Genomic DNA, 113,552 nt, shown 5'->3' with positions numbered 1-113,552 from the left:
TTGTTGGATTCCCTTGCGGCAAAGTCCGGGCATTGGCACCATCTTAAATGCGGTGATCATTGCGCTGGTGTTCAGCTTTTTGCTGCCCTACCTGCCTACTTTTGACAGTGTGTTGCTCAGGGTTATTGAAGCCATCGTTGGCATATTAATCACAGGATTTGGCGGTGCGCTTTATTTGATTGCCAATTTGGGACCCGGACCACGTGATGGTTTGATGACAGGGCTACAAGGGGTCACAAATCTGCCTATTGCTTGGGTGCGTAGCGGCATTGAATTGTCGGTGATTGCGATTGGTTGGTTGCTCGGGGGCAATGTTGGGTTTGGAACAGTGATGTTCGCATTTGGCATTGGGCCAGCGATTGCCATGAGCATGTATTTTCTGGTGGTCTTGTTTGGAGCATCTGAAGAAAAAACTGGGGCATAGCGCCCCAGTTCAGTTCTTGCTTAGCCTCGCATCATCCGACCTTCGCCAATGCTCGCAAGCGGCGCCGCGCTTGCCGCAGTGGCTTGGCGGACTTGATCGGCAAACTTAGAAAAATCGCGCGCATGTTCAAAATCCGCATCGATTTTTGTTCGGGCATTCGGAACTGATGACAGTAATAGTTTTGAATAGTCATGCTGTGGGGCGCGCACAATTTGGTCGGACGGACCAAATTCAACAATGCGGCCGCCAAACATCACGGCAGTGTTTTCTGTCAGATAGTGCGCGGTCGCTAGATCGTGGGTGATGTACAGAAACGTAATGCCGCGTTCTTCCTTCAGGCGTTTCATCAGATTGAGGATTGAGCGACGGATTGAAACGTCGAGCATGGATGTGGGTTCATCGGCGATGATCAATTCAGCGCCCACAGCAAGGGCGCGGGCGAGGTTGATGCGCTGGCGTTGGCCACCTGAAAGCTCGTGTGGGAATTTATCCAATGTCGCAGCGGGGTCCAATTCCACGTCCGCTAGGGTGCGGAACAATGCGTCCTCGAGGGTCTGTCCCTCTGGCACTCGTTTGTGCAGTTTCAGTGGGCGCTCTAGATGGTGGCGCACAGTGTGCGTTGGGTTGAGCGAAGCAAAGGGATCTTGGAAAACCATTTGCACTTTGCGGGCATTTTCGCGCTTTTCCTGTGAGGAATGAGCTGTAGCAATTGGCTTGCCTTCGACGCGAATTTCGCCGCTATCAATTTGGAACATGCCAGCGACAGCGCGGCCGCAGGTAGACTTACCTGAACCGCTTTCGCCCACCAAGGCAAGTGCTTCGCCTTTTTGCAACGAAAAGGAAATATCGCGCAATGCGTGGATGTGTTTGGCCGCACCGAACATGGTTTTGAGGGTGTAGGTCTTGTGCACCTGATCAAGGGTAAGGAAGGCTGGGGTACTCATTTATGCCACTCCTTTTGCATCGTCAAAACTGGGCATCGCGTCCCACAATTTCTTGGTATAATCGTGCTGCGGGTTAGTAACGATTTCTTGGGTTTCATTCACCTCAACGATCTCACCCTCAAGCATGATGGCAATGCGGTCGGCAAACTGTGCCATTAATGCAAGGTCATGGGTGATGAACAGGATTGAGAAACCAAATTTTTGTTGAAGCCCAGCGATTTCTTGCAAGATTTCGCGTTGCACGACCACATCAAGGGCTGTTGTTGGCTCATCCATGATGATGAGTTGAGGTTCTAAAATCAGCGCGTTGGCCAGCACGACGCGTTGGCGCATGCCGCCAGATAACTGGTGCGGATAATCATCGAGGCGAATGGGATCTATGCCCACCAAGCGCATCAATTCTTCGGCGCGAGCCCGCGCTTCGGCGGTCGATTTGCCGGTATGACGATGATAAACGTCACGGAATTGCTCGAAGATTGTCAACACAGGATTGAGTGCGTTCATGGCGCTTTGAAACACCAAAGAGACCTTGCTCCATCGCCATTGGTTTAGCGTTTCATCGTCAAATGCCAGGACATCTTCACCGTCCACGGTGATTGAGCCGCCAGAGATGAAAGCAGGCGGTCGGTGCAGGCGCATCAACGCATAGGCAATAGTGGATTTGCCACACCCGCTTTCTCCTGCAAGGCCAAGTACCTCGCCCTTGTTAATGTGCAGATCAACCGTTTTTACGGCGCGGAATGGACCATCTAAAGTCATATAGTCGACCTCAAGCCCTTTGACATCTAGGAACCGATCTTCACTCACGATGCAGCTCCTTTCGCAGACTTGTAGCTTTGGTCAAATTTCTTTTGCGCTTTGACTGCCTTGTTGATCGCGCCAAGTGTGCGCAGGCGTGGATTTGAAACTTCGTCGATGCCGAAGTTGAGCAGAGATAGGCCAATGCCGATGACCACGATTGCCATGCATGGGGCGAAGACTTCCCACCATGCGCCAACAGTGATGGCAGACGATGTTTGTGCGTTATAGAGCATAGTGCCCCAAGACACAGCCAATGGATCGCCAAGACCGAGGAACTCTAGTGTTGCTTCGGTGATGATGGTGTAGACCACTGAGCCGATGAAATTGAAGCCGATGATCGACAACAGGTTTGGCATCAACTCAACGCAGATGATGCGCCAACTTGGTTCGCCAATTTGTTCTGAAGCTTCAATAAAATCACGTTTTCGCAGTGTTAGTGTTTGCGCTCGGGTGACCCTAGCACCCCAAGCCCAACTGGTGAGCCCAATAATCAGTGCGATCATAAACGGGTCGGATTGCCCAATGAAGGCGGCAAGCACCAACAGCAAGGGGAGTTGAGGGATGACCAAGGCGATGTTGGTGATGAAGTTCAGCGTTTCATCGATCCAGCCACCGAAATAGCCAGCCGTGACGCCGATCAAGGTGCCGATAACGGTCACGATAAGCCCTGCGGCAAAACCAACAATCAGTGAGGTGCGCGTACCCCAAACAAATTGGGTGTAGACATCGCGGCCCATGCGGGTCGAGCCCATCACATGTTCCATCGTTGGTTCTTGGTGAGGGCGGGTTACGCGTTTCAGCGGATCGTGGCTTGTGATCAACGGTGCAGCAAGTGCAATGCCGATATAGGCCAAGACGATCAACATACCTGCGGCTGCTTTTTTGTTGCGTAAGATAATTGAAAAGAACTTGAGCATTTTGTTACGCCTTCCGCAGCCGTGGATCGAGGAAGATATAGATGAAATCAATCAGCAGATTTGCGGTCAGCATTGCTAGCGTCATGATGATCAATTGGCCCTGAATGAGCGGGTAGTCGCGTGCAATAATGCCTTGGAACAAGATGTTGCCCAGACCTGGATAATTGAACACGATTTCGGTGATAAGTGAGCCACCCATCACCGAGCCAAGACTAAGTGCAAAGGCAGTCATTGAAGGCAGCAGTGCGTTGCGTGCTGCATAGTTGTAGCGCACGCGGGCGTCTGTCAGACCTTTGGCATGTCCCATAACCACATGTTCTTCGCCCAATTGCCCAATCATATTGTTGCGCATGGTGATCAGATAGCCACCGATCGACACAAAGGCCAATGTGGTGACAGGCATTAGGGCGTGATAGAGCACCGACGAGATGTATTCCCAGTTCCAGCCGGGATCGAGCGAGGGTTTGTAGGCATAGCTTGTGGGCAGCCACTCAAGCCCAACGCCGAAAATGAAAAGGGTGGTGATGGCGATGACCAAAGCTGGAATTGATTGAATAGCTAAAGCGGACGGTGAAACAATGCTGTCGAACGCGCCGCCACGTTTCCAAGCGGCGTAAACGCCGAGCATTGAGCCAATGCAAAAGGCCAAGACAACCGACGTGCCTGCAAGGAACAGCGTCCAAGGTAGGGCGCGCATTAGCACGTCAAGAACGGATTGCGGGTACTTTTTGATGGAGACACCAAAGTCCCATGAAAAGACAGATTTGAGATACAAAAAGTACTCTTCATGAAGCGGACGATCGACAAATCCGAAAGTTGCGGCCAGAGCCTTTTTTGCTTCCGGGGGCATTGAGTTGCCCGCATTGGCGAACATGATATCGATGGGGTTGCCCGGCATAAGCCGTGGGAGCAAAAAGTTTATGGATGCTGCGACCAAAAAGGCAACGATGTAGAATAGAATTCGTCTGAGAATGAAGGACATATTTGTACCCGCTAACTGGTTGATGGGCGGCGAAGAAGCGGGCCGCCCATCAGTTTCATGCTTTCAAAAGGGAGGGGTTAGCCTTTCGGCCGGATTGAAAGCAGGTGAAGGATACGCTCTGGGTTACCATCATGAACGGTTGGCACCGCCTGATCGTTGTCCGCAGAGAAGAAGCCTTCAAAGCGAGCTGTGTTGTACTGGTACCAGTAAGGGTTATTGAACACAGCAATGTGTGGCATGTCTTTTGACAAGATCATTTGAACTTTGTTCATGATCTCGCGCTGTTCACCGTCATCAGATGTTTTGAAGAAGCTATCAAGCAAACCATCAAGCTCTTCATTTGTATAGCCTGTCACAGAGAAGCGGCTGGCCATTGCTTTTGAAGAGTGGAACGTGTTGAACGCCATATGTGGGGTCACACCAACAACGAGGGCGTTGATTGCGCCTTGGTAGCTGCCATCAAGCAATTGCTGCGTCCATGCTGCAGCTTCAGGTGTGGCAACAGATGCATTCACGCCAGCTTCTTGCAGTCCTTCAACGGCAAGTTGAACAGTGTTAACCCAGTCGGTCCAACCGTTTGGCACGATCAAATCGAATGCAATTGGCTTGCCTGAAGGTGTTTCCAAGAACCCATCGCCATCCGTGTCTTTATAGCCAGCTTCAGCCAACAATTCAGCAGCACCTGAGACGTTATACTCAGTGTATTGACCATATTGGGCGTCAGCTTCTGGGTTGTTCCAAGCGTGGTAGCCGCGGCCCAAGCCAGATGGGTATTGGTTGATGGTTGGGTAGCCGTAACCTGCAATATCAACCATTGCCTGACGGTCCATGGACATTGAGAACGCGCGACGGAAGTTTACGTCATTAAAGGCTTCTTTGTTGCCTTCTTCAGATGCGTTCATGTTGAGGTTGAAAATAACCAGTGAGCCGCCTGGGAACCAATATTTGTGGTTCTCGGGGTCTTTGGAAACGTATGTTTTTTCAATGTCTGGCAAGAATGAGCCGAACCAGTCCAACTCGCCTTTTGCAGCAGCGGTTAGGGCTTGGTCATTGTTTGAAATTTGTGGGAAGCGAATGCAATCCACTTTCAAATCATCGGCCTGGAAATAGTTCGGGTTGCGGCACTGCACATATTCTTGTGGGGTGAAGCGACGGATTTCCGTAAGTGGACCAGAACCAACAGGGTTTGCGTTTGCAAAGCTTACTGGGTCTTCAACTGATGACCAGATGTGCTCAGGCACCGTATGTAGACGTGCAACATCAAAGATAAGACCAGTGCTGGCTTCTTTGTAGTTCACTTTGACGTGGCTATCGTCCACCAACTCAACGCTGTCGAGCTTTTCCCAAATTGCACGAATGTCGAGCGCTGGGTTTTCCTTGATCAAGTTGAATGTGAAATAAACATCGTTCGCGTCAAGTGTTTCGCCGTCTGACCATTTAACGCCATCGCGGATTTTGAATGTCACAGACATAAGGTCGTCTGAATATTCAAAGCTTTCCGCCAAACGATACTCAGCTTTACCACCTTGCATGCGGTTAAACACCACTAGCTGCTCGTACATGAAGTCGCGCACGGAGCGCTGGTCAGCGGTTTGGTTGAACGGGTTGAAGATTTCTGCAAATGCCGTTGTTTGGTGTGGCACTGCGGTCAAAATTGCCTCAGCTTGGGCTCCAGCCGTTGTCAGCATTAGTGCAGACGCAATGGCGGGCAAGATCATGCTTTTGCGCATGGGTTTCCTCCTAAGAATTTTCCTTCCAATCCGCAAACCTCAAATCAGGAAGTTGCGAACTCCTCACTTCCGGCAGTGCCAAAAATTGAAACTTGACCTGGCTCTTAATACCGGAAATCTTATAGGAAACCAATTTAATACCTAGAGTCACTTCAAGGCTTCTGCAAAATGTGCGGAAAAATCGTCAATTTCGATTTTGTTGCAACTCGAGAGCGGCTTTGAGCGAGAAGATGACCAGGATACGAATTGGTATATAGAGCGTGCGTTTTGTTACGTTCTCAGGGAGTGAGAAGCGTGAAGATATTTGGTTCAGATTTTGTGTCGCCGAAAGGGCTTCATGCCCGGCTTTTGCTGGCTTTCGTCAGTATTTCGCTGATTCCGTTGCTCATTGTCAGTGCCACGTTCTTTTATGTGCTTATTCGCAATGTGGAGGGGGAGAATTTTGCAAAGCTAGAGTTTGTGAATGAAGCAAAACGCAGCGAAATTCGCCAATATATGCAATTTGCCACTCGACAGGCTGATAGCCTGAGCCAAACGAATATTGTGCGGTATTCAATTGGCGAATTTTACGGTTTTAGCTACGGATTTCGTGAAATCTCGACCGAACCAGAAGAAGCTGCTCGGATATTGCGGGGAGCATTTGGAATCGGTGTCGGCGCAAAAAGCGCGGATCGCGATGAGTTAATCAGTAAAGCGCTGATCTACGATAATATGCATAGCCAGTTTCATGAAGAATATGAGGCGTTTTTGGCGTCGTCGGAATATGACAATCTCTATCTAATCAATAATACAGGCCGAGTTGTCTATTCAGTTCTAAAAGACAACTACTTGGCGACAAGTATGGAAGGTACGATTGCCAATTCGCCTTTAGCGCGTGTTGCCCAGCAAACGTTGGCGCGTGATGACGAGGAGGGCATCGTATTTGGTGACTTCGAATTCGACCCTGTGACGGGAGTTTACGTTGCTTATGTCGGGGTGAAAATTCGCTTCTATTCGCGGCCTAGTGGCGCCATTGTGTTTCGTCTTCAGACAGACGGTGTTGAACGTATTGTGCAGTCTGAGACGCGCGAGGCGGGGCAAATATTTTTGCTTTCTTCACGCCAACAGATCCTAAGCCAACCACATGGCGGGATCTACAGCATTGGTGAACGACCTGCGATTGGTCGAGCTTCGTTGCCTTTAGAAGGCACTGCCAAAATTGAACGTGGCTTATCTAGTGGAGCTGCGCTTGCTGCGTTTGGCAGTGTTGATGTGTTTGATCGCAACTGGTTGTTGGTGAGCGAGGTGCCATCGCGTGATGCTTACGCTACGGCGAATACATTGATTGGAACGGTTACGACCATCGCGCTTTTGGCAATACCGATTTTGTTTCTGATCGCGACCCGCTTGGCACGTAGCGCGACTAATCCGATTTTGCGGATAACGAATACCGCTGAAGCAATCGCTGCAGGTGATTTGCATCGGTCCATGCCCTTGATCGAGAAGCCGATTGAATTAAAGCGCCTTGCGGATAGTTTTGCGCGAATGCGAGATGCGGTGCGTGCCCAACTTAATCAGATCAATCAAAATGTTGCAGCCATTGAGGAGAAGAACGCTCAACTTGAAGAGGCTGATCGGCTCAAAGACACGTTTTTGGCGAATACAAGCCATGAGTTGCGTACGCCCTTGAATGGGATTGTGGGGATATCTGAGACATTATCAGCCGGTGCAGCAGGAGATTTGAGTGAGCGACAACGCAGTCAGCTGCAGCTGATTACTTTTAGCGCCCGCAAACTTTCTCGCTTGGTGGACGATTTACTTGATCTCTACCGCATCCGACAGGGCCGGATGCGGCTTGATATGCACCCAGTTGATGTGGCAACGAGCGTTCGCAATGTTCTGCAATTATCTGAGCCATTGTTGCAGGGCGAGCCTGTGACGCTGCGAGTGGATATTGAAAAGGATACACCCCTTGTCATGGCTGATCCTGTGCGGTTGGAGCAGATTTTGCACAATCTTGTTGGGAACGCGATTAAATATACCGAAGCTGGATCTATCCAAATTTTTGCCGAAGCAGATGCTGAATGGGTAGATATATCAATTGTTGATACGGGCGTTGGGATATCGCAAGAGGATTTAGGGCGCATGTTCCAGCCTCTCGAGCAAGCAGATGGAATGGAGACGGCGCGCAAAACCGGGGGGACCGGGCTGGGGCTTACAATTGCGCGTCAGCTGGCGACGATTTTGGGTGGGCACCTGACCGCATCCAGCGCGCTTGGGGAAGGTTCTCGATTTTCTTTGAAACTGCGTGCAGCGACCCAGGTAGATTTTGAGCATGAAGGAGTGCCCGTCGTATCTGGTTTGGCAGATGGCTATCACGAAACGCTCAACAGTTCAGACAATTTGGAACTCACCTACGAAGTGCCGAAGAAACAAGGTGCGCCAGATATTCTGGTTGTGGATGATGAGCCAATTAATTTGCAGGTGTTGCGCAATGTTTTACTGCCGCAAGGGTTTGGCGTGCGCACGGCTGACAGCGGAAAGTCAGCGCTGGAGATGATTGAGCAGGCTCAGCCATCGCTCATTATCTTAGATGTGATGATGCCTGATTTGAGTGGTTTGGAAGTTGCACGTCGATTGCGGGAGCGTTTTGACCGTTTAGAACTGCCGATAATTATGGTGACTGCACGCTCTCGCACGCGCGATATTATCGCTGGGTTGGAAGCTGGTGCGAACGATTATGTGGTGAAGCCATTTGTAAAAGATGAATTGCTGGCGCGGATTGAAACGCTTTTGGAAGCAAGGAAAGCACGGCAAGCCACCACCGAAAACGCCCAGCTACATCAAGAAATGCAACGGCGAATTCAAGTTGAAGACGCGTTGCGTTTGTCGCAATCACGCATGGCGTCTCTACTTGACACTTTGAGCGTTTGTCTTTGGTGCGTGGGCGATGATGGGCGGATTAGCTACGCCAACAAATTTGCCTCGCAATGGCTTGGCCGTGAAGTCATCGGGGCGCAAGTCACCGAGTTTCTGTTCGATACTGAATTTGAAGAAATGCGTGCTGCGTGCCAAGCGGATGGTCGCGCTGAGCAGCGAGAAATTGAGATCAAGAATGCTGGTGTTGCTTCCATATTTGCTTACGAGTTGGAACAGGAAGCAGGCGGCGGCGTGAGCCTGATCATTTTGCCCAATGCGGTCGACAATTCGGTGAACCAGTTCGATGTTGGGGCCGTGCAGAGGGCCTTTGAAACAATTGAAATGCCGGGACATTTGCCTCCTGGACAAATTGCGTTGCCACAGGCAACAGACGAGAAGCCAGACAGACTGGTTTACCGCCAAACCAGTGTTAAGTTGATGAAGCAGGCTTTGCATGTTTGGAAGTTAGCAACCGACGAAAACAAATTTGATTTGGCTGAGCAGAGCGAAATATGGCGGGTGCATTTAGATCGCTCATCGTTGCAAACGCGAACGCTGGACAAATATTTCAGTGTGGAGACATTGCCGACGAATCCACGTTGGCGGGATGTTATTGCAACAGCCGAATTTGTGCTTGAGCGATGTGAAAACATCCAAGACTCAGCGGAATATGCCAAGTTAAATGAGCTGCGAAAGACACTTGTTCAGCTTGTGCGCGACGGTGCCGCCAAGTGGTCCTAGTTCATCGATCGTACTTAGGTACGAAAATCGGTTTTAGCAGTCCTTCGCGAATGGACAAACCAATCTCATGCTTGGTACCAAGGGTTGAAACAGGACCTTTCCACCCTTAAGCGAATTGGGTTCTGATCTGAAATGCGTTTTTCTTGCGTCAACACAAGGGCGATGAACGCTCCGATGTGTTCTTCAGTGAATGAACAAACGAAAGAAAATATCGATGACACGTAAAATTGTAATTGCAGCAATGAGTGCAACGCTTCTTGGTTCAACTTTCCTAAGTGCGCCAGCGGTGGCACAAGACGCATCAGCCTCTGCGAACGCAAATGCGAGCGCGCAGCTTACTTTTGATGTCGCGCAGAATTCGCATCTAGATGTAATCGCTCAGCTTGAGGCGGTGGGCTATACTATCTTGGATACCAAGACCACTCTATTAGGTCGCATTCACATCTATGCGCAAAACAATGTGCATGTTCGTGAAGTCGTTGTGAGCCGATGGACTGGCGAAGTTAAGTACGACTTGATTGTTGAAACGTTTGCAGATGCTGAAACATCAAACGGTGCGACCGCTGGTGGCGAGCAAACGGCCGAAGCTGAAGGCGAGACAGAAAATGAGAACTCTACATCTGTTAGCGGCAGTGCCTCTTCGTCAACTTCGATTTCGATTGGCAGCAATTCAAAGGATGACGAAAAAGACAAAGGCGGCTCAAGCGCCAGCTCCTCAGGCAGTGTTTCAATCGGCGTTGACTTGAACTAACATTGCGTTGTGGCGGCGACCCTTTTTTGGGTCGCCACCTATCGCGTGGGGGACTACTTATGCCAGCGTTTGTGAAGTCACGAAAACGCAGTTTCGAGCCAAGTCTTTCACAGCCTTGGCCGCTATACCTTCTTTTGGCTTTTCAATTTGTTTGTGCGCTTGTGTTTGTCGGTGAGTTGGCAACTGAAGTGTTTGGATTGCGGACCACTCCGATCCCATATGAGTGGCAGGAGCTAATTCAAATTCTAGCAAGTGTTGGATTGATATCTGGTGTTGTTGTGACGGCATTCTATGTGCGTCGCAGCGCAACAAGAATTGAAACCATGGGCAAACAGCTTGATGTTGCCACTGGCCAGTTTGAAAGCCATCTTGGCGAAATGTTTGCCAGCTGGGATCTGTCCCAGTCGGAGCAATCAGTCGCGATTTTGGCGATGAAGGGTTTCTCGAATGCAGAAGTCGCTGACATGCGCGGGACCAGTGTTTCAACGATCAAAAGCCAGATGAATTCGATCTACAAGAAATCAGGTTTGGCAAATCGACAACAATTGATTTCCTTCCTTGTTGAAGAACTCCTAGCAGAAGCGGATGCACGTTCGTCAAAATAATGCTTTGAAGCCTGAGTTCGTTCATTTTGGTTGAGCTGTGCATTTTTGTCTTACCCGATATGCGTTGTTGACCTTCCCATTACTGTAAGGTTTATATAGGATGCGTTGCATGTTTGCGGTGCCGGACTTTGTCCAGTGATGCAAGCAGGCAACTCGTCCGCATAGCATGGAAGGGATCATTATATGTGTCCTGTCGAACCAAATGAATTTGAACGTATGATTGAACTTGCTGAAAAGATTGGCTTTTCGGAGGAAGATATTGCTGAGCTTGTGGCGACGTACGGATGTCGCGAAAAGGCAAAGCGATGAATATCGGGCAAGCGGCCGAGCGTTCTGGCTTGCCGGCAAAGACCATACGGTACTATGAAGAAATTGATTTGATTCACCCTTCGCGTGCGGCAAATGGCTATCGTGATTATGGTGATCAAGATTTACATAGGCTCTGTTTTTTACAGCGTTCGCGTAGTCTTGGTTTCACGATTGAAGAATGCCGCACATTGTTGTCACTTTATGATGATGAGCAACGTGCGAGCGCTGATGTGAAGCAAATCGCCAAGATGAAAATCGATCTCATCGAGAAAAAGATCAAAGAGCTGAATTCCTTGAAATCAACATTGTCCGTGCTGGTGAAAAACTGCCATGGAGATGATCGTCCCGACTGCCCAATTTTGGATGATCTTGCAGGCAAACGCAGTGTCGAAACAATCTAGTTTCCGGTGATTGCACGCCCAGCTGCATAGGTGCCGTGCGCCAAAACTGAACCAGTTTCATAATATAGGCTTGATGCACCGGTGAGCTTTTCTGCGTAGGCGGCTAGCGGCGCGATGGGAAGTTTTGATTTGTCACCCGTTGAAATGACTTGAGCCAAAGATGTGCCAAACACGGTGCCTGGTCCAATTCCGCGCCCCGAATAGCCAAAAACTGAGTACGCATTTGGCCCAAACTCTACGATTTTTGGTAGATGATCTTTAGTCATTGCAATACGACCGTGCCAGGCGTGATCTAGCTTCTTATGCGATAGCTGCGGATATATCGCCGCAAGTTTTTTCTTTGCCCAAAATTCATGGGTTGGCGATGCGGCATGATCGAGTGATCCTACAGAGCCGACCAGCAGTCTGCCGTCGCGATCGTAACGGAACGATGACATTACTAAAGCTGTGTCCCAGCATCCTTCGAGATTCGGCAGAACGGTTTTGCGTTCGGCAGCGGTCAGGGGCTCCGTTGCGAATTGGAAATAATGGACGAGCGTAAACCGGGATTGATGGCCGAGCAGTTGGTCATTCGCGTAGGCATTTGTTGCGACGATTAAGTTGGGTGCTGTTGCAGAACCGTGCTTGGTTCTAACCTGCCATTGTCCCTCATCGCGCGTGATGCACAGTGCCGGGCTACGTTCAAAGAGCTGAGCGCCTTGCGCTATTGCCGCACGGGCCAAACCTTGGCAATAGCTGAGGGGTTGGATGGTGCCTGCACGCGGGTCGAAAAGCGCTCCCTTGAACGAAGAACTGCCGGTCCGCGTTCCAGTTTGTTTTTCATCTATCAATTGCACCGGTGCGTTGCGTTTGATCTGCTGAGCATATCGGGAATTGAGGTCTTTCAGCCCTGATTTGGAATGGGCGCAATGCAACGTGCCGTTTCGGATCGCGTCGCAGTTAATTTGATACTTTTCGATTAGCGAAAACACGAGATCTGGTGCAGCGGCTAAGGCTGCGTTTAGCTTCTGACCTGGCGACTGACCGAGCGTTTCTTCAACTTCATCCGGTGGAGTCCAAAGTCCTGCATTGACCAAGCCGACATTGCGACCGGAGCCGCCATACCCAATGGTTTCAGCTTCGAGCAAAAGGACGGACATGCCTTGCGTCGCAGCTTCCAGGGCGGCGGCGCAACCTGTAAATCCGCCGCCGATTATGATGATGTCGGCAGACACATCCTCAGCCAACGTGTCGAGGTCAAGCGTTTTGCTGGCTGTGTTTGACCAAAGATTGTTATCATATCTGCGCGCAACCATACTTGCCTCACTCATCAACTATAATAGGATTTGAACCCATCGTTGATCCGTGTCAATCCGTCGTCATCAATATCTAAATGCATGACCAGGCGAATGTATTTGCCGCCACCGATATTGATACCACGTTGCGCAAGGTGCTGACGTAATGGCTCGACCTCATCTTGCGCGGGCTCGATAAACAGCATGTTGGTTTGGTTGTCTTGGTATGTGACCTTGAACTTGTCTAGCACGACAAGTTCGTTGGCCAGAATGCCTGCACGCTTTTGGTCATCAATCAGGCGCGCAACATGATGGTCGAGTGCATAAATGCCCGCAGCTGCTAAAATGCCAGCTTGGCGCATACCGCCACCAAGCATTTTGCGCCAACGCCTCGCCTTGGCAATTGCTTGATTATCGCCAACCAACACGGCACCAACCGGCGCACCGAGCCCCTTGGATAAACAGAGATTGATGGTATCGAAACGCATTGCGAGTTGCTTTGGCTCAATGTTCAATTTTGTGGTCGCATTGAAAAAACGTGCGCCATCCAAGTGTTTCGCCAAGTTGTGTTTATCCGCCAAATCAAGGCACGCATTTATACGCTCCAAAGATATTGCTTGCCCCGAATGCGTGTTTTCTAGCGATAGAACCTTTGATGGTGGGAAGTGACTGTCATCAGGTTTGATTGCAGCGTCGATGTCTCTCGGCTCTAATCCGCCATCTGCTGCGACGTCCAGCGGATAGGGGAATGCGCTACCAAGAACCGAGGAGCCACCCCCTTCATACTTAAAAATATGGTAGCCGCGCCCCAAGATTATCTCGTCGCCACGTTGGGTGTGGGCCATCATTGCCGCAAGGTTGGACATGGTGCTGGAGGGGAGAAAAAGCCCTGCTTCTTTGCCCAGCATTGATGCCGCTTTTTCTTCCAATATATTGATTGTGGGGTCTTCACCATAAACGTCATCCCCTACCTCAGCCGCGGCCATTGCGGCGCGCATTTCGTCGGTTGGTTGGGTTACGGTGTCGGAACGCAAGTCAAGTATGGACTGGTTAGATTGAGCAACAATGCTGGAAGGGTTTTGGTACATGGGGCACCTTGGGGATTGGAACAATTGTTCAATGAGGAGGGAGTGTAACATTGCCATGGTTGGTGCTTGTCGCCAAGCCGCAAGTTAGACGGAAAAAGAGAAAAGTGGTCTTGTCGGGCGCTCAATAAGGGCATAGCATTTAAAGACTTAACTCGTCTTATCCTGCCACTAGTCCCACACATGTTCGGCAAAAGCGAGTTATCGTTCGAACAGTTTGTGGTGAATTTTATGATAGATTTCGCATTGTGGCGAAAAACCGCTCTTGCGCTGGCCATTGGCAGTGTTGGGGCCATGGTTGCGTTTTGGATTAACATGCCAGCGCCAGCACTGACAGGTCCGTCCGTTGCAGTAACAATAGCCGGCTTGTTGGGGCTCGATTTGGCGTTTGAAACGCGCGTTCGGGATATTTCTTTTCTGGTGATCGGCCTTTCAATGGGCACCAGCGTGACGCCCGAAGTTTATGAGAGCGCAAAGCAGTGGCCATTCAGCCTGGTTGCAATTGTTCTTTCTGTAACAGCAGCGTTTTTCTTTTCTCAATTGGTGTTGAAACGGTTTTGGAAATATGACGCAAAGACAGCCGTATTGGGTGCCTCCCCGGGGCATCTAAGTTTTGTCATTGGGCTGGGGATGGATAGTGGTGCAGATATCCGGCTAGTGGCCATTGTGCAAAGCATTCGAGTTTTGGCGCTTACCCTAGTTGTACCCATGTTGGTGGTATGGTCGGGGCTGGCCGGAAACGGATTTGTGGTCCCAACAGAGTTTATGATTTTGCCTTGGGTTGCCGTGAGTTTGGCTTTAGCTGCATTGGTTGGCCTAGGGTTTAAAAAGCTGAGGGTGCCGGCCGCTTTCGTTTTGGCTGGAATGGTTGTTTCTCTTACCACGCACCTTTCAGGTATAATTGAAGGGCATATGCCGCAATGGCTTACATTGCCAGCTCTCACGATATTGGGTTCTATGATTGGCACGCGGTTTTCCGGTGTGAGTTGGAGCGAACTGCGCAAAGCTTTTGGCGCTGGAATGGCGATCACATTGGTAGGCGTTTTTGCCGCTGTGCTATTTGCAGTTGTTTTGTCCCTATTTATCGATTTGCCAATCGCGCAGTTGGTTGTTGCGTTTGCACCCGGTGGTGTTGAGGCGATGGCGGCTATGGCATTCGCGTTGAATCTCGATCCAACATTTGTCGCGACTCATCACATTGCCCGGATATTCTATTTGAGCTTTTTCGTACCCCTTGCACTGATGTGGTGGGGAAAAGACTAGTTAGCGATTGCAAGTGTTCTAAGCAAAGGCCAGCATGCTGACAAAGTGAACAATTTCAATTGTAGGTGCCATGCATTCTGATCTGCTCTTCAACCAACTTTGTGATGGCTGGTGGTCTTTGCCTTGTGGTACTCGCAATCTGATTACTGATGTTAGCGGCGTCAAAGTTGGACATACGACTTTGACAAGCGGTAGTGCGCGGACCGGCGTAACCGCGATTTTGCCGCATGGTGGTGACTTGTTTGGCGACAAAGTTGAAGCGGCGGTGGCTGTTTTGAACGGGTTCGGCAAAAGTGTTGGTTTGGTTCAGCTTGAAGAGCTTGGACAAATTGAAACGCCGATTGTGCTCAGCAATACATTTGCCATGCCAGTCTGTTCTTCGGCGCTGATCAAGCGAGCGGTTGAGGATAATCCAGATATTGGTCGCTCGTTACCGACGGTGAATGCGTTGGCGCTTGAATGCAACGATGGGTTGCTCAACGATATTCAGTCAATGCACGTGACCGAACGTGATGTTTTTGCGGCGATTGAAGCGGCCGATGTTGAGTTTACACTGGGCGCCGTTGGCGCGGGTACTGGCATGCGAACATTTGGGTTCGCGGGTGGGTTGGGCAGTGCCTCGCGTCTGATCAATATTGAAGATGCAGAGTACACGCTCGGCGCGCTGGTTTTGTCCAATTTTGGGCAGCAAAGCGAGCTGCGGTTTTGTGGTCGACGAATGATTGGCACAGATGAGATTGTTGAACATGAGGATAAGGGATCAATTATTATTGTGCTCGCCACTGATGCGCCACTTGATTCTCGGCAACTAAAACGTGTTGCAAAGCGTGCTTCAGCCGCGCTTGGACGCACGGGCAGCTATTTGGGTCATGGTAGTGGTGACATTGCCATTGCCTTTTCCACTGCTACCCCGTCTGACGATCGGATCGCAGAACGTCTTTTGGATAAGTTGTTCCTAGCCACCGTCGAAGCCACGGAAGAAGCGATTTATCGCGCCATGTGGCACAGCGAAAGCCGTGTTGGGTATGACGGCACTCAACTGCCGTCGTTTCGCAAGTTCTTGGAGGAGGGTTGATTATGGCTGAATATCAGTGGGGCATAGCGCTACACGGTGGGGCCGGCACCATTCCACGCGCTGCGCTGACACCGGAAAAGGAAGCGGCTTGTCATGATGGTTTGGCGCGAGCGTTGAAAGCTGGTACTGACATCTTAGCAGACGGGGGCTCCAGCTTGGATGCTGTGGAAGCGACCGTCGTTGAATTAGAAAATGACGAGAACTTCAATGCTGGTTATGGCAGTGTTTTGACATCTGATGCGACTTTTGAACTTGACGCTGCGATTATGCGCGGCTCGGATCTTGAGGCGGGCGCTGTGATTGGGGTCAACAAAGTCGAACATCCAATCAGCTTGGCACGACTGATCATGGAACAGTCTGAGCATTTGCTGTTTTCACGCGATGGCGCGCATGAATTTGCGAGGGAAATGGGCATCTCAGAAGTCGAGCCGAACTTCTTTTTTACTGAATACCGCCATCAGCAATTGCTAGCTGCTCAAAAAGCCAGTGTTGTTTCGCTTGATCATAATGACGGCAAGTATGGCACCGTTGGTGCGGTCGCACGGGACAGGTTTGGTGGGCTGGCTGCTGCAACATCTACCGGCGGCATGACCAACAAAAAAACGGGTCGCGTGGGTGATGCGCCGCTAATTGGCGCAGGAACTTACGCCAACGACAAAAGTTGCGCGGTTTCTGCTACTGGTCATGGCGAAATGTTCATTCGCATGTGTGTGGCGCGGGATATTGCGGCAATGATGGAGTATGGCGGGGCTTCGCTTGAGGATGCTGTGCGCCGCAAAGTAATGGATGAATTGCCAACAATTGATGGCGCAGGTGGCGTTGTGGCAATCGGTCAATCTGGCGCACCTGTTTTGATGATGAACACCAACGGTATGTATCGTGCATCGCAAATTGAAGGCGGTACACCGACGACGGCAATATTTTCTGATTGAGGTCAGTCATGGAGAGAAGAAGATGAAGTTGTACGGTTTGAAGAACTGCGATAGCTGCCGAAAAGCCAAAAAAGCGTTGGAAGCCGCAGGCAACAAAGTGGAATTTGTCGATGTGCGACAGACCCCATTAGATGAAGCAATGCTCAAGCGCTTTCTCGACGCTTTTGGCGAGGACAAGTTGGTCAACAAGAAATCGACCACTTGGCGGCAATTGGAAGAACATGCCCGTTTGCAGCCTGCGCTTCAACTTTTGAGCGAAAACCCCAGTTTGATGAAAAGACCCGTAATTGAAACGGATGCCGCTTTGTTTTTAGGTTGGGCAGCAGACGTGCAAAAGCACTTTAGCTCAGAATAGATCGATTTTTTTGAATTTGCAGTAATCCACTCGACGGGGTGCCACGTAACCCCTATACATTTGGGAGACTGCAATATGCGAACGGCGTTAAAACTTGTGAATAATAACGAGCCAAACCCCGCTATTGAACTGGCGAAACACCACCGGCAATTAATTGCGCGGGTGGGGTCTTCGCAGGATCGTGCCGCATTTCAGGCTCTCTTTGAACATTTTGCCCCCCGCATAAAAGCGATGATGCTTAAAGGCGGCATGGGCGTAATGCAGGCAGAGGACTTGATGCAAGACGTTATGATGACGGTTTGGCGAAAATCATCGCAGTTTTCCCCGGATCGCGGCACAGTGAGTGCTTGGATTTTTACAATCGCGCGTAATGCGCGGATTGATTTGATGCGCAAGGCATCTTCGCGACCATATGACGATGTCTATGAGATGGAGATTGCTGCAGACGACAAATCGAGTGACGATGAAGTTTTGCAGAGCCAACGCGAAGAATGTATAAGCGCTGCGCTCCAAGATCTACCAAAAGATCAACGTGAGGTGATTCAACTTGCCTTCGTTGCAGATCTTAGCCAGAGCGAAATTGCAAAAAAGCTTTCTCTGCCTATCGGTACCGTTAAGTCGCGGATGCGCTTGGCCTACGGAAAGCTAAAAGGAAAATTGGAGGCGGTGCGATGAAACTGACTCATCACCTCGACGACGCAACATTGGTCCGTTATGCGGCTGGCGATTTGGACGAAGCATTTGCTGTAATTGTGTCTTCTCATTTGGCAATGTGTGAACAATGCCGAAAAGCATCTCATGACGCTGAAGAGCTTGGCGGCCAGATGTTGGAAGCTGCAGAAGAAACTGCGGTGAACGAAGACGCTTTTGCAAAGCTTATGGCAGCGATTGACGAGCAAAACCAAGCTAATGTTGATGGCGTGGATGCGCAAAATGTACACCAATTTCCGAAGAAACGTGCAGCGATATCTGGCGACGTCCCGATGCCATTGCAGCGATTTCTAGGCTCGCAAATTGCGGACATTGAATGGAAAAAGGTTGCGCCTGGCATCTCGAAACATGATATCGATTTGGGCAAAGACGTGCCTTCTTCGCTCTATTTGCTGAATATTGCGGAAGGGCAGGCAGTGCCAGAGCATGGACATGGCGGCATGGAAATGACGCTTATATTGTCCGGTGCTTACACGGATCGATTTGGTCGTTTTGGCCCCGGTGATATTGCTGACTTGGACGAACATGTTGAGCATCAGCCGATTGTTGAAGCTGGCGCACCGTGCATCTGTTTGGTGGCAACAGAAAAGCCTACTAAATTCAAAGGCCTAGTAGAGCGAATTCTACAGCCGATTATCGGAATTTAAGTCCATGGATCATCATCATCACGAAGAGAAGCGCCGGGTTTGGATAACCGGCGCTAGCTCTGGTATTGGCTACGCCTTGGCAGAACGTATGGCAGGGCAGGGCGATAACGTCTCAATCTCTGCGCGTTCTGCAGACAAGTTGAACGAGCTCGCAAGCGCGAGCGGCAACATAGATGCATTTCCATTGGATGTATCTGTGCGAGAAGATGTTCACAAAACTATCGATGCGATTGAAGCGCAAGCTCCAATTGACGTCGCAATCCTTAATGCTGGCGCTTGGGCGCTGATGGATGCTGACCAGATGGACGTTGCAAAGATACGCACAGGTCTTGAAGTCAACTATATGGGTGTGATCTACGCGATTGAAAAGCTGATCCCATTGATGCGGGAACGTGGAGGCGGGCATATCGCCATCATGGCGTCAGTGGCGGGCTTTCGGGGTCTACCGCGTTCGATGGCTTATGGACCAACCAAAGCGGCACTGATCAACTTAGCTGAGACATTGAAACCTGAACTTGAGCAGTTCGGCATCCATGTGAGCGTGATCAACCCAGGATTTGTGGACACACCGGCGACACGGGACAATCCATTCCCGATGCCTGACCTGATTACGGCAGATGAAGCTGCGCGCTATATCGCGGAAGGGATCGACAAACAAAAGGTCGAGATCATCTTTCCTTGGCGCTTTGCATTGATCATGAAGCTGCTGCGCATACTACCTAATCGGCCATTTTATTGGGCCATGCGACGGATAATGGGGCGCTAAGCGCCCCTTTTTTGTGTCTGAAATTGGTTCTTTATTCGGCGGGGTCAATTTGCTTTTTCACAAATTCAATTGCGCGTTTCGGTGCTTTTGGCCGCGGCTTGAGCCTCACGCCTTTGATCAATAGTTTTAACGCTTCCCAATGAATGCCTGCCATAACTTTGGCGGTCATCCAGCCGGTGTTTAAGATGGCTTTGAGCAGCCCGCTATCTGTCAGTTCCTCACGTTTCCCCGCAAAGAACGCATTGAGCAATGGTCCTTCGTCGTCGCGCAAGGCAACGCCAATGGTCAGCTTTTCTGCGATCGGTGTTACGTGAAAGGTATAGTTGCCGCTTACATCATTGAAAGGCGAAACATAAAACTGCTTGTCACAGTTTTGCCAGATCATGCCATCTTCGCGCTGTTCGGCAGGGATCACATAGGTGTGGCGCTGGCCAAATGTGTTGTTGACCTCATAGATCATAAGGCGTGTTTCTTCGTTCGCATCCAGGCCGAAATAGACCGTGAGCGGGTTGAAGGCGTAGCCGAAGATGCGCGGATAGGTCAGCATTTTGAAGCGCGAAATCTCAATCTCAGGCGTGGCTTTCTGCGCCAAGCCGTTGAGATAGCTCATCAGATCTTTGCTGTCGCCAAAGTCCTTGTCGTAAAGACTAACCACATTGGGTTTGTTGTACGAAAAGAACTTGAGCTTCTTGCTAAGGGCTGAGATCTCGCTGCAGTCTATGAGAACATTGAACACCGAATAGCTGAGCCCGTGTTTCTTTGGGCGCAGCCTCTTATGCGTTACAGTGCCTTTGTAGATTGCGTTTTTTATGCTCATTCTGCGGCCACTTTTTCTTTAGGACCATGTACATGAATGCGGCCAGATTCGTTGATTGTATTCCACGGACGACGCACGCCGCCGAGCTGTTCAGCAACGGCTAAACCTGACTGAATCCCATCTTCGTGAAATCCATATCCGAAATAGGCGCCGCAGAACCAAGTTCTGTTCCGCCCTTGAAGTGACCAAAGCGATTTTTGCGCTTCGATCGAATTGGCATCGAACACCGGGTGCATATAGTCGAACTCGGCATAGGTTTCGAGTTCGTCAATTTCACCGGTTGGGTTTAAAGTGACAAACAAATCTTGTTTGGTTGTCAGCTCTTGAAGTTCGTTCATCCAATAGGTGACGCACAGTTTGTCGTCCGCCTGGCTGTTATCTTTCAGATAGTTCCAGCATGACCACAAACGCTTGCGTTTCGGCATCCAATCTTTGTCACTGTGTAGCACAGCCTTGTTTAGCTGGTATGGGAAATGGCGTAATAGGCCGCTTTCAAGTTCATCTGGCTCGTCTAAAAGCTGCAACGTGGTATCTGCGTGCGTAGCCATCACGACTTGATCGAATGCGCGTGAAACACCATCACCATCTACGATGTGTACAAAGTTATCGTGACGCACGACGGATCGAATTGGCGAGTTGAGTTTGGTCTCAAAATTGCCTGTTTCGATCAAGCGGTTCACATAAGTGCGGCCGCCGCCAATGACAGATCGCCAATCTGGCTTTTGTTTGATTTTCAGCAGCGCATGGTTGGCATAAAAGTCGATGAAGGTTTTTGCCGGGTAGGCCATCATTTCAGCAGCGTCTGTTGACCAAATTGCGGCGCCCATCGGAATTACGTGGTTGTTGATGAAGAATTGTGAAAACTCTTCTGCAGTCAGATAGTCGCCAAGCGAGATATTGTCGTTGTATGCGGTGATGCGCTCAGGTGCCGTTTCGAAAAATCGAACCATGTCGCCAAATTGGCGCCAATGATCGCGATTGATCACATTGCGACGTTGGCCAAAATAGCCATTGGCACCAGATCCAGAATATTCGTACCGCCCCTGATCCATTGAAAATGAAAAGCTCATATCGGTATGATGGGTTTTGACACCAAGGTGATCGAAAAGCGCTGTCAGATTCGGGTAATTTGGTTCATTGAATACAATGAAACCTGTATCAACAGCCGTGCTGCCATCAAAGGTTTCCACATCAACAGTGTTGGTGTGGCCACCCAAATAGGCGCCAGCTTCATAAACAGTAACATTGTGAGATTTTGATAGGAGCCAAGTCGCAGAAAGACCAGAAATACCAGAACCGATTACAGCAATGTTTTGTTTTTGCATTATATCACTCGCGCTAAGAAAAACCATTATAAGTCAAACGGTTCAAATTGGCAGATGGATCACAAAAAATATAATGTGAACCACTTTTTGTTCTGATGCGTTATCAAGGGCAACCAAGGGGAATTATTATGGTCCAATATCTTGTTGCTTATGTCGGTACGCTCGTTGTGTTTCTTGGCATTGATTTTGTCTGGCTTAGCTTTGTGGCGCGCAAATTCTATTTTGAGCGGTTAGGTCCGCTTTTGCTTGATCAACCCAATCTCGGCATAGCTGCCTTCTTCTATCTTTTCTATGTGATGGGTATTGTGCACCTAGCGATTATCCCAGCACTTAAAGACGGGAATGCAATGGTAGCTGTGGTGAATGCCGCCGTGTTTGGAGTGCTGGCCTATGCGACATATGACATTACCAACATGGCGACGCTTAAAGGCTGGTCATGGGAAGTCGCTGCAGTCGACATTGTTTGGGGCGGCGTGCTGTCTGCTGTGTCAGCTTATGCAGGCTATCAAATTACCAAAATGATCTTACAAGCATAAGTTCAAGAATTAGAGTTCTATCCTCCCTTGTGGCGGTTCCAGAAGGAACCGCCATTTTTTTGAAGTTCTTTCCAAGGAATGTCTCCTTACAATCGTCTTATAGTTGTTTGATACCCAATGGGTGCGCAATTGGACTTGAGTTTGGAACCGATATTGACGGGCGATTTTGGCGAAGAAGCGAATTTGGATGAGCTGGTGAAAGCTGCGGCAGCAGGCGACAGGGCCGCGTTCGCGCAGGTTGTTGATCAGCAATATGAGTTTGTTCTTAGGGTCGCCTATAAGTGGCTTGGCAACCAACAAGATGCTGAAGACGTTACACAAACGGTTGTAATTAAGCTGGCGCAAGCGATCGGTCAGTTTGATCGCCGTTCAAAGTTTTCGAGTTGGCTCTATCGGATAACATTAAACGCTGTACGTGATCACCAGCGTGTTGCGGGCAGGCAGGGGCGGAATGTGGCGGCACTCAGCTTGGTTGCGCCTACAACAACGCCATCGAGCCAAGAAGATGACCTGGCAATAAATGAAGTCTGGGCTGCGGTGCGCCAACTGCCAGACAAACAACGTGATGCAGTGCTGATGGTTTATGGCGAAGACATGAGCCACGCTGAATGCGCTAGCGTAATGGGGTGCAAGGAAAGCACGGTTTCTTGGCATGTCCATGAAGCCAAAAAGACACTGAAGGGGCTTTTGTAATCCGATGAGTGATCTAGATAAAGAATTGAAGCGCCTGAACGGAATTGAGCCAATGCGTGTCGACGAAACTGTCAAAGGTCGGGCAACCCGTCTGGCTATGGCAGCTTTTGAAGATACGCAAGGAAACAAAAAAAAATCCCAAGGAAACGGCTGGACGGAGTGTCTTACTTCCATCTTACAATCTTTAAAAGGGATTAGACTGATGGATATGCGTATTCCTGCCACTGCGGCAATAACCGCCTTTTTGATTGTGCCACTTGGTTGGCAGTTGATGAACAATTCGGCGCTGACTCCGCCGCAAATTGGAGAAACAATTTCGTTGCCGCGTGTACAGCTGCCGGTGAGCGAAAAGGAAGAAGCGGATGACTTGTCGGCAGACTTATACCCAAGTGTTGATGTGGAACTCGCTGAACCTGAAATAGCGATGGAAATGGTTGCCCCTGTGCCGAATGCGGGCGCGATGAGTAAGGTCGCCAACCGAAGCATGAGCGCACCGGCGCCGATGCAGGATCAGGTCGCAGGATATGCGCAAAATGGCGATCAGTTTGAACGATTTGACGATTCAAAGGTCAAATTGACAAGCGATGCACCGGTCTCGACATTTTCAATTGATGTGGACACTGCGTCTTACGCTTATGTTCGGCGCGCGATAGAGAGTGGTCGGTTGCCGCAAAAGGACGCGGTGCGTACTGAAGAGCTGATAAACTATTTTGATTATGCGTATCAAAACCCAGTTTCTGCCAATCAGCCGTTTGCTCCGCAAATATCTGTATATCCTGCACCCTGGAATGCTGAAAGACAATTGATGCATGTGGCGGTTAAAGGATATGCGCCCGACCAAGTTATGGCGCAACCTTCCAATCTTGTGTTCTTGATCGACACGTCAGGTTCGATGAATGATGCGGACAAACTGCCATTGTTGAAGCGGGCATTTAAGCTGTTGGTCGACCAAATGGACGAACAGGACACTGTTTCGATTGTGACCTATGCCGGGTCCGCTGGTGTTGTTCTGGAGCCAACAAAAGGATCAGAAAAGCGCAAGATTTTGGATGCGCTCGATAATTTGCAGCCGGGCGGTTCCACCGCGGGTGCTGCTGGCATTGAAACTTCATACCGCCTAGCCAATGAAGCGAAGAACAATGACGGTGTGAACCGCGTCATCTTGGCGACCGATGGTGACTTTAATGTGGGAATATCAGAGCCGGAAGCGCTCAAGGATTTCATCAAGCAAAAGCGGGATAAGGGTATTTCGCTTTCGGTGCTTGGGTTTGGAGAAGGCAACTACAATGATGCGCTTATGCAGGCCTTGGCGCAAAATGGCGACGGCAATGCCAGCTATATTGATAGCTTCGCCGAAGCGCGCAAAGTACTCGTGAATGAAGTTGGTGCAACTTTGCACACCATTGCGCGGGATGTGAAAATTCAGGTGGAGTTCAATCCTGCGCAAATCTCCGCATATCGATTGATTGGTTACGAAACACGCGCGCTGAACCGCGAAGACTTCAACAATGACAAGGTTGATGCTGGTGACGTTGGGGCGGGGCACACCGTGACCGCGATTTATGAGCTAACGCCGGTAGGCGTTAAACCTGTGGTCGACCCTTTGCGCTATGGCCAAAGCGAAACTGTAGCTAGTGAATTGAAGTCCGACGAAATTGCATTCTTTAAGATGCGTTATAAGTTGCCGGGCTCAGATAAGAGTGCGTTAATTGAAATGCCGATCGCCACAAATATGGTGAGTGCCGCATTTGAATCGGTTGCGCCAGAAGTGCAATTTGGTACAGCAGTCGCCGCCTTTGGACAGAAGCTGCGAAATAGCGATGAACTTGGCGATTTTGGTTTTGAGCAAATCAGCATGATTGCGAAGCAGGCTCGCGGTGCCGACAAGTTTGGTTACAGAGCCGAATTCATCAATCTGGTGGAAGCAGCCCGATCCTTAGCAACTGAGTAGAGGTTGCCGATATTCAAGAAGCATTGGCGGTGGGTTGTCCTGCCGCCTTTTGCCTATAGACTGTTGCTTCCACTTTAAGAGATTCATGCCATATGCCCGATCAACAGCACTTTTCACAAGAACAACTAGACGATTTGTTACGCGAGGGCTCGCCGCTAGAAGATGCGATTATTGATGCGCTGGAGTTTGAACTGGATGCGCTTGAGGAGTTAAGCGCAACAAATGTTCGGTTTATCAATTGCCGTTGGGTTGAAGCAGATTTTTCTGCTGCGCGATTTGTTGATTGCCAGTTTGCGGGTTGCAGTTTTTCCCGCGGGCAATTGGGTGATGTTACCTTTGTGCGATGCAACTTTTTTGATAGCGGGGAAGGGGATGGCACAGATTTTACTTATGCTGAAATGCGTGAAGCTGCGTTTGAAAACTGCAATTTGTCATCAAGCCGTTTTGTGGGCGCAGACATGTTCGATGTCTCAATAAAAGACAGTAAAGCAAACGGTGCCGACTTTGATCAGGCAACATTCACGCGCACTTACGGTCGCGCGCAACGTGTTACGCGTGCCACAATGACGTCGACGATCTTTGATGATGCAAATATGGCGGGTTTGGACCTTGAGAATTGCAATTTAGCAAAATCAAGCTTTGTACGCGCAGACCTTAGCTCAACCATATTTGTGGAGGCAGATATGAGTGAGTGTGATCTGGCAGGCGCGCAATTGCGTCGTTCCAATTTTGATCGAACAGATCTGCGCGGCGCGCAACTTGAAGGTATGTCTCTAGGTCTTTTGTCTGGGTATGATGGTATGAAGATCAGCGAGGATCAGCAATCGTCGATCCTCGCCCATCTGGGTATTCAAGTTTACCCATAAATATTCTCTAGTCGTCCATCTGGATTTGGGTTGCTTCCGGCGTGATGGTTGATGCGATCGGTACGATATCGCGACCATCCACAATCTTCTTGTCGCTGAGCAATATCCGATGAATGCCGGTCCCCGCCAAAGTCGCTGCAACGACAATATACATCATGAACATGCCATTAGCGCCAAACTGATCGAGCGTGATCGAACCGACGATAGGGCCAAGAACCATACCTGCTGCAAAAACGAGGACGAGCGTGCTTGAAGCGGCCACCAATTGCTGTGGTTTCAGGTGGTCATTCATGTGCGCCATACATATGGAGTATAAAGGCAGCGTGAAGCCGCCAAGCAACAAGAAGCCAGCAAATAGTGATGGGGTGTTGGTTTGAGCGCCTGGAACCAACAGCATGGCAAGGCATACAATAAGTGTAACAGTGGCCGACCCCGCGATGACCAAACGGCGATCTATTTTGTCTGATAGTGTGCCCAGTGGGAATTGCAGCAATAGCCCGCCCAGAGTTGAGACCGCTAAGAGATAGCCGGTTGCTGAAACAGACAAGCCGACGCTGCGCGCATAAAGAGCTGTGACAAATACAAGCCCGCCATTGGCGACGCCAGTTGCAAAGCCACCAATCATCGCCATAGGGGAGAAGTTGAACAGCTCAACAACAGTTACCCGTTGCGGCTCGTCATTTGATGGTTGGGTGGTTGCAGCAATCAATATCGGCACCAGGGCGAATGACAGCAAAACAGACACAAAAATGAACAGGCCAATTTCGCCTGGCCGAGACAGTCCAAGCATCATTTGACCGACCATATAGCCCGCCGTTTGCACGACGAAGTATGTAGAGAGCAGCGAGCCACGGTTTTTGTTGTCGGATAGCGAGTTAAGCCAGCTTTCTGCCACGATATAGATACCGGAAAAGCAAAATCCTGAAAGCACGCGCATTGCGCCCCAGCTGTAGGGATCGTATGTGATCAAGTGCACTAAGGCAGATGTGCTGGCGATGGATACGAGCGCTGCGAAAACCCGGACGTGGCCCGATTGCGCGATCAAGCGGGGCGTGATGAAGCAGGAAAAAATGAACCCAATAGGGTAGCCCGATTGCACAAACCCAATAATTGTTTCAGAGAAACCAATTTCTTGTGCCCGGATGGTCAATATGGTCGACAGCAAGCCATTGCTGACCATGAGCAAAACCATTCCCACAAACAATGGCCAAGCTGACCGTATTGCTATCCACATAAACGCCTCTAATTGCTTTCGAAAGTAGCGCGCTGAAACCGCGACCGTAACAGGCCAATTTGGCCTTACGCAACCGTAGCGTTTGCGCGTGCGTCCTTAACGCTCAAATCGTGACAGTTTAAAGGCAGATAGATCGATTTCCGAAGAATTGCTGATCAGTTGTTGTGCGACAGCCTCGCCAATAGCCGCCGAGTGTTTGAAGCCGTGACCTGAACATGCGGACACTACGAATGTGTTTTGATGTTCAGGGTGCCAATCAATTATGAAGTCGCTATCTGGCGTAACAGTATAAATGCAGGTCACAGATTTTGCAGTTCGCGCCGCGACACCGTTTAGCCGCCCAGCTAGGTGCAGGTCGAACATTTCAGTTTGTTCTGCTTCGTTGACCTGTCGGTCGATATCTTCTGGTCTGCACGGTTGTCCGTAGTTCGCATTTGCAACCTTAATTAAGGTTGGATCGGCGAGCGAGGGAAGACCGTAAAAACCATCTCCATCGCCATGGACCCAAATAAACACGGGGTGGTTCTTCCAATCCTTATGCGCGGTCGGCTCAATTGGATACCAATGCAGCACTTGTCGTGTTGTTGTTAGTAGGTCTTCATACGGTGGCCCTAAAAGCTCTTTCACCCAGGGACCGGCACACACGGCCAATTTGTCTGCCCGTACGGTCTCGTTGCCAAGTTCAATTGCGACGTGATCGACGTGATGTGTGATGGCGTGCACTTTTGTGTTGGAGAGCAATGTCGCGCCCAGCTCTTTTGCGCGGTCCAGTTGCACTTCTACGCATTCTTCGACTTTGAGATAACCCGCTCCGGGTTCAAAATAGGCTTTGTCGGCATCACCAATGTTAAAGGCGGGAAAGCGACGAAGGGCGTCGGCGCCGGTTAACACCTCATGCTCAATACCAAACTTGGTCGCAGCGGATATGGTTGTGTTCAGAAAATTGGCGCTGCCATGTACATCGCCTTTGCTGCCGCTACTCTCAATCATGAGGGCACCGGTTTCATGCAGGAGCTTTTCGCCGGTCTCATTAAAGAGTTCACGCCAGATTTCATGCGAACGCATTGCGAGGGGGGCATATTGGTGTCCTTCGCCAATTGCACATCTAGTCAGGCGTGTTTCGCCGTGGGTTGACCCAAAAGTATGCGGAGGCGAGTATTGATCGATACCCACAGCGTTGATACCGCGTTTTGCCAATTGATACAGCGTGGCGCTGCCCATAGCGCCTAAACCGACGACAGCAACGTCAAATCTATTTACCCGATCCATAGTTCACCAGATTGTCTTAGGGAAGGGCCAGCAGTCTGTGCTCAAATTGCCAGATCGTCAATCAGCTTGCTTGGTTTTGCGAACGTGGCGAGGGCTTCAATGTCGGTCAACGTGATCTTGTTGCCTTCAACTTTTACCCCATAGGGTTTGAGCGTGTTGAAAGCACGAGACAAGTTCTCAGGTGTCATGCCCAAGTTCGACGCCAAGATCTTCTTGTCGTATGGGAGCGTAACTTGATCGGATTGTTGTTTTTGGCGATACCGCAATAGTCGGTTTGCAAGTCGCTCAACCGAAGTGCGCAGTTTGAGGTTCTTGTGCTCTTTGATGACGCCGCGATAGCAATTGGCCAATTCCATAACCATCGCTTTTGAGAAGGCGGGGTCTTTGTCGAACACTTCGCGCACGCTGACAGCGGGGATCATGAGAACCCGTGATTTCTTGTTTGTGCGTGCGGACATCAAATAGACCGCGTCCCGCAAAATCGCAGCAAGAATGAATGAGCTTACGGGATACACCATTGCCATGGTGCTCTCACGGCCATTTGTAGAGGCGAAAAGCTCAACACAACCTTCAACAACGATATGTAAGAAGTCCGCTGGTTCGCCTTCTTCAATCAATTCCATCTGTGCTGGAAAAGTTTGAAGAAAAGAAGCGCGCATCAGTTCATCGAAATTTTCGTCGGAGATGCCCTCAAAGATGTTTAGCTCGCGAATCTGGGGCAGATCATCAGGCCGCATTTATGATTTCTCTCATAATTGACATTTATCAAGACATCGTTTGATCATTTTTGTGCGGGCCTTGCAACCCAGAAAACGCAACATAACAATTGTTTCTTGCGCGCACAAACAATGGATTCTTTGCGCTTGTTTTGTCCACAATTGCTGATGTTTTGATCTGGATCAAGCTAGTGCTCCCCCTTTTGTTTCTTCTTGGCTCCAACGAACCGTCTTTTGGGCAGTTCATTGAGAGCTATGTAGGTACGCATAAGGGGGCTTCCCATGGAGCTACAGAATAAGGCAACAAGCCTTTGGGGTAATTTCTTCAAGATTACCATGGTGCAAATTAGAACATTCCACATGGCGTGGTTCGCGTTCTTTTTGTGTTTCTTTGCTTGGTTTGGCATCGCGCCACTGATGGTGGTTGTCCGTGAAGAGTTAGGTCTAACCAAAGATCAAATCGGTTGGATCATCATCGCATCTGTTTCGGTGACTATCTTCGCCCGACTGTTGATCGGTTGGTTGTGTGACCGGATCGGTCCGCGGCTTACCTATACAGGGTTGTTGATGCTTGGTGCCTTCCCAGTGATGGGCATTGGTTTGGCGCAAGACTTTACTTCGTTCCTGATCTTCCGCTTGATGATTGGCGCTATTGGTGCCGCCTTCGTTATCACGCAATACCATACAACTGTGATGTTTGCGCCGAACGTAGTTGGTCAAGCGAATGCGACATCTGCCGGTTGGGGTAACCTTGGCGGCGGTGTCACACAGTTTGCTATGCCACTGATCTTCTCAATCTTTGTTGTTGGCTTGGGTTTCTCAGAGTCTGTTGGGTGGCGCTTGTCAATGATTGTTGTTGGTGTCGCCATCTTCTTGACAGGTATTGCCTACTTCTTCTGGACCAAAGATGCGCCGGACGGCAACTTCGCTGAGCTTCGCGCGCAAGGTAAGATGATGCAGAAGAAGCAAGTCACCGGCAACTATTTCGAAGCGCTGAAAGATTCACGCGTTTGGGTGTTGTTCGTGATCTACGGCGCATGTTTCGGCATTGAATTGACTGTGAACAACGTCGCAGCACTTTACTTCGCTGACTATTTTGAACTCAACCTTGTGACTGCTGGCCTTGTTGCCGCGTCATTTGGATTGATGAACATATTTGCCCGCACATTGGGTGGCATTTTTGGCGACAACTATGGCGCACTCTGGGGTCTTAAGGGTCGCGCGTTTTGGTTGTTCATCTGCTTGTTCTGTGAGGGCCTTGCTTTGATGCTCTTCTCACAGATGCATGTCTTGTTCTTGGCACTGCCAACACTGATCATCTTCTCATTGTTCACACAGATGGCAGAAGGCGCGACTTACTCTGTTGTTCCTTTCATCAACAAAAAGGCACTTGGTGCCGTTGCGGGTGTTGTGGGTGCTGGTGGTAACGCTGGTGCAGTGCTGGCTGGCTTCTTGTTCAAAGGGTCAATCGACTGGTCACAAGCATTCTTCATTATGGGCGTTGTGGTGACAATCGCATCATTCCTCGCATTCTTTGTACGCTTCTCAACACGTCAAGAAGATGAAGAACGCGCGAACTTTGCGGCTGCGAACATCGAAACAATTCGCGCAAAGGCTGAGAAAGCGAACGCTGAACTAGAAGAAGCGATTGAAGCATTAGCGAAAAAACGTGCGGCAGAAATGGTCGCAGAGCAATCACGCTAGTTTTTTGAAAAGTGCGGGTCGGCGCTCATGCCGACCTGCAACGAAACACTCTTTGGGGGGGTGTTTCTCAACTAAAGGAGAAATATCGTGGGTAAGGACCTTCGCGATTGGAACCCGGACGACGAAGCGCAGTGGAACTCCACTGGTAAAGCGATCGCAACACGCAATTTGTGGATTTCAATCCCATCGTTGCTTTGCGGTTTTGCTGTTTGGCTTTACTGGGGCATTATTACTGTTCAAATGGTGAACCTTGATTTCGGGTTTGCATCGTCAGAACTATTCACATTGGGCGCTATTGCTGGTCTAACCGGCGCTACGCTTCGCATCCCTTCTACCTTCTTTATCCGCATCGCAGGCGGTAAGAACACCATCGTGTTCACAACGGCCTTGCTGATGATCCCAGCGATCGGCGCTGGTTTGGCGTTGCAAGACCCTGGTACGCCGCTTTGGTACTTCCAGATGCTTGCGTTTCTGTCTGGTATCGGTGGCGGTAACTTCTCGTCTTCAATGTCAAACATCTCTTTCTTCTATCCGAAGAAAATCCAAGGTTATGCACTGGGCATGAACGCCGGTTTGGGCAACTTTGGTGTGACTACCATGCAAATCTTGATCCCATTGGCGATGACAATGGGCCTGTTCGGTGGTGCAAGCCGCACATTGGTGAACACTTCAGGTACTTTGATTGGCAAGATCCCAGCGGGCACTGAAACTTACATCCAGAATGCTGGCTTCATCTGGCTGGTCTTCTTGGTGCCTTTGGCGTTCCTTGGTTGGTTCTTCATGAATAATATTCGTGATGAGCATGTTTCTCCAAAAATCCCGAACTTCTTTGGTTCAGCAGGTATTATCCTTGGCATGCTTGCGATTGGTTTGGCGACATCTGCGTTTGGTATCTGGTTGCTGTTGCCAGGTGTTGAAGGTGGGATGCCGACATCAGGTCTGACCCTATCAAAATGGATCGTGCTGCCAATCGTTATCGTGTTGACTGTTTTGGGATTGAAAATGATCCCAGGCGCCGTTGGCCAAAACTTGAACCGCCAGTACAAAATCTTTGGTAACAAGCACACATGGGCGATGACCATCATTTACACAATGACATTTGGTTCGTTCATTGGCTTCTCAGCTGCTTTGCCATTGACCATCAAAGTTGTGTTTGGCTTCAGCCACGTTGAAGTCGACGGTGTGATGACCCACGATATGGCAAACCCAAATGGTCCATCTGCTTTAATGTTTGCTTGGATGGGCGCATTTATTGGTGCTTTGATCCGTCCAATCGGCGGCATATGGGCTGATAAGATGGGTGGCGCAAAGGTTACGCAGATCATCTCAGTTGTGATGGTCGCGAGTGCCTTGGGTGTAGCTTACTTCATCCAACAAGCCTACTCATCAGCAACTCCAGAAATCTACTTCTGGCCATTCCTTGGTTTGTTCCTAATTTTGTTCGCCGCAACCGGCATTGGTAACGGTTCTACATTCCGTACAATTGCGATGGTGTTCGACAAAGAACAAACTGGACCAGCCTTGGGTTGGACGGCTGCGGTTGCTGCCTATGGCGCTTTCATTATTCCGAAAGTGTTCGGCGAACAACTGGCTGCAGGTCATCCTGAATATGCCTTGTACGGCTTCGCAGTATTTTATGCGGTGTGCATTGCGATCAACTGGTGGTTCTACCTCCGCCCGAACGCATATGTGCAAAATCCATAAGAGTTGAGTGAACAGAGCGTTGGGGTGTCGGCAGGGCACCCCGCGCGATCCTTACATAAGGGGGAATTGAAATGAGTAACTTACTAGATCGTCTCAACTTTTTGGCACCAAAAGAGAAATTCTCTAATGGCCATGGTGTGACGACAAATGAAAGTCGGAGCTGGGAGGACGCTTATCGCAAGCGTTGGCAGCACGACAAGATCGTCAGATCGACCCACGGTGTGAACTGTACAGGTTCATGTTCTTGGAAAATCTATGTGAAGGGTGGCATTGTCACTTGGGAAACCCAGCAAACGGATTACCCACGTACTCGTCCTGACCTTCCAAACCACGAACCTCGTGGTTGTGCGCGTGGCGCAAGCTATTCCTGGTACATGTATTCAGCCAACCGCGTGAAGCATCCTTTGATCCGCTCACGCTTGGTAAAACTCTGGCGCGACGCACGCGTAATGCGTGAGCCAGTTGCAGCCTGGGAATACATCCAGCAAAATGAAGAGGCCAGAAAGTCTTACCAACAAGTGCGCGGCCATGGCGGCTTTGTGCGTGCAGATTGGGAAGAAGTAAACGAGATTATTGCTGCGGCAAACGCCTATACAGCAAAAACATACGGTCCAGACCGGATCTTCGGATTCTCGCCAATTCCCGCGATGTCCATGGTGTCTTACGCGGCTGGTTCTCGCTATCTTTCATTGATGGGCGGCACATGCATGTCGTTCTACGATTGGTATTGCGATCTGCCACCTGCATCTCCAATGACTTGGGGCGAGCAAACCGACGTGCCTGAAAGCGCGGATTGGTACAATGCTGGCTTCTTGATGCTTTGGGGTTCCAACGTGCCGCAAACACGTACACCTGATGCGCACTTCTACACAGAAGCACGCTACAAGGGTACGAAGTCTGTTGTTGTGTCTCCTGACTATTCAGAAGCATCTAAGTTTGCTGATCTTTGGTTGCACCCAAAACAGGGTACAGACGCGGCGCTAGCGATGGCGATGGGCCACGTTATTTTGCGTGAATTCCACTTGGATCGCCAAGCTGAGTATTTCGAAGACTATTGTCGTCGTTACACAGATATGCCGAACCTTGTTCGCTTGGTCGAAAAAGACGGCAACCTGATCCCAGAACGTTTGGTGCGTGCATCTGATTTTGCGGACAATCTTGGCGAAAAAGACAACGCTGAATGGAAAACTGTTGCGATTGACGGCAAAACCAAGAAAATCGTTGTGCCACAAGGTTCAGCTGGTTTCCGTTGGGATGACAGCAAGCAGTGGAACCTAGAAGCCAAAGACAGCAAGGGCAATGAAACCGAGCTGGACATGAGCTTTGTGCTTGATGGTGAGCATGATCAAGTCGCAGATGTGGCATTCCCATATTTCGGCAACAAAGAACATGACCACTTTAAGGGTACGGACCACGCCAGCGTTTTGGTGCGCTCTGTTCCTGCGAAGAAAGTCAAACTTGCTGACGGCGAAGCGCTTGTTGCAACTGTATTTGATTTGTTCGTTGCAAACTACGGTCTTGACCGCGGTTTGGGCGGCGAAAACGTTGCCACCAGCTATGATGACAATGTGCCATACACACCAGCATGGGCTGAGCAAATTACTGGCGTGCCGAAAGAGCACATCATCACAACTGCTCGCGAGTTCGCTGACAATGCTGAGAAAACAAATGGCCGCTCAATGGTCATTCTTGGCGCTGGTTTGAACCACTGGTACCACATGGACATGAACTATCGCGGTATCATCAACTTGTTGGTGATGTGCGGTTGTATCGGTCAGTCTGGTGGTGGTTGGAGCCACTATGTGGGTCAAGAAAAACTGCGTCCACAAACTGGTTGGCAGCCTCTAGCATTTGGTTTGGATTGGGCACGTCCACCACGTCACATGAACTCTACCAGCGCATGGTATGCGCACACTGACCAGTGGCGCTATGAAACTGTTACTGTTGATGAGATTTTGTCACCTACTGCGCCTGATGGCCCATGGGACGGCACAATGATCGACTATAACATCCGTGCTGAACGGATGGGTTGGTTGCCATCAGCGCCTCAATTGAAGACGAACCCATTGACCATCGCTGCTGAAGCTAAAGAAGCAGGAATGGATCCGAAAGACTATGTTGTTCAGCAGCTTAAGTCTGGCGAGATGGAAATGTCTTGTGAGGATCCTGACGATCCAGCGAACTGGCCGCGTAACCTTTTCGTTTGGCGTTCAAACTTGCTTGGTTCATCTGGTAAAGGCCACGAATACTTCCTCAAGCACCTTCTTGGCACATCGCATGGTGTGATGGGCAAGGATTTGGGCGAAGAAGGAAAAGCACGTTCAACCGAAGCGAAATGGCATGAGAAAGCGCCTGAAGGTAAGCTTGATCTTCTGGTCACTCTAGATTTCCGGATGAGCACAACCTGTGTTTACTCTGACATCGTATTGCCAACAGCGACTTGGTACGAAAAAGACGATTTGAACACATCAGATATGCACCCATTCATCCACCCGCTTTCAACAGCGGCGGACCCTGCTTGGGAAGCGAAATCTGACTGGGCGATCTTTAAAGGGTTGGCCAAGAAGTTCTCTGAAATCGCACCAGAAGTTTTGGGTGTTGAGACAGATATCGTTACGCTTCCAATCCTCCACGATACACCTGCCGAAATGGGTCAGGCGTTAGATGTGAAGGAATGGAAGAAAGGCGAAATCGAAGCCATCCCAAACAAAACAATGCCGAACATTATTGCGGTCGAGCGGGACTATCCGAACTTGTACAAAAAGTTCACTTCGCTTGGTCCTCTAATGGACAAAGTTGGCAATGGCGGCAAAGGCATTGCTTGGGATACCAAGCATGAAGTGCATTTGTTGCAGCAGCTAAACGGCGTCGTTTTGGAAGAAGGCGTTTCAAAAGGCTTGGCGAAAATCGACAGCGCCATTGATGCTTGTGAAGTCATCTTGAGCCTTGCACCTGAAACCAACGGTGAAGTTGCGGTGAAAGCTTGGGATGCTCTAGGGCAGATCACCGGCATAGATCACCGGCACTTGGCATTGCCAAAAGAGGAAGAAAAGATCCGGTTCCGTGACGTTGTTGCGCAACCAAGAAAGATCATTTCTTCTCCAACTTGGTCTGGCCTTGAGAGCGAGCATGTTTGCTACAACGCTGGTTACACTAACGTCCATGAGTTGATCCCTTGGCGGACAATCACTGGCCGTCAGCAACTCTATCAAGATCACTTGTGGATGCGGGCATTTGGTGAAGGCTTCTGCCTCTACCGTCCACCTGTTGACCTCAAGACCATTCGTCCTGAATTGGACAAACGATCAAACGGCAACAAGCAAGTGGTGCTGAACTTCATTACACCTCACCAGAAATGGGGTATTCACTCAACCTATTCTGACAACTTGATGATGCTCACATTGAACCGTGGTGGTCCTGTTGTTTGGGTTTCTGAGGTTGATGCAAAGAAAGCTGACCTTGAGGACAATGATTGGGTTGAAGTTTACAACGTCAACGGTGCGCTAACTGCACGTGTTGTGGTTTCCCAGCGGATGAAAGAAGGCACTGTCTTCATGTATCACGCACAGGAAAAAATTGTGAACACACCGGGTGCGGAAACAACTGGTCTTCGGGGCGGTATCCATAACTCGGTAACTCGCGCAGTGACCAAACCAACCCACATGATCGGTGGCTATGTGCAGCAGTCATATGGCTTCAACTATTACGGCACTGTCGGCTCTAACCGCGATGAGTTTGTGGTTGTGCGCAAGATGGACAAGGTCGAGTGGCTCGAAGGGCCATACAAAGGCAAGCAGGAGGCAAAATAATGCGTATTCGTGCACAAGTAGGCATGGTGCTGAACCTGGATAAATGTATCGGGTGCCACACATGTTCTGTCACCTGTAAGAACGTTTGGACGAACCGTGAAGGCGTTGAATATGCCTGGTTCAACAACGTGGAAACCAAGCCTGGCGTTGGCTACCCAAAAGACTGGGAAAACCAAAATCGCTGGAACGGTGGTTGGACACGCAATTCGAACGGCAAAATCACCCCGAAAATGGGTGCTAAATGGCGGGTGTTGGCGAAGCTTTTTGCCAACCCTGATCTGCCTGAAATTGACGACTATTATGAGCCGTTCGATTTCGATTATGGCCATTTGCAAACCGCAAAAGAAGTAGAGGCGTTTCCAACAGCGCGTCCACGTTCTTTGATTTCTGGTGAGCGGATGGAAAAGATCAATTGGGGTCCAAACTGGGAAGAAATTCTTGGTGGCGAGTTCTCCAAACGCGGCAAAGACTACAACTTTGAAGGCATCGAAAAAGAAATTTACGGTGAGTTTGAAAACACCTTCATGATGTATCTGCCACGTTTGTGTGAGCACTGCTTGAACCCAACATGTGTTGCAGCTTGCCCATCTGGCGCAATCTACAAGCGTGAAGATGATGGCATCGTGTTGATCGACCAAGAGAAATGTCGTGGTTGGCGCATGTGCGTGTCTGGTTGCCCATACAAGAAGATCTATTACAACTGGTCTTCTGGTAAATCAGAGAAATGCACATTCTGCTATCCTCGTATTGAAGCTGGTCTTCCAACTGTTTGTTCTGAAACATGCGTTGGCCGGATCCGTTATCTGGGCGTGATGCTTTATGATGCAGACAAGATCGAAGAGATTGCGTCTACACCAGACACCAAGGACTTGTACGAGAAACAACTCAAAGTGTTCCTTGATCCAAATGATCCAAAAGTGATTGCTGAAGCGCGTGCGCAAGGCATTCCAGAGGATTGGTTGGAAAGCGCGCAGAAGTCACCGGTTTACAAAATGGCTATGGACTGGAAAGTGGCATTCCCACTTCACCCAGAATACCGGACCCTTCCAATGGTTTGGTACATTCCACCACTATCTCCACTGCAAAATGCAGCGGCGGCTGGCAAAATTGGTGTTGATAAGAACAACATGCCAGATGTGGATAGCATGCGTATTCCAGTTCGCTACCTCGCCAACCTTTTGACAGGCGGCAAGGACGAACCAATCGTCGTGGCGCTTAAGCGGATGTTGGCGATGCGTGGCTATATGCGCACCAAGACCATTGAAGGTGTGATCGATGACAAGTTTGCGACCGATGTTGGGCTAACACCTGAATTGATCGAAGACATGTACAAGATCATGGCGATCGCAAACTATGAAGATCGTTTCGTTATTCCAACTTCACACCGTGAAGAAGCGGAAGACGCATATGACCTTCGCGGTTCTTGTGGCTTTAGCTTCGGCAATGGTTGTTCAGGCGGCAATTCTGAAGCGGATCTGTTTGGGGCGAAAAAGACCAAAACAGTGACAACACCAACTGACGTATTTTGATCGGAGAAATGAAGAATGGCTAATGCATTGAAAATAATATCAACGCTGCTTTCTTATCCGTCAAAGGACTTGAAAGACGCTGCGTTGGAGTTGAAAGCCGCTGTGCTTGATGACGGTCTAACCGGGGAGCCTGAAAAGGCTCTCCTCAATGAGCTGATTGACGACATCACTTCGCGAGATGTTTATGAAGCTCAAGAGCGTTATGTGGAACTGTTTGATCGGACACGCACTTTGTCTTTGCACTTGTTTGAACATGTGCATGGCGAAAGCCGTGACCGTGGCCAGGCAATGGTCGATCTCAAGCAAATGTATGAAGAGCAAGGATTTGAATTGTCTGTCAGCGATTTGCCAGACTTCCTACCGATGTTCTTGGAGTTTGCGAGCATCCAGATCGAAAATGAACGCGAAGAGTTGCTTGGGCAAACTGTTCATATTCTTTCAGCGCTTCGTCAGCGTCTGGAGAAAAAGAAGAGCATTTATGCAAATGCGTTCCAAGCTCTAGAAGCGATTATTTCAACCCAAGCCGACCCTGCGGTTGTTGAAGAGATTTTGAGCGTGCCGGATGATGATCCGAACGACTTGGAAGCGCTTGACGCTGTTTGGGAAGAGGAAGCCATCACATTTGGTGGCGGCCAAGGCGAAGAAGACTGCGGGCCTGATCGCCTAGGTCGTCAAATGCGTGCGGCACGACGTCCTGCACCGCAACCAACCATTCAATAGGGAGAAGAGGGATGAAGGAATTTCTCAATTTTGCAGTGTTTGGGGTCTACCCCTATATCGCACTGGCGACCCTAGTTGTCGGCACGGTTCTGCGTTACGACAAGGACCCATACACTTGGAAAGCGGGCTCTAGCCAATTGCTTCGACGCAAACAATTGGTGATTGGCTCAGTACTGTTCCATTTGGGTGTTATCGTCATCTTTTTCGGTCACCTCGTGGGTTTGTTGACTCCAATTTGGGTGTTTGATGCGCTCGGCATAAGCCATTCATTCAAGCAAATGCTGGCGATTGTTGCTGGTGGTATTGCTGGTGTGGCCGGCATCATTGGTGCAACATTGCTTATCCATCGACGGTTCTTTGATGCTCGTGTTCGTGCGGCATCAAGCTTTGCTGACAATATGATCATCTTGATCTTGTGGGTGCAGTTGGCGCTTGGATTGGCAACAATTCCGGTATCATTGAAGCACCTTGATGGCCACGAAATGGTGAATTTCATGAACTATTGTCAAGGCATCTTTACCTTCAACTTCGAGGCTTCTAGCTACATCATCAACGCGGACCCAATCTTTAAGGCGCATATGGCGTTGGGCATCACAATTCTTTTGTTGTTCCCATTCACACGCCTTGTGCACATGCTTTCAGTGCCAGTTCGCTACATGTGGCGTCCAGGCTATCAAGTTGTGCGCACAAAGAAAAAACGCGCATAACACCGCATTTTGGGTGGGGCAATTCTTGCCCCGCCCAACTCCACCAAAAAGAATTTGATAGGGACCCAAAATGGCTACACTCATCGACAAAACCATGCCAAAAATGGCAAACGGCGACGCCGTAAAGGTTGATCCGAAGCCTAAGTCACCAGAAATCTATGTGAATGGCGTTGAAATCACCTTGGAAGCCATTCAGCAAGAAGTGCAAAATCACGAGGCGGAAAAACCTAAGGACGCTTATTTGAGCGCGGCGCGTGCGCTGGTGGTTCGCGAGCTGCTTTTGCAAAAGGCGAATGAGCTTGGCATTGAAGCTGAGCAGATGGCGGATGACCAAGGTCGTCGCGAAACGGAAGAAGATGCAAAATTGCGTCAACTTTTGGATCAGGAAGTTGATGTGCCTCGTGCAGGCGAAGAAGAATGTCAGCGCTATTATGATCAGCACATTGAGAAGTTTTCATCAGAAACGATTTATGAGGCGCGGCACATTTTGTTGGCGGGGGCTCTGGAAGATCCTGTTGCCCGTCGCAAGGGCCAAGTCAAAGCCAACCAAATCATTGAATCGCTCAAAGCGGACCCATCGCGCTTTGGTGAATTTGCGCGTGAGTTTTCACAGTGCCCATCCGCGAAAGAAGGCGGTAATCTTGGCCAGTTGACCAAAGGTCAAACAGTTCCAGAATTCGAAACAGTTTTGTTTGAACTCGAAGAAGGGCAAATCAGCCCTTCGCCAGTGCCAACACCTTTTGGCTATCACGTGATTTATCTTGATCGGATTATTGAAGGGCAGCAATTGCCGTTTGATCATGTGAAAGCAAAAATCGCGGCCTATCTTGAGGCTTCAAGCTGGAGCCGTGCGGTAGCGCAGTATATCGGCATTTTGGCTGGTGCTGCTGAGATCAAAGGCATCCAAATTGACGGTGCCGACAGCCCATTGGTGCAATAGCTTTATGCAAGACCAGTTCAGACCAGAATTGAAAGATCAATTTGGGCGGCAAGCGACCTACCTGCGTTTGTCGATCACGGATCGATGCGATTTGCGCTGTACCTATTGCATGTCTGAACATATGACGTTTCTGCCGCGCAAAGAGGTTTTGTCGCTTGAAGAATTGGAGCGTCTGGTAACCGCATTTGTGGACAATGGCGTACGCAAGGTGCGCCTGACGGGCGGTGAGCCATTGGTGCGTAGAAATGTGATGAGCTTGTTTCAAGGCCTGTCACGGCATCTCGCCAATGGTGCACTCGATGAACTCACTCTGACCACAAACGGCACATTGCTCGGCAAATACGCCAAACAGCTTGTTGATTGTGGCGTAAAACGCGCCAACGTGTCCCTTGATACATTGTGTCCCGAAAAGTACGCGGCGATTACCCGGTGGGGTCGATTGGAACGTGTGCTTGATAGCATTGAAAAAGCGCAAGAAGCAGGCTTGCACATCAAGATCAACACCGTCGCTGTGAAAGGCAAGATCGAAGAGGAAATTGACGATCTGATCAAGTTTGCCCATGGTCGTGGTATGGATTTGACCTTGATCGAGACAATGCCACTTGGCGATGTCGGATTTGATCGAAACGATCAATATGTTTCACTTTCCAATTTCAGAAACGAGTTGTCCAAGCGGTGGACAATGGCTGATATCAAAGATACGACCGGTGGACCATCGCGCTACGTGCGCGTAGGTGAAACTGGCGGTCGTTTGGGCTTTATCACGCCGATGTCACATAATTTCTGCTCTACCTGTAATCGCGTGCGGGTTTCTTGCACGGGCACGCTGTACACTTGCATGGGGTCGGAAGGCTCGGTGGATTTGCGCGACGCGCTGCGTTCATCTGAAAGCAATGCCGCGGTCGAGGGACTTATTCGCGAAACAGTATTTGCCAAACCCGAATGCCACAACTTCTCCATTGATGAAACAGGCACATCTGGTATCAAGCGGCATATGTCGTTTTTGGGTGGATAGGGTTTATGACCGTAAAAATTGGGATTGTTACCATTTCGGACCGCGCAAGCCGGGGCGAGTATGAAGACAAAAGTGGTCCGGCGATTGAAGACTGGCTGAATGAAGCCATTTCTTCGGACTGGACGCCTGAAAAGCGGGTGATAGAAGATGGCATTGCCTCAGTTGAAGCTTGCCTGAAAGACTTGTGTGACAATGTGCAAGTCGATCTCGTGCTCACTACGGGCGGAACGGGCCCGTCGCCGCGCGACCTGACACCAGAAGCAATGGCGCTGGTTATGGAAAAAGAACTGCTTGGTTTTGGTGAGTTGATGCGCAAGGTTAGTCTTGAGCAGGTTCCCACTGCCATCCTGTCGCGCCAGACTGCTGGCATTCGAGGTAAGACACTGATCATCAATGTTCCGGGCAAACCCGCCGCCATTGACGTTTGTCTATCTGCTGTGTTTCCAGCTGTGCCTTATTGCCTTGATTTGATTGGCGCAGGCCGAATTGAGACCGAAAAGGGCAAAATCGACAGCTTCCGCCCAAAGAAATAGCGATTGCTCGCAACCGTATCTTGCGATCATTTCCTCAGAAAAACTTACAAATATCCAATCCGTGTACTTGCGACTTTAGTCTAATATGGACTAGATGGCGCTGACGGCTGTACGGAGGAGTGGCAAATGATTGTTTGTTGTGGTGAAGCGCTGATTGATATGTTGCCGCGCGATATCGTGGGTGAAGGCATGGGTTATCTGCCAGTCTCTGGTGGCGCCGTTTTTAACACGGCGATTACGTTGGGTCGTCTTGGCGAGAGCGCCGGATTTTTCACCGGATTGTCGACTGATCTTTTCGGCCAGCAGATTGAAGCGAGCCTGAAGGCGTCTAATGTGGATGCGCGGTTTTGCAAACGCCAAGACTTGCCGACCACGCTTGCCTTTGTGAAGCTGACAGATGGCCATGCCGAATATGCGTTTTATGACGAAAACAGCGCTGGTCGCATGATCACATCTGATGATTTGCCGACCTTTGAAGATGACGTGTCCGCGCTACATTTTGGCGCGATCAGCCTTATTCCAGATCCATGTGGCTCAACGTATGAAGCGCTGATGACACGCGAGGCGCCAAGCCGCGTCATATCGTTTGATCCAAATATTCGCCCAACTTTTATTCAGGATGAAGCAACCTATCGCAAGCGCATGGAGCGCATGCTGGGATTGGCGGATATCATTAAAGTGTCGGATGAGGATTTGGCTTGGCTTATGCCCGGCGCTGGCTTCGAGGATGCAGCGGCAAAAATGATCGGAAGTGGCGCCTCAGTTGTTTTGATGACAAAAGGGGCAGAAGGTGTCGAAGCGATTACGCGCAGCGGCAAGAGTTTTGTGCCCGCTGCTAAGGCAACTGTTGTTGACACGGTTGGAGCCGGTGACAGTTTTAATGGCGGTTTCTTGGCTGGTCTAAATCGACAAGGCTTGTTGAATAAACAGGCGCTGGCGCAGATTTCAAATGATGATCTTCAACTAGCGCTGCGTTTGGCCGCTGATGTGGCTGCCATCACAGTTTCACGCGCAGGCGCTAATCCGCCTTGGCAAAAGGAATTGGCATAAGCGTGTCAGCCCTTGAAATCACTTGCTAAATAGAATTGGCGCTTTTCAACGATTTTGCCAGCGGATCGAATTTCAACGGTTTGCAACAATGTAATCTCGTCAAACCTGGCTTTTAGGCCGCTGCTTATCCCTTCAAACGATGTGGTCAGAATGAGGGCATCTTGACCCAAATAGGCCTCTGGCTGAAACCAGAAGCGGTACTGGGATCGAGATGGGCCAAGATCAGTGACGCTCGGGTCGTTCATCCAAAATCCCAAGGGCGATGAACTTGTGTAGTGCGTACCAGCAACAAATCCAACACTGTGCTTATCTGCCAGCATTTTAGCCACGTCCGCCGTTTCTTCCCATCCATAGGCTCGGGCTGAAAAATAGTCGGCTGAACTGAAGTAGGTGCGTAGGGGCAATACGGCAAAGTTATAGGCGATTAGGGCTGCAACCAGCGTCCCATAGAAGACGTGTGCAATTGCGAGCCAGCCAGCGCGCATATGAAGTCCTATGAATGGGATAATCGCGATATAGGCCGCCAAATTCCAGTGGAACAATATGTCGGTGGTCAGCGATAGGCCTAAGAACACCAATGTAGACACGAAGAAAGCGGCGCGGCCCAGCCACACCAAGTTTTGTGACTGGCCGGATGGTTTAATCAGCAGGGTTTTGAGGAGCGGCCAAATAAGGAATGGCGACAGAAACGCAACCATGCCGCCTAAAAACCCTTTCAAGCCTTCAAGGTTGTTGTCGGTCGGCAATCCGGCATGGCGATCTTGTAGCACAAAGGTCACTGATGATGCTTTGGTTGCTATGTTCCAATAAATCTCGGGCGAGACGACAAGCAAGAATAGACCAAACGCTGCATAGGCTTGCCAGTGCGCAAAAATCTGGCGGGTGCGCAGGTTGGCTATTGCATAGAGGAAAACACCCGCGCCCAGCAAAACAGCATTATACTTCGCTAGGGTGCCTAAACCGAGCATGATGCAGGCGAGGTAAAGTGCATGCCAGTCGGCTTCCTCCTCATCCAATCGGGCGGAAAAGAACTTGAGGAAGAAATAGAGGCTGAACAACAAGCAAAGGATAAGCAGGTGATCCGGTAGCGCCAACATGCTCATGGTGAGAAATATGGGCGTCGCTAGGAACAGCAGTGCGGTCACAATGAAATGTGATTTTGGGTCATTGCTGATGAGGTTTGAAATCAACCACAGTGCCCACAAATCGGCAACAAATGTGATGATGGGCACAATACGAAGTGCAAAGATATTCCAACCGAACAGCTTGGAAGATAGCCATAGTGTCCAGGCATTGAACGGTGGGTGATCGTAGTACGATATGGCTGGGTGCTGCGACCACATCCAATAATAGGCTTCGTCCGGCAATATTGTGCCAGAAAGAATAAACGCAACTCGGATGATCACCAAAACTGCGATCATGCCCAAGAGGATACGAGCCATGGGTGATTGAGGTATCAAGGCATTTGAGTTCTCATTCAATTGCCTTGATGTCTTCATGTTGATCCGACCTTATTGCGAAGCTTGCACCGCGATTTCGCCGGCGGTTTTGGCGTTGTTGATCAATAGCGCAATGTTTGCTTTTAGTGAACGCCCATCGGTTAGTTCAACTACTTTTCCCAAAACATATGGGGTAACCGCAGCGCCGTGAATGCCATCAGCGTCAGCTGCTGCAATTGCCTTGTTGATGACTTGTTCCATCTCTTCATTGGTAAGCGCTGCTTCTTCTGGCACAGGGACAGTGAACAACATACCGTTGTCGCTAAGCAATTTGCGCCATGTGTTCAATACGTTGGCTGCTTCTTCAATGTTGGCTACGCTGTGTGGCAATGCGATTTCGCTTTCGCGCGTGTAGAAGGCTGGGAGATTTTCGCAGCCATATCCGATTACTGGTACACCTTGTGTTTCCAGCACTTCCATTGTTAACGGTAGGTCCAGGATTGACTTTGCACCTGCGCAAACAACAGTAACCGGCGTTTTGCCCAATTCAAGTAGGTCAGCGGACACATCGAACGGATGGCCGCGATGCACACCGCCAATACCGCCGGTCGCAAATACGTCGATTGAAGCAGCGGCTGCCAGTATCATCGTGCCCGCAACGGTCAATGAGCCACTTTTGCCCATACCGATTAGGGCTGGGAAGTCGCGGCGTGAGCATTTGGCAATTGAGCCACGCGGGGATTTTGCGAATTCGCGAAGTTGTTCTTCGCTCATCCCAATTACTGGTTCGCCGCGAATGATGCCTAGGCTCGCTGGACAAGCGCCAGCGTCACGCACCGCTTGCTCCATGGCGAGCGCAGTGTCAATATTGTGCGGGTAGTCCATACCATGGGTTACAACCGTAGTTTCAAGCGCCACAATAGGCTGGCCGGACATTTTGGCTTTGAGCACGTGCTCGCCAAATTGTAGGTCGAATTTCATTTTATGTCCTTTGGAATGCAAGGTCTTGCGCTTTTTGCGCAACTATCTGTGCTGTTAAATCAGGGCTGTTGCGCAATTCGCTTTGCACCGTCAGCCCGGCCGCAACCACACCGGCTCTAGTCGCATCGAAAGCAGATTTCTCTTGTAGAATCGTGTGAAGGAACCCGGCCACAAAAGCGTCGCCTGCGCCAGAAACATCGACAATTTCGGTTTTTGGCGTTTCGATCTTTGCAATCCCTTCTGGGCACAAGCAGGTGACCGGATTTGAGCCATCGGTAATCACGACGTTTTTAGCGCCGCGGAGCTGGAACTGTTTGGCCAAGCTCTCCGCAGACAAATCTCCATGCACTGATCGAGCTTCGTCCATGTTGCAAAAAAGGTATTCGACGCCAGTGAGGTTGTTGGGCAGCCGCTGAAATTTGGGAACTGATACGGCATCGAGCGCAAGTGGCAAATCGTTGTTGTGGCAGCGTTTGATCAATACTGACAATAAACTCGCAGAACAATTTGTATCTGCAAAAACCAGCCGGGAAGAAACGATGTGCTGCCAATCTCTATCAATGACTTGTGCGTCAAGGTGGTCAATTATGCCCATATCTGCGATGCCAAGATATAGTTCGCCTGTGGGCTGCATAATGGCCGTATAGGTACCCGTTACGCCGATGTTTTTTCGCTCGACAAGCGTTGTGTCGACCCCAACGGATGAAGTCGCTTCAATTACAGCGCGACCAGCGTCGTCATTCCCCACAACTGATATGAGCTTAACGCTCTCGCCGAGTTGGGCTAGGTTTTCCGCAACGTTGCGCGCCACGCCCCCACGGGTTTCACTGCTGGTCCCTGGTTGAGATGTGTGTGGTATGCCTTCGCTTTGAAGCCGCAAAATGCGGTCCAACACGGCGCCGCCAATACATGTAACCGCAGGAGTTTCCGCGAAAACATACGCGCGCCCCAGAATTAGTCCCTTGGACTGAAGACGTTCAATGTAGTTGGCAACGCTAGCGCGTGAAATGCCTAAGGCTTCGCCCAGTTCTTTTTGCGTTGCAAAGGGTTGAGCTTTGATTTGAGCGAGAAGCCGCGCTTCTAAATTTGTAAGGGACATATATTGCAATTGCTAGTTGGCCTGACAATTGCAATATAAGTATTTTCCCAAATGGTCAATCCTTTTCGATGGGCGTGTCGCTCAAGCTTCCCCATTCTGCCCACGAGCCATCGTAGAGTTGTGTATTTGTGTGCCCCAACAATTCTAGTGCGAGCAAAATAATTGATGCGGTAACGCCGGAACCACACGTGGTGATAATTGGTTTTGTTGGGTCGACGTGTTCATTTCTGAAGTGCTTTTCCAACTCAGAATTTGGTCTAAATGTGCCATCGGCGTTGAGTAGGCTTGAATAGGGGACATTTGTTGCGCCCGGCATATGGCCCGCGCGCATACCGGGGCGCGGCTCAGCTTCTTGCCCAGAAAAGCGTCCGGCGCCTCTGGCATCAAGTATTTGAAAATCCGCTGCATCAACCCGTTGACGCATTTCCTCAAGGGCGACGATCCGTGAATGGTCTTTTTCTGCTGAAAATGCGCTTGGTTCGGGTGGGCGTCGTTTGTCCGTTACGCCATAGCCTGCGGCTTTCCACGCGGGTAGACCACCATCTAAAACTCTAATGTTTTGAGCGCCATAAATCTTAAACATCCACCACACACGAGCAGCGGAGAACATGCCTGCAGTGTCGTAAACTACAATTTTGTCGGTGTTGGAAACGCCCATCGCGCTTACTGCCTGGGCAAAATCGGATGCGCTAGGCAGCGTGTGCGGCAATCCCGAGTCTTTGTCGGCAATTGCATCAATGTCGAAAAATTGTGCGCCTTGAATGTGCCCACTTTCATATTCTGCATAAGCATCGCGGTTGGCATTTGGCAAATGCCAAGACCCGTCAATTACCCTCAGGTCTGGGTTGTCAATTTCTGCGTGCAATTGGCTTGCGGTGATCAGAATGGGACGATTTGACATAATGCAGCACCATCTAAATGTTTGACCTTTTAGATCATGATGCTAAAGCCAAGCGCATATCTAATCCAGTTTAAAGATGAGAGCCCATGGCCGCCGCGCTTTTAAGCCTAAAAGATGTTCACCTCACCTTTGGGGGCACCCCGCTTTTGCAAGGGGCAGAGCTGTTCGTTGCCCCTGGGGAACGCATCGCGTTGGTGGGGCGCAACGGTTCTGGCAAGTCTACTTTGCTTAAGATCGCATCAGGCGATGTTGAGGCGGATCAAGTAGAACGTTTTGTGCAGCCTGGTGTTACCGTTCGGTATTTGCCGCAAGAGCCCGATTTGTCTGCATTTGAGAATGTATTGGCATATGTGGAAGCTGGTTTGGCACCAGGGGATGATGCGTATCGCGCGACATATTTGTTAGAGCAATTGGGGGTGAAACCGGACGCTGATCCAAAGTCTCTTTCCGGGGGGGAGGCGCGCCGTGCCGCCTTGGCGAGAACGTTGGCACCTGAACCAGACGTGTTGTTGCTCGATGAGCCTACGAACCACCTGGATTTGCCTGCAATTGAATGGTTGCAAGCGGAGTTGACTTCAATGAAGTCGGCCATGTTGATCATTTCTCACGACCGGCGTTTCTTGACCGACTTGACCCGGTCAACGGTTTGGCTTGATCGTGGCGTGACGCGGCAGATAAACAAGGGTTTTGCCCATTTTGAGGAATGGCGCGACGAACTTTTGGCTTTAGAAGAGTTAGAACAACACAAGCTTGATCGGCAGATTGTTCGTGAAGAGCATTGGGTGCGCTATGGCGTTACGGCGCGGCGTAAACGTAATGTGCGCCGTATGTCGGAATTGGCGGACTTGAGGCAAAAACGCGACAACCATCGTGGCCCTACCGGCAATGTGAAGCTGAGTGTCGCAGATGGCCGCCAAAGTGGCGCAATTGTTGCCGACATTGAAGGGATATCTAAAAGCTTTAGCGATAAACCAATCGTTGCTGACTTCTCGACCCGGATTATGCGCGGCGACCGCATCGGTATTGTGGGGCCTAATGGGGCAGGCAAAACCACCTTGATCAAAATGATAATTGGCGAATTGGAGCCCGATAGTGGTGAGGTAAAGTTGGGGACCAAGCTTGAGGTGGCAACGCTAGATCAAAAGCGGGCGCAACTTGACCCAACAACCTCGTTGAAAGATGCCCTGACCGGCGGCGGTGGCGACAATGTAGTCATCAATGGGCAAGCGCGCCATGTGGTTGGTTATATGAAGGACTTTTTGTTCCTGCCTGAACAGGCAAACACGGCGGTCGGCAAATTGTCGGGTGGTGAACGTGCGCGAGTAATGATCGCGCGATCAATGTCATTGCCTTCAAATTTCTTGATCCTAGATGAGCCGACCAACGATTTGGATTTAGAAACGCTCGATTTGCTGCAAGAGATGATCGCCGATTACGAGGGAACCGTTCTGGTCGTGAGCCACGACCGGGAGTTTCTTGATCGCACGGTTGCCTCAATAATTATAGCTGACGGCGACGGTGTGTGGACGGAGTATCCCGGTGGTTACTCAGACATGGTTCGTTTGCGCGGATATGGCGTTACAAAGCCAAAGCAAATCGAGAAGGTCGTCAAAGCCAAATCAATGAAACCTGCAACTGAAGCAAAATCACCAAAGAAGAGGCTTTCCTTCAAGCACAAACACGCGCTGGAAACACTTCCTGGCGAAATGGAAAAGCTAGGTGCTGAAATTGCGAACATCCAGGGGCAGTTGGCTGACTCAAATCTATATGCCAACGATCCGGAAAAGTTTCAGCAGTTGAGTGTCCAATTGTCGCAAGCCCAGGAAAAATTGGACGAAAAAGAAGACCAATGGCTTGAAATTGAGCTACTAAGAGAAGAAATAGAAAGCAGCTGATCTAAGCTGATTTGATTTTAGTTTACTGAAGTGAGATTTACCGTTCACCTTAGAAGTGAACTCAATTGCTTTGCGAGATTTTTAAGGTATTGGGCTAGGCTGATCATGCTGGCTCAATAAATTGAGGTGCTGATGTCAAAATATTCCAGTCAACAGGTGGTCATTTACGCAGAGCAAAGGCCAATTATTGACTGCGTGCGTAGCGCGTTACGCACGATGGATGTTCGCGACGTGGCGCTGTTCACCAAGGCTGAGGGTGCGATAAAGCACCTGCAAACTAAAACCGTTGATGTGCTGATTGTTGATGACAGTTTGACCGGTCAGAACCCGCTCGAATTTGTAGCAAAGTTGCGCATCGATAAGAACATTGTTTCGCGCCTTGTGCCGGTAATACTGATTTCTGACAATGGTTTGCCAAGAACGGTCATGCGGGCGATCAAAGCGGGGGTGGATGAAGTTCTTGTAAAACCCGTTGCCGAAAAAGCTGTTCAGCTGCGGATTGAAAAAACAATTGATAATCCACGCGAATGTATTTCTGTGCCATCAGGCTATGTGGGGCCAGATCGGCGTCGATCAATCAAAGACTTCATGTCAGGTGATGAGCGACGCGAGGAAGACAAAGCTAGCGTTTTGCCCCGAAATGTCGGCAATGCGCCGGAATAGGCGCTTTAAATGGTTTTCAGATTTTCCTTGCCTAAACAAGCGGCTAACGCTTAGCTTGGCTTTCCTAATGCTCGCGACCAATTCTTGTGGGCGAAACTCAAAATTGGTGAAAAAATGCGAAACTTGGGGGCGGTGCAGGCTCTGCTATTGGCATCGGCTGGGGCTGCTGTATTGGCGCTAATGGATGCGCTTGTCAAAAGCCTATCCGGCACATTGCCAACAATTGAGATCTTGTTTTTCCGCCAAGTTGGTGCTGCGATTTTGCTTGGCGCTTTGGTATTTGCGACAAAATCAAGCCTGCCACATTGGAGCCGAATGAAAACCCATTTCATTCGCTCCATCATGATCGGTTTGACGGCCTTTTCCTTCTTTTACGCATTGGGCGAATTGCCGCTTGGCCTTGTCACCGCGATTGCCCTTACAGCGCCTGTAATGGTTGCGGTTATGGGGGTTGTCGTCTTGAAAGAAGAATTGAGCAAAACACTTATTGCTGCATCTGTTCTTGGCTTTTCGGGGGCGATGATTGTGACATTTGGTGGGCAAGAAACGCCGCTTAACGCCAATGGAAGCTTCTGGGGTTGGGTGGCGGCAATTGTAAGCCCTTTCACTTACGCGATCAGCATCGTTATTTTGAAGAACCAAACTTCGCAATCAAGTGCTCAAGTAATCACGTTTGTTCAAGCAGGTCTTATCGCGTTGTTTTGTCTACCGTTCCTGTTTGTGAGCGACTTCGTTGTGCCGCAGGGTGATGAAGTATGGCGCGTTGCAGCGTTGGGGATTTTAGGTGCTGTTGGGTTTATGATGTTCGTGACCGCATTGAAGCATGTGCCAGCATCCATGTTTGCAATGGTTGACAACACTGCCCTTGTTTGGGCCGCCTTGTATGGTTTTATCTTTTTCTCCGAAGTGCCGCATGTGAGTTTGTGGATAGGGGCCATAATGATTGTATTGGCGTGCTTGATGGTGGCGCGGAAACAAGTGCGTAAAAGTCCAAAGCGCTAGACGCCTTCAACTTCGAGTTCGAAATTGACGGATCGATCTTTGGCTGAGTAGCTGCCTGTTCCCGATATCGTTTTGAAATCCCTCGTGCCTGATCCTTTGATGATCACCCAACTTGTGGTTGCGACGTTATCCTCAAATTTTCCTGTTTCTTGAATGAAGAAGGAACCTGACTGCTTGCCAATTGTGCCTGCAAATTGCAGCGCGCCATTGTAGCTTGCTTGAGCGTCATCATTGTAAATCATGATATATTTGCCGCGCAGTTCTCCCTCAAGGTCGCCAGACACTATATAGGAAATGCTGGCCTCATTTGCCTTTGCGGGAAGCGGCGTATCCATAAAGCTTTGTTCTTCCCATTTGGCGATTGTAAATTCACCTGCTAAAATGCGCATATATATTCTCCTTGTTGAGACAAGCCTTGCACAAAGGGCAAAAGGGGAATTGTAAAAATGCGACAGGGAACGCCTATTCATGGGTCGTATGAAACCAAATCAGGCAAAGGGCCTGATTGAAAAACATGTAAGCTTGCAGCATTTTGATCTGACCTTGGTGAGCCCAAGTCCAGAGCTGGCGACGCTTGTTGCAAATTACTGGATTATTGAGTGGGACTTGCCTGCTGGAAAAGCATATGCGCAAGAACATCTGCCGCATGCCAGCCAACATCTCGTGCTTGATCCGCAATATCAATCTGGCGTTTTTGGATTGACGAGCGGCGCGTTTACCTACCACTTGCAAGGCAAAGGACGGATATTCGGGGTTAAGTTTCGCCCGGGCCATTTCCGCCGCATAGCGTCGCACAAGATGAACAAGTTGACCGATAATTGCGTGCCGATTTCGTCTTATTTCGCAGCAGATGACACGGCGCTTCTGCAAGAGTTTGCTGCTTGCAAGAATTGTGCAGCATTTGCGCCGAATGTGGAAAAAATCATAAAGACGAGAGTATGTCCGCAGGATGCAAAGGCGGATTTGGCGTGCAATGTGGTGTCATTCATTGAACAAAACCGTGAGGTTTTTGAGGTTGCCGTGGTGGCACGACATTTCGATATCTCGCCGCGTGCCCTACAACGGCTATTTGCCGAATATGTAGGCATTGGTCCCAAATGGGTGATCGAGCGTTACCGAATGATCGAGGCGATTGAAGCGCTTAACAATGCTGATGCAGTTTCGTTGACCGAATTATCGCATGCGCTTGGATATTTCGATCAAGCGCACTTCTCCAAAGCCTTTAAGAGGCTGACGGGCCGTCGCCCGTCAGAAATTGGATTGCCGCAAGCTTTAGGATAAGGCTTGGTTCAAATCACCAATCAAATCGTCAATATGCTCGATTCCAACCGACAGACGAATGAGGTTTTCGGGTACACCCGTGGCGTCGCCTTCGATTGAGTGACGGTGTTCGACCAGGCTTTCAACCCCGCCAAGTGATGTGGCGCGCTTGAATGTTTCGAGCTTTGAGCAAACTTCAAGAGCGGTTTTTGCATCGCCTTTGACTTGGAAGCTTAATAACGAGCCAAATCCGTTTGGCATTTGCTTCGTCGCAAGGGCATGTGCTGGGTGGGTCTTTAGCCCGGGGTATAGCACAGCTTCAACTTGAGCGTGCCCATCTAGGAACTCTGCGATTTTCATTGCGTTTTCGCTCATGCGTTCCATACGGAGCGGCAATGTGCGCATTCCGCGGATGAGTAGCCAAGCTTCAAAACTTCCGATTACTGCGCCCGCGTCATGACGATCCATGGCTATTGCTTGCCAAATTTCGCTTTGCGCGTCTGCCGTGGCGAGGAATCCTGCCAAAACATCAGAGTGGCCGTTGATCGATTTCGTTGCGGAGTGCATTACGATATCGGCACCAAAGGCGAGGGGATTACTTAACACAGGGCTGGCGGCAGTTGAATCGACAACAAGAGTAGCGTCAACGCCGCCGCAGGCTTTGGCAACGGCCTCTATGTCAGTGATGCGCAGCCATGGGTTTGATGGTGTTTCAACAAAGACTAGGTTTGGTTTGTGTGCATCAATTGCAGCTTCTATGGCCGCGGTCTCGCTACATTCAATTTCATGCAACGCGATTTTGCGTCTGGCGCAGAAATCGCGAACCCATTTTGTCGTGCCCCAATAAATCTGTGACTGGATTATGATTGTGCCGCCATTTGGTACAGTACGCATAACTGCTGCAATGGCTGCCATGCCAGATGGGAAAAGCAATCCCGCATCTGCACCTTCGGCCTTTGTCAGGACGTCTTCTCCCAGCCGAACCAAGTCGTTGTCGTCCCGTGCATAAAGGTGATCCGGGCTAATTTGGGAATAGTCCGCGTTACGTGCAAATGTGGTTGAAGACTGAATTGGAGGCACTACGCCACCAGTTTGCGGGTCAATCACACCATTTGCTTGTACAATCCGCGTGGTGATGTGTTGGTTGCCGCGCTTTTGCTTATCGACCATAGTGCCTCACAATGTGTTGGAGCCGAGCTTTTCGCCCGTTTGAGTTTTTCGGCACACTAGGGCGCGCCAAATCGGGTTTCAAGTGAAAATGACTATTGGTCCAACCTATTTATTGTTGCGCATTAGTAAACACAGTTACGTAAACGTCAATTTGCTCTGGAAATGCTGTAAAGAATGTGATTAACAGCGCGCTTAAGTATTGCGTGTCAAAACGATTTGGCAAAATAAAGTTATTGCTTGGCGACAGAGGCCCCTTAAATGAAAAACCAGATATTGCTCACCGCGCTTTCGCGTGTTGAGACCCAGTCACTATATTCCCCTGCGGGTGAAGAGATGTTGGTGATCTCGCGGCGAGACTACGAACAACTCATTAATGTGCTTGAGGGTGTGGAGTTCTTAATCAAAGATGAACAAACTGCCTGCTAAGTTGTTGGAAATAAATAATTAACCATAACCGATGTAAAAAACCTATGATTTCATAGTTGTAGGTTTTGTACATGTTGTGCGTAAGGGTTGTGTTGGCGTTAGTCTGTCTGTGTGCAGTTCTTACTGGTTGTGCGAAACCACCACAAAGACTTGATCAATCAGCAACCCCCAACGCTCAAGAACTGGCATATGCGGCAAAATCGGGTGTTACAGCGCCTATTGCCGTTGCAAATGAACCCCCAAAGACAGTTGATCGTGTTCGCACTGCATCGATAAATGATGATGCAGGTTTTACTGCGCGTTTGCGTGGTGGGCTCGCTGGTCGCAGTTTGTCGATTGAAACGCAAAGCGACATCAAATTGGCAAAGGGTGAGGTGGTAATCACTTTTGATGACGGCCCTCGGCCCGGCAAAACAGACAAAATTCTGCAGATTTTGGATCAGTACAATGCGAAGGCGACCTTCTTGATGTTGGGACAAGCCGCGCAAAAGCATCCAGGGCTTGTGCGTGAAGTCGCAAAACGCGGTCACACAGTCGGGCTTCACACCCATTCGCACGGCGATCTTACAAAGTTGAACCTTGTTGCCGCATTGGCTGAAATTGAACGTGGCCGCCAGCCTTTGGTTGCAGCGCTTTCGCCGATCAACAAATCACCTGCACCGTTTTTCCGCTTTCCGTATTTGGCACAAACCCAAAAATTGCGCACAGCGGTAAACAATGCGGGTTTGGTGATAATGGATGTGCAGATTGACAGCAAAGACTATTATCAAGATGGCTCACAAGCTGTTCTTGATCGCACATTGAAGCGGCTTGAGGCGCAGGGCAAAGGTATCGTTCTGTTCCATGATATCCATCAGCGCACGGTGAATATGCTTCCTGACTTTTTGGCGGAGCTGAAAGCTCGCGGATACAAAGTTGTGTCTTTGGTTCCAGATCGTCAACTTCAACTACGCAGCAACACGCTGCTTGCTCAATCGAACTAGCTTGGCTATAACGCGCGTCCCTCCTTTCCGCCTAGCAGGTGCGCTCATGCAAAGATTATTGATTGTTGGCTGTTCAGGCTCTGGCAAGTCGACCCTTGGACGCCGTGTGGGTGCAAAGCTTGGTTTGCCTGTAGTTCATATGGATCAGCACTTTTTTCGGACCGGATGGGAAATCAAGCCGGATCACGAATGGAATGCAATTGTTGATGAGCTCGTCGCAGGCGACAGTTGGGTGATGGACGGCAACTATTCCAACACTTTCGAACGTCGGATCAAACGTGCGGATACCGTTATTTTCTTGGATTTTCCGACTTGGTTTTGCGTCTATCGTGTTTTGAAACGGTGGCTGACGCACTTGGGGAAAACACGCATTGATGCAGCGCCCGGATGTCCGGAGAAAATGGATTTTGAGTTCTTGAGTTATGTTGTGAATTACAACCGGCGATCAAAGCCGAAAATGCTCAAGATAATGCAAGGCTTTGATGGCGAGTTTGTGCGCCTAAAATCTGTAAAAGCGATTGATGCGTTCGTGGCACAGCTGGATGAAAAACGCATCGCTTCGTGATTTGCCAATTGTCGCACCGTCGCAATCGTGATTACGTGCGCCCATATGATCAATCCAAATTTCTTTAAGCTATTTCTTGCCAGCGCTGCATCCAACTTAGGTGATGGGATTGCGCTGATTGCGTTCCCTTGGTTTGCATCGCTTTTGACTAGAGACCCTTTCCTGATTGCGTTGGTGCCATTGTTTGGTCGCGCACCATGGTTGCTTTTTTCATTGCCTGCCGGCGTGATCATCGACCGTGTTGATCGAAGACGGTTGATCTTTCTGACTGACATTGCGCGTGCCGTATTGACGGTTTTGGTGCTTGGCGTTGTGGTATCAGCGGTAAATGGACCCGCAGCGGAAGTAACCGCTCAAAACAACGTGCTTCTTCCGCTTGGTGTGCTCTATGCCGCCGCACTGATGCTCGGGATGGCGGAAGTATTGCGCGACAATGCTGCGCAAACCATTCTGCCCTCTGTGGTGCCATCTGAACAACTGGAGAATGCCAACAGCAAATTGGCGACGGTAGAGTTGGTGATGAATTCTTTATGCGGGCCACCTCTGGCCGGCTTTATCATTGCCATTTCGCTTGCACTGGCCTTTGCTGTGAATGCGGGGATTTTGTTCCTTGCAGCGCTGATGGTGTTTCTGATGGCCGGGCAATTCAAAACGTTTCAGCCAGATGATCATGTGCCTGCCCACTGGGTTGCAGACCTCAAAGAAGGTTTGAGGTGGTTGTTCCAGCATATTTTGTTGCGCGATCTGGCACTGCTTCTGGGGCTAACCAACGGCGCATATATGATGGCACTGGCCACCCAGGTTTTGTTTGCCCAAGAGATATTGGGTCTTGATCCAACGGGGTTTGGGTTGCTTCTCACAGGCGCTGCATTTGGCGGGGTAATTGGAGGACTTGCTGCTCCGCACCTGGCTAAGCGGTTTCGCTCGGCCACGCTGTTGCGTGTTTCACTCTTTATGTTCGCCACTGAGTCAGTCATTTTTGGCTTAAACAGTAACCCCTATGTTGCGTGGGCAGCTTTGTTCTTGGGTTCATCTGCAGGGATCGTTTGGAATGTTGTCACGGTGTCGCTTCGTCAAACCATCATCCCCGATAGATTGCTTGGACGAGTGAACAGTGTCTATCGTTTCTTCGGCTGGGGCATGATGCCTATCGGCACCTTCCTTGGGGGTGTCATTGTCAGCGTTGCTGCTGTCGCAATCGGGCGCGAATGGGCACTGCGCGTTCCACATTTGTTGGCAGGTTTATTGATGTTTGGCGGGCTGGCAGTCTTGCATGTGCGTTTAACTCACGCAAAGATTGATGCTGCACGCGCGGCAACAAAGCAGATCAGCTAGCGCAGAGGGAACCGCTCAAAGGCATCGTAAGCCTCATAGTATGTTGCCCAATTTGGCCTTTCTCTTTGGAAAATCCGTTTTGGTAAAGGCATTTGTGGTTCGCCATTGAGCGCGCCGGCGGGAACCATAACAGATTGACCATCTGCGCTAATCTTTGGCACGCCGGAACCGCAGTTCGGACAGAACGTTTTCGCAATGTCCCGATTTGGCAATTTGAAGCGTTTCACCTTTTCTTCGCCCTTTGTCCAACGGAAACCAGTTGTTTTGGCAAAAAGGTTTGAAGCAAAGGCAGAGCCTGTAATTTGCCTGCATTGCGCGCAGCTGCAAAAATAGAAATTGTCGAATTGGTTTTCAATTTCAAAGGCGATTTCGCCGCATAGGCAACTTCCAGATAGGGTGTTTGTCATGTCTTTCTCCAAGCCTTTGTTAAAATGAGCTATCAGGTTGCTGCAAAAACTCAAGTTCTTCAGTAGTGGTTGTGCGCCCCAGAATTTCGTTGCGATGCGGATACCGACCGAAACGATCGACAATTTTTTGATGCTGAAGCGCAAACCCCAATGCGTTTTCAAAAAAATCTAGGTTTGGTGACGCTGTCGAATTTGTGTGATCGACAAATCGTGTGAAGTGCCTGACGGTCTCACGTTGCATCGCTTTGTCTTCAGCGTGCATCATCGGTAAGGTTCCAAACATCTGTTTGAAGAGATCAAGCTGCTCAAATTCGGAATTGTTGACGAGGATATCACACAGTTCCAGCGCCTTGGCGTCTGCTTGATACATTTTCGCACTTTCGCGATACATATTTCGCGGGAACTGGTCCAATGTAATGATTATGGCGAGTTGATCTAGGATCGGACGGCGCTCAAAAACCGATGCAACTTCGTTGGAATGTAACTGGACATAAAGGCCCTCAAAGCGTCGTTTGATGTCTTGGTCAATTTCTGGACTTTTGCCGTACCATCGCTGCATTTCAATTGATTGCATGTCAAAAGGTTTGTCCTGATTAGTTGGTCCAAACCAGTAGGAGATTATGGTATTGAGTTCAGTAGTTGGGTCTTTTTGCATGATGTCGTTCACAGATTGTCTTTCGGGTGATATATATTGATGGGTAATATATTAGGGCAAAAAAGGGGGCCTAACAGCAGTCGTCCGTATCACAGCGCCCGTTGGCACTGGCGGTGATGCACGTACTCATGTCTAGCCACGTTTTGGCGGCCACATCGAATGCTTTTTTGCCTTTTTTTGTGATTGTGTAGATTTTGCGAGCGCGGCCCGACACTGTTTCTTCGCGATAGGTGACGTATCCACCTTCTTCGAACTCACGTAAAACGGGATAGAGTGCACCAGGGGTTGGGGCGCAACAGCCATTGGTTGTGCGCTCTACGGCTTTGTTGATTTCGTAGCCGTGCATAGGTTTGTTGGCGAGAACGCAAAGCACGAAGAATTTGGACATGCTCATGCGAATGAGGCCGTTCCAATAATCTTGGCTCGTATAATCGACCTTTGGTTTGTTACGCCCGGTCTTGGATTTGATCTGTTCTTCTACCATTCCCAAAAAGCTAGACGAACAAATGTGTATATGTCAATGGGTAATATATATAGGAGGTATTGCTATTGGAATGGCAGGGGTGCCTCAAATGTGACGCGCTCGCCACCAGTTGGATGATGAATTGTCAGCGACAGCGCATGAAGTTGTAGTCTTTCAGATGCTTCCAATGCATCGCCGGATGCATAAAACCGATCACCCAAAATTGGATGGCCGAGTTCCAGCATGTGCACCCGCAATTGGTGCGAACGGCCGGTGATGGGCGTTAGTTCTACGCGGGTACTAGTTTCAGTCCGATTTATGACACGCCATTTCGTTAGCGCTTTGCGGCCCTGCTCGTGATCAACCATTTGTTTTGGCCGATTGGGCCAATCACAGCGAAGCGGTAGGTCAATCTCACCCTGTTCGTTTTCAATCACACCAAAAACATCCGCGACGTAGGTTTTTGATGTATGGCGGCGCTCGAACTGCAGTCCAAGATGACGATGTGCGTCTGCGCGCATGGCCATGATCACAACTCCGGACGTATCCATATCCAAACGATGGACAATACGCGCACTGGGGAATTCTTCTAGCGCGCGGGCTTCCAAGCAATCTGAATGCTCGGCGGCTTTGCCTGGTACGGTGAGTAATCCCGATGGTTTGTTTAGTACCAAGATGTCGTCATCGACATGTATGACGCTCAAAAATGGATTGGTTGGTGGTTCGTAAACAAACGCGCCAATCATGCGCTTCGTTTTTCAAGCAGGTGCCCAAAGCCCGATTTATGTAATAGCAATTCAGCTTCGAGTTTGCCTTCGCGCTCGTGATGAGGGTCCGGCATATGTGGGTGCTCGGCAAGCATTTCTTGGTGGTGAAGCGGCAAACCATTTTCGATTGCGCCTGACAAACAAAGTGCCCAGTACCAGTGATATGGCAGTGGTGGTTCCTTATGTGGTTCTACCATGTAGGTCACGGTTTGAAGTATGTCGCCACTCTGCGTTGCTACTTTCAAATCAGCTTCTCTTGTATATTTCATTGGGCGGTCCCAATCTAAACCTTCAAAGCGATCGAGCACTGGCGCGTCGGAGAGGCTTAATTCATATACAACGCCGTGCACTTCATCATCGCCATTGTCTGTGGCAAACATTGCCATTTTGCCTGATCCACCGTGGTCGTCATCTGCCACCATGCCATAGTTGATGCTGTGGCCTTTCACGCTGGCGGTGGTGATTGGTTTTGCCGATGCGCACCGATTTTGTAGACGCGCATTGAGTAGGTTTGACCCATAGGCAAAATAATAAAAACTGCTCATGATTATCCCAGAGTTGGATCGATTAGCTTTCGAGATGTTGATCTGCACCAAATTCAGCAAGATTTGTCAATTGAGGATATGATTATCTTGTGTGGTGATTTGAAGGGACGATTTGGCAGTAATGTTGGCGAACAGCAAATATCAAGACCGATTTGATCGGGTTATCAACTATATCTACGATCATCTGGATGAGGATATTGATCTCAACCATTTGGCTGAAATAGCTTGTTTGTCGCCCTACCATTGGCATCGGGTATATCGTGGGTTGAAGGGTGAGAGCGTTGTTGCGACGGTTAGGCGGTTGCGTTTGCATCGCGCTGCAACGCAGTTGGCAAATTCAAAAATGCCGTTAGGGCGCATTGTCGAAAAATCTGGCTATGGCAGCACGTCAGCGTTCTCGCGTGCGTTCTCTGCCCAATATGGCATGCCGCCGGCAAAATACCGCGAAAAAGGACGGCCCTCGAATATTTTTTCAGATGTCTCTAACGGGGATGCAAAAATGTACGAAGTTGCGATCAAAGATGCCGAACCTTTGATAATGGTTGGTCTTCACCATCAAGGTGCTTACTCCGAAATCGGCAAGGCGTTTGAGAAGCTTAACGTGTTTGGGCAGCAGAATGGGCTTTATGGGCCAAACATGCGCTCGATTGGCGTTTATTTTGACGATCCTGATATTGTGCCGACAAAAGAACTTAATGCCTACGCTGGAATCGTTGAGCAGGACGAGGTTGAACCTGAGGAGCCTTTTGAACGCGTGAAAGTCGCTGGTGGGCGATTTGCGGTTATGCGGTTTAAAGGGCCTTATGCCGAATTGCCGCTAGCTTATCATTGGTTCTATGGTACATGGCTCTCTCAGTCGGATCATGAACTGCGAGATGCGCCTTGTATGGAGGATTATTTAAATGATCCGCGACAAGTTGCGCCAAGTGAATTGTTGACCGAAATCTATATGCCAATTGAGTGAGCCAGATGAGCAAAAAGAAAACTGATTTTAAGCGCCAAAATTCCAAGCTTTATAGTGGGAAGGTCGGCCGATTTGATCTGGTAAATGTCCCACCAATGAACTTTTTGATGATTGATGGCGATGGTGGTCCAGTTGGAGAGAGCTATCCACCCGCAATTGCAGCGCTTTATGCGCTAAGTTACGGTATGAAATTCTTCTCCAAGATTGAAATGGAGAAAGACTATGTTGTTGGTCCTTTGGAAGGGCTTTGGTGGGCTGATGATATGAACACATTCATCACCCGTGAAAAAGACCAATGGAAATGGACAATGATGATCAGGCAACCAGATTGGTTGCTGCGTGAACACCTTGATCAAGTCTTGGCAACATCGATTGCGAAGAACAATGCCAAGTCAGAGCCGCCAACCACCGAGGCAGCATTACGATCAGTGCGGCTAGAGACATTTGACGAAGGTGATTGTGTGCAAGTTCTGCACGTTGGCTCCTATGATGATGAAGGCCCGATTTTGGCGCAAATGCACAATGAATATATATCGCAAAACAAGATGAAAATGGTCGGTAAGCATCATGAGATTTATCTTAGCGACCCCAGAAAAGTGACTGCAGATAAGCTGAAAACCATTTTGCGTCAGCCGGTGCACTTGCGGTAATGTTCAAAGGCTGGAATAGCGTTGCTTGCGCGCTATAGCCCGCCTAATCATTCCTTCGTTTGGCAGATCTATGGCTCCATGCTGTTCTGCCAAGCGAATTACAGCGAGCAAATCCGCCAGTTCTTCAGTCAACATTTTGCCGTTCTTTTCATTTGCTCCTGGGCTTTTGGTGTCCGCGCCAAACCGTTTTACTTTGCAAACTGTTTGAATGACCTCCGCGCATTCTTCAATCAATAGCGTCAGTGCTTCTTCGTGCCTTCTTTCAATGGCGACGCATTGCTGGTCTTGTTGCATCTACTCATTTCCCCCTTTTGGATACGCTCCGTTCTATCTTCACATGATTTGGGCGGACAGCAAACAATCTTGACAGTGGAAAGATTTGTGTCTAATTAGTGTGTGTAAACTGGGAGACAGATAGATGAAATTGCCAAAGAACACAGATTTGCGTCGATTACTCGTAGCTCAATTGCCAGCTGATTTTGCAGATTGGTTGGATTTTGTGGCGATCATTTCTTTGTTCACCTACACATGGTCTGTCGATCCCATTTATTTCGCATTTTTTGCACTCACCTATTCACTGCCTTATCTCCTATTTGGGCCGTTCGCCGGCGCGCTTGTCGATCGCTATGAGATCAAGACAATTATGGTTTGGTCAAATTTGGGTCGCGCGATGGCGACCTTTGCACTGGCTTTTGCAAGTTTTCCAGAATTTGTGCTGGTGTTGGTTCTTTTCCGTTCAACGGTAGATAGCTTCTTCTCTCCCGCGAAGCAGTCTGCCATTCAAGCACTGGCGGATAAATCAGAACTGATGGCAACAAACAGCCTGAGCCAAGTCATCAATCAGGCGTCGAAACTTGCCGGACCAGCGGTCGGTGGCGCATTGCTATTGATCGTCAGCAGTCAAACAGTCTTCGTTATCAACGGTTTGGTTTCACTTTGTGCGATGGGTATCCTGCTAACGCTATCAAAATCACTTCGCCCCAAACCGACGAAGGCTGAAGAAGACACTAGCGATACAAAAAAGGGCGGCATATTTGGTGAAATAGCCGAAGGCTATAAAACGGTCGGGAAAATCCCCGCATTGTGGGTGACCATTGGGCTTGGGGCATTCGGCTTCTTCGCCGTGTTCTTGCACGACACATTGATTGGACCAGTCACGAAGCAATTGGGCTTTGATCAGTCTGTTTTGGGCCTTTCCATAACTGCAGTTGGCGCTGGTGGTGTTCTGGGCGCATTGGCACTAGGCAGCATCAAGCGGCATTATCATCCTTACCTAATGATAGGACCAGGCATGATGTTTGCGGCGTTTTTCACTCTGCTGCTGGGCTTTGCTGCCATTTACAATTGGGCGTTGCCATTGTGGGTGTTTGTTCCGGCCTTTTTCATCGTGGGATTTGTGAGTTCGGCGGTATTTGTGCCAATGCGCACGGTTTTGCAGATGGAAACACCTCCTGACAAAATGGGGCGTGTTACCGCTGTTAATGAAGCAATGACCGTGCTTGCTATGATGGCAGCGCCTTTTATCGGCGCAGTGCTGGCCTCGCAGTTTGGTTTGGGCGTGCCCTTTATTGTGGGTGGTGCACTGTCGTTGCTGCTGGGCCTGGTCGCGCTTTTGATTATTCCAGTGATTAAGTTCCAGCGTCCCGACGAAACGGCTGAGGAACCAGAACTTTCCAAAGCGGTCTAAATTTTGTATTGCCGATGAAAACACTCACATGAGGCGGTATGCGCGGATATTTTGCAATTGGGGCTGAGAAAATCTCGAAGGCCAATAATTTTGGGAATTTGGCTCGAACCGCGCATGGGTTTGGTGCAAGCTTTTGCTTTACCATCAAATCAGATTTAGGCGACAAGTTCGTCAATGCGGACACATCAAAGGCACTCACCAATATCCCATATTATGAATGGGCAAACTGGGACGAGATGGCGCTGCCCAGTGGCTGCCAGCTGGTTGGGGTTGAGTTGACCGATGATGCAATAGAATTGCCAAGTTTTCGACATCCGACGCAGGCCGCCTATATTCTTGGCCCAGAGCGCGCATCGCTTTCACCGCAAATATTGGATCGATGTGATTATGTGATCAAAATCCCGACAAGCTTTTGCCTCAACGTTGCAACGGCGGGTGCAATTGTGATGTATGATCGTATCGCAACGCTCGGCAAATTTGCCCCGCGCCCGGTCAAAGTAGGCGGGCCCGTAGAGCCCAAACCTATTCACATTCACGGTAAGCGGAAGCGGCGCACTGCGATTGAGGATTTGTAAGCGCTGGTGGGCCTATTCGCCCCAAGTGTCCTCTAGAACGCGTAGCCAATTGCCAAAACAGATTTTGTTGATTTGATCATCGGCGTAGCCCGCATCGCGCAGCGCATCGGTAAGGTTCGGCAGTTTTGCGGTGCTGTCCAAATCAAAAGGTGGCGGCGCGCCGTCATAGTCTGACCCGAGCCCCACATGGTCGATCCCCATCTTGTCGACCATGTAGTCGATGTGCTCAATAAGTGTCGACATAGGCACATCTTGGTTTTTCTCACCGTCTTTGCGCAAAAACGCCACTGCAAAATTCAAACCGGCAATTCCATTGCTGTCCTTAATGGCTTTAAGCTGATCGTCGGTTAAGTTTCGAGTGGTTGGGCAAAGCGCGTGTACGTTTGAGTGGCTAGCGATTAGCGGCTTATTTGAAATGCGCGCAATATCCCAAAAGCCTTTTTCGTTCATGTGCGACAAGTCAATGGCGATGCCCATTTCATTGCACACCTTGATCAACTCGATGCCGTCATTGGTTAGTCCGGGGCCCGTGTCTGGCGATGCAGGGAACTTAAACGGCACGCCGTGGGCAAAGGCGTTTGATCGGCTCCAAACGGGACCAATTGAGCGCAAACCTTCTTGGTAAAAGGCTTGAAGGTTTGACAAATCTGGCAAAATCGCTTCTGCACCTTCAATATGAAGAACAGGGGCGAGGCGACCCTCTGTCATTGCTGTGCGAATGTCAGAAACTGAGCGGCAAATCTGCACTTGTCCGTTGGATTCTGCAGAGATGTCCCGCAACAGTGTGATCATGTTCATTGTGTAGTCGCGCGCAAATTCTTGGCTTGGCGGCGTGCGGAATGATTTGCCATCTTCTGGGGGGATAAACATCGCGAATAAGCCGCCAATAAACCCACCCTTTTGAGTTGACTGTAAATCTATATGTTGCCCTTTGCGTGGCGAAAAGAACGCTTTCGCTGGGTCCTCAGGGCACTCTTCTAACAGTTTGAGCAAAATGTCGTTGTGGCCGTCGAATATGGGAAAAGGCGCGCTATTGGTCATAAATATCCGGCTGAGAAAAGGAAGTGATTTGGAGCAATTGTGGCATGGGTCTGGGGTATTGCCAATGCGCAATCGCCGTTGATTTCGATCAAGGTAGAAAATGATTGCATCAATATTGTGGCTCTTATCAGCTGATAGGGATTGAGATGGACCACGCAATCATTGAAAAATACGCTGCTCCCGTGCCGCGTTATACGAGCTACCCGACGGCGCCGCACTTCACCAGTGAAGTTGACAATGCGACCTATACATCTTGGGTGAAAGATTTGGGCGAAGGTGATCGGTTGTCGCTTTATGTCCACATTCCATTCTGTGATCGCTTGTGCTGGTTTTGTGGTTGCAACACAAAGCAGACGCTCAAATATGCGCCTGTGAAGGCCTACATGAAGCGGGTGCACAAAGAAATCGAGATGATCTCTAAGCTGGTGAAGCCTGCTGCGATTGTCACGGCTGTGCACTTAGGTGGTGGTTCACCGACTTTGCTCGAACCAAGCGATTTGGAACTGCTTGGCGCGAAAATGCGTGGCGCCTTCCAGTTTGCAGATGATGCTGAGATCTCGATTGAAATTGACCCAAGCGATGTAACGCCGGAGAAGATCGAGGGCATGGTTGCATTTGGTATGACTCGTGCCAGCATTGGTGTTCAGGACTTTTCTAAAAAGGTGCAGGAGGCAATCAACCGCCCGCAAAGTTTTGAGATCACCCGCGATGTGGTTTTTGCCTTGCGGGATGCAGGCATCAAATCGATCAATTTGGATGTCCTTTATGGTTTGCCTTTTCAGACAACAGAGCGATTGCTTGAAACCGTAGACAAAACTTTGTCGCTGCGTCCGGATCGCATCGCGCTGTTTGGCTATGCACATGTGCCTTGGATGAAAACGCATCAGAAAATGATCAAGGATGACACCTTGCCCGGCACAATTGAGCGCTTTGAGCATGCGATTATGGCTGGAGATCGATTGGCAGATGCTGGTTATGATCGTATTGGTTTTGACCATTTTGCACTGCCTTCAGACTCGATGGCAAAGGCGGCCGCAGATGGCACTTTGCGCCGGAATTTCCAAGGCTACACGGTTGATAATTCTGATGCGTTAATTGGTTTTGGCGGGTCTGCCATTGGCCAAACAAAGAACGGCTACGTACAAAACATTGTTGCGACAGGGCAGTATCAAGCTGCAATTGACAATGGCGACCTTGCCATTGCCAAGGGGTTTGAACTGTCAGATGTCGATCGTGCCCGTGGTTGGGTGATTGAGAAGCTCATGTGCGACTTCAAATTCGACATTGATCAATTTGTTCAATGTTTTGGTGATTTAGCGCCGACGATTTTGAATGATGCAGGTTATATTGCCGCGGCGGACCAGGACGATTTTGTCTACATCACTCATGATACATTTGGGTTGAGTGACAAAGGCAAACCATTTGTACGGGCCATTGCTGCAAAGTTTGACACCTATTTTGGTCAGGGCAATGCGCGGCATTCAAAGGCGGTGTAACGGCGATCGAACCAAGCAATATGAATGCAGTTTCACTTGTTTGCTTTTTAGTCAGTGCGGTGGCAGCGGGTTATTTGATCTATACCCTGATCAATCTTAGTGAACTTGGAATTGGCGTCTCTCATCCCAGAGTGCTTGTTGAATTTTCGTTGTTTGTGGGATTTGGTTTGCTCGGTCTGTTCTTTCTAACATGACCCGAACTCAACAGTTGTGTGTTCTAACTTTTATGTGATCGCAGCGTCTGTTGCCCAATCCATATTTTGCGCTCAAACTCACCCAATATTTTTTGATTAGAATTGGGTGAGGGGAAACAATGGGCACGGTTGAATCAGACAAAATCTCAGTTAGCTTTGATGGTAAGAAATGCATCCATGCGCGCCGGTGCGTGTTGGGTTTGCCGGAGGTTTTCAATCCCGGCGCAAAAGGGCAATGGATTTTCCCCGAACATGCGGACCCAAGTGAAATTGCGCGGCTGGTGCGTGATTGCCCGTCCGGCGCGCTTACTTATGAAATGAAAGACGGCACAGACGCCGAAGAACTGCCAAAAGTGAATTCAGCCCGTCTTTGGGAGAATGGCCCGGTTGAATATCGCGGGGATGTGCGAATCGACGGCCAAGAGCCTCGCATTCGCGCTGTAATTTGCCGTTGTGGGCAATCTAAAAATAAGCCGTTTTGCGACAATTCCCATTTGGATGCTGAGTTTGAAGCAACGAGCGATGTGTCGGCAAAAGATGATGCTGCAACACTTGAGGCGCGAGACGGGGAGCTATCTTTGAAACCGATCAAAGACGGTCCGCTGATGGTTTCTGGTAACCTAGAAATTATCGCAGGGTCGGGTCGCAAAATTACGACTGGCAAACGTTTTGCTATGTGTCGCTGCGGCGCGTCGAAGAATAAACCATTTTGCGATGGTTCGCATAAAGAGATCGGGTTTGAAGCAGATTAATGGCTGATATTGAGATCAAGAAGTTTGATGGCCCCAGTCGTGGTCGTTACGTGGCCGTTGTCGATGGTGTTGAAGCGGAACTTACCTATTCGCGTATGAGCGCACATTCCATTATTGCGGATCACACAGGTGTGCCCGAAGCCTTAAAAGGCAAAGGAGTGGGCAAGGCGCTGGTGGAATATTTAATTGCAGATGCACGTGCGACAGATACAAAGATTGTGCCGCTTTGCCCATTTGTCAAAGCGCAATATCAGCGACACCCTGAATGGTCTGATGTGATTAAGTGAACCCTAATTGGGCTTTTTGATCATCAGCAGAATTGGAAGTGCGAACATTGCGCCGATGGCGGCGATCCAAAGGGTGTTGGTGATCCCGATCCACATGGAAATTGGACCGGCCATTAATGCGCTTAAGGGGATCACCATACCGGTTGTCAGCTGAAAAGTTGCGTTGGCGCGCGCCAACACATTTTCAGGCATTTCGCGTTGTCTCAGACTAAGGGCTTGGATCACAAAGATGGTCATAAAGAAGTCGCCAGCAACTTGCTGGAATGATAGTAGCGCAATGCTATATTGGGGAAGGGCCGCCGCCAGTGGAATACCGAAGTTGGCCAACTGTCCTAATGCCATGGTGACAACAAGGGTATTGCGCAAACCGAATTTGTTGGCGACTGGGGCCGCAGCGAGTGCGCCAAAAAATCCGGCTATGCCGCCGAGTGATATGATCACGCCCACGGTGAAGGGATCAAGCGCAAGGGTGCGCAATGCAACCACCATATAGAGCGTGACATAGATACCGCCAGCCAGTGTCATAAGCGTGTCAGCGGCTAGAATGGGGCCGACAATCGGGTGTTTAACGCAAGACTTGAAACCTAGAACTGCATCTCGCAGTAGACTGTCTTCCGCGGATTTGGCGGTTCGCTTAGGTTCTGGTTTTTTGATGAACGACAACATTAGCGCTGACCAAAGATAGGTGATCGCGTCAAAGATCATGGCGATGGGCGCGCTAAACAAAGACACCAACAGCCCTGCAATGCCCGGACCAGAAGCTTCGGCCACCGCATCTGTGGCTTCTAACTTGGAATTGGCGTCCACCAGCTGATCTTTTGCAACTAAGCGAGGCAAATAGGCATTGTCGGCGATTTGGAAGATAGAGGTGGCCGCACCAACGACCGCGGCGACAACGTAGAGCTGCATCATCGACATGGCGGAGAAATGTGCAGCAATTGGGACTGAAAATATCAATGCTGCACGAACGAGGTCGGTCGTGATCAAAAGTGGACGCTTCTTGTTGCGATCAATATAGCCGCCCGCCAAGAACGCAACAATTAGCCCAGGCGCGAAACTGAGGGCGCTTAGAATTGCGATTTCGTTTGGCGTCGCGTTGATTGTCAGAATTGCAATCATCGGCAGAACTGTTCGGGTAATCCGCGAACCAAATGCGCTACCAATTTGGGCCGCCCAAAGTTTCAAAAAGTCAGCGTGTTTAAACAGTGATGCTGATTGGTGTCCGTTTGCCATTGGCGTGGCCTAATTGAGTTCCTTGGAGGGACCTCAGTCGTGCATCATAGTAATATGCAATTCAAGCTGTTTGGCTGAACGCCGGGCATTTGGATTTTTGGTGATGTGAAACGGCAACAAGAAATTAGGGGTGTCCTTTGAAAAAGGACACCCCGAATTACGACTTAGAGGTTGTGGGGACGGGTCTAAGCCGATCTGTTTTGGCGATTGTCAATTAGCTTTTCGACCACAGATGGGTCGGCAAGCGTAGAGATGTCGCCTAAGTTGGAGAATTCATCCTCGGCAATTTTGCGCAGGATGCGTCGCATGATTTTGCCCGAACGGGTTTTAGGCAAGTCTGGTGCGAATTGTATAAGGTCTGGCGTTGCGATTGGACCAATTTCTTTGCGTACCCAGGTGCGCAATTCTTTGAGCAAATCGTCGCTTGGCTCGTTACCCGCCATCAGGGTGACATAGACATAGATGCCTTGACCTTTGATGTCGTGCGGATAGCCCACAACAGCAGCTTCAGACACTTTGTCATGTGCCACCAATGCGCTTTCCACTTCGGCGGTGCCCATGCGGTGCCCAGATACGTTTAGAACGTCGTCAACACGGCCCGTGATCCAATAAGCGCCATCTTCATCGCGCTTGCAGCCATCTGAGGTGAAGTATTTGCCCTTATAGGTCGTGAAATAAGTGTCCACGAAGCGCTGATGATCGCCGTAAATGGTGCGTGCTTGCGCAGGCCAGCTATCAAGAATGCACAAGTTGCCTTCTGCTGCGCCTTCAAGCACGTTGCCATCATTGTCCACAAGTTGGGGTTTGATGCCAAAGAATGGCGCTGTCGCTGCGCCGGGTTTTAGGCCGTGTGCGCCGGGCAATGGGGTCAACATGCATCCACCGGTTTCAGTTTGCCACCAAGTGTCGACAATCGGGCAGCGCTCTTCGCCAACCACTTTGTGGTACCATTCCCAAGCTTCAGGGTTGATCGGCTCGCCAGCCGTACCCAACAATTTGAGCGACTTGCGGCTGGTTTTAGTGACATATTCGTCGCCCGCACCCATAAGCGCTCGAATTGCTGTTGGCGCGGTGTAGAATTGGTTGACTTCGTATTTGTCGATGATCTGCCAAAAGCGTGATGCATCGGGGAAGTTCGGCACGCCTTCAAACATCACTGATGTTGCGCCATTAGATAGCGGCGCATATAGCGTGAAGCTGTGTCCGGTAATCCAGCCCAAATCCGCGCCACACCAGAAAATGTCGCCATCCTCATAGTTGAAGACCGCGCGATGGGCGAAGTTGATGTAGGTGAGGTAACCGCCGGATGTGTGGACAACGCCTTTTGGCTGACCGGTTGAACCAGACGTATAAAGGATAAACAGCGGGTCTTCAGCGTTCATCGGTTCGCATTCGCAAAAGTCATCAACGCCAGCTGCAGCTTCGTGCCACCAGACATCGCGCCCACCCTTCATGGTGATGTCTGCGCCGGTGTGCTCAACCACCAAGACCTTTTCAACGCCCAATGCGTGCGGCATTGCATCATCAACGTTTTTCTTGAGCGGCACGGTTTTGCCACCACGCCGACCTTCATCTGCTGTGATCACCACGGTGCTGTCACAGTCATTGATGCGCCCCGCGAGCGCTTCTGGTGAGAAGCCAGCAAAGACGACCGAATGGGCCGCGCCGATGCGCGCGCATGCCAACATTGCATATGTGATCTCTGGGATCATTGGGAGATAGATGGTGACACGGTCACCTTTTTTAACACCCAGTGATTTGAGCACATTGGCGAAACGACAGACACGTTCGTGCAATTGGGTGTAAGTGATTGTTTGACCCGGCTGGTCAGGATGATCCGGTTCCCAATGGAAGGCGACACGGTCGCCGCTGTCTTTAAGGTGGCGATCGATGCAGTTGTAGGCAACGTTTAGTTCGCCATCTTCAAACCATTTGATCGACACAGGATCAAAGCTGGTGTTTTTGATGATGGTTGGCTCTTTGATCCAATCTAATCGCTTAGCTTGCTCGGCCCAGAATCCATCCGGATCATTGACGGACCGCGCGTACATTTCTTCATATGTGTCCGCATCTATTAGGGCGTTTTTTGCCCAATCGGCAGGGACTGGATAAGTTTTCCCGGACATAGCTCTCCTCTTGCCCGCCAACACTTTTCAAGCGCTGGCGAACCCTTTTTGAAACCTTCAATGTTTAAATGGCCGGTCCCTACCGTGCCCGGTCTCTTGGAGGCTTACGCCCCCAATTCTTGCTAGAAACTAGATCGCGAGATATTCGTGACGAAGTTCCTCATTATCCAAGACCTCTTGTGCGGAGCCGGTAAAGGCAACCTCACCAGTATCAAGAATAACCGCCCTATCGGCGAGACGAAGCGCGGCGACCGCGTTCTGCTCAACGATAATGGTGGTGATCCCGAGTTCTTTAATTTCTCTCAGGATCTTTTCAATCTCTTGCACAATCACTGGTGCAAGACCTTCATAAGGCTCGTCCAGCAGCAAGAGTTTGACATCCCTTACCAATGCTCGGCCAATGGCCAGCATTTGCTGTTCACCACCAGAAAGGGTCACGCCTTCCTGATTGCGGCGTTCAGCGAGGCGCGGGAAACGCTCGTAAACTTGTTCAATTGCCCATCCATGACCCGGTGCAACCTGCGCAAGAGATAGATTCTCTTCAACGGTTAGGCCCTGGATAATGCGGCGATCTTCAGGCACCAACTGCAAGCCTGCAAGGGCTGCTTCGTGGGATTTCATTTTGTGCAACGGCTGGCCATCAAGCCAAATTTCGCCTTGTGTTAGCTGAGGATCTTCCGTCCGCGCAAATGTGCGCAATGCGGATGTTTTGCCTGCACCGTTCCGGCCCAATAAAGCCAAGATTTGGCCATGTGGGATTTCCAGCGATACGCCTTGCACGATATAGCTTTCGCCATAATAGGCATGAATGTCTTTCACTTGGAAATATGGGCGGTCAGCGTTTGACGCGCTGGCGCTTTCAGTGATTTGATTTTCTGTGTTCATGGCGTTCATTAGTGTGCTCCCCCAAGATATGCTTCTTGCACTTTCGGGTTATTGCGCACCTCCTCCGGTGTTCCCTCGGCGATGATACGGCCACCCGCCAGAACCGAGATTTTGTCGGCCAATGAAAACACAACATGCATGTCGTGCTCAATAATGACCTTGGTCATCCCACGTTCCTTGATCTTCTTCAGCAAGTCAATTGTGGTGTTGGTGTCATGACGAGACATGCCCGCAGTTGGTTCGTCCAACAATAGTAGACGTGGGTGCTGCATCAAGCACATGGCAAGCTCCATGCGTCGCTTGTCACCACGTGATAGCGAGCCAGCAAGCATATCCATACTTGCTTTCATGCCCACATCCTCAAGCATGTGGATTGCTTCATCACGAATTTCGGTTTCATCCGCTAGAGATGACATGAAATTCAAGGTGAATGAGCCATCACGCTTTGCCAATGCGGGGATCATGACATTTTGCAACACGGTGAGATCTGGGAAGATCTCTGGTGTTTGAAACACACGAGCCACACCAACTTGGTTGATTTCGTGTGGTTGCTTTCCGGTCAATACTTGGCCGTCAAATACCACAGCGCCGCGGGTAGGGGCCAAACGACCCACCACCACATTGAGGAGCGTAGATTTGCCGGCGCCGTTCGGGCCGATGATCGCGTGGGTTTTACCCTCTTCGATCTGCAAATCAATGTCGCTTAGGGCGTGCAAGCCACCAAAGGTCTTGTGCACATCAGCAACGTGAAGAACGATATTGTCGTTTTCTGTTGTCATTTCAAATGTCCTTTCAAGACCTATTCGGCGGGTGCCGGAGCTGGCGTTTTTTCATTCGGCTTGGCTTTGTCGCCGCCATCGCGGTTGAACAATGAGCCAATACGTCTGAAGCCTTCCATCATGCCGCCTGGCAAGAATGTCACCACAAGCATGAAAATTAGACCCAAGGTGAGGTGCCAGCCTTCGCCAACAAACATTGAAGTAATTTCGACAACAAATTTTTCGACGCCATCGGGCAAGAACGCGAACAGATTGTGCAGCACGCTTTCGTTGAATGAAGAGAAAATGTTTTCGAAATATTTGATTAGCCAAGCGCCAACCACAGGTCCAATCAGCGTGCCAACGCCACCCAAAATCGTCATCAGAACGATTTCACCAGACGCTGTCCATTGCATGCGCTCAGCGCCAGCAAGAGGATCAGTAACCGCCATCAAGCCACCAGCAAGCCCAGCGAACATGCCTGAGATCACAAAGGCAGTAAGCGTGTAAGGACGTGTGTTAAAGCCTGTATAGTTCATCCGTGTCTGGTTTGATTTGATCGCCCGCAGCATCATGCCAAATGGTGAGGCGAAAATACGTTGGGTGATAAAGAAGCCAATGATCAAGAATACCGCGCAGAAGTAGAAGCCCGGAATGCCGTTCATATCGACCAGACCAAATAGGTTGGATACCGGCAATGAGCCATCACTCGTGCTACCAAAGGCGCTGTCAATAACGCGGGGGTCTTGCAACTCAAGCTGCAAACCGGTTTCGCCGTTTGTAATGGGCGTAAGCACGGAATAGGCAAGGTTGTAGGACATTTGCGCGAACGCAAGCGTTAGGATCGAGAAGTAAATGCCTGAGCGACGCAGGCTCACATAACCGATCGCAAGGGCAAATAGGCCAGCCATAATCACTGCTAGAATTAGGGCAGGGATCGGGTTCATTGAGAACAGTTTGAATGTCCAAACTGCAGTATATGAACCCACGCCCAAGAAAGCAGCATGACCAAAGCTGAGATAGCCAGTGAGGCCAAACAGCACGTTGAAGCCAATGGCAAGGATGCCAAAGATGGCGAATTTCTGCATCAAATCAGGATAGGCAGCGCCAAAAGGTTGCAACCAGATTGGCATCAACAAAACAACTGCTGAAAAGATGACGAATGTAAGAACGTCTTTGCGTGACATCGAGAATATTTTGTTCATGATCTTAGCTCTCCATCACGCCACGGCGACCCAGAAGACCACGTGGACGAACCAATAGAATAATCACAGCGACCAAGTAGATAATGATCTGGTCAATACCGGGAATGATGGCTTTGATTTCTGTCATAGAGGCAAGCGACTGCAAAATACCCAGCAGGAACCCAGCAGCGACAGCACCTGGCAGTGAGCCCATGCCACCGACAACAACTACAACGAATGACAGCACCAAGAAGTCCATGCCAAGGTGGTAATCAGGCGGCAGAAGCGGTGTGTACATCACACCGGCCATACCTGCGACGATGGCAGCAAGACCAAACATTGCGGTAAAGCGTTTGTCGATATCGATGCCGATTAAGCCAACGGTTTCGCGGTCGGCCATGCCAGCGCGGACCACCATCCCGAACGTTGTGAATTGTAGGAATGCGAACACTGCGCCGATAACAACAACAGAGAACGCGAAATAGATGAGACGCCACCATGGATAAACGATCACGTTTGGATCCATACCAAGGGCTGCACCAATATCTGCAGCGCCACCAACTGCACTAGGCATTGGCTGCGGAATTGGGTTCGCGCCAAAATAGTGCTTGATAATCTCTTGCAGCACGATCGCCAGACCAAATGTCACCAAGATTTGCTCGGCATGTGGACGACGATAGAAGTGTTTAATTAGGCCGCGCTCCATCACCACGCCGATGACAAGCATGACGGGTATCGCGAGCAATATGGAGAAGGGGACCGAAAAGTCGACCATGAATGCGCCAAAGTCGCCAAACCACGCTTCAACATAAGGTGTTCGGATCTCTAAAGGTGTACCCCATGCGGTCACTTTTTCAGGATCGGTGGCAACCATTTCAAGCGTCAATAGTTTGCGCAGAGTTACGGCGCAGAACGCTCCAAGCATAAACAATGCACCGTGCGCGAAGTTAACAACGCCCAAAGTGCCGAAAACTAGGGTTAGCCCCAATGCGATCAGCGCATATGCGCCGCCTTTATCCAGTCCATTGAGAAACTGCAAAAATATCGCGTCCATTATTCCTCCCAAGCAACGTCATGCGTTGCGTATCTCCAGCGGTCGCTTCTGCAGAACCGCCAATATCGGGGTGGCGAACCACCCCGATACCAAATTGTGAACTCAATTATACTTCGTAAGGGCCTAGGTCGCCGCCGAAGATTGAGGCATCGTATTCCACTTGGCTACGTGGAACTTGCTGAACCACGTTAAGCAAATCGAACTGCGATGTTGGGTTCTCGTTACCGCGCACAACCAATACATCTTTAAAGCACTGGTGATCTTCAGCACGATACTCGGTTGGGCCGTTGCCCATGCCGTCGAACTTGTGACCTTCAAGAGCTTTAATCACTTGAATTGGATCAAATGTGCCAGCACGCTCACAAGCATCAGCATAAAGCAATGTTTGTACGTAGCATGTGTGAGCAGCCATTGATGGTGGGAAGCCGTACTTCGCGCCGAATGATTTCACAAATGCTTGTGAACCAGCGTCCTGTAGTGACCAGTTCCAGTTTGTTGAACCCAAAATGCCTTTGATGTTTTCGCCAGCACCTTGCGCCATTAGACGTGAGAACAATGGAACAACAATTTGGAAATCTTTGCCATTTGACTGACGGTCTTTAAGACCGAACTGGATGGCTTGAGTCAAAGAGTTCACCATGTCACGACCATAGTGGTTCAAGATCAGAACGTCAGCGCCTGAGTTGAGAACCGGTGTGATGTATTGAGAGAAGTCGCCTGCGCCCACTGGTGTTTTAACCGTTTCTGCAGTTTCCCAACCGAGTGCCTCTGTGGAGTTGATCATGGACTCTTCTTGTGTCCAGCCCCAAGTGTAGTCGGCAGTTAGGTGATATGCACGACGGTCTTTACCGTACTCTTGACCAAGCACTGGACCCAATGCAGCACCAGACATGTAGGCGTTAAAGAAGTGCCTAAAGCCATAGCGACGCTTGTCTTTACCAGTGGTGTCGTTTGAGTGGGTCAAACCAGCCATAAAGATGGTGCCCATTTCCTGACACAGACCTTGTACAGCAATCGCCACGCCAGATGATGAACCACCTGAAATCATCAGTGCGCCGTCTTTTTCAATCATCCGTTTAGCGGATGCGCGGGCTGCGTCAGATTTAGTTTGTGTATCACCTGTTACATAAGCAACTTTTTTGCCCAAAATGCCTTCGCCTTTAAGTGCAGACGGTTGCATTGTGTTGAGCATGCCGCCATCGCCTTCACCGTTTAGGTGTTCAACAGCAAGTTGGTATGCACGAAGCTCATCCGCACCCTCATCGGCGTAGGAACCGGTTTGTGGCACGTTGAAGCCCAAAGTTACCGTATCGCCTGTTGGCTCGTTACGGAAAGCGTGAGCTGAGCTAGTGAAAATTGTTGGAGCAACACCTGCTGTAACCAGACCGGCGGCTGCGCCTTTGAGAACCTTACGACGGCTAGGACCGTCTTTGCGTTCGCTCATTAATCTCCTCCTTTTTGGGTTGTTGGGCGTAAATTGTTATACGCAACACAACACCTGAATTATAGTGTTGAAATGAAAATGTAAGCAATAGTACGTTGTAATATAACGATAATTTTGTCAAAAACGCGACATTTTCTTGTAACTGATTGTAAAGAAATTTACAAGCTGTTAGAACGGAGGGCTCCAAATGAGGATGAAAAAATGCGCTCGCCTATAGGGCTAAAAATTCGCAACCTAAGGAAATCTTTGGGGTTCTCCCAATCGGGATTTGCGAAAATGGTAGAGATTTCTCCGAGCTATTTGAACCTCATTGAGGCAAACAAGCGAGACGTCGGCGGCGTACTGCTACAGCGAATCGCTCAGCACCTTGGCGTCGAGTTGGAGTTGTTAACAGGGGACAGTGAACAGCGTTTGATCAACGACATTGAGGAAGTGTTCGCCGATCCAATGCTCGAATCGTTAAATTTGGGTCCCGATGACGCGCGCACGTTGGTTGCGACCAACCCTGAAACTGGCGCTGCACTATTCCGAATTTACCGTGGTTTCTTAGATGCGCGTGCTGAAGCAAAGGCGATGTCCAATCGGCTACGGTCTGATCCGTTGTTTTCTGAATTGTTGCACCAAATGCTCAGTCAGATAACCGCTGTGCGATCAGCGGCTGAAATCCTAGAAGATGTGCCAGACCTTGAAGGCGAACAGCGTCATCGTTTTCATGCCTCTTTGTCGCGCGATAGTCGGACACTTTCCGATGTCGCACAGACCTTGATCGGTGAGTTTGAACGCGAAACGGTTGAACATCACTCGGTTTCGCCAATGCGCGAAGTTGATGATCTGATTATCGATGAGAAAAACCATTTTGCCCCTCTAGAGGAGTTGGGCAAGGAATTGCGCAACGAGGTGCTTGCATTTGGTGGATTTGCCGAAGCCAGCTTGGATCTTGCGTTGAAGGAAAAATTCGGCGTTACAGTTGAGCGCGCAGGGCAATTGCAAACGGCTGCAGACGAGATGCCCGGTCAGTATCACTATAATAAAGAGAAAAAGCTGATGTGGTTTCAAGGAAATTGCACCATGTCGACGCGTCAGTTTCAGCTTTCTCGCCTTTATGCTGAACTATCGGGTGCCGGGCTTTTGCGGAAACTCACCAATGACAAAAGATTGACGACTTTGAATTCAAGGCGATTGGCTTATCGCGCGCTCGGGTCGTATCTCGCAGGAGCAATCAGTTTGCCTTATGACGAGTTTTTGGCGGATGCTGAGAGCCAAAAGTATGACATTGATTTTTTGAGCCAGAAGTACACAGCGAGTTTTGAACAAGTTGCACATCGTTTGGTGACATTGCGCGCGCCTGGGCGCGAGGGCATTCCTTTTGGTTTTTTGCGATCTGACCCGGCAGGGCGCTTGACCAAACAATTCCCACTGCCAGGTTTGCAGTTGCCAAATGCTGGTCATGCCTGTCCGCTATGGGCCATTTACGGCGCATTTCGTCGACCTAACGAGGTTGTGCGGCAGTTGGTGACTTATCCGGATGGCTCACGATATTTGTTCTTAGCGAAGTCGACATCTAAGAGAGCTGCCGCCTATAGCCAGGCACCGTTCTACACATCGGTGATGCTGGCGTGCGATATTCTTTATGCGGACAAAACGGTCTACGGTGAAGGCTTGCAACTTGCAAATGCGGCGTTAGATGTACCTGTGGGGCCGACTTGTCATATGTGTATCCGGCGCGATTGCGAACACCGTCAAGAAGAGGTTCTTGCGAGCGTTGATTCAATGCATTCGGTACGACGACCACTTGTTAGTATAAAGTTCGATATTGGCGAACCGGATAAAAATGCATAAGGTATGGCGGTTGATGTTGGCGAGAGGGGCCGATGCCAACACGCGGGAGGAACATACGTGTCAGTAGACATTTTAATAGTCGAGGATGAACCTAGCATCCTCGATTCGCTTGATTTTATTCTCAAACGGGCAGGTTGGAACATAAGCGCGGTCACTGATGGTGATGCAGCGATTGCGGCTGTTGGGGAACTGAATCCTAAGGTTCTGGTGCTTGATGTGATGCTGCCCAAGAAGTCTGGCTTTGAAGTTCTAAAGCACTTACGTGCGCAGCAAAGCACGCGCGATTTGCCAATTCTTATGCTCACCGCAAAAGGGCAACAGCAAGACCGCCGCATTGCTGAAGAGCTGGGGGCGAACGGATTTGTCACCAAACCTTATTCGAACAGCGAAGTCGTCGACGCGGTGCGACAACTAATGGAGCAGGCTGCAGCTTGAATGTGTAATGGCCAGTCGAAAGCGTAGTGAAGGGTTTGCGTTTTTCCTCCCAGTAGTGGGCGCAATGCTGGTTATGCCGCCTATTGTAATGCTGTTCGATGTGGACGCAGACGTCTTTGGTATTCCGCTCATCGTTGCTTACATGTTTGCCGTATGGCTTTTCTTGGTTGTTGCATCACTTGTTTTAACACGTGGATTGCCACGCGCAGGCGCTGATCAAGCTGAGCTTGAGAAAAAGACGGTCGATAAGCCATGATTTCGGCCAATCTCGTCATACTAATTTCTGTTGGCTATGTGATCTTGTTGTTTGCGTTGGCCTATTTTTCTGAACGTTTGGCGGAAGGCGATCGGGGCCAGTTTCTGCGTTCACCCTTGGTCTACACACTCGCTATATCGGTGTACTGCACCAGCTGGACATTCTACGGCGCCGTTGGTTCTGCTGCACGTTCTGGACTTGAGTTTTTTGCCATTTATCTTGGCCCGACCTTGGTATTTGTCGGGTGGTGGTTTGGCTTGCGCAAATTGGTGCGCATCGGACGTAACCAGCGGATTACTTCTGTTGCGGATTTGATTTCGTCTAGATTTGGAAAGAGCAACCGGTTGGCTGTTCTTGTTACGCTGATCGCTGTTATTGGCACAACGCCTTACATTGCATTGCAGCTTAAGGCGATTACCACCAGCCTGTTTGTTATTTCTTCTGACAGTATTGTAACAGGTGTAGGTGACAGGACAGACGATAATCGGCTGGCGCTCGGGGTCGCCGTCGGGATGGCGCTGTTTACGATTTTGTTTGGCACACGGAACGTCGACGCCAAGGAACAGCATCATGGCGTGGTTGCCGCGATTGCGTTTGAAGCGATAGTGAAACTTGTTGCATTGCTGTCTGTTGGCATTTTTGTGGTGTTTGGTTTGGGCGGCGGATTTGCCGAAATCTTTTCGCGCGCTGAAGCCGCGGGTGTGAATGTCTATGACAATGGTGGCTTTGGTACGCGCTGGGTAACCATCATGGTTTTGTCGGCGGCGGCAATTATTTGTTTGCCGCGTCAGTTCCAGATCACGGTTGTCGAAAACTCCGATGAAAACCACTTGCGAACCGCAAGTTGGGCATTCCCTTTGTATCTCTTGGGGATGAGCGTTTTCACTCTCCCCATTGCAATTGTTGGGTTGAATCTGCTGCCCGCCGGTACTGATCCTGATATGTTTGTTTTGACCTTGCCTTTGGCGCATGGACAGGAAATGCTTGCCTTGTTTGCCTTTATTGGTGGGTTTTCGTCAGCGACTTCAATGATCATTATCGCTTCGATTGCGCTTTCTATTATGGTCAGCAACCACATTGTGATGCCGATCGCATTGCGCACGCCTTGGATAGCGGAATCTGGTGACGGGCAGGGCGTCACAAATCTTTTGCTCAATAGCCGCCGGATATCAATCTGTGCCGTGCTTGCGCTAGGGTTCTTGTATTTCTGGCTTACCAACGGTTCGGGTGCGCTAGCGCGAATTGGCTTGATTTCATTTGCCGGCGTTGCGCAATTCTTGCCGGCGATTATTGCAGCGCTCTACTGGCGAGATGCGACGTCGAAAGGCGCAGGCGTTGGTCTGTTTGTTGGATTTTCGGTGTGGTTCTACACTTTATTTTTCCCAAGCTTTGTGGAAACCGGCGGCATGGTTGCCGACTGGGTTGCACACGGCCCATATGGTATTAGTTTCTTGCGCCCCGAAGCGCTGTTTGGTCTTGAAGGCATTGACCCGCTTGTTCATTCGGTCTTCTGGAGCTTACTGGCAAATACGGGCCTCATGGTCTTGGTTTCTTTAAGCACCAATCAATCTGCGCTTGAACGCATTCAAGGTACTTTGTTTGTCGATGCCTTTCGCCGGCTCCCTGGCACCGAGACGCGTTTTATGCGTTCGTCGGCTGCGGCAAACGATTTGTTTTTTGTTGCGCAGCGTGTGCTTGGTGCTGAGCGAGCGACCGCTGTATTTGATAGCTATGTAAAAAAGGAGCCGGGTTCTCGTGCGCGCTTTGAACCGACTCCGGATTTTATTGCGCACCTAGAAAAAGAATTGGCCGGCTCTATAGGCGCCGCTTCTGCACACGTCATGCTTTCGCAAGTTGTGTCTGGCGATAATATTTCACTGCAGGAGGTCATGCAAATTGCTGATGAGACTCAGCAAGTAATTGAATATTCGCAGCAGCTTGAGCAAAAGTCAGAAGAGCTGCGTGAAACTGCTGAGAAGCTGCAAGACGCCAACGAGAAACTCAGGGAGCTTGATCAGGAAAAGGATGAGTTTTTGTCCCAAGTGAGCCATGAAGTGCGCACACCAATGACTTCTATTCGCTCATTTTCTGAAATCTTGTTGGACCCAGAAGGTGTAACGAGCGACGAAAGACAGCGGTTTTTGTCGACCATTCACACTGAGAGCCTTCGGCTGACATTGTTGCTTGATGAGATTTTAGATTTGAGTGCGCTCGAACGTGGCGAAAAAACTTGGGACAACGAACCCGTTGAAGTGCTCAAAGTGCTCCATCGCGCCGCGCTCGTTTGTGAGCCTTTGGCGAAGTCTTCAGGCATTGAAATTCGCATGGGGGCGGTGCTCGAAAATGCCGTTGTTGAAGCCAATGGTGATCGCTTGTGTCAGGTGTTTATCAATCTGATTTCCAACGCGGTCAAATATAACGATTGTGAAGACCCATATGTCGCGGTGAGCATGAAGCGGGTGGGTAAGCGATTGCAAATCGAGTTTCAGGACAATGGTCCGGGGATTGCGCCAAAAGACCGCAAGCGCGTATTTAACAAGTTTTCGCGTGGACATCGCGGCGTCTCAAATGCGCAGACTGGGTCTGGACTTGGCTTGGCCATTAGCTCACAGATTGTTACCCATATGAACGGCAAGATTGATTTGGTGCGCGGGACCGGCGAGGGTGCCTGCTTCCGCGTTACATTGCCGTTGGCCCAAATGGCCAAAGCGGCAGAATAGCTATTTTTTGACAGGTTGTTTTTCCGCCAGAAATGCGCCTGAAAACCCGACATATCTGCCAGGTCGAAAGTTCATCGCGATCACAAGGTTCAGCACTAGAGCACCCACAATTGAAAGCATGACTTTGTCGAAGGGCAAAACAAAGAACGCGCCCACAAGGATGGCGAGGTCAATGCCCATTTGCAAATAGCCAGCGCGTATGCCGTAGGTTTCCTGCAAATATACCGCGAGGATATTCACGCCACCCAAACCGGATTTGTGTCTAAATAGGATCAGCAGGCCAGTACCCATTAAGATGCCGCCAATGATGGTCGCAAAGTAAGGGTTTAGCTGATCAAAACTAATCCATGTCGGCACCAGCTGAACCAGTACAGATACCAAGGCGACTGAGGCGAACGTCTTGATGGTAAAGCTTGGCCCCAGGCGCTTCCACGCCAGCCAATAGAACGGCAAGTTGAGCACGAAGAAAATCAAGCCAAACCCAAATGGCGTGACATAGTTGAGCAGTAGCGCCAATCCATTGATGCCACCAGTGCCGAGCAAAGTGTGTTTGTAAAGGGTCACCCCCAATGCAACCAGCAATGTTCCGGTTATTATGGCGATAACGTCTTCATGCCATTTGTGCTGGATGTCTTTTGCTGGATCTACCATGCGATCACTGCCTTGCTTTTTGTTAAGTGCGCAAGGGCTAACCAGATTGAAGGCATTTGGCAAGGGATTATGGCGCGGCGGGAAACCGCGCCCATTGGGGTTATTGTACTTTTTCGATGAAAGCGTTGGCCGCAAGGTTGAAAACTAACGCCGACGCGACTGCGAGTGGAATTGCAAATGGCGCAACTTGTCCAAGCGCATTTTGCCACGCGGGCCAGAAGGGTGCGCCTTCGGGGATGTTTTGCAAAACCAAGATGGCCGGTAGGCACGTTATCATCACAATCATGATGCATAGCCCAACTATTGGTTGGCGGAAGCGAGCGGGAAGTTTTTCCATACTAAATCTCCAAGCTGTTGTTATTTTGATGCTCTATCTCTAATATTTCAAATATCGATGGTAAATATCCAAATAGGAAAAGTTAAATTGCAAAAATGAAATCATTAGACTTGAATGCGTTAAGTTGGTTTTGCGAGATGGTGGAGGCCGGCAGCCTCACTTCGGCGGCACAAAAACTCGGTGTGTCTGTTCCGACTTTGTCTCGCAATCTAGCGCAAATGGAAGATCGCGTGGGTCAGCAACTTCTGTTTCGCAGCGCAAAACGATTTCAACTTACGACCGCTGGTGAGCGCTATTACAATGCGCTAAGTGCTGGATTTTCACATCTGCATGAACAGATTTCGTTGTTAAGCGATGATGGCGAGCGGTTGCGCGGCTCGATCCGGGTTTCTTGCCCTGAATCAATGGCCATTGACTATTTGCACGGTTGGGTTGTTGATTTTTTGAAGCAGCATCCTGAAGTTGATATCAGTTTGAAGTTCGCCATCAATGATCAGCAATTCATCGATGATCAGCTTGATCTTTCACTTGTGGTTTTGCCGCCAACTCAGCCCGGGCTAGTTCAAAAGAAGATATTCGATACGGAGATGTGGGTTGCTGCAGCACCCGAGTATTTAGAAAAAGTGGGTCATCCGCAGCGCCCGCAAGATTTACCGGAATACGATTTGTTGACGTCGGACCCGATGAAGGGTTGGGCCTTTAAGACGCCCGATGGGCGATATGAACTCACCCCAACACCGCGCTATGTAATCAGTTCAATTCGTGGCGTCGTCGATGCGGCGATTAAAGGGCTCGGCATCGTCTATGGTCCACGCTTCTATATGCATCAGCCGGTTGAGGATGGGCGGTTGGTTCGGGTGCTGCCCGAATTCGAAACCGAAATGCGTCATGTCTATATGGTTTATGCGGATAAGAAACTGATGCCCACGCGCGTTCGGGCGTTCAAAGACTTCTTACTCGAGCGATTGGTGCATATAGGCGATGTGAAAAGCTGATTGTTGAAGAATGACCTTGCAGAAATGCGATGTAAGGCGTAATTGAACATTGTTCAGCAAGAGGTAAAAACATGGCACGACGGGCAGACCACACTCGCGAGGAGCTGGTAAAGTTGATCGTTGATACGGCGACAAGCATGATCGTCGAGCATGGTGTTGAGAAACTGTCGGCGCGATCGTTGTCCAAACAAATTGGCTATGCGCCAGGTACGTTGTACCACCACTTTGATGATCTTGATGCCATCGTCACCGCCGTCAATGTCGGAACGCTGAATGGATTGGCTGAAGCCTTTTTGAGTGCGCGTGAAGGGGAGGTGACAGGGGAGACGCTGCATCGGTATGCCGATGTGTTTTTGTCTTACGTGCGTGACAACAAACATCTTTGGAATGCGTTGTTTGAATTCAAGCGTGCGCCTGATGCAGCCGTACCTGAATGGTATGTGGGCAAAATTTCGGGACTTATCCAAATGCTCACCGAGTGCTTTATGGCTGAGCGTCCGGATTTGCCTGAAGTTGAAGCGCAAGAAGCCAGTCGTCTTCTGTTTGCCAGTGTGCACAGTGTTTCTTCATTGGAAAATTCGGGTCGTCTGCAGCTGATCATGAACAGAGATATTGATGAAATAGCGCACCAGCTGGTCTCAATTCATCTTGATTCATATCGAAACGCAAAAAAATAGAACTTTTTTCGATCTAACTAAATTCCTGTAAAATAACGGGAAAATGTAAATCACTAAGCTTGTCTGTGCGATTAAATTAAACACTGTTCAATTTTTCTATTGAACAGTGTTTAAAATAGTGTATCTTGTGAATTGTGAACGGTGTTCAAAATAAAGGAAAACGACATGGGTAACTTGTTTGGTACATTGCTAAAGAGTTTTAGCGCGAAAGCGGAAGATCAATTGACAGACAAATATGCTGTTGAATTGATTGAACAAAAAGTTCGTGAAGCGGAGGCCGGGCTCTCTGGTGCAAAGCGCACACTTGCATCATTGATTATCCGCAAGCGCGGTGAAGAGAAAATGCTTTCGACCTTGCAGAACCGAGCCAAGGATTTGGAGAAACGGGCAAGTGCGGCGCTTGAAGCGGGCAAAGAAGAATTGGCGATGGACGCTGCGGAAGCGATTGCTGAAATTGAAAACGAGGGCGCAGTGCGCCAAGCCACGCTGGATGAACTCGAGCATCGTGTTTCACGGACGCAGTCGTCGGTTGAAAAGGCACATCGTCGTATCGTCGATCTTAAGCAGGGATTGGTGACTGCAAGGGCGATTGATGCAGACAAGCGTGCTCAAAAGTCTTTGAACCGCAGCCTATCAAGCACCACCGCAATCAATGAGGCCGAGGCTCTAATTGCTCGTGTCACCAGTTCTGATGATCCATTGGAAGAATCTGAAGTGCTTGATCAAATTGATGCAGGTCTCACCAAATCAGATATTGGCGACCGGTTGGCGCAAGCGGGGTTTGGCGACAAGTCCAAAGTGGATGCAACGGACGTGTTAACTCGACTTAAACAGCAGGGAAAATAGTACTCTATTCGGAAGATATATTTCGAAGAAGAATATTTAAAAGGGAAAACAAAAATGCATAACGATGAAAATTCAATCTATATTCTTTTCAATGGTGCTGGCGTGCTAACGGCCTTGGGTTTGCTTGGCATCTCAATTTGGATTGTCGATGTTGACCTTGCCACCAAAGGCTACTGGGTCATGGGATTGGCCATGCTGATGATCTGTTTGGTGAACTTGGTAAAATACCGGTTTGATCAACGCAAGTCTGAAGAGATTTACGCAAAACTTGAAAGCGCTAAAAATGAAAAGCTGCTGAAAGAATATGCGGTTAGCGACGACCAAATCTAACAACTAGTGACCTCCAGAACACTTAGAAACCCTCGCTGAAAAGCGGGGGTTTTTCGTTTTTGGAGTGTTTCAGAAATAGCTGCAATTTGAATAATCATTCTAACTGGCCCTTATTTCGGGTTTGCTACAGTAATCCTTGAAAATTGTTCAAGGAGAAGCGACATGAGTGCGCTTTCAGGGGCTGGGCGCGGCGATAGTTATGCGCGAACAGACCCGATTGAAAAGAACTTAAGAGTGGAAGTGGCGAAAGCCAAACTTCAAGCGGTTGAAGCGGCGAACGAAGCCACCTTGACCGCGATCAACGAGGTTGTGCGTGAGTTGAACTTGCCCACACCTGAAGGCATGGGCTTGCTGGTTGATAAAGCGGTTTAAACTGGAGTTGACAAGGAGAAGTTGAAATGAGTGCAGTCGCAGGCGTTGGGTTGGCCCCAACATATGAACGACCTGATCCAATAAAACAGCATATGGAAGCAGCGCGCGAAGGCGAAAAGCGCGAAAAAGTCGAAGCTGCGGACAAAGAGAATATCCAAGTGATGCAAGAGCGTCGCGAACAGATCAAAGCGCCGGTCAATAAAGGCCAGGGCACGTTGGTCGACAAGGAAGCCTAGCTATCCTTTAACTTGTTTTATGTGGGTTACTTCCCCGTACCCATCATTTCCTCCTCAGCAATGGGGAGGTTTTTTTTGACAATCTCATAAGGCACAACCGATCGCTCGCAACGAATTGTTTTTAGTTGGAAGCTATCCGATTTGAGTAATTTGTAAGCAATGCCAAGCAATCAGCTGAGTTGTCGACAACGGTGTTACTCTCGAAACCAACTCGAGAAATGAGAGATAGTTGTTGTTTCACCCAATCACAATTGGAATCACTTTCTCCTAATGCAGTTGCAAGTATTCTTCTAGGGCCCTTGTGATTGCTTCGAGCCGACGGGCCGAGGATCTTTAGGTTTAAATCCATAAATCCGAAACCCACGAATATAAGTCTATCGGTTGACTGAATTGTTTGTTGAATACTCTCAAATGTTCCACCGTTTGGATCTACTCCTTCGGTAAAGACTCTAATCCCGGTGGAAAGCTCAGCGTAGCGACTGGAGTGAACCTTTTCTCCGAAACCAACTACTTGATTTGCAGAATCCTTGATTGCGCTGTTGTATGGTAAGATACCAACTTGCCCGTACGGATGAATAAACTCAATGTTCGAGATGAATTGGTGGGCGAACTCGCGATTTGCGGGGTAACAGTTCTTAAACGACTCAAACAAGTAGTGTTCAATGCAACGATCGTAGTTGAAGACGATAAATTTAATTTGCTTTGCTCGTTCTAGAAGTTCGTCTACGCTATACTTATAGAAAACTAGCTGCCAGAGTTTCCTATACCAATTGTTGCCTGCGGCATTGAAATCCAAGCGATTATAGATATTGCCAGGGGGGATTCTGAGAGTGCTTTTATTCTCGGCACGCAGGATGCAATAAGTGATTGCAACCTTTCCGAGCTTAACCATGGCCCGATTGTTGCTATTCACATGAAGAATCCTGTCAATTGATTCCCCTTGATCGAGCGAATGTGCCAGTTCTATACTTGCGTTCTCTAATTCACTGCCGCTGAAGTCCCCCCTGAGTGGATTTAGCGCATGGGAAAAGTCTTGGTCAACGAGGCTGTATTGCTTGGTTAGGTTGAAATCCCTATGAGTAAGAAAAAGTGATTGTATAAGTCCTGCTAAATCGGGACCCAGCGGAAAACCTGCCGACTTACTGGCTCCCGCGCCGATAACAAAACACATTCTCTCTTCTGTCATAGTCGTCCACGCAAGTGCTGCCGATTCCCTAACCAATTATGCCTGATTTTACACAATCTCATAAGGCACAACTGATCGCTCGTCGGGCGAGATGGAAATCTCGGCGGCAATGGGTGGTACAGAGCGTTGAGTGCAATTGCGGCGCTCGCAGATGCGGCATGAAATGCCAATTGGATCGAACGCGGCTGTTTCTGAGATATCAAGGTCCTCGGAATAGATCAGCTTGTGGGCGTGGTCGATTTCGCAGCCCAATGCATATGCATATCGACGTGTTGGTTGGCGGAAGCCGCCGGCGCGTTTTTCATTGATCCAAGCAAGGCATAAATAGCGTTTGCCGTCAGGTGTTTCGGCGCGTTGGCGAATGATTTCGTTTGGAAATTCGAATGCACGGTGCACATTCCACAAAGGACATGCGCCACCAAAACGGGCGAATTGCAGGGCAGTTGCTGAGTGGCGTTTGGTGATGGTGCCCGCTTGATCTACGCGTGCGAAGAAAAACGGGATGCCGCGATGTTGCGGACGTTGTAGGGTCGAAAGGCGATGGGCCACTTGCTCTAGGCTTGCACCAAAGCGGTTGCCTAATACTTCAATATCGTATCGAACGATCTCTGCCTCTTTCAAGAATGCTGCATAGGGCATCAGCAAAGCGCCAGCGAAATAATTGCCCAAGCCAATCCGGCAAATGGCGCGCGCCTCTTTTTGTTTGAAATTGGCGCGTTCGAGGATGTCGTTAATGAGCGAAACTTGCTCCAGCAGCGCCAGCTGATTGGCCAGTTGGAAGAATTGTGTGGGCTTTTCAAGTGATGCGTTTATGCGAATGATGCGGCGGGTTCTGTCAAATTGGCGGATCATGTCGCGTTTGTTGGGCAGCACAAATTCAACGTTTAGTTCATGCACTTCAGCGCAATAAGCGACCAGACGCTCAAGCTTGTGGTGGTCGGTGAGGGCGGCTTCTTTCGCCAACTCTTCGGCGGCGCGGTCCAATTCATCGATGTAATTGTCTGCGTAGTGGAAGAAGTCGCGCACCTCTTCGTATGAGGTTTGTAAATTCCCCGCTTGCTCGCGCATCAGTACGTCATCAACACCCGCCATGCGCTCATTTGATTTTCGGTAGGCTTCGTAAAGCCGCAAAAAGGCGTGAGCGGCGTCTGGTGTGTTGGTGGCAAGGTTTTTCAACTCCTGCAGTCCCGGCGGCGCATCGGCAAATATCGGATCGGCGAATATCTCTTTGAGATCGATGATCAGCCGATCTGACTTGTCAGCCAGGAGCGTGGTGACATCTACATTGAAGGTTTCTGCTAAGCTGAGCATGATTGAGGCGGTCACCGGGCGCTGGTTGTTTTCCAACTGGTTCACATAGCTTGTGGAGATATCAAGCCGGCTTGCGAATTCAGCCTGCGTAAGTTTGTTGCTTTCACGCAAAGCGCGTAGTTTCACGCCTGCAAAGATCTTACGTTGTGCCATTTTTATACCTCACGCGCCGTATCGGCTTTTTCATGTCGGGCTAAAACCGCTCTATGTAAAAGCCTGGCCTCCGGCGGGGCGCGCGAAAAGTTGCGCGGGGTCCTCGTTCTACTCGTCCAGCTTTTGTCATTGCACTAGCTCCCAATCTTGGGGGTGCGAAACCAGAAGGTTTCGGGCTGGCCGCCCAAGATGTAGCTAGGTGCTAGGAGCCAAAGGTTTATTCTCCCTTTAACTCCACAATTTACCCATAATTTCACAAAATTCACAAATTTACAATTTGCAATGTGAAAGAAGTGTTCTTGTACACCTTTTCAACCCTTCGCAGGTTGCGCATTTGAAGCTAGGCTTGCCGCAACAAATCAGACAAAAACGCGGGGCACCTGATGCAAGACATTATTGAGCAGCTGGAAGAAAAGCGTGGCGAAGCCCGGTTGGGCGGCGGTCAACGACGGATTGATACGCAGCACGGTAAAGGCAAACTCACCGCGCGTGAGCGCTTGGATGTGTTGCTCGACCCGGGTAGCTTTGAAGAATATGACATGTTTGTCACCCATCGCTGTACCGATTTTGGCATGGAAGAAAACATCATTCCTGGCGACGGTGTGGTTACTGGTTGGGGCACGATCAATGGCCGTATGGTCTATGTGTTTTCGCAGGACTTCACCGTTTTTGGTGGTTCCCTTTCAGAAACTCATGCGCAAAAGATTTGCAAGATCATGGATTTGGCGGTGCAAAATGGCGCGCCAGTGATCGGACTGAACGATAGTGGCGGCGCGCGTATTCAAGAAGGTGTTGCTTCACTTGGTGGGTATGCGGACGTGTTCTTGCGCAATGTGATGGCATCGGGCGCGGTGCCGCAAATCTCCGTTATTATGGGCCCATGTGCTGGCGGCGCGGTGTATTCACCAGCCATGACCGACTTCATCTATATGGTGAAAGACACAAGCTATATGTTTGTGACAGGGCCTGACGTGGTGAAAACCGTGACCAACGAAACAGTGACCCAAGAAGAATTGGGCGGCGCATCGACCCATTGTAAAATTTCTTCTGTGGCGGACGCATCATTTGACAATGATGTTGAAACTTTGCTCGAAGTGCGCCGCTTGTTCAACTTCTTGCCACTCAGTGCAAATGAAAAGGCTCCAAAAGTGGACGTCAACGATGTGGTTGATCGTCCTGATATGAGCCTTGATACGATCATCCCGGACAGCGCCAACAAGCCGTATGATATGAAAGAGGTGATCTTAAAAATCGCAGACGAGGGCGATTTTTTGGAGCTCCAGGCCGAACATGCGGCAAATATTATCACAGGTTTTGTGCGGCTAAATGGTCAGACCGTGGGGGTTGTGGCCAACCAGCCAATGGTGCTGGCCGGGTGTTTGGACATTAACTCATCTAAAAAGGCAGCACGCTTTGTGCGCTTCTGCGATAGTTTTAATATTCCAATCTTGACCCTTGTTGACGTACCCGGCTTCCTCCCCGGGACAGCGCAGGAGTATGGCGGCATCATCAAACATGGCGCCAAACTCCTGTTCGCTTACGCTGAAGCAACAGTGCCAAAAGTAACCGTGATCACCCGAAAAGCCTATGGCGGCGCATATGACGTTATGGCCTCCAAGCACATCCGTGCAGACGTCAATTATGCGTGGCCATCGGCTGAAATTGCGGTGATGGGCGCAAAAGGCGCAACCGAGATTTTGTATCGCTCTGAATTGGGCGATGCGGACAAAATCGCCAAACGCACTAAGGATTATGAAGACCGGTTCGCCAATCCGTTTGTGGCTGCTGAGCGCGGCTTCATCGATGATGTGATCATGCCACACAATACGCGCCGTCGGGTCGCTCGGGCATTTGAAACGCTGAAGAACAAGCAGCAATCTATGCCGAACAAAAAGCACGACAACATTCCGTTGTAGGGGGAACAACAAATGACTGATCCGCTATTTCATATGATTTCAGATGGTCCGCGGCCGGTGGCGCCATTTTCTCATGCAACCGAAGCGAATGGGTGGGTGTTCGTCACTGGGCAAATGCCGACATATCCGGACGCACCAGACGCGCCATTGCCTGAAGGTATTGAGGCGCAGACCATTCGCGTGATGGAGAACCTCAAGATTGTGTTGGCGGGCATTGATTTGGATTTGAGCCACGTGATGATGGCGCGGTGTTACCTCACGGATTTCTATCGTGACTATGCGCAGTTCAACGAAACCTATCAGTCGTTTTTCCCTGAAGATCGACGCCCTGCACGTACCACCATCGGGGTGACCGGGTTGGCGCTCGAAGCGCTCGTTGAAATTGATTTTGTGTGCCGACGGCCTGAGTAGCGGTGAGCTTATTGTTTGTGTACCGATCCCGGATCAGGTCCGGGATGGTGCGGAGCAAGCAGTTCACCTGAAAAAGACAAGACAAACTTGACGCGGAAGTAACAACCCGCACCGCCCCGGCCTTGAGCCGGGGTCAAAAAACAGTGCTGGTTTGGAACCATTCCCCGGGTCAGTCAAAATGAAGTTTGCGCAAAGCGCAAAGATGGAGAAACAAACAAATGTTCTCAAAAATCCTAATCGCAAACCGGGGCGAAATTGCTTGCCGGGTGATTAAAACAGCCAAGAAGATGGGCATCAAAACGGTTGCTGTTTTTTCCGATGCTGACCGCGAAGCGCTGCATGTGGAAATGGCTGACGAGGCTGTGCACATTGGCGGGTCACCTGCTGCAGAAAGTTATTTGCTTGGTGATCGGATCATCCAAGCGTGTAAAGATACTGGCGCAGAAGCAGTGCATCCGGGTTATGGGTTTTTGAGCGAAAACGCTGCGTTTTGCGATCAACTTGAAAAAGCCGGCATTACCTTTATCGGCCCACCACCAAAAGCCATAGAGGCGATGGGCGACAAGATCACTTCGAAAAAGATCGCTGCAGAAGCTGATGTGTCCACCGTGCCCGGCTATATGGGGCTGATCGAAGACGCAGAAGATGCGGTGAAGATTTCCAACCAAGTTGGTTACCCGGTGATGATTAAAGCCTCTGCTGGCGGCGGTGGTAAGGGCATGCGGATAGCTTGGAATGATGATGAAGCGCGCGAAGGTTTTGAACGGTCAAAGTCAGAAGCCGCATCAAGCTTTGGCGATGATCGGATTTTCATTGAAAAGTTTGTTACTGACCCGCGTCACATCGAAATTCAGGTGCTTGCGGATAAGCACGGCAACTGCATTTATTTGGGCGAGCGCGAATGTTCCATTCAGCGCCGCAACCAAAAAGTAATTGAAGAAGCACCTTCACCATTTTTGGATGAAGAGACCCGCAAAAAGATGGGCGAACAGTCTTGTGCGTTGGCGCAGGCAGTGGGCTATTCAAGCGCTGGTACGGTGGAATTCATCGTGGATGGCGACAGAAATTTCTATTTCCTTGAGATGAATACAAGGCTGCAGGTGGAACATCCTGTAACCGAGTTGATCACAGGGATTGACCTTGTGGAGCAAATGCTCCGCGTAGCGGCGGGCGAAAAGCTTGCAATCGGCCAAAATGAGGTCACGCTCAATGGGTGGGCAATTGAGTCCCGGCTTTATGCTGAGGATCCCTATCGCAATTTCCTTCCCTCCATTGGCCGTTTGACACGTTATCGTCCGCCGTCTGAGTTTGCTAGCGAAAGCCTGGTGGTGCGCAATGATACTGGTGTGTTTGAAGGGGGAGAAATCTCAACCTTTTACGATCCGATGATTGCAAAGCTCTGCACTTGGGCGCCAGATCGTGAAACGGCGATTGAAGCCATGTCCAATGCGTTGGATGGTTTTGAACTTGAAGGCATTGGCCACAATATTCCGTTCCTTGCCGCGGTGATGGAGCAGGACCGATTCAAAGAGGGGCGTTTGACCACGGGCTATATTGCCGAAGAATTCCCCGAAGGATTTGATGGCGTTGAATTGCCCAAGGCGTCGCTCAAATTGCTTGCCGGTTTGGCCGCACACATGGCGCACCGTATTGAGGGGCGTCGCTTTTCTGAAGCGTCAACGCTCGACCTTGCGCAAAATGGCAATGATCGCAGCGTGATTATCGGTGAAGATCGTTTTGATTTCTCCGTGCAAAAAGAAGCGGTGATTTGGAAAGATCGCGAAGACAATTTTGAAACGCTGATCCGGATCGAAACAGATTGGGCGCCGGGCAAAACCTTGGCCAAGGGCCGGGTAGGCGATCTCAAGAACATGGTGGTGCAGGTCACGCGCACATCTTATGGCTTCAAGATGCGCTATCGCGGTGCCGACTTGAAGGTGCATGTGTTGCTGCCGCGGATTGCAGATTTGATGGAGCATATGCCGATCAAATTGCCACCTGATATGTCCAAATATTTGTTGTGCCCAATGCCAGGGCAAGTGGTTCGCCTTGAAGTTGCAGAAGGCGACATTGTGGAAGACGGGCAAGCTTTGGCCATCGTTGAAGCCATGAAAATGGAAAATGTGCTGCGCGCCGAGAAAAAAGCGCGGGTGAAAAAGATCACCGCTGGCGTTGGTTCTGTTCTGGCCGTGGATGAAGTGATCATGGAGTTTGAAGACGAATGAGCATCAAATCCGACACATATGCCAAGTGGCAGGGCTTAGCCGAAGGTGAGTTGCGCGGCAAATCGCCGGCTGACCTTGAAACCCAATATGGCGAATTGGACGTAAAGCCTGTCTACTTTGCAGAAGACGCGCCTCAAAGCGCAGCAGCAGCGATGCCGGGCGAAGCACCATTTACCCGGGGCGTGCGTGCCACCATGTATGCAAACCGGCCTTGGACAATCCGGCAATATGCTGGCTTTTCGACCGCTACAGAGAGTAACAAATTCTATCGCCAAGCGCTGGAAAAGGGGCAAAAAGGACTGTCCGTTGCTTTCGATTTGGCGACGCACCGCGGTTACGACAGTGACCACGAACGGGTGGTTGGCGATGTGGGGAAAGCCGGGGTTGCGATCGACAGCGTTGAGGACATGAAGACCTTGTTTGGCGGTATTCCGCTCGATGAAATGTCCGTGTCGATGACCATGAATGGGGCGGTGATCCCTGTGCTTGCAATGTTCGTGGTGGCGGCAGAAGAGCAGGGCGTTGGCCAAGAAAAGCTCTCTGGCACCATTCAAAACGACATCCTAAAAGAATTTATGGTGCGCAACACCTTCATCTATCCGCCAGAGCCTTCTATGCGGATCATTGCGGATATTATTGCGCATACGGCTGAATTTATGCCGAAATTCAACTCCATTTCGATCTCTGGCTATCACATGCACGAGGCGGGTGCGACGGCTGTGCAAGAGCTTGCCTATACGCTTGCGGACGGTATTGAATATGTGCGGGCCGCGCAGAAAAAGGGTCTTGATATTGATGCTTTTGCGGGACGTTTGTCGTTCTTCTTTGGCATTGGCATGAACTTCTTTACCGAAGTGGCGAAATTGCGCGCTGCGCGGACACTATGGGCTGACATTATGAGGGATTTGGGGGCCAAGAACCCACGTTCGATGATGCTTAGAACCCACTGTCAAACGTCTGGTGTGTCGCTGACAGAACAGGACCCGTACAACAATGTTGTGCGTACCGCCTATGAAGCGATGGCCTCTGTTTTGGGTGGCACGCAGAGCTTGCACACCAACTCGTTCGACGAAGCAATTGCCCTCCCGACAGAGTTTTCATCTCGTATTGCGCGGAATACACAATTGATTTTGCAGCACGAAACACGCGTGACTGATGTGGTCGATCCTTTGGGTGGCTCCTATTATGTGGAAAGCCTAACCACCGATATGGTGGCCAAGGCTGGCGCAGTGATTAAAGACATCGAAGCGCAGGGCGGCATGACTAAGGCCGTGCAAGAAGGAACGCCAAAGCTTGAAATTGAACGCGCTGCGGCCATTCGCCAAACGCGGGTTGATAAGGGTGACGATGTGATTGTTGGTGTTAACCGTTATCGGTTGGACCAAGAAGACGATCTGGATATTCTAGATATCGACAACAAAGCTGTGCGGTTGGAGCAAATCGCTTCGATCAACAAAATCCGTGAAACTCGCGATCCAGCCAAATGGCGGGAAACGCTGGATAAATTGCGTGAAGTGGCACGTACGGGTGAAGGCAACCTGCTTGCTGCGGCCATTGATGCGGCGCGGGCGCGGGCCACACTTGGTGAAATCTCGGATGCGATGGAAGAAGTGTTTGACCGGCATAAGCCGTCAACCAAGGTGATTTCTGGCGTCTATGATCATCAATATGGTGACGATCCAGAATACAAAGCCATCCAATCTCGCATTGCAGATTTCAACGTTGAACAAACGCGCAAGCCCTCGATTTATATCGGTAAGATGGGGCAGGACGGTCACGACCGTGGCGCGAAAGTCATCGCCACCGCTTTCGCTGATATGGGCTTTGAGGTTCATATTGGTGATCTGTTTGAAACGCCAGCCGAGGTCGCCGACAAAGCAATTGAGCTAAAGGTTGATAGCATTGGCGCATCATCTTTGGCTGCCGGGCACAAGACGCTTATCCCTGAACTTATTGATATTTTGGCGAACAAGGGGACCGGACATATCTCAGTATTTGCTGGCGGCGTGATCCCCGAGCAAGACTATCAAGCACTGCGAGATGCCGGTGTAGCTGATATTTTTGGCCCCGGCACCAACGTGCTTGATGCTGCAAACGCTGTGATGAGCCGCATTGAGGGCAAGTTGAGGAATGAAGCATGATTGGTCGTCTGAACCATGTAGCCATCGCCGTGCCTGACCTTGATGCGGGCATCAGAAAATATCGTGACATGCTTGGTGCAGATGTTTCTGCGCCGCAGGATTTGCCCGAACACGGTGTTACGGTGGTTTTTGTACAGCTTGAGAACACAAAGATTGAACTTCTTCACCCTCTGGGCGAGGGGTCGCCCATCGCTGGTTTTCTGGAAAAAAATCCGTCCGGCGGCATCCATCACATGTGTTTTGAAGTTGAGGACATTCGCGCCGCAGCCAAAAAGCTTAGCGATGAGGGGGCACGCGTTTTGGGTGATGGCGAACCGAAAATTGGCGCGCATGGTTTGCCGGTGCTCTTTCTACATCCGAAAGACTTCGACGGCACGCTCATTGAGTTGGAAGAAGTGGCCGTTTAGCCTAAGAAGACTTTGTTTCTATGCCAATCAAGATAGCGTTGGCTTGGCCAATTGTTTGAATTTTCAGGCAAGAAAGTCAGGCGGGATGGGGCTAATTGTTCTGCAAACTGGGACACGTGGCTGAAATTGGTTGCAAATATGAGCTTAAAGTCTTTGTCAATCGAGAGCATGCCTCGATCAAATAACCAGTGTGCTGTGCGGCTCAACGCCAGGGCATTTTCGATGAAGTCCGGACCACCTTCAAGTACCGGTCTGATATGTGCAGCCTCGACTTCGATTTGACCACTTGGCGTTTCGTATTGTGTGCCTGTTATCGCGCAACAATTTCCATATGCTGCAAGTACGATATTTCGAAAGCTGTGGGATCTAACAATCGAATTTGAGGTCTTTTCGGACCTTTTTCTTTGTACGTCTAGTTGGAATTCGCTTTGCTTTTCTTCATAAAACCCGGCTTTTTTTGTTAATTCAAACGTCTGCGCATTCTCAGTTTCCCAATTGCTTGGAAAGCCTTCCCGAAGAATCTGATCAAAGTCGTCGCTGTTAATCTCTCGGACTGACCATCTAGCCCGTCCCTTGTTCAAGGTGCCATCTTCGTTGGTTAACCCAGATTCTTTGTAGATACCATCTTGTTTGAAAGGAACTGGGACGTCGAATGGGATGTAAGAACCGGATTCAATTAGTGCGATGTACATCCCTTCTTTGCGAACGTCTTCTTTTAGATCGCTAACCTTGGCGAATGCAAAATATACCGGGACACGATCGCGCTCTCTTGGCGCATAGTAGAGCACGTGGTTTCCCACGAACGCTTCCATTTTCTTTAGGTACATTTTGGGAAACTGGTACCGTGCAGCTGGAAAATCGTCGTATTTAGAATCTTCTCTGTAAACAAGAACGCCGTTGGCCATAAGTATCTCTACGCAAGTATTATGTTTAGCGTAGAGCAAAGTGTTTAAGTTATCTAGATTGCTGAGGGTTTTAACCACCAGAATAGCAAAAGCCTCGAACCATTTCTGGCCGAGGCTTTACGCCGCTCTCAATGTCAATTCAGTTCTCCAAAACTAGCCAGCTATGCTGACTTATAAAACGCTTGGGAAGGGATGCCCGACGGTTCTAAGGGAGGAAATGTCGGGCGCAAACGCCTTAATAGATCGAACTGAACTGAGCTGGTGTAGCTGTTGGTGCCAAAGATGTGTTTGACATATTGACTGAGAAGTCCAATGCCAAGCCCGCTGTTACCAACATAAATGCCAAAGTTGTTGCTGCTAGAGTTTTCATGTTTTTGTTCCCCGTTAACTCAGATTTTTGTGTTCACTGATGGAGACTGATTGCCCACGGCGTGCTTCGCGCTTCACTTTTACAACCGCCACACCTGCTGGCTGTCGATATGCGTAAATCACAAGTATTGCTGAAACAGCTAATAGTGCAAATGCCATGTTCCAACCTCCTCAGTTGCGTGCTGCCTTATGCAACACATTGAACACAGTTTGCGCCCAAGCGATTTTCAATCTCCAAAGAAACTAGGTAAAGATTTAGAAAATTGAGAAATATGCATATTTTCAATGGGTTACCTGATTTGCCAGCTGATTCTTTGGTTAAAGAAAAGCAAAACTAGGCCAATTCCCAGTCGGTTAGCCTAAACAGATGATTAAGATGCTGAAAGATAAAGGTATTTTATTGGATCGGCGGTGTGCCTAATGGATGCCTGTTGAATTTGAGAACAAGTGGATCACCAAAACGCCACCCAATATCATCGCCATGCCGGCGATTGCGGCGATGTCCAATGGCTGGCGATAATATACCCAGCCAACGATTGATACGGCAAAGATGCCAACACCGGACCACACCGCATATGTAATGCCAAGTGGGATGGTCTTTAGGGTTAGGCTTAAATAGTAGAATGCAACGCCATAGCCGACGACGACCAATATGGAGGGGATTGTTTGCGAAAACCCATCTGCAGCTTTCAGCGCAGATGTGGCAATGACTTCTCCAACGATGGCGATCAGCAAATAAAGATAGGCTTTGGGCATGAAGGTGTCCTTGCGTGCGCTAGGTCGCTAGACTTTACGTTCAAAGCCAGCGACGAGCATATCGCCACTTATAAAGCCATAGCCTGTGTTTGTTGTGGCGCCGTTTTCTGCCCAGACCATGTCGTAAATCGGGCCATTGCGCTTTATCGACAATTCAAGCTTGATGACTTTGCCTGCTAGCCAGTACTCCACATTGTATTCGCCTTCAAAATGGTCGGAACCAGCCTTGGCAATTTTTGCCATGCCAATGCCAATTTCACTATCAAGACTGTTTGGGTCATCATTGATCCACTCGGCAATCAATGTGCCCTCATCTTTGCCTTGTCGATATGTCACCAATCCGAAAGGATGGACCATCGTTATATCTCCCTAAAGTAGCGGCGCGATGATATCAAACAATCAGGTTGGGTCAATGTGGCAAATCCCACAAGGACTAACATTTGTGACTTTGCTCTCTCAGAGGCAGTGCCCGCTGACTCAATATGTGCGTTTTTCCCCAGGTGGTGGGTAAGAGCGAAATGAGTTGAGCGAGACTAACTCAGGAACAATCGGGAGAGGATGACCCCACTTTTCCCGACATAGACCCCAAAGGCAAAAATGAACACAAGCGCAATAAACGCCAACAGGGTGAACTGACCTGCATTCAGGCGATCGATGAACTTCTTTAGGTGTGTCATATATATTGCGCTCTGATTGTGGTGTGCTTTTTAGCCGAACAGTTGTTTCGCTAAGGCAACAAACTTCTCTCCACGTTCTACATAGTCGCGGAACTGATTATACGAAGGCGCCGCAGGGGAGAGGATGAGTGTGTCAAACTGGTCGCGGCGTTGCGCAAGCGCACTCATAGCTTCTTCAAGGTCTTGAGCTTCAATCACGTCAATATCGACGCCGAGCTCGGCTATTGCCTCTGCCAGCCGATGTCCCGTTTTAGGTAAACATGCAACTGTTGTTACAGTTGAGTGCTTAATCTCACTTGCTAGGTCGTGATAGTCTTGCTCGCGGTCAAAGCCGCCCACAATAAGCGCGTTGCGCGTATCTGGATAAGTGGCAAGCGCCGCCTTTGTCGCCTCTGGCGTGGTTGAAATTGAGTCATCCACAAATATGAGGTTGCCGATTTTATGTTCTTCCAACCGGTGTGCTGGTGGGGCGAAGCTCTTTAAACCTTCTAGGATTGCTTGTTCGCTTGCCCCTAGTCCGAGCGCCAATTTGGCAGCAATCATCATATTATCGGCGTTGTGCGGACCCTTGAGTTTGGATTGACGCATGGTGCCATGCAATGCGGCAACCATTTCGGCAGACGGCGCTGCGAGTTCATTCGCATATTTGGGCAGATTGGCTTGAACGCGTTGGTTCACCGCAGCTTGGGACCCAAGCGCATAGGCATAGCGTTCTGGTCGGCGGAGTAGGTTCATCTTGTCATGATAATATTGGTCAAGGCTGCCATGCCAGTCCACATGCTCAGGGAATAGGTTGGTGAAGCCGACAAAATCAGGTTGCAACTCAAGGTCGGCAACTTGGTAGGAAGACAGTTCCATCACGATGATATCATGGTCATCCAAATCAAGTGGCGCGACGCCAAAATTGCCGCCAAGGCGTGCATCCAAACCAGCGCATTTGAGCATGGTTTCTGTTAGTTTGACGGTGGTGCTTTTGCCTTTCGTGCCAGTAACCGCAACCACTTTGGCATTACCGCGCTTGTATCTTGCCCACAAGTTGATGTTTGTGGTCACTTCAATGCCCGCATTCTTTGCGGCAACCAATTCAGGCTTATAAATTGAAACCCCGGCCGAGCGCACCAGCAGCCCGATTTCTTTGTTTTCAATTTTTTCGAGCAATTGCGCTGGAGTGATTTGGCTGGCATTGTCTATGTCTGCGTCACCGCTATCAACGGTAACATAGACTTTCGCTTCTGGTGTAACTTGGGCCAGAAACTGTCGAGTGGAGCGCGCTTCGCGCCCAGCTCCATATAGAACAACTGCGCCGTCAACTTGCATGGCCGAGCTCTTTTTGATTGATCGAGTTATATATGGGCTGAGGGATAGCATGGCTGTTGCTGGGCGTCATCAACTCCAACCAGGCGCTGGCCAATTTTGTGGCGCCATAAAATGCTTCAAGTTCTGGTGTCAGTGTTTTGACAATAGCTGAGTTCTGCCACTGTGGTTGTTGTGAAAGCTGCCACAAGGCTGCAGCGGCTTCCAAAATCTCACCAACGCATTCCCATGGTTTATGGCCTGACAGGCCCGAAAGCTCTCGCATCGCATCCAATTTCGTTTCGTCGTCCAGAACGTTTGTCCCCACAATGTTGGTCAACCGTTCAGGTGAAATAAACGGCGCAAAGATCAACGAAACGAAATGGCACTTTGGGCAATTGCCGCACCAGCGGGCAGGCCCTATAGCATTTTGTTTGAAGTTTTGGTTGCAGCTTGAAAATGCGCCGTCAAACTTAGTTGAGTGAAGGAACAGCGCACCAATTTGAAGCTCCGAAAATGGTCTAAGCAAAGAGAAGTAGCCGATTGATTTGCCAACAATGCTTTCTAAAGCGCTGGCAAACAGTTTTTCAAACGCTAGGCTTTTGGAATGCTGGTGGTTCACTTCACGGCCGTCAAACTCCAGATTGCCCTCACTGGCCGATCGCTCGTTGGACAAGATCACATGGCTTTTGCCGTAAAGAATGGCCACTAGTGAAGCGATGATGGAATTAATCGCTGTGGATGGCACATGACCGTTAAAATAGCCCGGTTCACTGTTGAGCGCCAACATGGTTTGGTCCAGATAGCGGCGCACATAAAACGGTTTTTGGTCCATCCGCTCAATCGAGGAAATAATGGGGCCTTTTGGGTTCACAGCAAAAGGGGTGAAGCTCCAGCCCGCTTCTTCAATCAGATTAACCGACAAAAGTGAGTCCTTGCCGCCACCGATCAGGATGAGTGGATCGATTTTTCCAGCCGGGTTACCTGAGGTATCGCCGGTGTCTCGGAATTGATATTCAATCTTGCCAAAACGCTCGAGATTGTTGCGCGCATAGAACTCGCCCAATCCGTTTTCGTAGACGTCGCGTACAAGTTGCTGCGCCGCTTCGGTGAGTTTGATGGCGGTTGCATCAATTTGGAATGGCGCGCACAATTTGAAATAGCTGACCCCAAGAATTGCGGCGGCTAAATCAAGCGCTCGCGCAAAGCTCTCAGACTGGGCGGCATCAATATCAAACCCGACGCCGAGTTCCAGTTTCTCGGTAAAGCGATGCTCGTTCAGGGCATAGTTGCAGTGCACTTCGCCCGTCTCGATGTTGAATTCTGGTCGTTCGATCAAGAAAACTGTCATTTATCTCTTCTAGTATATTTTGAAGTTTCGTCTAGCATTAGCTTTAAAGTAGATGTGGCAATTGTTAGTTGATCACCATTTCAAGACGTTTTGTTACACCATCCCCGATGCGTTGGTAACCGAATTCGGTCATTTGGCATTCGAATTTGTTCCCAACCTTTTGGACGTCAAATAGGTTGTATCTGGCGGGTGGATATTTGCCACCGTTGCCTGACGCTGCGGATGCAATGCCGATAAGGGGAATATCCCCTGTCGGGCCGGGCAGTGGGTTGATCATTGAGCGGTGAAGGTGTCCATGCAACACCAATTCTGCGCCATGGTCTTTGATGGTTTTGCGGAACAGATCACGGCCCTTTAAGCCACGTCTCCATATCTGCTTTACGTCGTCATGCGGCGGATGATGGATCATCACAATGCGATAAAGTCCTGCATCGCCGGTTAGTTTTAAAATTTCGATCAGACGTTCTGCCTGTGCTTCATCAAACTCACCATGGGCAAAGAAAGGCGGCGTGGTGATAGCACTTGAACAGCCAATTAGGGCAACGCAGCCTTCTTGCCGCCAATAGGGGAACTGTTGCTCTGAAAGGGTCATGCCTTTCATATAGTCGCCCCATTGCTCTGCCGCGCTCTTAAGTCCATCTTCGACATAAGCGTCGTGATTGCCTGGGATGACGGCGATTTGTTCGCTCGGGCCAAGCTCTTCAAGCCACGTTTTTGCAGCTTCAAACTCTTTGGGAAGAGCAAGATTGACCAGGTCGCCAGACACCGCAATCAATTCGGGTGCTTGCGTCTTTAGGTGATCGGTAAGCTGCGTCAACAACCCTTCGGGCATATTGGCATGCCGGGCCAATTTCCAGTTGGCATAGCCTGTCAGTCGCTTGTTCATCAGCTGAAAAGGCGATATGCGCGGCAACGGTCCAAGATGGACGTCTGATATATGAGCGACTTTGGTCATTTAGGTTTTTCGACTGGCTAAGGTTGACGCGGCGCACTATGTACAAAAGCTAAGGAGAAAAAAAGGCACGTGTCGCAATTCAGTAAGAATTGTTTTAACGGCTGACGCATAATGTCCACCATCATGTTTATGCGATTGATTCATAGTCCACTTTTTGAGCGTTTTCAGGCGCGCATATTCCTGTTCATTATGGGTTTTTTGCGGCGAACTACATTCGGCGCACGTGCAATGTTGGTGGATGGCAAAAATGTTTTGCTGATCAAGCACACCTACACAGCGGGATGGATGTTTCCGGGCGGAGGCGTTGAGGTTGGTGACAGCGCCTTACACACCGCGAAAAAAGAGCTGATGGAAGAAACCGGCTATCGGGTGCTGGATCGCGGACAGATGCTGTCAGTCTATCACAATCTAGAAGCTTCAAAACGCGATCATGTTGCGCTCTTTGTTTTTAAAGAGTTTGAGCAGGCACGCCAATTTTCCCCGAACGCTGAAATTGCGGAAATGGGGTGGTTTCCGCTCGATGATTTGCCGCAAGATACAACCGATGCCACCCGCCGCCGCATCGGCGAATATTTTGGTGGCATCGCGATAGATGAACGCTGGTAGCTTGGCTCAGAGCGCTGGACCTGCTGGTACAATGCGATGCGGATTGATCGAGGTGTGTGACCAATAATAGTGCACTTTGATATGTTCCATATCGATGGTTTCTTCAACGCCGGGAATGGCTCTGAGTTCATCCACCAGGCGTGAAATGTTTGGATAGTCTGCAATCCGGCGGATGTTGCATTTGAAGTGTCCAACATAAACAGGGTCAAAACGCACCAAGGTGGTGAATAGCCGCCAATCCGCTTCGGTCAGCGTGTCCCCGGCGAGATATTTGTTGTTCGATAAAATGTCTTCAACCCAGTCGAGACTTTCAAACAGGTCTGTTACGGCTTCGTCATAGGCCTCTTGGGTGGTCGCAAAGCCGGTTTTGTAAACACCATTATTGATGCTGCCATAAATGCGCTCGTTGATCGGATCGATCTTATTGCGTAGCGCGTGCGGATAGAAGTCCAGATCATTGCCCGTCAGATGATCAAACTCTGTGTTGAACATCCTAATGATTTCAGAGCTTTCATTGCTCACAATGGTATTTTGCTTTTTGTCCCAAAGCACTGGCACCGTGACGCGGCCTGTGTAATCCTTGTCGGCGGCTACATAAACTTGCCACATGGTTTTTGCGTGGTTGACCGGGTCTTCGCCTTTTGGAATGGTCCAGCCGTGCTGATCGGGCATTTTGGCGTCCACAATGCTAACGCTAATTAAGTTCTGAAGTTGCTTAAGGTTGCGAAAAATCAGCGTGCGGTGTGCCCAAGGGCAGGCGAGCGAAACATAAAGGTGATAGCGGTTGGCTTCGGCGGCAAAATCACCTTCGCCGGTTGGGCCAGGGCTGCCATCCTTGGTGACAAAATTGCGAAAGCGCGCTTCTGATCGCTTAAAGCGGCCGCCAGTTGATTTTGTGTCATACCATTGATTGGTCCAAAGACCATCGACCAACATACCCATTGCACATTCCTTTTCATACGCGCCAGCGCCACAAAATAGCGATCAATGAAATTGAACAAAGGGGGATATTCATAACTAATTGTTCCAATTTTTACGACTAATGGGTTTGGCGAAATTTACGATGTGCTGTTTTTTGGCTCGACAGCCGAAAAACGCGGTGCTAGTTGAGGAGTATGAGCACACAAGATTTTGCACAGCGACGAGTCCGACGACCGCGATCATTGTAATCGCCACCTTTTGTCGTCTCGAATTCGCCTGAGCAAAACTATGACTATCCTTGAAATTGCGAACACCCAACAAAGCGCACTTGCGCAAAATCTGCCTGCACTCACCATCCGTAAGGAAGTGACCAGCGATGCAGATTGGATTGAAAATCTGCATGATGCTTGCTTCGGGCCGGGTCGATTTGCGCGGGCCGCGTTTCGTATTCGGGAACGGTTTGGTGTAGATGATCAGTTGAGTTTGGTTGCCGAATTAGACGGCGAACCCGTCGCCACTGTCAAAATGTCGCCTATCAATGTCTCGGACATGAATGGCTATCTTTTGGGGCCGCTGGCGACTGATCCGACCAAAAGGAAATTGGGTGCGGGCAAGGCGCTGGTGCGGGATGTGGTGCAAAAAGCATTTGAAATTCCTACTTGTGCATTTGTGTTGCTTGTCGGGGACGCGCCCTATTATGGACCTTTGGGGTTTGAACCGACATTGCCTGAGCGGATTGAATTTCCTGCACCAGTGGACCCCGCACGGGTTTTGGTGGCGGCAAAAGATGCTACACTAAGCAAAAGACTCAATGGTCCCATTTCACAATGGGTCGTGTGAATTAAGCCCGGTGCGGTCAGCGCGGGGCCGGAGAAGTGTTTCGTTTATGTCTCATGATGCGTTGATCGACCGGATTGCGGAACGGCTACTTGATCGCCCGCAGGATGATTTCGACAAGGGCTGCCACAAAGTTGATGGCGTGCCACCGCTCAATCACCACAAACCGCCAAAACCGTCTGCGGTGCTCATTGGGTTGGTGCAGCGTGATGAGGGTAGCAATGTGCTCTATATTGAACGCTCGTCAAAACTGCGCGCGCATGCTGGGCAAATCGCTTTTCCGGGTGGCAAGATTGATGACGAAGATGGCAATGCAACAGTTGCGGCGTTGCGTGAGGCGCATGAAGAAGTGGATTTGCATCCCAATGATGTGGATGTGATCGGCTATCTCCCGAATTATTTGTCTGGCACCAACTATTTGATTACCCCTGTTGTTGGAATCGTGCGCCCATCATCTGAATTTGTTGCAAACCCAGACGAAGTGGCGAGCTTTTTTGAAGTGCCATTGCCGCATTTAATTCCGGATCGGCACTATTCAAAAATTCGGTTTGTGCGCGGCGATGAGGCACAGCGCGAAACCTGGCGAATTGATTATGAGCAACGTGCAATTTGGGGCATTACAGCATCAATGACACGGATGTTTAGAGAGACCGCACTGGCGCAGGAACTTGCAGACCATGAGTAATGAACAATTGGAATTGTTGCGCCAAGCTGATTGGTTGCAACGCGCAAGTGTGCGCAAAGCATTTGAAATTCTGGATGGTGCAGGCGGCCAAACCAAAGCTGTAGGCGGCATCGTGCGCAATACATTGTTGGGGATTGGAACGGGCGATGTGGATATGGCATCCAAATTCACGCCGAACGAAATCTTGGATCGTGCCGAAAAGGCCGGGGTCAAAGCAATTCCAACAGGTATTGAACATGGCACGGTCACTCTCGTTATAGAGGGTGAAACAATTGAAGTGACGTCATTGCGCCAAGACATCAAAACCAATGGCCGCCATGCCGAGGTGGTGTTTGGTGGTGATTGGGAAGACGATGCGAAACGTCGGGATTTCACGTTTAATGCCATGTATGTTGGGCCGGATGGTGAGTTGCTTGATCCGCTAAATGGTCTGCAAGACTGTTTGGACCGCGAAGTGCGTTTTATTGGGGATGCAAAAGCGCGGATCAAGGAAGACTATTTGCGAATTCTGCGCTTCTACCGTTTTTTTGCTCATTTCGGTTCGGGGCGACCTGAGGCAGATGGGTTGCGGGCAACCGTCGCGATGAAGTCTGGTTTGGATCAACTTTCCCCTGAGCGGGTTTGGCAGGAAATGAAAAAACTGCTGAGCGCAGAAGACCCGTCCCGTGCGTTATTGTGGATGCGGACCACAAGTGTGTTGGCGTCCATTTTGCCAGAAGGTGAAAAATGGGGCATTGACGCAATTCATGGGGTAGTGGCTGCCGAAAAGGACCTGAACTGGTCAATTGATCCGATGTTGCGCCTAATATCGATTTTGCCCCCGATGCCGGATAAAATGGTGGCGCTTGGTAAGAGACTGCGCCTGTCGAACGCAGAAACGGATCAATTGCAAAAGTGGGCTTTGGTTGACGGGCTTGGTGCAGATATGACCGAGCAAGACCTAAAGGCATCGATTTATTGGGGCGATCAAGATGCGATAGTCTCAGCACTTCAATTGTCGCTTGCCAGCATGCGTGCCAAATCAGGCGAAAACTTAGAAGCGGTTGAAAAGGCAGCGGGCTACTTGAAGCTACTTAAGCTTGCTCAAAGCTGGAATGCGCCCACTTTTCCGGTCAAAGGGCAAGATTTGATCAAGCTGGGCCATGATGCAGGACCAGAACTTGGGGAAAAACTCAAAGGGTTGGAAAAAAGCTGGGTTGAAAGCGGCTTCGCAAAATCGGTAGAGGACTTGTTGGCAGAACTTGCTTAGACTTTTTTCAGCGCACGCTGAGTAGCAATTTTAAGCACAAGCGCATTTTGTTGATATGTCGCCTGGAACTGACCGCCGAAAATTGAATCGGTCATAAGTTGTGTGCTTTGTAGGTCTCTTTGGATATGCTTCTGACGGGCTGCGCGCCACATCTGATTAGCTTTCCACATCGGTAGATTTTGACCGTAAAGTTGTGCTTTCATGGGCTTGATTATGGTTAGTGAATGGTTAATTTTCTGTTGAACCATTGCAGTTTGCAATTTTATCGCGCTTTCGTTCCAAAAATGCCCGCTCAATCTGGTTGCTTGACAGTTCGATGGCGCGATCAAGGTCTGAAATTGCTGTTTTGTTGGCCCCGTTCATCACGTGCATTTCGGCGCGCGCCGCATAAAAGGGTTGGTAGGTTTCAAGCGAATTTTCTAGTGCGCCGAGCTTTTTCAACGCATTCGCCACGTCGCCCATATTTGCTTGTGCCATAGCACCGTTTAACAGCACCACGGGTGAGGCATCGAATGCGGATAAGGCCTGATATAGCGCGGTGATTTGTTGCCAATCGGTTGATTGCCAACTGTCTGCTTTGCAATGCAACGCGCTAATCGCTGCCTGCAATTGGTAGGGACCGAGTTGACCCAATCTAAACTGTGCCAACAAAAGCTGATGTGCCATTTCGATTGTGTCGTGATCCCATAGTGAGCGGTCTTGCTCTTCTAAGCTCACCATTTGGCCAAGAGCGTCAGTTCTTGCGGCGGTGCGCGCATGCGTGAGCTGCATCAAACACAAAAGCCCACCGGTTTCAGGACATGGGTCAAGCCGGAACAATAAGGCTGCGAGCCGAATAGCCTCATTGGCCAAATCACCGCGCGTGAGGGTTTGACCTTCAAACGCTGAGTAGGATTCATTAAAGATCAGATATATGGTCTTTTGCACCGTTTTGCGTCGTTCGGAAAGGTGTTCGCTTCCCGGCACTTCATAGGCGATGCCAGCGTCGCGAATTTTCTTCTTGGCGCGCGTAATGCGCTGCAGCATGGCCGTTTCGCTGGTCAGGAATGCACGTGCGATTTCGCGCACCGTTAGGCCACCAAGGGTTTTTAGGGTGAGGGCCAATTGCGCTTCTGGCGACAGTGCAGGGTGGCAGCAGGTGAAGATTAGCCGCAGACGTTCGTCGGGGATTTCATAGTCGGTTTCGGCCATTTCATCTTTGTTCGCATCAAGGTCCATCAGGATTTGCTGCGTCTCTTTTGCGTGGTGGCGCGTGTCTTTGCGCAGTTTGTCAATTGCGCGCCGCTTTGCGGTTGTGTGCAACCAGGCTGCTGGATTGTCTGGCACACCTTTTATTGGCCATGTGCGCAGCGCCTCTGTGGCTGCGTCCTGCAGCGCGTCTTCGGCTTTGTCAAAATCACCGAAACTCTTGATAAGGCTGGCCAATATCCGACCCGAGCTTTTGCGCAATGCTCGGGTCAGGGCTTGTTCTAGGTCAGACAATTAATTGTCGAACACCATAACCGGACGCACTTCAATGGTGCCGTATTTTGCCGTTGGAATTTTCGCCGCCCATTCGAGAGCTTGGTCAAGGTCTTTGCACTCAAGCAAATAATAGCCACCCAGGGCTTCTTTGGTTTCAGCAAATGGTCCGTCAGTTAGCTCGGTTTGGCCGTTTCGAATGCGCACGGATGTGGCGGTCGAGACGGCTTCCAGTGCATCTCCGGCGACCATAACGCCAGCTTCGCGCGCTTCTTCGCCAAACTTCCAGTAGTCGGCCATGATTTGCTCCATACCGCCTTCATATGAAGCGTCGGCGCCTTCAGCATTATAAATTAGAGCCATGAATTGCATGATGTGAGTTCCTTTGATTGTTCCCAAGAATGGCGCAATTGTTGTGCGCCTATACCCTCTAGTCGGGCAGGATAGTCAGGATTCGACATTCATGGACGATTTTTTTGAGAAATATTTCAAAGAGTGCGGTTTTACGGCCATTTCACGGCTGGTGGCATGGAGGAAAGAATACTCTCTACATTGCCGCCGGTCTTTAAGCCAAAGGTCGTGCCACGGTCATAAAGCAGGTTAAACTCGACATATCGGCCCCGACGCACCAGCTGCTCTTCGCGGTCCGCATCGGTCCACTCATTGTTGAAGTTGCGACGCACAAGCTCACAATAAATGTCTTTGAAATTGCTGCCTACATTTTGCGTAAAGGCAAAGTCCGCGTCCCAATCGCCGGAATTGTGACGATCATAGAAAATGCCTCCGGTGCCGCGCGGCTCTTTGCGGTGGGGTAAATAGAAATAGTCGTCGCACCACTTCTTGTACTTTGGATAGTCCGCGCATTCGTGCGCATCGCATGCTGCTTTCATTGCAGCATGGAAATCGATTGTGTCTTTGTCTTCTTGGTTGCGGCGCCGATCTAGTACAGGCGTCAGGTCACCACCGCCGCCGAACCACCATTCGCCCGTTGCCACCATGCGCGTATTCATGTGAACTGCAGGCACGTTGGGGTTTTGCGGGTGCGCAATCAGCGAGATGCCGCTGGCCCAAAAGGCGCGGGACTTCTCTGTACCGGGCATGCCTTTGGCAAAGTCCTCTGAGAATTCACCGAAAACAGTTGAAATATGCACGCCAACTTTTTCAAACACGCGACCTTTCATGATCGACATTTCGCCGCCGCCGCCCGGTTGGCCCGTGGTTTGATCGGTGCGATCCCATGGCTTGCGCTCAAAGCGGCCAGGCGCTTGGTCGCTTAATGGACCAGTTAGTTCGTCCTCAAGCTGTTCAAAGCTTTCGCAAATTTGGCCGCGCAAATCGCGGAACCAGGCGCTGGCTTGTTGCTTTTTTTGGTCGAGATCAAACGAAGTCATGAAAGATTTGCCCAATGGTTGGTTTGTCGTAGCGCATCGCTTAGCACAAGTGAGGCGGCGATGGCGACATTGATGGAGCGTGTATCTTGTCGCATGGGAATGCGCAAATTCAGGTCCGAGATCTCAGCAACCTCGTCTGGAACGCCAGCGCTTTCGCGGCCCACCATTAGTATGTCATCAGATTCAAAGGCGGCTTCTGTGTGCAGAATTGAGGATTTGGTGGTCAAAAGCACTAAGCGCTTGTCTTCTGCTTTTCGCCACTCATTAAATGCCTCAAAGCTTTTGTGTTCTCGCAAGTCCACCTGATCGAGATAATCCATGCCTGCGCGGCGAAAGGATTTCTGTGTGAACAAAAAACCCGTCGGGTGGATCAAGTGCACTTTAAGGTCGAGACATGCGCCGAGCCGCATCAAAGTGCCAGCATTTTGGGGAATGTCAGGTTGGTACAAAGCAAGTGAGATGGTCACGGCGTAAAATTGTTCTTTCGTCTTAAGCGATGAATTGTCCAAAAAGCGCATCATGGGCGCGTTTGTCGAGGCAAAAACGTCAGAACGCACAAATTGTTGGTGCTTCTGGGCGATACTCTTAGTGCAAAAGATGCAAAATTCTAGGGTATTGTGTCGCAGTTTTTACCAGTTCGAGCCTCAAAGGCTGGACAAGCGCTTTATAGAGTGCAAAAAAGGCCGCGATTTCCGCTTCATCTGTTTCAGATGGGGGTGATTCTGCTATCTAGCTATTGGATAGTTGAGCGGGAGCGGATGAACGATCTTAGGTAGGGATCTAGACCTTGGCTACACAAAGCAAATCAGAACCGAACAGAAGAGATTTTCTCTATTTCGCAACGGGCGCAGTTGGCGCGGTAGGTGCCGCAGCCGTGGCATGGCCGCTTGTTGATCAAATGAATCCTGACGCCTCGACATTGGCGTTGGCGTCTATCGAATTGGACCTCTCTTCAATTGAAGTTGGGCAGTCCGTCACAGTTAAGTGGCGCGGCAAGCCTGTTTTTGTTCGTCGTCGGACGGCAAGTGAAATTGAAGAAGCAAAGGCAGTGCCGCTTGAGGATCTCAAAGATCCTCAGTCAGACGCGGAACGGGTCAAAGAAGGCCACGAAGAGTGGCTTGTGATGATCGGCGTTTGTACGCACTTGGGTTGTATCCCAGTGGGTGAAGCTGGCGATTACAAAGGCTGGTTCTGCCCATGTCATGGTTCTCACTACGATACGGCAGGCCGTATTCGTAAGGGGCCCGCGCCTGAAAACCTCATTGTTCCGGACTATGCATTCTTGTCCGATACATTGATCAAGATTGGTTAGGGGACAGTCTGATGGCACATCAAAGTAATTACAAACCTAATTCGGGATTTGAAAAATGGATGGACGAGCGTCTGCCGATCATCCGTCTTGGCTATGATTCATTTGTTGACTTCCCGTCACCAAAGAACCTGAACTACTGGTGGACGTTTGGCGCGATCCTTGCGATCTTTTTGGTTATCCAAATCGTCACTGGTATCGTTCTTGCCATGAGCTATACGCCACATGTTGATCTGGCGTTTAACTCTGTTGAGCACATTCGTCGCGACGTGAACTGGGGCCGCTACATACAAGCGGCGCACGCAAACGGCGCTTCATTCTTCTTCTTTGCAGTATATGTCCACATTTTCCGTGGTCTTTATTACGGATCATACAAGGCACCACGTGAAGTCTTGTGGATTTTGGGCGTAACCATCTTCTTGTTGATGATGGCAACTGCATTTATGGGCTATGTTCTACCTTGGGGCCAAATGAGCTTCTGGGCAGCGACAGTGATCACGAACTTCTTCTCAGCGATCCCTGTTGTGGGCGACACCATCAAAACCCTTCTTGTAGGTGGTTTTGCGGTTGATAACCCAACATTGAACCGTTTCTTCTCACTTCACTACTTGTTGCCATTCATGATTGCTGGCGTTGTTGGCTTGCACATCTGGGCGCTGCACGTTCCGGGCAACAACAACCCAACTGGCGTTGAAGTGAAGTCGAAAGCGGACACAGTTCCATTCCACCCGTATCTCACCATGAAAGATTTGTTCGCGGTGATGGTTATCATGATCCCATTTGCTTGGTTCGTATTCTTCGCGCCAGACATTTTGGGTCACCCAGATAACTACATCCCAGCGAACCCGTTGGTGACACCACCGCACATCGTTCCTGAATGGTACTTCTTGCCCTTCTACGCCATCCTGCGTGCGATCGACTTCAACGTTGGTCCAATCGACAGTAAACTTGGCGGCGTGATCATGATGTTTGGTTCGATCGTTGTTTGGTTCTTCGTGCCATGGCTTGATCGTTCAAAAGTTCGCTCTGGTGCATTCCGTCCAATGTTCAAATGGTTCTATTGGGTTTGGGTCATCAGCTTCATCGGTTTGACATATCTTGGCGCGCAGCCAGCAGAAGGCGTCTACTTGTTCTTCGCTAAGTTGTGCACGGCATATTACTTCTTGTACTTCTTGGTGATCTTGCCATTCTTGCCACGCGTTGAAGTGACCAAACCACTGCCAGCTAGCATTTCTGAGAGTGTGCTTTCAAAAAGCGCCTCACAGGCTGCAGAATAGGAGAGAGATGATGAAACGTTTTTCTAAAATCATCAGCGCTGTCCTTTTAGCAGCGAGCACTTTGTCAGCCGGTTCTGCAGTTGCTGCGGGCCCAAGCAATGGTCCTGATCCTGTTCTTCAGGATTGGTCATTCTCTGGCATTTTCGGCAAGTATGACCCAGCGCAGTTGCAGCGTGGTTTCCAAGTGTTCCAAGAAGTTTGTTCTTCTTGCCACTCAGCTGATTTGTTCGCATTCCGTATGTTGAGCAAAAAAGGCGGCACGGAATATACAGAAGACCAAGTCAAAGCGATTGCAGCTGAATACACTGTGATTGATCTTGAGATCGAAGATGGTGAACGTCCGGCAATTCCTGCGGACACATGGCCAAATCCATTCCCAACGCCACTTGATGCAGCGGGCGCGAACAATGGTGTAGTTCCTCCAGATTTCTCAGTGTTGGCTAAAGCGCGCAACGTGCCACAAAAGTTCCCGAACTGGATTGGCAACTACTTCACAGCGTACCAAGAGGGCGGTGCAGATTATATCTACAACCTTCTCGTTGGTTACCACGAAGAGCCACCTCACGGCGTAGAGCTTGGCGATGGTCAATATTACAACGACCACTTCCCTGGCCACAAAATCTCAATGGGCCCTCCATTGTCAGATGAGCTTGTGGACTATGAAGGTTCTGCTCCTGAGACTGTGGACCAGTACGCAAAAGACGTATCAGCGTTCATGATGTGGCTTGCTGAGCCAGACATGACCGCACGCAAGGAACTTGGTTTCCGCGTTCTGTTGTTCCTCTTCTTGCTAACCGGAATGATGTATCTGGTTAAGCGTCGCTTGTGGAGCAACGTTGATCACTAAGCCACAGGCTTCTTGATTCTAAAGTTTAAGGGTCAGCCTTCGGGCTGGCCCTTTTTTGTGCGTGTATTAGCGGTGGAGTGACTGGCGCAAATTGACCATGGTTGAATGGGTTTCAAATCCGAGGCTTTGATAAAGCTTTGTTGGAACGAATTCATCTGCATCTGAGGACAAAAAGATACCGGGCTTTTGACCAAGCATTGTATTTGCGACATTCCAAATTAGCGCTCGAGCGAAGCCATTTCCTCTGTGTGGCATTGGTGTGAAAACGCGTTCAATTGTGCCGTGTTTGGTTTCTGCAGATCCCAATGTGACAATCGCTACACAGCCAATTTGTCCGTTTGCCATTTCCCAAACATAAAGGCGGTGGTCATCCAAGGTGTACTTGACCATTGCTTGACTGTTAAACTGGCGCTGAGTGTTCGTTTCGCGCTGCATATTGTCGAACATTTCAGCTATTGTTTCGGCTTCGCAAAGCGTCGCGCGGCGCGCTGAACCACTTGCTTTTGGTTGGGTCTTCAATTTGTGTAGTTTCCAATGAATTAGTCGCTTCGCGATATGAAATTCTGGTCCGCGCGCGGTTTCCAAACTTTTCGCTAGGTTTCTTGCTTCCCGCCCTGGACCGAAAATGCCGGGAAATAAAATATTGCGTTCAATCAGGTGCCGACAAAGGCACTCAACGGCTTGTTGCGGCATTGGAGATAGCAAAAGCTGATCGGACTTATCCACATGCGCAAACCCAATCGGTTCATCTTTTGCAGGACGGACAATTAGGCCGATCTGGTCCAATCGTTCTTTGTTTTTAAGATAAAGAAATGGTCGATATGTGAGTTCTTCATTTTGCCAGCTTGTTTGAAATCTCTGAATGAATTCAGGGCTTGGCAACTCTTCAACGACTAGTTTCTCAAAGTGGGTCATGTTTTCACGCAGCAAATGAATTGAGTATGCTTGAAGCCTATCACAATTGCCGCCATTTCATAGTTCGCGTGCAGGTGTGTTTATCCCCGCCGTTTCAAGGCGCGATAAACTGTGTGCAGCTTTCTTGAAGACCCTGCGGACAACGGACGCGTTGTTGGGGTCGTGAAGAACTCTTCTTCGCTCACGGTGCACACCGTGATTTTCATGACGGGCTACACACAAGTGTGTCCGCCCTTTGTAAATCACTGCACCTGCGCGGACGCGGCGGAAAAGTCCGCCGGGGTCCTCGCACGGAGTGCTCGTCCATCTTGTCCCTCGCTTGCTCAGTGCAAGTGTTGGGCAGCAATTGGCGGGGGTGCCGGGGAAGCAGCCATAAGGCTGCGACGGCGGCGTCAAAAAGAGCAACCACTTCATAAAGAAAGCTGGGTCAAATGAAGAGTGGGTCGCCGTTCTTCGCTTGGTTGCAAATTGTCCAGTCTGACGCCGAAGGCAGGCGTAAACCATTGAACAGCACGTTGAAGCTGTTCTGGAAGTCTTTTCGCTCACGGGGCGCAACACAAATCTCATGACGGACTAAAGCCGTCCTATTCGATTTGTTGCCCCTGCGCGGCGCGGCCAAAAAGTTGGCCGGGGTCCTCGGCAACGAGTTGCCTCGTCCACCTTTTCCCTCGCTTGCTCGGCATTTGTGT

At 49.8% G+C, this 113,552-nt stretch carries 115 protein-coding genes (1 of these 115 running past the window's edge); 63 read left to right on the top strand and 52 right to left on the bottom strand.

The genetic code is table 11. The annotated features are described in order from the left end of the window. Window positions 1-424, top strand: partial view of a membrane protein YczE gene (gene yczE / locus QQL65_RS00575; RefSeq protein WP_284360959.1) — the 3' portion only. The gene continues 341 nt to the left of window position 1, outside the view; only the last 424 of its 765 coding nucleotides appear in the window; its start codon lies off the left edge, out of view; the stop codon is at window positions 422-424. Between the two features lie 20 nt (window positions 425-444). Here the strand turns inward: yczE and QQL65_RS00570 are convergent, their stop codons facing one another. From QQL65_RS00570 to QQL65_RS00550, 5 genes are all read right to left on the bottom strand, one after another. Then, a complete protein-coding gene (locus tag QQL65_RS00570; RefSeq protein WP_284360956.1) occupies window positions 445-1,368 on the bottom strand; it encodes an ABC transporter ATP-binding protein in 924 nt (307 codons plus the stop codon). Beyond that, window positions 1,369-2,127 carry an ABC transporter ATP-binding protein gene (locus QQL65_RS00565; RefSeq protein ID WP_284362046.1) on the bottom strand — a complete coding sequence of 253 codons (759 nt, stop codon included), beginning with the start codon at window positions 2,125-2,127 and terminating at the stop codon, window positions 1,369-1,371. Window positions 2,128-2,171: 44 nt separating this feature from the next. After that, window positions 2,172-3,086: an ABC transporter permease gene (locus tag QQL65_RS00560; RefSeq protein WP_284360954.1), complete on the bottom strand. Its 915-nt coding sequence runs from the start codon at window positions 3,084-3,086 to the stop codon at window positions 2,172-2,174. Window positions 3,087-3,090: 4 nt separating this feature from the next. Next, complete coding sequence (locus QQL65_RS00555) at window positions 3,091-4,068, bottom strand: ABC transporter permease (protein WP_284360951.1); 978 nt, start codon at window positions 4,066-4,068, stop codon at window positions 3,091-3,093. Window positions 4,069-4,145: 77 nt separating this feature from the next. After that, window positions 4,146-5,798 carry an ABC transporter substrate-binding protein gene (locus QQL65_RS00550; RefSeq protein ID WP_284360950.1) on the bottom strand — a complete coding sequence of 551 codons (1,653 nt, stop codon included), beginning with the start codon at window positions 5,796-5,798 and terminating at the stop codon, window positions 4,146-4,148. A 294-nt stretch (window positions 5,799-6,092) separates the two neighbouring features. Here QQL65_RS00550 and QQL65_RS00545 point away from each other — a divergent pair, with 294 nt between their 5' ends. The 4 genes from QQL65_RS00545 to cueR all read left to right on the top strand — a co-directional run bounded on the left by QQL65_RS00545 (window position 6,093) and on the right by cueR (window position 11,503). Beyond that, window positions 6,093-9,437, top strand: a complete 3,345-nt coding sequence (locus QQL65_RS00545; protein ID WP_284360948.1) for a hybrid sensor histidine kinase/response regulator — start codon at window positions 6,093-6,095, stop codon at window positions 9,435-9,437. A gap of 214 nt (window positions 9,438-9,651) precedes the next feature. Next, window positions 9,652-10,188: a hypothetical protein gene (locus QQL65_RS00540; protein ID WP_284360945.1), complete on the top strand. Its 537-nt coding sequence runs from the start codon at window positions 9,652-9,654 to the stop codon at window positions 10,186-10,188. Window positions 10,189-10,247: 59 nt separating this feature from the next. Beyond that, entirely contained in the window at window positions 10,248-10,793 is a 546-nt protein-coding gene (locus QQL65_RS00535) for a helix-turn-helix transcriptional regulator (RefSeq protein ID WP_284360943.1), read from the top strand. A 305-nt stretch (window positions 10,794-11,098) separates the two neighbouring features. After that, the gene (gene cueR, locus QQL65_RS00530; RefSeq protein WP_284362045.1) at window positions 11,099-11,503 is read left to right on the top strand and encodes a Cu(I)-responsive transcriptional regulator; all 405 of its coding nucleotides are present in this window, start codon (window positions 11,099-11,101) and stop codon (window positions 11,501-11,503) included. On the opposite strand, the gene QQL65_RS00525 is transcribed toward cueR, so the two are convergent. After that, a complete protein-coding gene (locus QQL65_RS00525; RefSeq protein WP_284360941.1) occupies window positions 11,500-12,798 on the bottom strand; it encodes an NAD(P)/FAD-dependent oxidoreductase in 1,299 nt (432 codons plus the stop codon). The genes cueR and QQL65_RS00525 overlap by 4 nt on opposite strands. A 14-nt stretch (window positions 12,799-12,812) precedes the next feature. Next, window positions 12,813-13,865, bottom strand: coding sequence for a low-specificity L-threonine aldolase (gene ltaE / locus QQL65_RS00520; protein ID WP_284360939.1), 1,053 nt, complete (start codon window positions 13,863-13,865; stop codon window positions 12,813-12,815). A 228-nt stretch (window positions 13,866-14,093) separates the two neighbouring features. Between ltaE and QQL65_RS00515 the strand changes: the two genes are divergently transcribed. The 7 genes from QQL65_RS00515 to QQL65_RS00485 all read left to right on the top strand — a co-directional run bounded on the left by QQL65_RS00515 (window position 14,094) and on the right by QQL65_RS00485 (window position 19,611). Beyond that, window positions 14,094-15,125, top strand: coding sequence for an AbrB family transcriptional regulator (locus tag QQL65_RS00515; protein WP_284360937.1), 1,032 nt, complete (start codon window positions 14,094-14,096; stop codon window positions 15,123-15,125). Between the two features lie 70 nt (window positions 15,126-15,195). Further along, window positions 15,196-16,200, top strand: coding sequence for a DmpA family aminopeptidase (locus QQL65_RS00510; protein ID WP_284360934.1), 1,005 nt, complete (start codon window positions 15,196-15,198; stop codon window positions 16,198-16,200). 2 nt (window positions 16,201-16,202) lie between these two features. Beyond that, complete coding sequence (locus QQL65_RS00505; protein WP_284360931.1) at window positions 16,203-17,132, top strand: isoaspartyl peptidase/L-asparaginase family protein; 930 nt, start codon at window positions 16,203-16,205, stop codon at window positions 17,130-17,132. Between the two features lie 22 nt (window positions 17,133-17,154). Then, on the top strand, window positions 17,155-17,487 hold the full coding sequence (locus QQL65_RS00500; protein ID WP_284360928.1) for a Spx/MgsR family RNA polymerase-binding regulatory protein: 333 nt from the start codon (window positions 17,155-17,157) through the stop codon (window positions 17,485-17,487). A gap of 75 nt (window positions 17,488-17,562) precedes the next feature. Next, window positions 17,563-18,162, top strand: a complete 600-nt coding sequence (locus tag QQL65_RS00495) for a sigma-70 family RNA polymerase sigma factor (protein WP_284360926.1) — start codon at window positions 17,563-17,565, stop codon at window positions 18,160-18,162. Further along, window positions 18,159-18,845 carry a ChrR family anti-sigma-E factor gene (locus QQL65_RS00490; RefSeq protein ID WP_284360924.1) on the top strand — a complete coding sequence of 229 codons (687 nt, stop codon included), beginning with the start codon at window positions 18,159-18,161 and terminating at the stop codon, window positions 18,843-18,845. The genes QQL65_RS00495 and QQL65_RS00490 overlap by 4 nt, the downstream gene beginning before the upstream one ends. A 4-nt stretch (window positions 18,846-18,849) precedes the next feature. Continuing rightward, window positions 18,850-19,611 (top strand): SDR family NAD(P)-dependent oxidoreductase, encoded by a 762-nt coding sequence (locus QQL65_RS00485; RefSeq protein ID WP_284360923.1) that lies wholly within the window; start codon window positions 18,850-18,852, stop codon window positions 19,609-19,611. 31 nt (window positions 19,612-19,642) lie between these two features. On the opposite strand, the gene QQL65_RS00480 is transcribed toward QQL65_RS00485, so the two are convergent. Then, complete coding sequence (locus QQL65_RS00480; protein ID WP_284360921.1) at window positions 19,643-20,428, bottom strand: DUF1365 domain-containing protein; 786 nt, start codon at window positions 20,426-20,428, stop codon at window positions 19,643-19,645. After that, window positions 20,425-21,753: an NAD(P)/FAD-dependent oxidoreductase gene (locus QQL65_RS00475; RefSeq protein ID WP_284360919.1), complete on the bottom strand. Its 1,329-nt coding sequence runs from the start codon at window positions 21,751-21,753 to the stop codon at window positions 20,425-20,427. Before QQL65_RS00475 ends, QQL65_RS00480 begins: the two co-directional genes overlap by 4 nt. A gap of 128 nt (window positions 21,754-21,881) precedes the next feature. On the opposite strand from QQL65_RS00475, the gene QQL65_RS00470 reads away from it, so the two are divergent. The 4 genes from QQL65_RS00470 to QQL65_RS00455 all read left to right on the top strand — a co-directional run bounded on the left by QQL65_RS00470 (window position 21,882) and on the right by QQL65_RS00455 (window position 25,799). After that, window positions 21,882-22,289, top strand: coding sequence for a DUF2177 family protein (locus QQL65_RS00470; RefSeq protein WP_284360918.1), 408 nt, complete (start codon window positions 21,882-21,884; stop codon window positions 22,287-22,289). A gap of 117 nt (window positions 22,290-22,406) precedes the next feature. Continuing rightward, window positions 22,407-22,982, top strand: coding sequence for an RNA polymerase sigma factor (locus QQL65_RS00465; RefSeq protein WP_284360915.1), 576 nt, complete (start codon window positions 22,407-22,409; stop codon window positions 22,980-22,982). A 4-nt stretch (window positions 22,983-22,986) separates the two neighbouring features. After that, complete coding sequence (locus tag QQL65_RS00460) at window positions 22,987-24,933, top strand: vWA domain-containing protein (protein ID WP_284360912.1); 1,947 nt, start codon at window positions 22,987-22,989, stop codon at window positions 24,931-24,933. Window positions 24,934-25,025: 92 nt separating this feature from the next. Then, window positions 25,026-25,799: a pentapeptide repeat-containing protein gene (locus QQL65_RS00455; RefSeq protein WP_284360910.1), complete on the top strand. Its 774-nt coding sequence runs from the start codon at window positions 25,026-25,028 to the stop codon at window positions 25,797-25,799. Between the two features lie 7 nt (window positions 25,800-25,806). Here QQL65_RS00455 and QQL65_RS00450 read toward each other — a convergent pair whose 3' ends face one another. From QQL65_RS00450 to QQL65_RS00440, 3 genes are all read right to left on the bottom strand, one after another. After that, window positions 25,807-27,033, bottom strand: coding sequence for an MFS transporter (locus QQL65_RS00450; protein WP_284360908.1), 1,227 nt, complete (start codon window positions 27,031-27,033; stop codon window positions 25,807-25,809). A 96-nt stretch (window positions 27,034-27,129) separates the two neighbouring features. Next, window positions 27,130-28,302, bottom strand: a complete 1,173-nt coding sequence (gene solA / locus QQL65_RS00445; RefSeq protein WP_284360906.1) for an N-methyl-L-tryptophan oxidase — start codon at window positions 28,300-28,302, stop codon at window positions 27,130-27,132. A 41-nt stretch (window positions 28,303-28,343) separates the two neighbouring features. Further along, window positions 28,344-29,039: a cyclic nucleotide-binding domain-containing protein gene (locus QQL65_RS00440; RefSeq protein WP_284360905.1), complete on the bottom strand. Its 696-nt coding sequence runs from the start codon at window positions 29,037-29,039 to the stop codon at window positions 28,344-28,346. 261 nt (window positions 29,040-29,300) lie between these two features. Here QQL65_RS00440 and QQL65_RS00435 point away from each other — a divergent pair, with 261 nt between their 5' ends. From QQL65_RS00435 to QQL65_RS00390, 10 genes are all read left to right on the top strand, one after another. Continuing rightward, window positions 29,301-30,722: an MFS transporter gene (locus QQL65_RS00435; RefSeq protein ID WP_284360904.1), complete on the top strand. Its 1,422-nt coding sequence runs from the start codon at window positions 29,301-29,303 to the stop codon at window positions 30,720-30,722. 87 nt (window positions 30,723-30,809) lie between these two features. After that, window positions 30,810-32,426, top strand: a complete 1,617-nt coding sequence (locus QQL65_RS00430; protein WP_284360903.1) for an MFS transporter — start codon at window positions 30,810-30,812, stop codon at window positions 32,424-32,426. 71 nt (window positions 32,427-32,497) lie between these two features. After that, window positions 32,498-36,235: a nitrate reductase subunit alpha gene (locus tag QQL65_RS00425; protein WP_284360901.1), complete on the top strand. Its 3,738-nt coding sequence runs from the start codon at window positions 32,498-32,500 to the stop codon at window positions 36,233-36,235. Then, window positions 36,235-37,764 carry a nitrate reductase subunit beta gene (gene narH / locus QQL65_RS00420; RefSeq protein ID WP_284360899.1) on the top strand — a complete coding sequence of 510 codons (1,530 nt, stop codon included), beginning with the start codon at window positions 36,235-36,237 and terminating at the stop codon, window positions 37,762-37,764. Before QQL65_RS00425 ends, narH begins: the two co-directional genes overlap by 1 nt. A 15-nt stretch (window positions 37,765-37,779) precedes the next feature. Further along, window positions 37,780-38,484: a nitrate reductase molybdenum cofactor assembly chaperone gene (narJ, locus tag QQL65_RS00415; RefSeq protein ID WP_284360896.1), complete on the top strand. Its 705-nt coding sequence runs from the start codon at window positions 37,780-37,782 to the stop codon at window positions 38,482-38,484. A gap of 11 nt (window positions 38,485-38,495) precedes the next feature. Next, window positions 38,496-39,191 carry a respiratory nitrate reductase subunit gamma gene (gene narI, locus QQL65_RS00410; RefSeq protein WP_284360894.1) on the top strand — a complete coding sequence of 232 codons (696 nt, stop codon included), beginning with the start codon at window positions 38,496-38,498 and terminating at the stop codon, window positions 39,189-39,191. 70 nt (window positions 39,192-39,261) lie between these two features. Beyond that, window positions 39,262-40,131, top strand: a complete 870-nt coding sequence (locus QQL65_RS00405; RefSeq protein ID WP_284360891.1) for a peptidylprolyl isomerase — start codon at window positions 39,262-39,264, stop codon at window positions 40,129-40,131. A gap of 4 nt (window positions 40,132-40,135) precedes the next feature. Continuing rightward, a complete protein-coding gene (gene moaA, locus QQL65_RS00400) occupies window positions 40,136-41,146 on the top strand; it encodes a GTP 3',8-cyclase MoaA (protein WP_284360888.1) in 1,011 nt (336 codons plus the stop codon). A gap of 5 nt (window positions 41,147-41,151) precedes the next feature. Next, on the top strand, window positions 41,152-41,679 hold the full coding sequence (gene mog / locus QQL65_RS00395) for a molybdopterin adenylyltransferase (RefSeq protein ID WP_284360886.1): 528 nt from the start codon (window positions 41,152-41,154) through the stop codon (window positions 41,677-41,679). Between the two features lie 126 nt (window positions 41,680-41,805). Further along, window positions 41,806-42,729: a carbohydrate kinase family protein gene (locus QQL65_RS00390; RefSeq protein WP_284360885.1), complete on the top strand. Its 924-nt coding sequence runs from the start codon at window positions 41,806-41,808 to the stop codon at window positions 42,727-42,729. A gap of 5 nt (window positions 42,730-42,734) precedes the next feature. Here QQL65_RS00390 and QQL65_RS00385 read toward each other — a convergent pair whose 3' ends face one another. The 4 genes from QQL65_RS00385 to sseA form a co-directional block, all read right to left on the bottom strand. Then, window positions 42,735-44,171 carry an ArnT family glycosyltransferase gene (locus QQL65_RS00385; protein WP_284360883.1) on the bottom strand — a complete coding sequence of 479 codons (1,437 nt, stop codon included), beginning with the start codon at window positions 44,169-44,171 and terminating at the stop codon, window positions 42,735-42,737. A gap of 69 nt (window positions 44,172-44,240) precedes the next feature. Beyond that, the gene (locus QQL65_RS00380; RefSeq protein WP_284360881.1) at window positions 44,241-45,149 is read right to left on the bottom strand and encodes a pseudouridine-5'-phosphate glycosidase; all 909 of its coding nucleotides are present in this window, start codon (window positions 45,147-45,149) and stop codon (window positions 44,241-44,243) included. 1 nt (window position 45,150) lies between these two features. Beyond that, on the bottom strand, window positions 45,151-46,248 hold the full coding sequence (locus QQL65_RS00375; RefSeq protein ID WP_284360879.1) for a PfkB family carbohydrate kinase: 1,098 nt from the start codon (window positions 46,246-46,248) through the stop codon (window positions 45,151-45,153). A gap of 55 nt (window positions 46,249-46,303) precedes the next feature. After that, window positions 46,304-47,149 carry a 3-mercaptopyruvate sulfurtransferase gene (gene sseA / locus QQL65_RS00370; protein WP_284360877.1) on the bottom strand — a complete coding sequence of 282 codons (846 nt, stop codon included), beginning with the start codon at window positions 47,147-47,149 and terminating at the stop codon, window positions 46,304-46,306. 86 nt (window positions 47,150-47,235) lie between these two features. Between sseA and QQL65_RS00365 the strand changes: the two genes are divergently transcribed. From QQL65_RS00365 to QQL65_RS00355, 3 genes are all read left to right on the top strand, one after another. Beyond that, window positions 47,236-49,044, top strand: coding sequence for an ATP-binding cassette domain-containing protein (locus QQL65_RS00365; RefSeq protein ID WP_284360876.1), 1,809 nt, complete (start codon window positions 47,236-47,238; stop codon window positions 49,042-49,044). Window positions 49,045-49,176: 132 nt separating this feature from the next. Further along, window positions 49,177-49,707, top strand: a complete 531-nt coding sequence (locus QQL65_RS00360; RefSeq protein ID WP_284360875.1) for a response regulator — start codon at window positions 49,177-49,179, stop codon at window positions 49,705-49,707. 114 nt (window positions 49,708-49,821) lie between these two features. Further along, complete coding sequence (locus QQL65_RS00355) at window positions 49,822-50,709, top strand: DMT family transporter (protein ID WP_284360872.1); 888 nt, start codon at window positions 49,822-49,824, stop codon at window positions 50,707-50,709. Here QQL65_RS00355 and QQL65_RS00350 read toward each other — a convergent pair. Next, window positions 50,706-51,098: a DUF3224 domain-containing protein gene (locus QQL65_RS00350; protein ID WP_284360871.1), complete on the bottom strand. Its 393-nt coding sequence runs from the start codon at window positions 51,096-51,098 to the stop codon at window positions 50,706-50,708. The genes QQL65_RS00355 and QQL65_RS00350 overlap by 4 nt on opposite strands. 79 nt (window positions 51,099-51,177) lie before the next feature. On the opposite strand from QQL65_RS00350, the gene QQL65_RS00345 reads away from it, so the two are divergent. Further along, window positions 51,178-51,990: an AraC family transcriptional regulator gene (locus QQL65_RS00345; protein ID WP_284360870.1), complete on the top strand. Its 813-nt coding sequence runs from the start codon at window positions 51,178-51,180 to the stop codon at window positions 51,988-51,990. Here the strand turns inward: QQL65_RS00345 and QQL65_RS00340 are convergent. Beyond that, complete coding sequence (locus QQL65_RS00340; protein ID WP_284360867.1) at window positions 51,982-53,139, bottom strand: trans-sulfuration enzyme family protein; 1,158 nt, start codon at window positions 53,137-53,139, stop codon at window positions 51,982-51,984. The genes QQL65_RS00345 and QQL65_RS00340 overlap by 9 nt on opposite strands. A gap of 258 nt (window positions 53,140-53,397) precedes the next feature. Between QQL65_RS00340 and QQL65_RS00335 the strand changes: the two genes are divergently transcribed. The 4 genes from QQL65_RS00335 to QQL65_RS00320 all read left to right on the top strand — a co-directional run bounded on the left by QQL65_RS00335 (window position 53,398) and on the right by QQL65_RS00320 (window position 56,448). Further along, window positions 53,398-53,565, top strand: coding sequence for a hypothetical protein (locus QQL65_RS00335; protein ID WP_284360866.1), 168 nt, complete (start codon window positions 53,398-53,400; stop codon window positions 53,563-53,565). Between the two features lie 89 nt (window positions 53,566-53,654). Beyond that, window positions 53,655-54,548, top strand: coding sequence for a polysaccharide deacetylase family protein (locus tag QQL65_RS00330; protein WP_284360864.1), 894 nt, complete (start codon window positions 53,655-53,657; stop codon window positions 54,546-54,548). 46 nt (window positions 54,549-54,594) lie between these two features. Further along, entirely contained in the window at window positions 54,595-55,113 is a 519-nt protein-coding gene (locus tag QQL65_RS00325; RefSeq protein ID WP_284360861.1) for a P-loop NTPase family protein, read from the top strand. Window positions 55,114-55,158: 45 nt separating this feature from the next. Beyond that, a complete protein-coding gene (locus QQL65_RS00320) occupies window positions 55,159-56,448 on the top strand; it encodes an MFS transporter (RefSeq protein WP_284360858.1) in 1,290 nt (429 codons plus the stop codon). Here QQL65_RS00320 and QQL65_RS00315 read toward each other — a convergent pair. The 5 genes from QQL65_RS00315 to QQL65_RS00295 form a co-directional block, all read right to left on the bottom strand. Further along, window positions 56,445-56,855 carry a GFA family protein gene (locus QQL65_RS00315; protein WP_284360857.1) on the bottom strand — a complete coding sequence of 137 codons (411 nt, stop codon included), beginning with the start codon at window positions 56,853-56,855 and terminating at the stop codon, window positions 56,445-56,447. The genes QQL65_RS00320 and QQL65_RS00315 overlap by 4 nt on opposite strands. 19 nt (window positions 56,856-56,874) lie before the next feature. Beyond that, on the bottom strand, window positions 56,875-57,522 hold the full coding sequence (locus tag QQL65_RS00310; RefSeq protein WP_284360855.1) for a DUF924 family protein: 648 nt from the start codon (window positions 57,520-57,522) through the stop codon (window positions 56,875-56,877). Between the two features lie 58 nt (window positions 57,523-57,580). Further along, window positions 57,581-57,994 (bottom strand): PadR family transcriptional regulator, encoded by a 414-nt coding sequence (locus tag QQL65_RS00305; RefSeq protein WP_284360853.1) that lies wholly within the window; start codon window positions 57,992-57,994, stop codon window positions 57,581-57,583. 62 nt (window positions 57,995-58,056) lie between these two features. Continuing rightward, on the bottom strand, window positions 58,057-58,719 hold the full coding sequence (locus QQL65_RS00300) for an RluA family pseudouridine synthase (RefSeq protein ID WP_284360851.1): 663 nt from the start codon (window positions 58,717-58,719) through the stop codon (window positions 58,057-58,059). Beyond that, window positions 58,716-59,285 (bottom strand): gamma-glutamylcyclotransferase family protein, encoded by a 570-nt coding sequence (locus QQL65_RS00295; RefSeq protein ID WP_284360849.1) that lies wholly within the window; start codon window positions 59,283-59,285, stop codon window positions 58,716-58,718. Before QQL65_RS00295 ends, QQL65_RS00300 begins: the two co-directional genes overlap by 4 nt. A 121-nt stretch (window positions 59,286-59,406) precedes the next feature. Between QQL65_RS00295 and QQL65_RS00290 the strand changes: the two genes are divergently transcribed. Together QQL65_RS00290 and QQL65_RS00285 are read left to right on the top strand one after the other, a co-directional pair. After that, on the top strand, window positions 59,407-60,249 hold the full coding sequence (locus QQL65_RS00290; RefSeq protein ID WP_284360847.1) for an AraC family transcriptional regulator: 843 nt from the start codon (window positions 59,407-59,409) through the stop codon (window positions 60,247-60,249). A 5-nt stretch (window positions 60,250-60,254) separates the two neighbouring features. Then, complete coding sequence (locus QQL65_RS00285) at window positions 60,255-60,899, top strand: GyrI-like domain-containing protein (protein ID WP_284360845.1); 645 nt, start codon at window positions 60,255-60,257, stop codon at window positions 60,897-60,899. Window positions 60,900-60,902: 3 nt separating this feature from the next. Here QQL65_RS00285 and QQL65_RS00280 read toward each other — a convergent pair whose 3' ends face one another. Then, window positions 60,903-61,193 (bottom strand): MazG nucleotide pyrophosphohydrolase domain-containing protein, encoded by a 291-nt coding sequence (locus QQL65_RS00280; RefSeq protein ID WP_284360843.1) that lies wholly within the window; start codon window positions 61,191-61,193, stop codon window positions 60,903-60,905. Window positions 61,194-61,317: 124 nt separating this feature from the next. Here QQL65_RS00280 and QQL65_RS00275 point away from each other — a divergent pair, with 124 nt between their 5' ends. Then, the gene (locus QQL65_RS00275) at window positions 61,318-62,586 is read left to right on the top strand and encodes an MFS transporter (RefSeq protein ID WP_284360839.1); all 1,269 of its coding nucleotides are present in this window, start codon (window positions 61,318-61,320) and stop codon (window positions 62,584-62,586) included. 38 nt (window positions 62,587-62,624) lie between these two features. Further along, window positions 62,625-63,161: an RNA methyltransferase gene (locus QQL65_RS00270; protein ID WP_284360837.1), complete on the top strand. Its 537-nt coding sequence runs from the start codon at window positions 62,625-62,627 to the stop codon at window positions 63,159-63,161. Window positions 63,162-63,173: 12 nt separating this feature from the next. On the opposite strand, the gene QQL65_RS00265 is transcribed toward QQL65_RS00270, so the two are convergent. Next, the gene (locus tag QQL65_RS00265; RefSeq protein ID WP_284360836.1) at window positions 63,174-64,202 is read right to left on the bottom strand and encodes a dipeptidase; all 1,029 of its coding nucleotides are present in this window, start codon (window positions 64,200-64,202) and stop codon (window positions 63,174-63,176) included. 146 nt (window positions 64,203-64,348) lie between these two features. Between QQL65_RS00265 and hemN the strand changes: the two genes are divergently transcribed. From hemN to QQL65_RS00250, 3 genes are all read left to right on the top strand, one after another. After that, window positions 64,349-65,698: an oxygen-independent coproporphyrinogen III oxidase gene (gene hemN / locus QQL65_RS00260; RefSeq protein ID WP_284360834.1), complete on the top strand. Its 1,350-nt coding sequence runs from the start codon at window positions 64,349-64,351 to the stop codon at window positions 65,696-65,698. Between the two features lie 313 nt (window positions 65,699-66,011). Continuing rightward, window positions 66,012-66,644 (top strand): CDGSH iron-sulfur domain-containing protein, encoded by a 633-nt coding sequence (locus QQL65_RS00255; protein WP_284360831.1) that lies wholly within the window; start codon window positions 66,012-66,014, stop codon window positions 66,642-66,644. Next, complete coding sequence (locus QQL65_RS00250) at window positions 66,644-66,931, top strand: GNAT family N-acetyltransferase (protein ID WP_379862980.1); 288 nt, start codon at window positions 66,644-66,646, stop codon at window positions 66,929-66,931. The genes QQL65_RS00255 and QQL65_RS00250 overlap by 1 nt, the downstream gene beginning before the upstream one ends. Before the next feature lie 3 nt (window positions 66,932-66,934). On the opposite strand, the gene QQL65_RS00245 is transcribed toward QQL65_RS00250, so the two are convergent. From QQL65_RS00245 to QQL65_RS00215, 7 genes are all read right to left on the bottom strand, one after another. Further along, window positions 66,935-68,164, bottom strand: coding sequence for an MFS transporter (locus QQL65_RS00245; RefSeq protein ID WP_284360829.1), 1,230 nt, complete (start codon window positions 68,162-68,164; stop codon window positions 66,935-66,937). Window positions 68,165-68,349: 185 nt separating this feature from the next. Beyond that, complete coding sequence (acs, locus tag QQL65_RS00240) at window positions 68,350-70,290, bottom strand: acetate--CoA ligase (RefSeq protein ID WP_284360827.1); 1,941 nt, start codon at window positions 70,288-70,290, stop codon at window positions 68,350-68,352. Window positions 70,291-70,419: 129 nt separating this feature from the next. Then, a complete protein-coding gene (locus QQL65_RS00235) occupies window positions 70,420-71,184 on the bottom strand; it encodes an ABC transporter ATP-binding protein (RefSeq protein ID WP_379862978.1) in 765 nt (254 codons plus the stop codon). Further along, window positions 71,184-71,954, bottom strand: a complete 771-nt coding sequence (locus tag QQL65_RS00230) for an ABC transporter ATP-binding protein (protein ID WP_284360824.1) — start codon at window positions 71,952-71,954, stop codon at window positions 71,184-71,186. The genes QQL65_RS00235 and QQL65_RS00230 overlap by 1 nt, the downstream gene beginning before the upstream one ends. A 20-nt stretch (window positions 71,955-71,974) precedes the next feature. Continuing rightward, window positions 71,975-73,138: a branched-chain amino acid ABC transporter permease gene (locus QQL65_RS00225; RefSeq protein ID WP_284360823.1), complete on the bottom strand. Its 1,164-nt coding sequence runs from the start codon at window positions 73,136-73,138 to the stop codon at window positions 71,975-71,977. Between the two features lie 4 nt (window positions 73,139-73,142). Next, window positions 73,143-74,171 (bottom strand): branched-chain amino acid ABC transporter permease, encoded by a 1,029-nt coding sequence (locus QQL65_RS00220; protein ID WP_284360821.1) that lies wholly within the window; start codon window positions 74,169-74,171, stop codon window positions 73,143-73,145. A gap of 106 nt (window positions 74,172-74,277) precedes the next feature. Beyond that, window positions 74,278-75,615: a substrate-binding protein gene (locus QQL65_RS00215; protein WP_284360819.1), complete on the bottom strand. Its 1,338-nt coding sequence runs from the start codon at window positions 75,613-75,615 to the stop codon at window positions 74,278-74,280. 201 nt (window positions 75,616-75,816) lie between these two features. Here QQL65_RS00215 and QQL65_RS00210 point away from each other — a divergent pair, with 201 nt between their 5' ends. The 4 genes from QQL65_RS00210 to QQL65_RS00195 are packed head-to-tail and all read left to right on the top strand — an operon-like array spanning window position 75,817 to window position 80,865. Next, window positions 75,817-77,454 carry a helix-turn-helix domain-containing protein gene (locus tag QQL65_RS00210; RefSeq protein ID WP_284360816.1) on the top strand — a complete coding sequence of 546 codons (1,638 nt, stop codon included), beginning with the start codon at window positions 75,817-75,819 and terminating at the stop codon, window positions 77,452-77,454. Window positions 77,455-77,511: 57 nt separating this feature from the next. Next, a complete protein-coding gene (locus QQL65_RS00205) occupies window positions 77,512-77,889 on the top strand; it encodes a response regulator transcription factor (protein WP_284360814.1) in 378 nt (125 codons plus the stop codon). A 7-nt stretch (window positions 77,890-77,896) separates the two neighbouring features. Next, a complete protein-coding gene (locus tag QQL65_RS00200) occupies window positions 77,897-78,145 on the top strand; it encodes a hypothetical protein (RefSeq protein WP_284360811.1) in 249 nt (82 codons plus the stop codon). Next, on the top strand, window positions 78,142-80,865 hold the full coding sequence (locus tag QQL65_RS00195; protein WP_284360808.1) for an ATP-binding protein: 2,724 nt from the start codon (window positions 78,142-78,144) through the stop codon (window positions 80,863-80,865). The genes QQL65_RS00200 and QQL65_RS00195 overlap by 4 nt, the downstream gene beginning before the upstream one ends. On the opposite strand, the gene QQL65_RS00190 is transcribed toward QQL65_RS00195, so the two are convergent. Both QQL65_RS00190 and QQL65_RS00185 read right to left on the bottom strand, forming a co-directional pair. Beyond that, on the bottom strand, window positions 80,866-81,516 hold the full coding sequence (locus QQL65_RS00190; RefSeq protein ID WP_284360805.1) for a YitT family protein: 651 nt from the start codon (window positions 81,514-81,516) through the stop codon (window positions 80,866-80,868). Between the two features lie 100 nt (window positions 81,517-81,616). After that, window positions 81,617-81,853 (bottom strand): hypothetical protein, encoded by a 237-nt coding sequence (locus tag QQL65_RS00185; protein ID WP_284360803.1) that lies wholly within the window; start codon window positions 81,851-81,853, stop codon window positions 81,617-81,619. A gap of 95 nt (window positions 81,854-81,948) precedes the next feature. Between QQL65_RS00185 and QQL65_RS00180 the strand changes: the two genes are divergently transcribed. From QQL65_RS00180 to QQL65_RS00155, 6 genes are all read left to right on the top strand, one after another. Continuing rightward, window positions 81,949-82,848, top strand: coding sequence for a LysR family transcriptional regulator (locus tag QQL65_RS00180; RefSeq protein ID WP_284360801.1), 900 nt, complete (start codon window positions 81,949-81,951; stop codon window positions 82,846-82,848). A 71-nt stretch (window positions 82,849-82,919) separates the two neighbouring features. Next, on the top strand, window positions 82,920-83,525 hold the full coding sequence (locus tag QQL65_RS00175) for a TetR/AcrR family transcriptional regulator (protein ID WP_284360799.1): 606 nt from the start codon (window positions 82,920-82,922) through the stop codon (window positions 83,523-83,525). A 165-nt stretch (window positions 83,526-83,690) separates the two neighbouring features. Continuing rightward, window positions 83,691-84,371 carry a PspA/IM30 family protein gene (locus QQL65_RS00170; RefSeq protein WP_284360797.1) on the top strand — a complete coding sequence of 227 codons (681 nt, stop codon included), beginning with the start codon at window positions 83,691-83,693 and terminating at the stop codon, window positions 84,369-84,371. A gap of 54 nt (window positions 84,372-84,425) precedes the next feature. Next, window positions 84,426-84,701 (top strand): YiaA/YiaB family inner membrane protein, encoded by a 276-nt coding sequence (locus tag QQL65_RS00165; protein ID WP_284360796.1) that lies wholly within the window; start codon window positions 84,426-84,428, stop codon window positions 84,699-84,701. Window positions 84,702-84,863: 162 nt separating this feature from the next. After that, window positions 84,864-85,073 carry a hypothetical protein gene (locus QQL65_RS00160; protein WP_284360794.1) on the top strand — a complete coding sequence of 70 codons (210 nt, stop codon included), beginning with the start codon at window positions 84,864-84,866 and terminating at the stop codon, window positions 85,071-85,073. 26 nt (window positions 85,074-85,099) lie between these two features. Beyond that, entirely contained in the window at window positions 85,100-85,309 is a 210-nt protein-coding gene (locus QQL65_RS00155; protein WP_284360791.1) for a hypothetical protein, read from the top strand. A gap of 121 nt (window positions 85,310-85,430) precedes the next feature. On the opposite strand, the gene QQL65_RS00150 is transcribed toward QQL65_RS00155, so the two are convergent. Continuing rightward, window positions 85,431-86,495: a hypothetical protein gene (locus tag QQL65_RS00150; RefSeq protein ID WP_284360788.1), complete on the bottom strand. Its 1,065-nt coding sequence runs from the start codon at window positions 86,493-86,495 to the stop codon at window positions 85,431-85,433. Window positions 86,496-86,543: 48 nt separating this feature from the next. After that, window positions 86,544-87,959 carry a helix-turn-helix domain-containing protein gene (locus tag QQL65_RS00145; RefSeq protein ID WP_284360786.1) on the bottom strand — a complete coding sequence of 472 codons (1,416 nt, stop codon included), beginning with the start codon at window positions 87,957-87,959 and terminating at the stop codon, window positions 86,544-86,546. A gap of 383 nt (window positions 87,960-88,342) precedes the next feature. Here QQL65_RS00145 and QQL65_RS00140 point away from each other — a divergent pair, with 383 nt between their 5' ends. From QQL65_RS00140 to mce, 5 genes are all read left to right on the top strand, one after another. Further along, window positions 88,343-89,875: an acyl-CoA carboxylase subunit beta gene (locus QQL65_RS00140; protein ID WP_284360784.1), complete on the top strand. Its 1,533-nt coding sequence runs from the start codon at window positions 88,343-88,345 to the stop codon at window positions 89,873-89,875. A 12-nt stretch (window positions 89,876-89,887) separates the two neighbouring features. Then, entirely contained in the window at window positions 89,888-90,286 is a 399-nt protein-coding gene (locus QQL65_RS00135; protein ID WP_284360782.1) for a RidA family protein, read from the top strand. Between the two features lie 218 nt (window positions 90,287-90,504). Next, entirely contained in the window at window positions 90,505-92,511 is a 2,007-nt protein-coding gene (locus QQL65_RS00130) for an acetyl-CoA carboxylase biotin carboxylase subunit (RefSeq protein ID WP_284360779.1), read from the top strand. Further along, window positions 92,508-94,652, top strand: a complete 2,145-nt coding sequence (gene scpA / locus QQL65_RS00125) for a methylmalonyl-CoA mutase (protein WP_284360777.1) — start codon at window positions 92,508-92,510, stop codon at window positions 94,650-94,652. The genes QQL65_RS00130 and scpA overlap by 4 nt, the downstream gene beginning before the upstream one ends. Continuing rightward, complete coding sequence (gene mce / locus QQL65_RS00120) at window positions 94,649-95,059, top strand: methylmalonyl-CoA epimerase (RefSeq protein WP_284360775.1); 411 nt, start codon at window positions 94,649-94,651, stop codon at window positions 95,057-95,059. The genes scpA and mce overlap by 4 nt, the downstream gene beginning before the upstream one ends. Here mce and QQL65_RS00115 read toward each other — a convergent pair. From QQL65_RS00115 to QQL65_RS00075, 9 genes are all read right to left on the bottom strand, one after another. Next, complete coding sequence (locus tag QQL65_RS00115; RefSeq protein WP_284360772.1) at window positions 95,056-95,964, bottom strand: HNH endonuclease; 909 nt, start codon at window positions 95,962-95,964, stop codon at window positions 95,056-95,058. The two genes, mce and QQL65_RS00115, sit on opposite strands and share 4 nt — an antisense overlap. A 235-nt stretch (window positions 95,965-96,199) precedes the next feature. After that, window positions 96,200-96,334 carry a hypothetical protein gene (locus tag QQL65_RS00110; RefSeq protein ID WP_284360770.1) on the bottom strand — a complete coding sequence of 45 codons (135 nt, stop codon included), beginning with the start codon at window positions 96,332-96,334 and terminating at the stop codon, window positions 96,200-96,202. A gap of 14 nt (window positions 96,335-96,348) precedes the next feature. Beyond that, window positions 96,349-96,492, bottom strand: a complete 144-nt coding sequence (locus tag QQL65_RS00105) for a hypothetical protein (protein WP_284360767.1) — start codon at window positions 96,490-96,492, stop codon at window positions 96,349-96,351. A gap of 258 nt (window positions 96,493-96,750) precedes the next feature. Then, window positions 96,751-97,089 (bottom strand): DMT family transporter, encoded by a 339-nt coding sequence (locus QQL65_RS00100; RefSeq protein ID WP_284360765.1) that lies wholly within the window; start codon window positions 97,087-97,089, stop codon window positions 96,751-96,753. Window positions 97,090-97,116: 27 nt separating this feature from the next. After that, window positions 97,117-97,446, bottom strand: a complete 330-nt coding sequence (locus QQL65_RS00095) for a hypothetical protein (RefSeq protein WP_284360762.1) — start codon at window positions 97,444-97,446, stop codon at window positions 97,117-97,119. A gap of 176 nt (window positions 97,447-97,622) precedes the next feature. After that, window positions 97,623-97,766 (bottom strand): hypothetical protein, encoded by a 144-nt coding sequence (locus QQL65_RS00090; RefSeq protein WP_284360760.1) that lies wholly within the window; start codon window positions 97,764-97,766, stop codon window positions 97,623-97,625. A 30-nt stretch (window positions 97,767-97,796) separates the two neighbouring features. Then, window positions 97,797-99,083 carry a UDP-N-acetylmuramoyl-L-alanine--D-glutamate ligase gene (murD, locus tag QQL65_RS00085; protein ID WP_284360759.1) on the bottom strand — a complete coding sequence of 429 codons (1,287 nt, stop codon included), beginning with the start codon at window positions 99,081-99,083 and terminating at the stop codon, window positions 97,797-97,799. Beyond that, on the bottom strand, window positions 99,073-100,410 hold the full coding sequence (locus tag QQL65_RS00080; RefSeq protein WP_284360758.1) for a MurL-like N-terminal domain-containing: 1,338 nt from the start codon (window positions 100,408-100,410) through the stop codon (window positions 99,073-99,075). The genes murD and QQL65_RS00080 overlap by 11 nt, the downstream gene beginning before the upstream one ends. A 64-nt stretch (window positions 100,411-100,474) precedes the next feature. Next, complete coding sequence (locus QQL65_RS00075; protein WP_284360756.1) at window positions 100,475-101,365, bottom strand: metallophosphoesterase family protein; 891 nt, start codon at window positions 101,363-101,365, stop codon at window positions 100,475-100,477. A 111-nt stretch (window positions 101,366-101,476) separates the two neighbouring features. Between QQL65_RS00075 and QQL65_RS00070 the strand changes: the two genes are divergently transcribed. After that, window positions 101,477-101,971 (top strand): NUDIX domain-containing protein, encoded by a 495-nt coding sequence (locus tag QQL65_RS00070; protein ID WP_284360755.1) that lies wholly within the window; start codon window positions 101,477-101,479, stop codon window positions 101,969-101,971. Between the two features lie 6 nt (window positions 101,972-101,977). On the opposite strand, the gene QQL65_RS00065 is transcribed toward QQL65_RS00070, so the two are convergent. Beyond that, complete coding sequence (locus QQL65_RS00065) at window positions 101,978-102,913, bottom strand: glutathione S-transferase family protein (RefSeq protein ID WP_284360753.1); 936 nt, start codon at window positions 102,911-102,913, stop codon at window positions 101,978-101,980. A 267-nt stretch (window positions 102,914-103,180) separates the two neighbouring features. On the opposite strand from QQL65_RS00065, the gene QQL65_RS00060 reads away from it, so the two are divergent. Genes QQL65_RS00060 through QQL65_RS00050 form a run of 3 tightly spaced genes read left to right on the top strand, consistent with a single transcriptional unit; the run spans window position 103,181 to window position 105,663 of the window. Next, complete coding sequence (locus QQL65_RS00060; RefSeq protein WP_284360752.1) at window positions 103,181-103,732, top strand: GNAT family N-acetyltransferase; 552 nt, start codon at window positions 103,181-103,183, stop codon at window positions 103,730-103,732. Between the two features lie 46 nt (window positions 103,733-103,778). Beyond that, on the top strand, window positions 103,779-104,414 hold the full coding sequence (locus tag QQL65_RS00055; protein WP_284360750.1) for a CoA pyrophosphatase: 636 nt from the start codon (window positions 103,779-103,781) through the stop codon (window positions 104,412-104,414). Then, window positions 104,407-105,663, top strand: a complete 1,257-nt coding sequence (locus tag QQL65_RS00050; RefSeq protein WP_284360748.1) for a CCA tRNA nucleotidyltransferase — start codon at window positions 104,407-104,409, stop codon at window positions 105,661-105,663. The genes QQL65_RS00055 and QQL65_RS00050 overlap by 8 nt, the downstream gene beginning before the upstream one ends. Here QQL65_RS00050 and QQL65_RS00045 read toward each other — a convergent pair. From QQL65_RS00045 to QQL65_RS00025, 5 genes are all read right to left on the bottom strand, one after another. After that, window positions 105,660-105,911 carry a hypothetical protein gene (locus tag QQL65_RS00045; protein ID WP_284360746.1) on the bottom strand — a complete coding sequence of 84 codons (252 nt, stop codon included), beginning with the start codon at window positions 105,909-105,911 and terminating at the stop codon, window positions 105,660-105,662. The two genes, QQL65_RS00050 and QQL65_RS00045, sit on opposite strands and share 4 nt — an antisense overlap. Further along, complete coding sequence (locus QQL65_RS00040) at window positions 105,892-107,145, bottom strand: RNA polymerase sigma factor (protein ID WP_284360744.1); 1,254 nt, start codon at window positions 107,143-107,145, stop codon at window positions 105,892-105,894. The genes QQL65_RS00045 and QQL65_RS00040 overlap by 20 nt, the downstream gene beginning before the upstream one ends. Beyond that, window positions 107,146-107,496, bottom strand: a complete 351-nt coding sequence (locus QQL65_RS00035) for a YciI family protein (RefSeq protein ID WP_284360742.1) — start codon at window positions 107,494-107,496, stop codon at window positions 107,146-107,148. It lies immediately after the preceding gene. A 131-nt stretch (window positions 107,497-107,627) separates the two neighbouring features. Next, window positions 107,628-108,515: an oxygen-dependent coproporphyrinogen oxidase gene (gene hemF, locus QQL65_RS00030; RefSeq protein WP_284360739.1), complete on the bottom strand. Its 888-nt coding sequence runs from the start codon at window positions 108,513-108,515 to the stop codon at window positions 107,628-107,630. Further along, window positions 108,512-108,976: a tRNA (cytidine(34)-2'-O)-methyltransferase gene (locus tag QQL65_RS00025; RefSeq protein ID WP_284362039.1), complete on the bottom strand. Its 465-nt coding sequence runs from the start codon at window positions 108,974-108,976 to the stop codon at window positions 108,512-108,514. The genes hemF and QQL65_RS00025 overlap by 4 nt, the downstream gene beginning before the upstream one ends. Before the next feature lie 326 nt (window positions 108,977-109,302). Between QQL65_RS00025 and petA the strand changes: the two genes are divergently transcribed. Genes petA through QQL65_RS00010 form a run of 3 tightly spaced genes read left to right on the top strand, consistent with a single transcriptional unit; the run spans window position 109,303 to window position 111,948 of the window. Further along, complete coding sequence (gene petA, locus QQL65_RS00020; RefSeq protein WP_284360736.1) at window positions 109,303-109,827, top strand: ubiquinol-cytochrome c reductase iron-sulfur subunit; 525 nt, start codon at window positions 109,303-109,305, stop codon at window positions 109,825-109,827. Between the two features lie 11 nt (window positions 109,828-109,838). Continuing rightward, complete coding sequence (locus QQL65_RS00015) at window positions 109,839-111,101, top strand: cytochrome b (protein WP_284360733.1); 1,263 nt, start codon at window positions 109,839-109,841, stop codon at window positions 111,099-111,101. A gap of 10 nt (window positions 111,102-111,111) precedes the next feature. Continuing rightward, on the top strand, window positions 111,112-111,948 hold the full coding sequence (locus QQL65_RS00010) for a cytochrome c1 (RefSeq protein ID WP_284360731.1): 837 nt from the start codon (window positions 111,112-111,114) through the stop codon (window positions 111,946-111,948). A gap of 66 nt (window positions 111,949-112,014) precedes the next feature. Here QQL65_RS00010 and QQL65_RS00005 read toward each other — a convergent pair whose 3' ends face one another. Continuing rightward, the gene (locus QQL65_RS00005) at window positions 112,015-112,863 is read right to left on the bottom strand and encodes a GNAT family N-acetyltransferase (protein WP_284360728.1); all 849 of its coding nucleotides are present in this window, start codon (window positions 112,861-112,863) and stop codon (window positions 112,015-112,017) included. Window positions 112,864-113,552: the final 689 nt, after the last annotated feature.

Origin of the sequence: Maritalea porphyrae, assembly GCF_030159895.1 — a bacterium.
Classification (GTDB): Bacteria; Pseudomonadota; Alphaproteobacteria; order Rhizobiales; family Devosiaceae; genus Maritalea; species Maritalea porphyrae.
The sequence above is the reverse complement of the archived record's forward strand: the minus strand, read 5'-3'. Positions and strand labels throughout refer to the sequence as shown.

Coding starts and splice junctions, on each gene's coding strand:
- QQL65_RS00570 (WP_284360956.1), bottom strand. CDS start 1,368: ATGAGTACCCCAGCCTTCCTTACCCTTGATCAGGTGCACAAGACCTAC.
- QQL65_RS00565 (WP_284362046.1), bottom strand. CDS start 2,127: ATGACTTTAGATGGTCCATTCCGCGCCGTAAAAACGGTTGATCTGCAC.
- QQL65_RS00560 (WP_284360954.1), bottom strand. CDS start 3,086: ATGCTCAAGTTCTTTTCAATTATCTTACGCAACAAAAAAGCAGCCGCA.
- QQL65_RS00555 (WP_284360951.1), bottom strand. CDS start 4,068: ATGTCCTTCATTCTCAGACGAATTCTATTCTACATCGTTGCCTTTTTG.
- QQL65_RS00550 (WP_284360950.1), bottom strand. CDS start 5,798: ATGCGCAAAAGCATGATCTTGCCCGCCATTGCGTCTGCACTAATGCTG.
- QQL65_RS00540 (WP_284360945.1), top strand. CDS start 9,652: ATGACACGTAAAATTGTAATTGCAGCAATGAGTGCAACGCTTCTTGGT.
- QQL65_RS00535 (WP_284360943.1), top strand. CDS start 10,248: ATGCCAGCGTTTGTGAAGTCACGAAAACGCAGTTTCGAGCCAAGTCTT.
- cueR (WP_284362045.1), top strand. CDS start 11,099: ATGAATATCGGGCAAGCGGCCGAGCGTTCTGGCTTGCCGGCAAAGACC.
- QQL65_RS00525 (WP_284360941.1), bottom strand. CDS start 12,798: ATGGTTGCGCGCAGATATGATAACAATCTTTGGTCAAACACAGCCAGC.
- ltaE (WP_284360939.1), bottom strand. CDS start 13,865: ATGTACCAAAACCCTTCCAGCATTGTTGCTCAATCTAACCAGTCCATA.
- QQL65_RS00515 (WP_284360937.1), top strand. CDS start 14,094: ATGATAGATTTCGCATTGTGGCGAAAAACCGCTCTTGCGCTGGCCATT.
- QQL65_RS00510 (WP_284360934.1), top strand. CDS start 15,196: ATGCATTCTGATCTGCTCTTCAACCAACTTTGTGATGGCTGGTGGTCT.
- QQL65_RS00505 (WP_284360931.1), top strand. CDS start 16,203: ATGGCTGAATATCAGTGGGGCATAGCGCTACACGGTGGGGCCGGCACC.
- QQL65_RS00500 (WP_284360928.1), top strand. CDS start 17,155: ATGAAGTTGTACGGTTTGAAGAACTGCGATAGCTGCCGAAAAGCCAAA.
- QQL65_RS00495 (WP_284360926.1), top strand. CDS start 17,563: ATGCGAACGGCGTTAAAACTTGTGAATAATAACGAGCCAAACCCCGCT.
- QQL65_RS00490 (WP_284360924.1), top strand. CDS start 18,159: ATGAAACTGACTCATCACCTCGACGACGCAACATTGGTCCGTTATGCG.
- QQL65_RS00485 (WP_284360923.1), top strand. CDS start 18,850: ATGGATCATCATCATCACGAAGAGAAGCGCCGGGTTTGGATAACCGGC.
- QQL65_RS00480 (WP_284360921.1), bottom strand. CDS start 20,428: ATGAGCATAAAAAACGCAATCTACAAAGGCACTGTAACGCATAAGAGG.
- QQL65_RS00475 (WP_284360919.1), bottom strand. CDS start 21,753: ATGCAAAAACAAAACATTGCTGTAATCGGTTCTGGTATTTCTGGTCTT.
- QQL65_RS00470 (WP_284360918.1), top strand. CDS start 21,882: ATGGTCCAATATCTTGTTGCTTATGTCGGTACGCTCGTTGTGTTTCTT.
- QQL65_RS00465 (WP_284360915.1), top strand. CDS start 22,407: ATGGGTGCGCAATTGGACTTGAGTTTGGAACCGATATTGACGGGCGAT.
- QQL65_RS00460 (WP_284360912.1), top strand. CDS start 22,987: ATGAGTGATCTAGATAAAGAATTGAAGCGCCTGAACGGAATTGAGCCA.
- QQL65_RS00455 (WP_284360910.1), top strand. CDS start 25,026: ATGCCCGATCAACAGCACTTTTCACAAGAACAACTAGACGATTTGTTA.
- QQL65_RS00450 (WP_284360908.1), bottom strand. CDS start 27,033: ATGTGGATAGCAATACGGTCAGCTTGGCCATTGTTTGTGGGAATGGTT.
- solA (WP_284360906.1), bottom strand. CDS start 28,302: ATGGATCGGGTAAATAGATTTGACGTTGCTGTCGTCGGTTTAGGCGCT.
- QQL65_RS00440 (WP_284360905.1), bottom strand. CDS start 29,039: ATGCGGCCTGATGATCTGCCCCAGATTCGCGAGCTAAACATCTTTGAG.
- QQL65_RS00435 (WP_284360904.1), top strand. CDS start 29,301: ATGGAGCTACAGAATAAGGCAACAAGCCTTTGGGGTAATTTCTTCAAG.
- QQL65_RS00425 (WP_284360901.1), top strand. CDS start 32,498: ATGAGTAACTTACTAGATCGTCTCAACTTTTTGGCACCAAAAGAGAAA.
- narH (WP_284360899.1), top strand. CDS start 36,235: ATGCGTATTCGTGCACAAGTAGGCATGGTGCTGAACCTGGATAAATGT.
- narJ (WP_284360896.1), top strand. CDS start 37,780: ATGGCTAATGCATTGAAAATAATATCAACGCTGCTTTCTTATCCGTCA.
- narI (WP_284360894.1), top strand. CDS start 38,496: ATGAAGGAATTTCTCAATTTTGCAGTGTTTGGGGTCTACCCCTATATC.
- QQL65_RS00405 (WP_284360891.1), top strand. CDS start 39,262: ATGGCTACACTCATCGACAAAACCATGCCAAAAATGGCAAACGGCGAC.
- moaA (WP_284360888.1), top strand. CDS start 40,136: ATGCAAGACCAGTTCAGACCAGAATTGAAAGATCAATTTGGGCGGCAA.
- mog (WP_284360886.1), top strand. CDS start 41,152: ATGACCGTAAAAATTGGGATTGTTACCATTTCGGACCGCGCAAGCCGG.
- QQL65_RS00390 (WP_284360885.1), top strand. CDS start 41,806: ATGATTGTTTGTTGTGGTGAAGCGCTGATTGATATGTTGCCGCGCGAT.
- QQL65_RS00385 (WP_284360883.1), bottom strand. CDS start 44,171: ATGGCTCGTATCCTCTTGGGCATGATCGCAGTTTTGGTGATCATCCGA.
- QQL65_RS00380 (WP_284360881.1), bottom strand. CDS start 45,149: ATGAAATTCGACCTACAATTTGGCGAGCACGTGCTCAAAGCCAAAATG.
- QQL65_RS00375 (WP_284360879.1), bottom strand. CDS start 46,248: ATGTCCCTTACAAATTTAGAAGCGCGGCTTCTCGCTCAAATCAAAGCT.
- sseA (WP_284360877.1), bottom strand. CDS start 47,149: ATGTCAAATCGTCCCATTCTGATCACCGCAAGCCAATTGCACGCAGAA.
- QQL65_RS00365 (WP_284360876.1), top strand. CDS start 47,236: ATGGCCGCCGCGCTTTTAAGCCTAAAAGATGTTCACCTCACCTTTGGG.
- QQL65_RS00360 (WP_284360875.1), top strand. CDS start 49,177: ATGTCAAAATATTCCAGTCAACAGGTGGTCATTTACGCAGAGCAAAGG.
- QQL65_RS00355 (WP_284360872.1), top strand. CDS start 49,822: ATGCGAAACTTGGGGGCGGTGCAGGCTCTGCTATTGGCATCGGCTGGG.
- QQL65_RS00350 (WP_284360871.1), bottom strand. CDS start 51,098: ATGCGCATTTTAGCAGGTGAATTTACAATCGCCAAATGGGAAGAACAA.
- QQL65_RS00345 (WP_284360870.1), top strand. CDS start 51,178: ATGGGTCGTATGAAACCAAATCAGGCAAAGGGCCTGATTGAAAAACAT.
- QQL65_RS00340 (WP_284360867.1), bottom strand. CDS start 53,139: ATGGTCGATAAGCAAAAGCGCGGCAACCAACACATCACCACGCGGATT.
- QQL65_RS00335 (WP_284360866.1), top strand. CDS start 53,398: ATGAAAAACCAGATATTGCTCACCGCGCTTTCGCGTGTTGAGACCCAG.
- QQL65_RS00325 (WP_284360861.1), top strand. CDS start 54,595: ATGCAAAGATTATTGATTGTTGGCTGTTCAGGCTCTGGCAAGTCGACC.
- QQL65_RS00320 (WP_284360858.1), top strand. CDS start 55,159: ATGATCAATCCAAATTTCTTTAAGCTATTTCTTGCCAGCGCTGCATCC.
- QQL65_RS00315 (WP_284360857.1), bottom strand. CDS start 56,855: ATGACAAACACCCTATCTGGAAGTTGCCTATGCGGCGAAATCGCCTTT.
- QQL65_RS00305 (WP_284360853.1), bottom strand. CDS start 57,994: ATGGTAGAAGAACAGATCAAATCCAAGACCGGGCGTAACAAACCAAAG.
- QQL65_RS00300 (WP_284360851.1), bottom strand. CDS start 58,719: ATGATTGGCGCGTTTGTTTACGAACCACCAACCAATCCATTTTTGAGC.
- QQL65_RS00295 (WP_284360849.1), bottom strand. CDS start 59,285: ATGAGCAGTTTTTATTATTTTGCCTATGGGTCAAACCTACTCAATGCG.
- QQL65_RS00290 (WP_284360847.1), top strand. CDS start 59,407: ATGTTGGCGAACAGCAAATATCAAGACCGATTTGATCGGGTTATCAAC.
- QQL65_RS00285 (WP_284360845.1), top strand. CDS start 60,255: ATGAGCAAAAAGAAAACTGATTTTAAGCGCCAAAATTCCAAGCTTTAT.
- QQL65_RS00280 (WP_284360843.1), bottom strand. CDS start 61,193: ATGCAACAAGACCAGCAATGCGTCGCCATTGAAAGAAGGCACGAAGAA.
- QQL65_RS00275 (WP_284360839.1), top strand. CDS start 61,318: ATGAAATTGCCAAAGAACACAGATTTGCGTCGATTACTCGTAGCTCAA.
- QQL65_RS00270 (WP_284360837.1), top strand. CDS start 62,625: ATGCGCGGATATTTTGCAATTGGGGCTGAGAAAATCTCGAAGGCCAAT.
- QQL65_RS00265 (WP_284360836.1), bottom strand. CDS start 64,202: ATGACCAATAGCGCGCCTTTTCCCATATTCGACGGCCACAACGACATT.
- hemN (WP_284360834.1), top strand. CDS start 64,349: ATGGACCACGCAATCATTGAAAAATACGCTGCTCCCGTGCCGCGTTAT.
- QQL65_RS00255 (WP_284360831.1), top strand. CDS start 66,012: ATGGGCACGGTTGAATCAGACAAAATCTCAGTTAGCTTTGATGGTAAG.
- QQL65_RS00250 (WP_379862980.1), top strand. CDS start 66,644: ATGGCTGATATTGAGATCAAGAAGTTTGATGGCCCCAGTCGTGGTCGT.
- QQL65_RS00245 (WP_284360829.1), bottom strand. CDS start 68,164: ATGGCAAACGGACACCAATCAGCATCACTGTTTAAACACGCTGACTTT.
- acs (WP_284360827.1), bottom strand. CDS start 70,290: ATGTCCGGGAAAACTTATCCAGTCCCTGCCGATTGGGCAAAAAACGCC.
- QQL65_RS00235 (WP_379862978.1), bottom strand. CDS start 71,184: ATGAACGCCATGAACACAGAAAATCAAATCACTGAAAGCGCCAGCGCG.
- QQL65_RS00230 (WP_284360824.1), bottom strand. CDS start 71,954: ATGACAACAGAAAACGACAATATCGTTCTTCACGTTGCTGATGTGCAC.
- QQL65_RS00225 (WP_284360823.1), bottom strand. CDS start 73,138: ATGAACAAAATATTCTCGATGTCACGCAAAGACGTTCTTACATTCGTC.
- QQL65_RS00220 (WP_284360821.1), bottom strand. CDS start 74,171: ATGGACGCGATATTTTTGCAGTTTCTCAATGGACTGGATAAAGGCGGC.
- QQL65_RS00215 (WP_284360819.1), bottom strand. CDS start 75,615: ATGAGCGAACGCAAAGACGGTCCTAGCCGTCGTAAGGTTCTCAAAGGC.
- QQL65_RS00210 (WP_284360816.1), top strand. CDS start 75,817: ATGCGCTCGCCTATAGGGCTAAAAATTCGCAACCTAAGGAAATCTTTG.
- QQL65_RS00200 (WP_284360811.1), top strand. CDS start 77,897: ATGGCCAGTCGAAAGCGTAGTGAAGGGTTTGCGTTTTTCCTCCCAGTA.
- QQL65_RS00195 (WP_284360808.1), top strand. CDS start 78,142: ATGATTTCGGCCAATCTCGTCATACTAATTTCTGTTGGCTATGTGATC.
- QQL65_RS00190 (WP_284360805.1), bottom strand. CDS start 81,516: ATGGTAGATCCAGCAAAAGACATCCAGCACAAATGGCATGAAGACGTT.
- QQL65_RS00185 (WP_284360803.1), bottom strand. CDS start 81,853: ATGGAAAAACTTCCCGCTCGCTTCCGCCAACCAATAGTTGGGCTATGC.
- QQL65_RS00180 (WP_284360801.1), top strand. CDS start 81,949: ATGAAATCATTAGACTTGAATGCGTTAAGTTGGTTTTGCGAGATGGTG.
- QQL65_RS00175 (WP_284360799.1), top strand. CDS start 82,920: ATGGCACGACGGGCAGACCACACTCGCGAGGAGCTGGTAAAGTTGATC.
- QQL65_RS00170 (WP_284360797.1), top strand. CDS start 83,691: ATGGGTAACTTGTTTGGTACATTGCTAAAGAGTTTTAGCGCGAAAGCG.
- QQL65_RS00165 (WP_284360796.1), top strand. CDS start 84,426: ATGCATAACGATGAAAATTCAATCTATATTCTTTTCAATGGTGCTGGC.
- QQL65_RS00160 (WP_284360794.1), top strand. CDS start 84,864: ATGAGTGCGCTTTCAGGGGCTGGGCGCGGCGATAGTTATGCGCGAACA.
- QQL65_RS00155 (WP_284360791.1), top strand. CDS start 85,100: ATGAGTGCAGTCGCAGGCGTTGGGTTGGCCCCAACATATGAACGACCT.
- QQL65_RS00150 (WP_284360788.1), bottom strand. CDS start 86,495: ATGACAGAAGAGAGAATGTGTTTTGTTATCGGCGCGGGAGCCAGTAAG.
- QQL65_RS00145 (WP_284360786.1), bottom strand. CDS start 87,959: ATGGCACAACGTAAGATCTTTGCAGGCGTGAAACTACGCGCTTTGCGT.
- QQL65_RS00140 (WP_284360784.1), top strand. CDS start 88,343: ATGCAAGACATTATTGAGCAGCTGGAAGAAAAGCGTGGCGAAGCCCGG.
- QQL65_RS00135 (WP_284360782.1), top strand. CDS start 89,888: ATGACTGATCCGCTATTTCATATGATTTCAGATGGTCCGCGGCCGGTG.
- QQL65_RS00130 (WP_284360779.1), top strand. CDS start 90,505: ATGTTCTCAAAAATCCTAATCGCAAACCGGGGCGAAATTGCTTGCCGG.
- scpA (WP_284360777.1), top strand. CDS start 92,508: ATGAGCATCAAATCCGACACATATGCCAAGTGGCAGGGCTTAGCCGAA.
- mce (WP_284360775.1), top strand. CDS start 94,649: ATGATTGGTCGTCTGAACCATGTAGCCATCGCCGTGCCTGACCTTGAT.
- QQL65_RS00115 (WP_284360772.1), bottom strand. CDS start 95,964: ATGGCCAACGGCGTTCTTGTTTACAGAGAAGATTCTAAATACGACGAT.
- QQL65_RS00110 (WP_284360770.1), bottom strand. CDS start 96,334: ATGAAAACTCTAGCAGCAACAACTTTGGCATTTATGTTGGTAACAGCG.
- QQL65_RS00105 (WP_284360767.1), bottom strand. CDS start 96,492: ATGGCATTTGCACTATTAGCTGTTTCAGCAATACTTGTGATTTACGCA.
- QQL65_RS00100 (WP_284360765.1), bottom strand. CDS start 97,089: ATGCCCAAAGCCTATCTTTATTTGCTGATCGCCATCGTTGGAGAAGTC.
- QQL65_RS00095 (WP_284360762.1), bottom strand. CDS start 97,446: ATGGTCCATCCTTTCGGATTGGTGACATATCGACAAGGCAAAGATGAG.
- QQL65_RS00090 (WP_284360760.1), bottom strand. CDS start 97,766: ATGACACACCTAAAGAAGTTCATCGATCGCCTGAATGCAGGTCAGTTC.
- murD (WP_284360759.1), bottom strand. CDS start 99,083: ATGCAAGTTGACGGCGCAGTTGTTCTATATGGAGCTGGGCGCGAAGCG.
- QQL65_RS00080 (WP_284360758.1), bottom strand. CDS start 100,410: ATGACAGTTTTCTTGATCGAACGACCAGAATTCAACATCGAGACGGGC.
- QQL65_RS00075 (WP_284360756.1), bottom strand. CDS start 101,365: ATGACCAAAGTCGCTCATATATCAGACGTCCATCTTGGACCGTTGCCG.
- QQL65_RS00070 (WP_284360755.1), top strand. CDS start 101,477: ATGTCCACCATCATGTTTATGCGATTGATTCATAGTCCACTTTTTGAG.
- QQL65_RS00065 (WP_284360753.1), bottom strand. CDS start 102,913: ATGGGTATGTTGGTCGATGGTCTTTGGACCAATCAATGGTATGACACA.
- QQL65_RS00060 (WP_284360752.1), top strand. CDS start 103,181: ATGACTATCCTTGAAATTGCGAACACCCAACAAAGCGCACTTGCGCAA.
- QQL65_RS00055 (WP_284360750.1), top strand. CDS start 103,779: ATGTCTCATGATGCGTTGATCGACCGGATTGCGGAACGGCTACTTGAT.
- QQL65_RS00050 (WP_284360748.1), top strand. CDS start 104,407: ATGAGTAATGAACAATTGGAATTGTTGCGCCAAGCTGATTGGTTGCAA.
- QQL65_RS00045 (WP_284360746.1), bottom strand. CDS start 105,911: ATGGTTCAACAGAAAATTAACCATTCACTAACCATAATCAAGCCCATG.
- QQL65_RS00035 (WP_284360742.1), bottom strand. CDS start 107,496: ATGCAATTCATGGCTCTAATTTATAATGCTGAAGGCGCCGACGCTTCA.
- hemF (WP_284360739.1), bottom strand. CDS start 108,515: ATGACTTCGTTTGATCTCGACCAAAAAAAGCAACAAGCCAGCGCCTGG.
- QQL65_RS00015 (WP_284360733.1), top strand. CDS start 109,839: ATGGCACATCAAAGTAATTACAAACCTAATTCGGGATTTGAAAAATGG.
- QQL65_RS00010 (WP_284360731.1), top strand. CDS start 111,112: ATGAAACGTTTTTCTAAAATCATCAGCGCTGTCCTTTTAGCAGCGAGC.
- QQL65_RS00005 (WP_284360728.1), bottom strand. CDS start 112,863: ATGACCCACTTTGAGAAACTAGTCGTTGAAGAGTTGCCAAGCCCTGAA.